The organism is Pseudomonas sp. SORGH_AS_0211 (assembly GCF_031453455.1).
Taxonomy (GTDB): domain Bacteria; phylum Pseudomonadota; class Gammaproteobacteria; order Pseudomonadales; family Pseudomonadaceae; genus Chryseomonas; species Chryseomonas aestiva.
In genome coordinates this window covers 4,548,740-4,660,276 of the sequence record NZ_JAVIZV010000001.1, presented here as the reverse complement: position 1 = coordinate 4,660,276, position 111,537 = coordinate 4,548,740, and the positions used below count along the sequence as shown (strand labels likewise).

General features: G+C 67.2%; 104 protein-coding genes, 1 tRNA gene and 5 pseudogenes (2 of these 110 only partly in view). 65 read left to right on the top strand and 45 right to left on the bottom strand.

Features of this window, described 5'->3' with window-relative positions; all coding sequences use genetic code 11:
* From hisA to QE393_RS21545, 5 genes are all read right to left on the bottom strand, one after another.
* On the bottom strand, positions 1–125 hold the 5' end (the start) of the coding sequence (gene hisA, locus QE393_RS21565; protein WP_007159787.1) for a 1-(5-phosphoribosyl)-5-[(5-phosphoribosylamino)methylideneamino]imidazole-4-carboxamide isomerase. It extends 613 nt beyond the left edge of the window; 125 of the gene's 738 nt are visible here — the first part of the coding sequence; the start codon lies at positions 123–125; its stop codon lies beyond the left edge, outside the window.
* A gap of 31 nt (positions 126–156) precedes the next feature.
* Complete coding sequence (locus QE393_RS21560; RefSeq protein ID WP_007159788.1) at positions 157–414, bottom strand: DUF2164 domain-containing protein; 258 nt, start codon at positions 412–414, stop codon at positions 157–159.
* Positions 414–1,052 carry an imidazole glycerol phosphate synthase subunit HisH gene (hisH, locus tag QE393_RS21555; RefSeq protein ID WP_183632598.1) on the bottom strand — a complete coding sequence of 213 codons (639 nt, stop codon included), beginning with the start codon at positions 1,050–1,052 and terminating at the stop codon, positions 414–416. Before hisH ends, QE393_RS21560 begins: the two co-directional genes overlap by 1 nt.
* A complete protein-coding gene (gene hisB / locus QE393_RS21550) occupies positions 1,052–1,645 on the bottom strand; it encodes an imidazoleglycerol-phosphate dehydratase HisB (protein ID WP_058768514.1) in 594 nt (197 codons plus the stop codon). Before hisB ends, hisH begins: the two co-directional genes overlap by 1 nt.
* Before the next feature lie 144 nt (positions 1,646–1,789).
* Positions 1,790–3,454: an OFA family MFS transporter gene (locus tag QE393_RS21545; RefSeq protein ID WP_133861991.1), complete on the bottom strand. Its 1,665-nt coding sequence runs from the start codon at positions 3,452–3,454 to the stop codon at positions 1,790–1,792.
* A gap of 295 nt (positions 3,455–3,749) precedes the next feature.
* On the opposite strand from QE393_RS21545, the gene QE393_RS21540 reads away from it, so the two are divergent.
* From QE393_RS21540 to QE393_RS21525, 4 genes are all read left to right on the top strand, one after another.
* Positions 3,750–5,969 (top strand): AsmA family protein, encoded by a 2,220-nt coding sequence (locus QE393_RS21540; RefSeq protein ID WP_310045548.1) that lies wholly within the window; start codon positions 3,750–3,752, stop codon positions 5,967–5,969.
* Positions 5,966–7,030 (top strand): A/G-specific adenine glycosylase, encoded by a 1,065-nt coding sequence (gene mutY / locus QE393_RS21535; protein WP_310045547.1) that lies wholly within the window; start codon positions 5,966–5,968, stop codon positions 7,028–7,030. Before QE393_RS21540 ends, mutY begins: the two co-directional genes overlap by 4 nt.
* A complete protein-coding gene (locus tag QE393_RS21530; RefSeq protein ID WP_310045546.1) occupies positions 7,027–7,299 on the top strand; it encodes an oxidative damage protection protein in 273 nt (90 codons plus the stop codon). The genes mutY and QE393_RS21530 overlap by 4 nt, the downstream gene beginning before the upstream one ends.
* Positions 7,300–7,385: 86 nt before the next feature.
* Positions 7,386–7,461, top strand: a tRNA-Phe gene (locus QE393_RS21525).
* Positions 7,462–7,657: 196 nt separating this feature from the next.
* On the opposite strand, the gene QE393_RS21520 is transcribed toward QE393_RS21525, so the two are convergent.
* A complete protein-coding gene (locus QE393_RS21520) occupies positions 7,658–7,996 on the bottom strand; it encodes a cupin domain-containing protein (RefSeq protein WP_310045544.1) in 339 nt (112 codons plus the stop codon).
* 306 nt (positions 7,997–8,302) lie between these two features.
* Between QE393_RS21520 and QE393_RS21515 the strand changes: the two genes are divergently transcribed.
* Both QE393_RS21515 and QE393_RS21510 read left to right on the top strand, forming a co-directional pair.
* Positions 8,303–8,515 carry a hypothetical protein gene (locus tag QE393_RS21515; protein ID WP_310045542.1) on the top strand — a complete coding sequence of 71 codons (213 nt, stop codon included), beginning with the start codon at positions 8,303–8,305 and terminating at the stop codon, positions 8,513–8,515.
* Positions 8,516–8,686: 171 nt separating this feature from the next.
* On the top strand, positions 8,687–9,061 hold the full coding sequence (locus QE393_RS21510) for a hypothetical protein (protein ID WP_310045540.1): 375 nt from the start codon (positions 8,687–8,689) through the stop codon (positions 9,059–9,061).
* A gap of 263 nt (positions 9,062–9,324) precedes the next feature.
* Here the strand turns inward: QE393_RS21510 and sutA are convergent, their stop codons facing one another.
* From sutA to glnK, 4 genes are all read right to left on the bottom strand, one after another.
* Positions 9,325–9,657, bottom strand: a complete 333-nt coding sequence (gene sutA / locus QE393_RS21505; RefSeq protein ID WP_183632585.1) for a transcriptional regulator SutA — start codon at positions 9,655–9,657, stop codon at positions 9,325–9,327.
* A 71-nt stretch (positions 9,658–9,728) separates the two neighbouring features.
* Positions 9,729–10,148: a secondary thiamine-phosphate synthase enzyme YjbQ gene (locus QE393_RS21500; protein WP_273805728.1), complete on the bottom strand. Its 420-nt coding sequence runs from the start codon at positions 10,146–10,148 to the stop codon at positions 9,729–9,731.
* 172 nt (positions 10,149–10,320) lie between these two features.
* A complete protein-coding gene (locus QE393_RS21495) occupies positions 10,321–11,661 on the bottom strand; it encodes an ammonium transporter (RefSeq protein WP_133861998.1) in 1,341 nt (446 codons plus the stop codon).
* Positions 11,662–11,709: 48 nt separating this feature from the next.
* Positions 11,710–12,048, bottom strand: coding sequence for a P-II family nitrogen regulator (gene glnK, locus QE393_RS21490; protein WP_003096476.1), 339 nt, complete (start codon positions 12,046–12,048; stop codon positions 11,710–11,712).
* A gap of 394 nt (positions 12,049–12,442) precedes the next feature.
* On the opposite strand from glnK, the gene QE393_RS21485 reads away from it, so the two are divergent.
* Entirely contained in the window at positions 12,443–12,742 is a 300-nt protein-coding gene (locus QE393_RS21485; protein WP_027597470.1) for an accessory factor UbiK family protein, read from the top strand.
* 63 nt (positions 12,743–12,805) lie between these two features.
* Positions 12,806–14,296, top strand: a complete 1,491-nt coding sequence (locus QE393_RS21480; RefSeq protein ID WP_310045537.1) for a YifB family Mg chelatase-like AAA ATPase — start codon at positions 12,806–12,808, stop codon at positions 14,294–14,296.
* Here the strand turns inward: QE393_RS21480 and QE393_RS21475 are convergent.
* The 3 genes from QE393_RS21475 to QE393_RS21465 form a co-directional block, all read right to left on the bottom strand.
* The gene (locus tag QE393_RS21475) at positions 14,293–14,484 is read right to left on the bottom strand and encodes a hypothetical protein (protein ID WP_310045535.1); all 192 of its coding nucleotides are present in this window, start codon (positions 14,482–14,484) and stop codon (positions 14,293–14,295) included. The two genes, QE393_RS21480 and QE393_RS21475, sit on opposite strands and share 4 nt — an antisense overlap.
* Before the next feature lie 128 nt (positions 14,485–14,612).
* Positions 14,613–16,583 carry a methyl-accepting chemotaxis protein gene (locus QE393_RS21470; protein ID WP_310045534.1) on the bottom strand — a complete coding sequence of 657 codons (1,971 nt, stop codon included), beginning with the start codon at positions 16,581–16,583 and terminating at the stop codon, positions 14,613–14,615.
* A 161-nt stretch (positions 16,584–16,744) separates the two neighbouring features.
* Positions 16,745–17,674, bottom strand: coding sequence for a LysR substrate-binding domain-containing protein (locus QE393_RS21465; RefSeq protein WP_310045532.1), 930 nt, complete (start codon positions 17,672–17,674; stop codon positions 16,745–16,747).
* 108 nt (positions 17,675–17,782) lie between these two features.
* Here QE393_RS21465 and QE393_RS21460 point away from each other — a divergent pair, with 108 nt between their 5' ends.
* Positions 17,783–19,186 carry a NorM family multidrug efflux MATE transporter gene (locus tag QE393_RS21460; RefSeq protein WP_310045529.1) on the top strand — a complete coding sequence of 468 codons (1,404 nt, stop codon included), beginning with the start codon at positions 17,783–17,785 and terminating at the stop codon, positions 19,184–19,186.
* 118 nt (positions 19,187–19,304) lie between these two features.
* Positions 19,305–19,946, top strand: a complete 642-nt coding sequence (locus tag QE393_RS21455) for a response regulator transcription factor (protein ID WP_310045527.1) — start codon at positions 19,305–19,307, stop codon at positions 19,944–19,946.
* On the opposite strand, the gene QE393_RS21450 is transcribed toward QE393_RS21455, so the two are convergent.
* Both QE393_RS21450 and QE393_RS21445 read right to left on the bottom strand, forming a co-directional pair.
* A complete protein-coding gene (locus tag QE393_RS21450) occupies positions 19,939–21,570 on the bottom strand; it encodes a hybrid sensor histidine kinase/response regulator (protein ID WP_310045526.1) in 1,632 nt (543 codons plus the stop codon). The two genes, QE393_RS21455 and QE393_RS21450, sit on opposite strands and share 8 nt — an antisense overlap.
* On the bottom strand, positions 21,567–22,256 hold the full coding sequence (locus QE393_RS21445) for a YoaK family protein (RefSeq protein ID WP_310045524.1): 690 nt from the start codon (positions 22,254–22,256) through the stop codon (positions 21,567–21,569). The genes QE393_RS21450 and QE393_RS21445 overlap by 4 nt, the downstream gene beginning before the upstream one ends.
* Positions 22,257–22,383: 127 nt before the next feature.
* On the opposite strand from QE393_RS21445, the gene QE393_RS21440 reads away from it, so the two are divergent.
* Both QE393_RS21440 and QE393_RS21435 read left to right on the top strand, forming a co-directional pair.
* A complete protein-coding gene (locus tag QE393_RS21440) occupies positions 22,384–23,229 on the top strand; it encodes an EamA family transporter (protein WP_273805706.1) in 846 nt (281 codons plus the stop codon).
* 54 nt (positions 23,230–23,283) lie between these two features.
* Positions 23,284–24,348: a serine endopeptidase gene (locus tag QE393_RS21435; protein ID WP_310045522.1), complete on the top strand. Its 1,065-nt coding sequence runs from the start codon at positions 23,284–23,286 to the stop codon at positions 24,346–24,348.
* Between the two features lie 9 nt (positions 24,349–24,357).
* Here the strand turns inward: QE393_RS21435 and QE393_RS21430 are convergent, their stop codons facing one another.
* Positions 24,358–25,152 (bottom strand): OBAP family protein, encoded by a 795-nt coding sequence (locus QE393_RS21430; RefSeq protein ID WP_310045520.1) that lies wholly within the window; start codon positions 25,150–25,152, stop codon positions 24,358–24,360.
* Between the two features lie 231 nt (positions 25,153–25,383).
* On the opposite strand from QE393_RS21430, the gene QE393_RS21425 reads away from it, so the two are divergent.
* From QE393_RS21425 to QE393_RS21405, 5 genes are all read left to right on the top strand, one after another.
* The gene (locus QE393_RS21425) at positions 25,384–26,142 is read left to right on the top strand and encodes a ParA family protein (RefSeq protein WP_273805821.1); all 759 of its coding nucleotides are present in this window, start codon (positions 25,384–25,386) and stop codon (positions 26,140–26,142) included.
* A gap of 82 nt (positions 26,143–26,224) precedes the next feature.
* Positions 26,225–26,917, top strand: coding sequence for an AzlC family ABC transporter permease (locus QE393_RS21420; RefSeq protein ID WP_273805703.1), 693 nt, complete (start codon positions 26,225–26,227; stop codon positions 26,915–26,917).
* Entirely contained in the window at positions 26,914–27,225 is a 312-nt protein-coding gene (locus tag QE393_RS21415; protein ID WP_273805702.1) for an AzlD domain-containing protein, read from the top strand. Before QE393_RS21420 ends, QE393_RS21415 begins: the two co-directional genes overlap by 4 nt.
* Before the next feature lie 36 nt (positions 27,226–27,261).
* A complete protein-coding gene (locus QE393_RS21410; RefSeq protein WP_273805701.1) occupies positions 27,262–28,089 on the top strand; it encodes an AraC family transcriptional regulator in 828 nt (275 codons plus the stop codon).
* 175 nt (positions 28,090–28,264) lie between these two features.
* Positions 28,265–28,489 carry a DUF2934 domain-containing protein gene (locus QE393_RS21405; RefSeq protein ID WP_007159825.1) on the top strand — a complete coding sequence of 75 codons (225 nt, stop codon included), beginning with the start codon at positions 28,265–28,267 and terminating at the stop codon, positions 28,487–28,489.
* 12 nt (positions 28,490–28,501) lie between these two features.
* Here the strand turns inward: QE393_RS21405 and QE393_RS21400 are convergent.
* The 3 genes and pseudogenes from QE393_RS21400 to QE393_RS21390 all read right to left on the bottom strand — a co-directional run bounded on the left by QE393_RS21400 (position 28,502) and on the right by QE393_RS21390 (position 32,277).
* Positions 28,502–29,816 (bottom strand): annotated as a pseudogene (locus QE393_RS21400) (PAS domain-containing protein).
* A 129-nt stretch (positions 29,817–29,945) separates the two neighbouring features.
* On the bottom strand, positions 29,946–30,887 hold the full coding sequence (locus tag QE393_RS21395; protein ID WP_310045517.1) for a GNAT family N-acetyltransferase: 942 nt from the start codon (positions 30,885–30,887) through the stop codon (positions 29,946–29,948).
* Positions 30,888–30,957: 70 nt separating this feature from the next.
* On the bottom strand, positions 30,958–32,277 hold the full coding sequence (locus tag QE393_RS21390) for a Na+/H+ antiporter family protein (protein WP_273805698.1): 1,320 nt from the start codon (positions 32,275–32,277) through the stop codon (positions 30,958–30,960).
* 301 nt (positions 32,278–32,578) lie between these two features.
* Between QE393_RS21390 and QE393_RS21385 the strand changes: the two genes are divergently transcribed.
* Complete coding sequence (locus QE393_RS21385) at positions 32,579–32,863, top strand: hypothetical protein (protein WP_310045513.1); 285 nt, start codon at positions 32,579–32,581, stop codon at positions 32,861–32,863.
* 142 nt (positions 32,864–33,005) lie between these two features.
* Here QE393_RS21385 and QE393_RS21380 read toward each other — a convergent pair whose 3' ends face one another.
* The 4 genes from QE393_RS21380 to xylA all read right to left on the bottom strand — a co-directional run bounded on the left by QE393_RS21380 (position 33,006) and on the right by xylA (position 38,195).
* The gene (locus QE393_RS21380; protein ID WP_273805696.1) at positions 33,006–34,142 is read right to left on the bottom strand and encodes a sugar ABC transporter permease; all 1,137 of its coding nucleotides are present in this window, start codon (positions 34,140–34,142) and stop codon (positions 33,006–33,008) included.
* Positions 34,142–35,698: a D-xylose ABC transporter ATP-binding protein gene (xylG, locus tag QE393_RS21375; protein ID WP_133862014.1), complete on the bottom strand. Its 1,557-nt coding sequence runs from the start codon at positions 35,696–35,698 to the stop codon at positions 34,142–34,144. Before xylG ends, QE393_RS21380 begins: the two co-directional genes overlap by 1 nt.
* A 63-nt stretch (positions 35,699–35,761) precedes the next feature.
* Positions 35,762–36,763, bottom strand: coding sequence for a D-xylose ABC transporter substrate-binding protein (gene xylF, locus QE393_RS21370; RefSeq protein WP_064306857.1), 1,002 nt, complete (start codon positions 36,761–36,763; stop codon positions 35,762–35,764).
* A 115-nt stretch (positions 36,764–36,878) separates the two neighbouring features.
* Positions 36,879–38,195 carry a xylose isomerase gene (gene xylA / locus QE393_RS21365; RefSeq protein ID WP_273805694.1) on the bottom strand — a complete coding sequence of 439 codons (1,317 nt, stop codon included), beginning with the start codon at positions 38,193–38,195 and terminating at the stop codon, positions 36,879–36,881.
* Between the two features lie 184 nt (positions 38,196–38,379).
* On the opposite strand from xylA, the gene QE393_RS21360 reads away from it, so the two are divergent.
* On the top strand, positions 38,380–39,633 hold the full coding sequence (locus QE393_RS21360; protein ID WP_310045509.1) for a DNA-binding transcriptional regulator: 1,254 nt from the start codon (positions 38,380–38,382) through the stop codon (positions 39,631–39,633).
* On the opposite strand, the gene QE393_RS21355 is transcribed toward QE393_RS21360, so the two are convergent.
* Positions 39,615–40,145, bottom strand: a complete 531-nt coding sequence (locus QE393_RS21355) for a Dps family protein (RefSeq protein WP_017639603.1) — start codon at positions 40,143–40,145, stop codon at positions 39,615–39,617. The genes QE393_RS21360 and QE393_RS21355 overlap by 19 nt on opposite strands.
* A gap of 372 nt (positions 40,146–40,517) precedes the next feature.
* On the opposite strand from QE393_RS21355, the gene QE393_RS21350 reads away from it, so the two are divergent.
* The 3 genes from QE393_RS21350 to QE393_RS21340 are packed head-to-tail and all read left to right on the top strand — an operon-like array spanning position 40,518 to position 42,615.
* On the top strand, positions 40,518–41,231 hold the full coding sequence (locus QE393_RS21350; protein ID WP_310045507.1) for a hypothetical protein: 714 nt from the start codon (positions 40,518–40,520) through the stop codon (positions 41,229–41,231).
* Positions 41,228–41,641 carry a phage holin family protein gene (locus QE393_RS21345; protein WP_158890583.1) on the top strand — a complete coding sequence of 138 codons (414 nt, stop codon included), beginning with the start codon at positions 41,228–41,230 and terminating at the stop codon, positions 41,639–41,641. Before QE393_RS21350 ends, QE393_RS21345 begins: the two co-directional genes overlap by 4 nt.
* Positions 41,638–42,615, top strand: a complete 978-nt coding sequence (locus QE393_RS21340) for a DUF3618 domain-containing protein (RefSeq protein WP_310045505.1) — start codon at positions 41,638–41,640, stop codon at positions 42,613–42,615. The genes QE393_RS21345 and QE393_RS21340 overlap by 4 nt, the downstream gene beginning before the upstream one ends.
* Positions 42,616–42,709: 94 nt before the next feature.
* Here QE393_RS21340 and QE393_RS21335 read toward each other — a convergent pair whose 3' ends face one another.
* Positions 42,710–42,862, bottom strand: coding sequence for a hypothetical protein (locus tag QE393_RS21335; protein ID WP_169742412.1), 153 nt, complete (start codon positions 42,860–42,862; stop codon positions 42,710–42,712).
* A 210-nt stretch (positions 42,863–43,072) separates the two neighbouring features.
* Positions 43,073–44,053: an aldo/keto reductase gene (locus QE393_RS21330; RefSeq protein ID WP_310045503.1), complete on the bottom strand. Its 981-nt coding sequence runs from the start codon at positions 44,051–44,053 to the stop codon at positions 43,073–43,075.
* A gap of 203 nt (positions 44,054–44,256) precedes the next feature.
* Here QE393_RS21330 and QE393_RS21325 point away from each other — a divergent pair, with 203 nt between their 5' ends.
* From QE393_RS21325 to QE393_RS21305, 5 genes are all read left to right on the top strand, one after another.
* Entirely contained in the window at positions 44,257–45,171 is a 915-nt protein-coding gene (locus QE393_RS21325) for a LysR family transcriptional regulator (protein WP_310045502.1), read from the top strand.
* A gap of 70 nt (positions 45,172–45,241) precedes the next feature.
* A complete protein-coding gene (locus QE393_RS21320) occupies positions 45,242–46,975 on the top strand; it encodes an OPT family oligopeptide transporter (protein ID WP_310045500.1) in 1,734 nt (577 codons plus the stop codon).
* A gap of 219 nt (positions 46,976–47,194) precedes the next feature.
* Positions 47,195–48,475: an MFS transporter gene (locus QE393_RS21315; protein WP_133862022.1), complete on the top strand. Its 1,281-nt coding sequence runs from the start codon at positions 47,195–47,197 to the stop codon at positions 48,473–48,475.
* A gap of 136 nt (positions 48,476–48,611) precedes the next feature.
* Complete coding sequence (locus QE393_RS21310; protein ID WP_310045499.1) at positions 48,612–49,670, top strand: haloacid dehalogenase-like hydrolase; 1,059 nt, start codon at positions 48,612–48,614, stop codon at positions 49,668–49,670.
* A 59-nt stretch (positions 49,671–49,729) separates the two neighbouring features.
* A complete protein-coding gene (locus QE393_RS21305; protein WP_273805686.1) occupies positions 49,730–50,254 on the top strand; it encodes a glycine cleavage system protein R in 525 nt (174 codons plus the stop codon).
* An 87-nt stretch (positions 50,255–50,341) separates the two neighbouring features.
* Here the strand turns inward: QE393_RS21305 and QE393_RS21300 are convergent, their stop codons facing one another.
* From QE393_RS21300 to QE393_RS21290, 3 genes are all read right to left on the bottom strand, one after another.
* Entirely contained in the window at positions 50,342–50,830 is a 489-nt protein-coding gene (locus QE393_RS21300) for a UPF0158 family protein (protein WP_310045497.1), read from the bottom strand.
* Between the two features lie 77 nt (positions 50,831–50,907).
* On the bottom strand, positions 50,908–52,308 hold the full coding sequence (locus QE393_RS21295) for a sugar porter family MFS transporter (protein ID WP_133862027.1): 1,401 nt from the start codon (positions 52,306–52,308) through the stop codon (positions 50,908–50,910).
* 201 nt (positions 52,309–52,509) lie between these two features.
* Entirely contained in the window at positions 52,510–53,493 is a 984-nt protein-coding gene (locus QE393_RS21290) for a LysR family transcriptional regulator (RefSeq protein WP_273805683.1), read from the bottom strand.
* A gap of 92 nt (positions 53,494–53,585) precedes the next feature.
* On the opposite strand from QE393_RS21290, the gene QE393_RS21285 reads away from it, so the two are divergent.
* From QE393_RS21285 to QE393_RS22705, 6 genes and pseudogenes are all read left to right on the top strand, one after another.
* A complete protein-coding gene (locus QE393_RS21285; RefSeq protein WP_310045495.1) occupies positions 53,586–54,224 on the top strand; it encodes an alanyl-tRNA editing protein in 639 nt (212 codons plus the stop codon).
* Between the two features lie 35 nt (positions 54,225–54,259).
* Complete coding sequence (locus QE393_RS21280) at positions 54,260–55,030, top strand: 2OG-Fe(II) oxygenase (protein WP_310045493.1); 771 nt, start codon at positions 54,260–54,262, stop codon at positions 55,028–55,030.
* A gap of 1 nt (position 55,031) precedes the next feature.
* Positions 55,032–55,673 (top strand): LysE family translocator, encoded by a 642-nt coding sequence (locus QE393_RS21275; RefSeq protein ID WP_158893854.1) that lies wholly within the window; start codon positions 55,032–55,034, stop codon positions 55,671–55,673.
* A 29-nt stretch (positions 55,674–55,702) separates the two neighbouring features.
* Entirely contained in the window at positions 55,703–56,032 is a 330-nt protein-coding gene (locus tag QE393_RS21270; protein ID WP_273805680.1) for an Arc family DNA-binding protein, read from the top strand.
* 100 nt (positions 56,033–56,132) lie between these two features.
* A pseudogene (locus QE393_RS22710) lies at positions 56,133–57,395 on the top strand (methyl-accepting chemotaxis protein); the annotation flags it as partial.
* Between the two features lie 132 nt (positions 57,396–57,527).
* Positions 57,528–58,094, top strand: a pseudogene (locus QE393_RS22705) (methyl-accepting chemotaxis protein); the annotation flags it as partial.
* 39 nt (positions 58,095–58,133) lie between these two features.
* On the opposite strand, the gene QE393_RS21260 reads toward QE393_RS22705, so the two are convergent.
* The gene (locus QE393_RS21260) at positions 58,134–58,718 is read right to left on the bottom strand and encodes a flavin reductase family protein (RefSeq protein WP_310045488.1); all 585 of its coding nucleotides are present in this window, start codon (positions 58,716–58,718) and stop codon (positions 58,134–58,136) included.
* Between the two features lie 172 nt (positions 58,719–58,890).
* Here QE393_RS21260 and QE393_RS21255 point away from each other — a divergent pair, with 172 nt between their 5' ends.
* On the top strand, positions 58,891–59,583 hold the full coding sequence (locus tag QE393_RS21255) for a hypothetical protein (RefSeq protein WP_310045487.1): 693 nt from the start codon (positions 58,891–58,893) through the stop codon (positions 59,581–59,583).
* A gap of 59 nt (positions 59,584–59,642) precedes the next feature.
* A complete protein-coding gene (gene rep / locus QE393_RS21250; protein ID WP_273805676.1) occupies positions 59,643–61,655 on the top strand; it encodes a DNA helicase Rep in 2,013 nt (670 codons plus the stop codon).
* A gap of 105 nt (positions 61,656–61,760) precedes the next feature.
* On the opposite strand, the gene QE393_RS21245 is transcribed toward rep, so the two are convergent.
* Both QE393_RS21245 and QE393_RS21240 read right to left on the bottom strand, forming a co-directional pair.
* Positions 61,761–64,361 carry a cellulase family glycosylhydrolase gene (locus QE393_RS21245; RefSeq protein ID WP_310045486.1) on the bottom strand — a complete coding sequence of 867 codons (2,601 nt, stop codon included), beginning with the start codon at positions 64,359–64,361 and terminating at the stop codon, positions 61,761–61,763.
* Positions 64,362–64,645: 284 nt separating this feature from the next.
* On the bottom strand, positions 64,646–65,623 hold the full coding sequence (locus QE393_RS21240; RefSeq protein WP_310045484.1) for a hypothetical protein: 978 nt from the start codon (positions 65,621–65,623) through the stop codon (positions 64,646–64,648).
* A gap of 146 nt (positions 65,624–65,769) precedes the next feature.
* Between QE393_RS21240 and QE393_RS21235 the strand changes: the two genes are divergently transcribed.
* Entirely contained in the window at positions 65,770–66,321 is a 552-nt protein-coding gene (locus tag QE393_RS21235; RefSeq protein ID WP_310045482.1) for a DinB family protein, read from the top strand.
* Between the two features lie 347 nt (positions 66,322–66,668).
* Here the strand turns inward: QE393_RS21235 and QE393_RS21230 are convergent, their stop codons facing one another.
* From QE393_RS21230 to dadA, 4 genes and pseudogenes are all read right to left on the bottom strand, one after another.
* On the bottom strand, positions 66,669–67,223 hold the full coding sequence (locus QE393_RS21230; RefSeq protein WP_310045480.1) for a cupin domain-containing protein: 555 nt from the start codon (positions 67,221–67,223) through the stop codon (positions 66,669–66,671).
* Between the two features lie 183 nt (positions 67,224–67,406).
* Positions 67,407–68,478 (bottom strand): annotated as a pseudogene (gene alr / locus QE393_RS21225) (alanine racemase).
* A gap of 92 nt (positions 68,479–68,570) precedes the next feature.
* Positions 68,571–68,927 (bottom strand): RidA family protein, encoded by a 357-nt coding sequence (locus QE393_RS21220; RefSeq protein WP_027597427.1) that lies wholly within the window; start codon positions 68,925–68,927, stop codon positions 68,571–68,573.
* Positions 68,902–70,200 carry a D-amino acid dehydrogenase gene (dadA, locus tag QE393_RS21215; RefSeq protein WP_310045479.1) on the bottom strand — a complete coding sequence of 433 codons (1,299 nt, stop codon included), beginning with the start codon at positions 70,198–70,200 and terminating at the stop codon, positions 68,902–68,904. The genes QE393_RS21220 and dadA overlap by 26 nt, the downstream gene beginning before the upstream one ends.
* A gap of 157 nt (positions 70,201–70,357) precedes the next feature.
* Here dadA and QE393_RS21210 point away from each other — a divergent pair, with 157 nt between their 5' ends.
* The 11 genes and pseudogenes from QE393_RS21210 (at position 70,358) to QE393_RS21165 (ending at position 80,456) form a co-directional block, all read left to right on the top strand.
* Positions 70,358–70,846: an Lrp/AsnC ligand binding domain-containing protein gene (locus QE393_RS21210; RefSeq protein ID WP_007159864.1), complete on the top strand. Its 489-nt coding sequence runs from the start codon at positions 70,358–70,360 to the stop codon at positions 70,844–70,846.
* Between the two features lie 108 nt (positions 70,847–70,954).
* A pseudogene (locus QE393_RS22700) lies at positions 70,955–71,059 on the top strand (SAM-dependent methyltransferase); the annotation flags it as partial.
* Positions 71,060–71,095: 36 nt separating this feature from the next.
* The gene (locus QE393_RS21205) at positions 71,096–72,376 is read left to right on the top strand and encodes an FAD-binding oxidoreductase (protein ID WP_310045478.1); all 1,281 of its coding nucleotides are present in this window, start codon (positions 71,096–71,098) and stop codon (positions 72,374–72,376) included.
* Positions 72,373–73,923 carry a phospholipase D family protein gene (locus QE393_RS21200; RefSeq protein ID WP_310045477.1) on the top strand — a complete coding sequence of 517 codons (1,551 nt, stop codon included), beginning with the start codon at positions 72,373–72,375 and terminating at the stop codon, positions 73,921–73,923. The genes QE393_RS21205 and QE393_RS21200 overlap by 4 nt, the downstream gene beginning before the upstream one ends.
* A gap of 501 nt (positions 73,924–74,424) precedes the next feature.
* Positions 74,425–75,474: a biotin synthase BioB gene (gene bioB / locus QE393_RS21195; RefSeq protein ID WP_007159868.1), complete on the top strand. Its 1,050-nt coding sequence runs from the start codon at positions 74,425–74,427 to the stop codon at positions 75,472–75,474.
* 79 nt (positions 75,475–75,553) lie between these two features.
* The gene (gene bioF / locus QE393_RS21190; RefSeq protein ID WP_273805665.1) at positions 75,554–76,729 is read left to right on the top strand and encodes an 8-amino-7-oxononanoate synthase; all 1,176 of its coding nucleotides are present in this window, start codon (positions 75,554–75,556) and stop codon (positions 76,727–76,729) included.
* 7 nt (positions 76,730–76,736) lie between these two features.
* Positions 76,737–77,462 carry an alpha/beta fold hydrolase gene (locus tag QE393_RS21185; RefSeq protein WP_310045476.1) on the top strand — a complete coding sequence of 242 codons (726 nt, stop codon included), beginning with the start codon at positions 76,737–76,739 and terminating at the stop codon, positions 77,460–77,462.
* Positions 77,443–78,240: a malonyl-ACP O-methyltransferase BioC gene (bioC, locus tag QE393_RS21180; RefSeq protein ID WP_310045475.1), complete on the top strand. Its 798-nt coding sequence runs from the start codon at positions 77,443–77,445 to the stop codon at positions 78,238–78,240. The genes QE393_RS21185 and bioC overlap by 20 nt, the downstream gene beginning before the upstream one ends.
* Before the next feature lie 5 nt (positions 78,241–78,245).
* Complete coding sequence (gene bioD, locus QE393_RS21175; protein WP_310045473.1) at positions 78,246–78,917, top strand: dethiobiotin synthase; 672 nt, start codon at positions 78,246–78,248, stop codon at positions 78,915–78,917.
* A gap of 76 nt (positions 78,918–78,993) precedes the next feature.
* Complete coding sequence (locus tag QE393_RS21170) at positions 78,994–80,100, top strand: hypothetical protein (RefSeq protein ID WP_310045472.1); 1,107 nt, start codon at positions 78,994–78,996, stop codon at positions 80,098–80,100.
* Between the two features lie 89 nt (positions 80,101–80,189).
* Positions 80,190–80,456 carry a hypothetical protein gene (locus QE393_RS21165; protein WP_273805660.1) on the top strand — a complete coding sequence of 89 codons (267 nt, stop codon included), beginning with the start codon at positions 80,190–80,192 and terminating at the stop codon, positions 80,454–80,456.
* Between the two features lie 52 nt (positions 80,457–80,508).
* Here the strand turns inward: QE393_RS21165 and QE393_RS22695 are convergent, their stop codons facing one another.
* Positions 80,509–81,153 carry a methyl-accepting chemotaxis protein gene (locus QE393_RS22695; RefSeq protein WP_405046313.1) on the bottom strand — a complete coding sequence of 215 codons (645 nt, stop codon included), beginning with the start codon at positions 81,151–81,153 and terminating at the stop codon, positions 80,509–80,511.
* Positions 81,154–82,746: 1,593 nt separating this feature from the next.
* Here QE393_RS22695 and QE393_RS21155 point away from each other — a divergent pair.
* Together QE393_RS21155 and QE393_RS21150 are read left to right on the top strand one after the other, a co-directional pair.
* Complete coding sequence (locus QE393_RS21155) at positions 82,747–83,319, top strand: xanthine phosphoribosyltransferase (RefSeq protein WP_027597415.1); 573 nt, start codon at positions 82,747–82,749, stop codon at positions 83,317–83,319.
* Positions 83,320–83,322: 3 nt separating this feature from the next.
* Positions 83,323–83,727 (top strand): YkgJ family cysteine cluster protein, encoded by a 405-nt coding sequence (locus QE393_RS21150; RefSeq protein ID WP_093255091.1) that lies wholly within the window; start codon positions 83,323–83,325, stop codon positions 83,725–83,727.
* 131 nt (positions 83,728–83,858) lie between these two features.
* Here QE393_RS21150 and QE393_RS21145 read toward each other — a convergent pair whose 3' ends face one another.
* Entirely contained in the window at positions 83,859–84,173 is a 315-nt protein-coding gene (locus QE393_RS21145; RefSeq protein ID WP_273805658.1) for a YkgJ family cysteine cluster protein, read from the bottom strand.
* Between the two features lie 129 nt (positions 84,174–84,302).
* On the opposite strand from QE393_RS21145, the gene QE393_RS21140 reads away from it, so the two are divergent.
* Positions 84,303–86,006, top strand: coding sequence for a penicillin-binding protein 2 (locus tag QE393_RS21140; protein WP_133862054.1), 1,704 nt, complete (start codon positions 84,303–84,305; stop codon positions 86,004–86,006).
* A gap of 62 nt (positions 86,007–86,068) precedes the next feature.
* Here QE393_RS21140 and QE393_RS21135 read toward each other — a convergent pair whose 3' ends face one another.
* The 4 genes from QE393_RS21135 to znuA form a co-directional block, all read right to left on the bottom strand.
* The gene (locus QE393_RS21135) at positions 86,069–86,521 is read right to left on the bottom strand and encodes a thioesterase domain-containing protein (RefSeq protein WP_017642321.1); all 453 of its coding nucleotides are present in this window, start codon (positions 86,519–86,521) and stop codon (positions 86,069–86,071) included.
* Between the two features lie 61 nt (positions 86,522–86,582).
* Complete coding sequence (locus QE393_RS21130; RefSeq protein WP_273805656.1) at positions 86,583–87,977, bottom strand: ATP-binding protein; 1,395 nt, start codon at positions 87,975–87,977, stop codon at positions 86,583–86,585.
* The gene (locus QE393_RS21125; RefSeq protein ID WP_007159882.1) at positions 87,974–88,651 is read right to left on the bottom strand and encodes a response regulator transcription factor; all 678 of its coding nucleotides are present in this window, start codon (positions 88,649–88,651) and stop codon (positions 87,974–87,976) included. Before QE393_RS21125 ends, QE393_RS21130 begins: the two co-directional genes overlap by 4 nt.
* Positions 88,652–89,169: 518 nt before the next feature.
* Positions 89,170–90,162, bottom strand: a complete 993-nt coding sequence (gene znuA / locus QE393_RS21120; protein WP_310045469.1) for a zinc ABC transporter substrate-binding protein ZnuA — start codon at positions 90,160–90,162, stop codon at positions 89,170–89,172.
* A gap of 65 nt (positions 90,163–90,227) precedes the next feature.
* Here znuA and QE393_RS21115 point away from each other — a divergent pair, with 65 nt between their 5' ends.
* From QE393_RS21115 to znuB, 3 genes are read left to right on the top strand one after another with little or no spacing between them, the layout of a single operon-like run.
* Complete coding sequence (locus QE393_RS21115; protein WP_133860004.1) at positions 90,228–90,713, top strand: Fur family transcriptional regulator; 486 nt, start codon at positions 90,228–90,230, stop codon at positions 90,711–90,713.
* Positions 90,710–91,480 (top strand): zinc ABC transporter ATP-binding protein ZnuC, encoded by a 771-nt coding sequence (gene znuC, locus QE393_RS21110; protein ID WP_310045467.1) that lies wholly within the window; start codon positions 90,710–90,712, stop codon positions 91,478–91,480. Before QE393_RS21115 ends, znuC begins: the two co-directional genes overlap by 4 nt.
* Positions 91,473–92,258 carry a zinc ABC transporter permease subunit ZnuB gene (znuB, locus tag QE393_RS21105; protein ID WP_273805653.1) on the top strand — a complete coding sequence of 262 codons (786 nt, stop codon included), beginning with the start codon at positions 91,473–91,475 and terminating at the stop codon, positions 92,256–92,258. Before znuC ends, znuB begins: the two co-directional genes overlap by 8 nt.
* 5 nt (positions 92,259–92,263) lie before the next feature.
* Here znuB and QE393_RS21100 read toward each other — a convergent pair whose 3' ends face one another.
* Positions 92,264–93,229, bottom strand: coding sequence for an aliphatic sulfonate ABC transporter substrate-binding protein (locus tag QE393_RS21100; RefSeq protein ID WP_310045465.1), 966 nt, complete (start codon positions 93,227–93,229; stop codon positions 92,264–92,266).
* 188 nt (positions 93,230–93,417) lie between these two features.
* Here QE393_RS21100 and QE393_RS21095 point away from each other — a divergent pair, with 188 nt between their 5' ends.
* Positions 93,418–93,714, top strand: a complete 297-nt coding sequence (locus tag QE393_RS21095; protein WP_310045463.1) for a YciI family protein — start codon at positions 93,418–93,420, stop codon at positions 93,712–93,714.
* Between the two features lie 302 nt (positions 93,715–94,016).
* Positions 94,017–95,078 carry an acyltransferase family protein gene (locus tag QE393_RS21090; protein ID WP_273805651.1) on the top strand — a complete coding sequence of 354 codons (1,062 nt, stop codon included), beginning with the start codon at positions 94,017–94,019 and terminating at the stop codon, positions 95,076–95,078.
* A 56-nt stretch (positions 95,079–95,134) separates the two neighbouring features.
* Here QE393_RS21090 and QE393_RS21085 read toward each other — a convergent pair whose 3' ends face one another.
* Positions 95,135–96,151, bottom strand: a complete 1,017-nt coding sequence (locus tag QE393_RS21085) for a zinc-dependent alcohol dehydrogenase family protein (protein ID WP_310045462.1) — start codon at positions 96,149–96,151, stop codon at positions 95,135–95,137.
* Positions 96,152–96,300: 149 nt separating this feature from the next.
* On the opposite strand from QE393_RS21085, the gene QE393_RS21080 reads away from it, so the two are divergent.
* The 10 genes from QE393_RS21080 (at position 96,301) to QE393_RS21035 (ending at position 109,969) form a co-directional block, all read left to right on the top strand.
* Positions 96,301–97,221: a LysR family transcriptional regulator gene (locus QE393_RS21080; RefSeq protein ID WP_310045461.1), complete on the top strand. Its 921-nt coding sequence runs from the start codon at positions 96,301–96,303 to the stop codon at positions 97,219–97,221.
* A gap of 599 nt (positions 97,222–97,820) precedes the next feature.
* A complete protein-coding gene (locus tag QE393_RS21075) occupies positions 97,821–99,038 on the top strand; it encodes an efflux RND transporter periplasmic adaptor subunit (protein ID WP_133860010.1) in 1,218 nt (405 codons plus the stop codon).
* A 159-nt stretch (positions 99,039–99,197) separates the two neighbouring features.
* A complete protein-coding gene (locus QE393_RS21070; RefSeq protein WP_273805648.1) occupies positions 99,198–102,374 on the top strand; it encodes an efflux RND transporter permease subunit in 3,177 nt (1,058 codons plus the stop codon).
* Positions 102,371–103,804: a TolC family protein gene (locus QE393_RS21065; protein ID WP_310045460.1), complete on the top strand. Its 1,434-nt coding sequence runs from the start codon at positions 102,371–102,373 to the stop codon at positions 103,802–103,804. Before QE393_RS21070 ends, QE393_RS21065 begins: the two co-directional genes overlap by 4 nt.
* 432 nt (positions 103,805–104,236) lie before the next feature.
* Entirely contained in the window at positions 104,237–107,044 is a 2,808-nt protein-coding gene (locus QE393_RS21060) for a monovalent cation/H+ antiporter subunit A (protein WP_310045458.1), read from the top strand.
* Between the two features lies 1 nt (position 107,045).
* Complete coding sequence (locus tag QE393_RS21055) at positions 107,046–107,375, top strand: Na+/H+ antiporter subunit C (RefSeq protein WP_058791729.1); 330 nt, start codon at positions 107,046–107,048, stop codon at positions 107,373–107,375.
* Complete coding sequence (locus QE393_RS21050; protein ID WP_310045455.1) at positions 107,372–108,871, top strand: monovalent cation/H+ antiporter subunit D; 1,500 nt, start codon at positions 107,372–107,374, stop codon at positions 108,869–108,871. The genes QE393_RS21055 and QE393_RS21050 overlap by 4 nt, the downstream gene beginning before the upstream one ends.
* Positions 108,868–109,371 (top strand): Na+/H+ antiporter subunit E, encoded by a 504-nt coding sequence (locus QE393_RS21045; protein ID WP_310045454.1) that lies wholly within the window; start codon positions 108,868–108,870, stop codon positions 109,369–109,371. The genes QE393_RS21050 and QE393_RS21045 overlap by 4 nt, the downstream gene beginning before the upstream one ends.
* Positions 109,356–109,625: a K+/H+ antiporter subunit F gene (locus QE393_RS21040; RefSeq protein WP_059228879.1), complete on the top strand. Its 270-nt coding sequence runs from the start codon at positions 109,356–109,358 to the stop codon at positions 109,623–109,625. The genes QE393_RS21045 and QE393_RS21040 overlap by 16 nt, the downstream gene beginning before the upstream one ends.
* 14 nt (positions 109,626–109,639) lie before the next feature.
* Positions 109,640–109,969, top strand: coding sequence for a Na+/H+ antiporter subunit G (locus QE393_RS21035; protein ID WP_059228877.1), 330 nt, complete (start codon positions 109,640–109,642; stop codon positions 109,967–109,969).
* 51 nt (positions 109,970–110,020) lie between these two features.
* On the opposite strand, the gene QE393_RS21030 is transcribed toward QE393_RS21035, so the two are convergent.
* Positions 110,021–111,537: the 3' portion of an ABC transporter substrate-binding protein gene (locus tag QE393_RS21030; RefSeq protein ID WP_310045452.1), read on the bottom strand. It continues 61 nt past the right edge of the window; 1,517 of the gene's 1,578 nt are visible here — the last part of the coding sequence; the start codon falls outside the window, past its right edge — the gene reads right to left on this strand; its stop codon occupies positions 110,021–110,023.

Sequence of the window (111,537 nt, the reverse complement as noted above, 5' to 3'; positions counted from 1 at the left end):
CCGTCGACCCACTGGGCAGCCATGGCCACGGGATCGTCGGAGAATACGGTGGAGTCTTCCATGCGCCCCTGGCGCAGGCGGACACAAGCACCGTCCTTGAGGTCGATGGCGGGGATGATCAGCATGGCAATACCTTGGCTCGGGGGTGAGGGCGATCTAGGGCTTTTCCAGCGCCCAGATGTCGCTTTCCAGGCTGTCGACACGCTCCCTGAGCAGGGTCTGCACGTCGGCAACCGCCTTGTTGTAGTACAGCGGCCCGCACTCGCGGGCGAAGAAATCCAGCAGTTCCTCGACTTCGAACCGCCCCAGGCGGACTTCGAAGCGATCGTCCAGCAGGGTCTGCAAGGCCGTGACCAGGCGCTGGCTCTGCTCGGGCTCGAGCGTCACCAGCGGCGCGGGCGGCTTGCGCGCCATTACCAGCGGCCGTCCCAGGCGAGGAAGTTGGCATAGAGCTGCAGACCGCAGTCGGCGCTCTTCTCGGGGTGGAACTGGGTGGCGAAGCGCGAGCCGTCGGCCAGCGCCGCGGCGAAGTCCAGGCCGTAGTGGCCGCGCCCGACCACCTGGCGCGGATTGCCGGCCTCGACATAGAAGCTGTGCACGAAATAGAAGCGGGCGCGATCGGGAATGCTGTGCCAGAGCGGATGGTCGAGCACATGACTGACCTCGTTCCAGCCCATGTGCGGCACCTTGAGGGTCTCGCCCTCTTCCTGCATGCCGCCCGGGAAGCGGCGCACGGCGCCGGGGAACAGGCCGATGCAGTCCACCCCGCCATTCTCTTCGCTGCGCTGCATCAGCGCCTGCATGCCGACGCAGACGCCGAGGAAGGGCCGATCCTGGCTGACTTCGCGCACCAGTTCATCGATGCCCTGGCGGCGGATCTCGGCCATGCAGTCGCGGATGGCGCCGACGCCGGGCAGTACGATGCGGTCCGCCTCGCGGATCACCGCGGGATCGCCGGTCACCAGCACCTGGTGGCTACCGGCGTGCTCCAGGGCCTTGGCCACGGAGTGCAGGTTGCCCATGCCATAGTCGATGACGGCTACCGTCTGCATCACAGGCACCCCTTGGTGGAGGGCATGACACCGGCCATGCGCGGATCTTCGCTGAGCGCCATGCGCAGGGCGCGGCCAAAGGCCTTGAACACCGTCTCGATCTGGTGGTGGCTGTTGACGCCGCGCAGGTTGTCGACGTGCAGGGTCACCTGGGCGTGATTGGTGAAGCCCTGGAAGAATTCGAGGAACAGGTCGACGTCCATGCGCCCCACGGTGGCGCGGGTGAAGGGCACGTTCCAGTGCAGCCCGGGCCGGCCGGAAAAGTCGATGACCACCCGCGACAGGGCTTCGTCCAGCGGCACATAGGCATGGCCGTAGCGCTGGATGCCCTTCTTGTCGCCGACGGCCTTGGCGAAGGCCTGGCCGAGGGTGATGCCGATGTCTTCCACCGTGTGGTGGTCGTCGATGTGCAGGTCGCCGCGGCAGTGGATATCGAGATCGATCAGCCCGTGGCGGGCGATCTGGTCGAGCATGTGCTCGAGGAAGGGGACCCCGGTGTCGAAGCGCGCTGCGCCCGTGCCGTCCAGATCCAGGGATACCTTGACCTGGGTTTCCAGGGTGTTGCGCTCGACGGTTGCCTTGCGTTCGGCCATAGCCTGCTCCGCGAAAATCGGTGGGCGAAAGGGCCGATATTATAGGGGCGCGGGGGCTGGATCGAAAGCGCGGCGGGACGAGGCGTCCCACCGCGCGGGGCGCCCGCGTGGGGACGCCCGGTTACCGTCCGGTTCGGCTGCGACTCAGCTGAACAGGGCGGCGGTCTTTTGCAGGGTGATCCAGATGCCCCAGGCCAGCGGGATGCCCACGGCCAGCCAGGCGGCGATGGCCAGCGGCTTGGTCTTGGGATCGGCGCTCCATTCCAGCACCTGGGCGCTGCCGGCGTTGCTGTCGTGGCCATTGGCGCGCTCGACGGCGAGCTCGGCCTCGGTCATGAAGTGCTTGTCGGCGACCGGACGCACCAGCAGGTTGCAGATGAAGCCCAGCACCAGCAGACCGGCCAGGATGTACAGGGTGATGTCGTACACCTGGGCGCGGGGGATGCCCATGCTCAGCTGGTACTCGCGCAGGTAGTTGACCAGCACCGGACCGAAGACGCCGGCGGCGGCCCAGGCGGTGAGCAGGCGACCGTGAATGGCGCCGACCATCTGGGTGCCGAACAGGTCGGCGAGGTAGGCCGGCACGGTGGCGAACCCGCCGCCGTACATGGACAGGATCAGGCAGAAGGCGAAGACGAACAGCGCCACGCTACCCAGGTGACCGGTCCAGGGCACGATGGCATAGAGCACGAAGCCCAGGGTGAAGAAGACGAAGTAGGTCATCTTGCGGCCGATGTAATCGGAGAAGGATGCCCAGAAGAAGCGACCACCGATGTTGAACAGGCTCAGCAGACCGGTGAAGCCGGCGGCGATGGCGGCGATCTGCTTGAGCTGATCGGCGCTGAGTTCACCATAGGCCAGGCCGTTGCCCAGCAGGCGGCCACCGAAGACTTCCTGCAGCAGCGGCGAGGCCATGCCGATGATGCCGATGCCGGCGGTCACGTTCAGGCAGAGCACGGCCCAGACCAGCCAGAATTGCGGGATGCCCCAGATCTTGCTCACGTGGACGTGGCGATTGGTGATCATGTTGCTGCCGGCCTTCTTGGTGGACGGCGTCCAGCCCGCGGGCTTCCAGCCGGTCGGCGGTACGCGGTAGCCCAGGGCGCCGCTCAGCATGAACACGAAGTAGATCACCGCCATGACCAGGAAGGTCTGCCAGACACCGATTTCGGTGGCCGACGCGAAGTGACGCATGAGAGCGTCGGCCAGGGGTGCACCCACCATGGCGCCGCCACCGAAGCCCATGATGGCCATGCCGGTCGCCATGCCGCGCTTGTCCGGGAACCACTTGATCAGGGTCGACACCGGCGAGATGTAGCCCAGGCCCAGGCCGATACCGCCGATCACGCCCGAACCCAGCCACAGCATCCAGATCTGGTGGGTATAGATGCCCAGGGCGGAGATCAGCAGACCACCGCACCAGCACAGGGCCGAGACGACCCCGGCCTTGCGCGGACCGGCGTGTTCCAGCCAGCCACCGAACAGGGCGGCCGAGCAGCCGAGGAAGATGAAGAACAGGGTATAGATCCAGCCGAGCTGGGAGATCTTCCAGTCACAGGTGGCACTGAAGATCTGCTCGAAGAAGCCCATCTCGACCGGGCAGGCCACGGCGGCGGTGATGCCGATCGCCTTGGACAGCGGCAGCCAGAAGACCGAGAAGCCGTAGGCCATGCCGATGCACAGGTGGATGGCCAGGGCGGCCGGCGGGACCAGCCAGCGGTTGAAACCGGGCCGGGCGACGATGCGCTCCTTGGAAAGGAAAGCCGGACGTGCCGAAGCGACACCGCCAGCAGTGAGAGTAGTGCTCATGGGTTCAGCCCTTTTCTAGTGTATTGCGTCCAGGCCGGTGGACATTCCCTGCACGCTTCCCCGTAAACGAGTCAAAGAAACGGCGCCAACCGACCAGAGGTGCGCGACATTAAAGCGCACCCTAGCCAACTGCCAGCCCTGCCCATTTGCCAGGGTACGGGCGGCATCAGCCATCCGACGAAACGGGCGAGTACCACGGCTGTCACAGCGCCGACACCTCGATGTCATCGGGCGCGACCGAGCCCCTATACTGGCCAGTCGCGCCATCGCCCGTCGGAACAGGAATTTCCTCGTCATGAAAGCTTTCGCCAAAGTGCTGGGTATCGTCCTCGTCGGCCTGCTGCTCCTGCTGGTCGCCGTAGGCTTCGCCCTCACCCACCTGGTCGATCCCAACGACTACAAGGACGAGATCCGCCAGCTGGCGCGCGAAAAGGCCAACGTCGACCTGCAGCTCAAGGGGGATATCGGCTGGAGTCTGTTCCCCTGGCTGGGGGTCGAGCTGCACGACGCCACCCTGGCCAGCGCCGCCACCCCCGATCGCCAGCTGGCGCAGGTGCAGCGGCTGATTCTCTCGGTCCGCCTGCTGCCGTTGCTGCTGCGCCGTGACCTGGAGATGAGCGACATCAAGATCGACGGCCTGGACCTCACCGCCAGTCGCGATGACCAGGGCCGTACCAACTGGGCCGAGATCGGCCGACCCGCACCCAAGGCGCATACGGGCGCCGCGCCGGCCGATACCTCCGCGGGCAACCCGGGCGAGGCGACTGCGGGACGCCAGCCGCTCAAGCTCAATGTCGAGAGCCTGACCGTGCGCAATTCTCGGGTCGAATACAGCGATGCCCGCAACGGCGCCCGCTATGCCTTCGAGGGTATCGACCTGGAGACCGGGGCCATCTATGCAGGCACGCCCATTCCCATCAAGCTGGCCGGCACCGCCAGCACCACTCAGCCGCCGGTCAACGCCACCGTGCTGCTCAATGGCGAATTCCGCTTCGATCCGGCCAGCCAGCAGTACGCCCTGGACAATCTCCAGCTGACCGGCGACGCCAGTGGCGAGCCCTTCAACGGCAAGCTGGTCAACTATTCCGCCAGCGGCCAGCTGGCCGTCGACCGCCGCGCCCAGACCGCCGAGTGGACCAGCCTCAAGCTCACCGCCAACGACCTCAAGGCCCTGGGCGATCTCAAGCTGACCGGCCTGGAGAGCGATCCACAGCTGGCCGGGCGTGTCTCCATCGCCCGCCTGGACCTGCGCGCCTTCCTCGACAGTATCGGCGTCGAATTGCCGGCCATGGCCGATGCCAAGACCCTGCAGCGCTTCGAGATGAATGCCCAGGTGCAGGCCAGCCGCAACGCCCTGGCGCTGGACGACTTCAATTTCCAGCTGGACGACAGCCTCCTCAAGGGCCGGGTCGCCGTGGCCGACATCGCCCCCCGCGCCTTGCGCGTCCAGCTCAGCGGCGATCGCCTGGATCTGGATCGCTATCTGCCGGCCAAGGCTGCCGCAGCGCGCCAGGCCAATGGCGCGCGCCAGGAAGAGGTGGCCCAGGTCGATGCCATCGCCACCCAGGGCAACTCGCCGCTGCCCGAGGCGCCGACCCAGCACGCCTGGAGCCAGGAAACCCTGCTGCCGGTGGAGCGCCTGCGCAGCCTGGACGCCGAGGTCGACCTCGGCCTGCAGCACCTGACCCTCAATCGCCTGCCCTTCGAAGGCGCCAGCCTCAAGGCCAGGGCCGCCGATGGCCAGCTGCAGCTCAGCGCCCTGGAAGGCGAGCTGTTCGGTGGTCGCTTCGAGGCCAACGGTGCCCTCGACGTACGCGGCGCCCAGCCGCAACTGACCGCCCGCGAGCGCATCAAGGGCGTGCCGGTGGAACGCATCCTCCAGGCCCAGGGCCAGAAGCCGCCGGTGGAAGGCCTGCTCGATCTGGACGCTGATCTGCGCAGCTCGGGTGCCAGCCAGCGCACCCTGATCGACAACCTGGGCGGTACCGCGCGCTTCGCCCTGCGCAACGGCCAGCTGATCGACGCCAATGTCGAAAGCCAGCTGTGCCAGGGCATCGCCCTGCTCAACCGCAAGCCGCTGGAGCTGCCCCATGGCGGCCAGAACACGGCCTTCCGCCAGTTGAGCGGCAGCCTCAGCATCGTCAACGGCGTGGCCCGCAACCAGGACCTCAGCGTCAGCGTGCCCGGCCTTGCGGTGAAGGGCGCGGGCGACATCGACCTGCGCACCCTCGGCCTGGACTACCGGCTGGGCATCACCGTGCAGGGCGACACCAATGCCGCTTCCGACCCCGGCTGCCAGGTCGGCGAGCGCTATGCGGATATCGAGTGGCCCCTGCAGTGCCGCGGCCCCCTGGAGCTGGGCGCCAAGGCTTGCCGCCTGGATCGCGAGGCCATGGGCCAGATCGTCGCGCGCGCCGCCGGCAATCGTCTGAACGAAAAAATCGAAGAGAAGCTCGGTGATAAGATCAGCCCCGACATCCAGAACGCCATCCGAGGGCTGCTGCAACGTCGATGACTGATGACGACTTTGGTACCGCCGTGCTGGCCTGGTACGACCTGCACGGTCGCAAGGACCTGCCCTGGCAACAGGGCGTGACGCCCTATCGCGTCTGGGTCTCGGAGATCATGCTCCAGCAGACCCAGGTCGCCACCGTACTGGGCTATTTCGATCGTTTCATGCAGGCACTGCCTACCGTCGAGGCGCTGGCCGCGGCTCCGGAAGACGAGGTCCTGCATCTCTGGACCGGTCTCGGCTACTACAGCCGCGCGCGCAACCTGCACAAGGCCGCCAAGACCGTGGTGGAGCGCCATGGCGGCGAATTCCCCCGTAGCGTCGAGGCCCTGGCCGAGTTGCCCGGCATCGGTCGCTCCACCGCCGGCGCCATCGCCAGTCTGAGCATGGACATTCGCGCCCCGATCCTCGACGGCAACGTCAAGCGCGTCCTGGCCCGCTACACCGCCACCGCCGGCTATCCCGGCGAACCCGCCGTGGCCCGCCGCCTGTGGGAAGTGGCCGATCGCCTGATGCCCCGCGAGCGGGTCGGCCCCTACACCCAGGCGATGATGGACCTGGGCGCCACCCTCTGCACCCGCAGCAAGCCCAGTTGCCTGCTGTGTCCGGTCAAGCCGGGCTGCCGCGCCCATCTGCTGGGCCAGGAAACCGCCTTTCCCACGCCCAAGCCGCGCAAGACCCTGCCACAGCGGCAGACGCTGATGCCGCTGTTCGTCAACGACGCCAATGCCGTGCTCCTGCAGCGCCGTCCCTCGACCGGTCTCTGGGGCGGTCTCTGGGGGCCGCCGGAGGTGGCCGATGCGGTCGAGCTCGAAGCCCTCGCCGAACGCCAGGGCCTGATCATCGACGAACGCCAGGCGCTGCCCGGCCTGGTGCACACCTTCAGCCACTTCCAGCTGGCCATCGAACCCTGGCTGGTACAGGTGGACCACCGCCAGCACCGCGTGGCCGAGGGCGACTGGCTTTGGTATAACCTCGCGTCCCCGCCGCGCCTGGGCCTCGCCGCCCCGGTGCAGAAACTGCTCAAGCGCGCCGAGCAGGCGCTCAAAGGAGAACCCGCATGACCCGCACCGTGATGTGCCGCAAGCACAAGCAGGAGCTGCCCGCCCTCGATCGTCCGCCCTATCCTGGCGCCAAGGGCGAAGACATCTATCAGCACGTCTCCAAGCAGGCCTGGGAAGAGTGGCAGAAGCACCAAACCATGCTCATCAACGAGCGGCGGCTGAACATGATGAACGCCGAGGATCGCAAGTTCCTGCAGGCCGAGATGGACAAGTTCCTGTCCGGTGAAGACTACGCCCAGGCCGAGGGTTACGTGCCCCCCAGCGTCTGAGTCGACGGCTAAGCGCCCGAAAAATCTAAATATTTTCGGGCCCACTGTTGACACAAGGTCGAGAAACGCTTTTAATGCGCCCCGTTGCCCAGGTAGCTCAGTTGGTAGAGCAGGGGATTGAAAATCCCCGTGTCGGCGGTTCGATTCCGTCCCTGGGCACCAAGACAAGCTTCCGGATCCTGCGGGATCCGGAAATCAGAGAAACCGGCCTAGCGCCGGTTTTTTTGTGCCTGCGATAGTTGCCCGCCGGCCTTCAGAGCCGGTCGCGCCACCACGCCCCTTTCATGCCGTCCAGGCTGCCCTTGCAACGACCCGCGCTGCCGGCATCTGGCCCAGAGATGCTCGGATGCCGTCTTGCTCACGCCGGTGCCGGGGCTGCGTCCACCGCGCCGAGATGGATCGCCAGCCATACCGTGGCGACCGCGGGATCGGTGTAGGTCACCCAGTGCTCGGTATCAGCCGGGATGAACAGCGTACTGCCCGGTTCGAGCACCACCTCCCGCCCCTCCAGGGCGATCCGTGCAGCGCCCTTCAGCAGCAGCACCCATTCCTCATGGGCCTGCCGCCAGGGCGCCTCCACCGGCGTCGTCTGGCCCTGGGAGACGATCCGTTCGATGCGGCAGCCAGGTCGCTCCAGCAGGGAGATGAACACCTCCGCCGCGGAGGCATCGGGCAGGTCGCGCAACAGATTGAGCATGACGTTTTCTCGCTGGGCCTCGCGCCAGGGCGCGCTAAGGTGATCCAGACTGCGCCTGTCCGATCAGGCGCTCAAGTCTCGCAGGGATCTGCGCCCCCGGGAGTCGCCATCATGGCCTCAGGTGTTCTGCCATTTGCGGTCAAGAGTGCGATCCGCCCGACCTTTTCACGAGGTCATCCCCCAGCGGTACAGGATTTCGGCGATGATCGAGCGCAGGAGCGGCAGCCTGTTCAGGACGCCGCTCGACCTTGGCTGGCCATCGGGCGCAGCCAGACCTCGCATAAGGCGCACGGAGGCGCTCACTGCATGCCCATCCCCTCGATCCCCCTTGTCGCTCCCACCCTGCCGGGCGTTCTCTCCCAGGAAGCCGTCGCTCAGCCCGGTCCGCTTGCCGGCGAGCCCACCGCACCCTTCTGGCTCAGACTCCTGAACGGCGTCAGCCTCTGGCTGAACCGGTTGTTTCTCGGCCTGGTCATGGCGCTGATCGGCTTTACCTTATGGCACTGGTGGCAGGGATGAAGCGGCGTCTGGATCAGCTGGAGCTGACCATCCTGATGTGCGGCATCGGTCTCTTGGCCATGGCGCTCATCGTCGCCGTGGGCATGCAGGGCCTGGACTGGGCCTGAGCCGGCGGACGGCCTTACCGGACCTTTACCTGGCCTGACGTCCGCTGACCGCCAAAGGTGTTTCATGGTGACGCGGCCCATCGAGCGCCGCGAGGAGAGCACCATGGCATCGCGAGCGTCGTTGATTCTGCTGTTGACCGCCACCCTGACCGCCAGCGGCCTGGCTGCCGCCTACGAGGGTCCCGATCAGGAGCAACCCTGGGCGAGTCGCCCCGCGGTGGTCGCCGAGGGCGGCGAATTCCTGCCGGCAGGCGAATTTCGACGGCATCACCGGCATCACCCCTATTACCGCAGGGATCGCTATCCCTACAGCTATTACCAGCCCTACCCGCAACCGGGTTATGGCGCCCCCCGCTGGCGGCCGGTACCGCGGGGCTACTACCCCTACCAGCCGGCCTATGAACCCCGCCCCTATTACGGCCCACCCCGCCATTGGTGAACTGCTTGGCATCACGGCGGCGAGATGATGGCCTTTTGCGATGAGCCACACAGGGCGATGTTTGCCAGAGGAGCAGAATGCCATCACCCATTAGGCTTTAGGGCGCTGCCAACATGTATGAGAGAGACGATGTAATCTGCATGGCCTGCCTTGCGACCATGGCCGCGGCCTTCACCGGCTTCATCATGGTGATGGTCCTGCTGTAATCGCCAGATAGACGAAACCCCGCCGAGGCGGGGTTTCGAAGGCGGTATGGCAAGGTCCTAGATAGGACGACTGCCATATTTGCTGTCGGGTTTCTTGGGCGGATCGGCGACTACATTGGCGTCGATCTCCTGGACCCTGCCACCACGGGCCAGGAAGTCCTGCATGGCCTTTTCCAACGCATCCCGCTCGCGCTGCTTGGCTTCCACCGAAGGCAGTTCCTCGGGCTCGGCTTCACGCTTTTTCTTGGCCTTGCTCCCGGACGCGGGCGCTTCGCTTTCCCCGCTTTCCTCCTGCTCGGCGTCGTCGGTTGCGGCAGCGAAGTCTTCGTTATCGCCCTCTTCTTCCGCGCCTGTCTCCAGGTCGTCCTGCTCCAGATCTTCGTCGCTCATAAACCGCCTCCACACACTTTGGCAAAATCGGACCGCGCGTTTTGACGCGGCCTCCTAAAAAAAATTCCTGGCTATTCGCCTTGCAGCGTCGCGATCAGTCGCCGTGCGCCGCCCTGGTCGCGATGCTCGCCCAGATAGATGCCCTGCCAGGTTCCCAAGGCCAGGCGTCCCGCCTGGACCGGCAGACTCAGGCTGCAGCCGAGCAGACTGCTCTTGAAATGCGCGGGCAGGTCGTCCGGCCCTTCGTAGTCGTGTTCGTAACCGGCCTGTCCCTGGGGCACCAGCCGATTGAAGAATCGCTCGAAGTCGCGACGCACCGCCCCATCGGCATTCTCATTGATGGTCAGCGAAGCCGAGGTGTGCTGCAGCCAGAGGTGCAGCAGGCCGATTCGGCATTCGCCAAGCTCGGGCAGTTGCTCCAGCACCTCGGCGGTGACGAGATGGAAACCACGCGCCCGCGCGCGCAGGGAAAAGGTCCGCTGCAGCCACATGAACAACCCCCGCCGACTGACTGGGCGCGCATTCTAGCGCGACGATCGGAAAAGCAAAGCGGTGATTGCACACCGCTGGCGTGCAGTCTAGACACAGCAGGATGGCGGTTGTTCCAGCCGTATGGCGGACATGAAAAAGGCGCCTCGCGGCGCCTTTTTCCAGAGCGGCGGCTTACAGGTTGTAGCCACGCTCGTTGTGCAGGGTGAGGTCCAGACCCACGGTTTCCTCTTCCTCGTTGACTCTCAGACCCATGACCACGTCCAGCACCTTGAGGATCACGAAGGTGACGATACCGGTGTAGACGATGGTGAAGGCCACGCCCTTGAACTGGATGAACAGCTGAGCGCCGATATCGGTGACGGTGCCGAAGCCACCCAGGGACGGGGCGGCGAAGACACCGGTCAGCAGGGCGCCGACGATGCCGCCGATGCCGTGCACGCCAAAGGCGTCCAGGGAGTCGTCGTAGCCGAGCTTGCGCTTGAGGCTGGTGGCGGTGAAGAAGCAGATCACGCCAGCGGCCAGGCCGATGATCAGGGCGCCCATGGGACCGGCGGTACCGGCGGCCGGGGTGATGGCGACCAGGCCGGCGACCACGCCGGAGGCGATGCCCAGGGCGCTCGGCTTACCGTGGGTGATCCACTCGGCGAACATCCAGCCCAGGGCGGCGGCGGCGGTGGCGATCTGGGTGGTCAGCATGGCCATGCCGGCGGTGCCGTTGGCAGCGGCGGCGGAACCGGCGTTGAAACCGAACCAGCCGACCCACAGCATGGCGGCACCGACCAGGGTATAGCCCAGGTTGTGCGGCGCCATGGGAGTGGTGGGATAGCCCTTGCGCTTGCCCAGGACCAGGGCCGCGACCAGACCGGCCACACCGGCGTTGATGTGCACCACGGTGCCGCCAGCGAAGTCCAGTACGCCCCAGTCCCACATCAGGCCGCCGTCACCGCTCCAGACCATGTGGGCGATGGGCGCGTAGACGAAGGTGAACCACAGGCCGGTGAAGACCAGCATGGCGGAGAACTTCATGCGCTCGGCGAAGGCACCGACGATCAGCGCGGGGGTGATGATGGCGAAGGTCATCTGGAAGGTAACGAAGACGCTTTCCGGGAACAGGGCGGTGGCCGAGGTCACGGCATCATGCTGCAGACTGGACAGGAAGGCCTTGCCCAGACCGCCGATGAAGGAATTGAAGTTGGTGACGCCCTTCTCCATGCCGGTGGTGTCGAAGGCCAGGCTGTAGCCGTAGACCATCCACAGGATGCTGATGAGACCGGTGATGGCGAAGCATTGCATCATCACCGAGAGGACGTTCTTGGCACGCACCATGCCGCCATAGAACAGCGCGAGACCCGGGATGGTCATGAACAGCACCAGGGCTGTCGAGACCAGCATCCAGGCCGTATCCCCGCTGTTGATGGCTGGTGCCGCAGCCGCTTCCTGGGCCATGGCCAGGCCCGGCAGCGCTACGAAAGACATGAGGGCTCCTAGCCCTGCGTAGGTGCGCAGAGTCATCGTTGTTTCTCCTGGGGCTCGTGTGGGGTTGGGCGGTCGGTTAGCGCGTCAGATGGCGTCTGTGTCGGTTTCGCCGGTGCGGATGCGGATGGCCTGCTCGAGATTCACCACGAAGATCTTGCCGTCACCGATCTTGCCGGTGTTGGCGGCCTTGGTGATGGCCTCGATGACGCGGTCGAGCTGATCGTCGGCGATGGCGACGTCGATCTTGACCTTGGGCAGGAAGTCGACGACGTATTCGGCGCCGCGATAGAGCTCGGTGTGGCCCTTCTGACGGCCAAAGCCCTTGACCTCGGTAACGGTGATGCCTTGCACACCGATCTCGGACAGCGACTCACGCACGTCGTCGAGCTTGAACGGCTTGATGATGGCGGTGACTAGTTTCATGAACTTCTCCCGATTGAGTTGACTGGCCCCAGGAAAACAAACCCCGGCCCAAGTCTAGCGCAGTGACCGTCTGTTTAACCGTTGGCGTGGTAATCGCCGTGGTCACGGCAGAAGCGGCCAGAGCGCGCCTCTACCTCAGGCGCCCTCTGACGCCCGTCTCTGCATCGGCAGTAGCAGAAAGCTTGCCAGGTTTGTGAAGGCGTACGGATTTCGGGCGCCAGCCCGCCTGGCGCGCCTCCTGAAGGGGCAACGCTCGGCCCTGCGGGCAGGACTTTGCACCAACAGCGAACAGCTCTGGTCCGGGACTGGCACCAAAGCGGTGCAGAGGCGCTGCCAGGGGCGGCACACCCCGCTGTGCTACACTCGGGCCTTGATCCATTGCAGGGGATAAGACATGTCCACGACCCGTTCGCTGTTCGATTCCCTGACTCAACAGGCCAGCCGGCTGTTCGGTCAGGACTCGCCGCTGCCCAAGGCCGAGATCGAGAGCCAGTTCAAGGCACTGCTGCAAGGCGCGCTGAGCAAGCTCGATGTGGTCAGCCGTGACGAATTCGATGCCCAGATGGCCGTGCTGGCCCGCACCCGTGCGCGCCTGGAAGCCCTCGAGGCACGCCTGACCGAGCTGGAAAAGCCGCAGACCGCCGAGGTCAAGCCGCCGGTCACCCCGGCCACGGACGTCGCGCCCGCCGATTGATCCCCAAAGGCGCGCCAGGATGGTGCAGCCTTGAGTCTGGCGAATCACGATCAAGGAGAGATCATGTCGCTTGCCCTCGTTCATACCCGCGCCCAGGTGGGCGTGGAAGCGCCGCCGGTAGTGGTCGAGGCGCACCTGGCCAACGGCCTGCCCGCCCTCACCCTAGTCGGCCTGCCGGAAACCGCCGTCCGCGAAGCCAAGGATCGGGTGCGCAGCGCCATCCTCAATGCCGGCTTTGAATTTCCCAGTCGCCGCATCACCCTCAATCTCGCGCCCGCCGACCTGCCCAAGGACGGCGGGCGCTTCGACCTCGCCCTGGCCATCGGCATCCTCGCCGCCAGCGGACAGCTACCCGCGCAGGGCCTCGACGGCTATGAATGCCTGGGCGAGCTGGCCCTGTCGGGCGCGGTGCGAGCGGTGCGCGGCGTTCTGCCCGCGGCGCTGGCGGCTCGAGCCGCCGGCCGTATCCTGGTGGTGCCCCGCGCCAATGCCGAGGAAGCCTGCCTGGCCAGTGGCCTCAGGGTGCTGGCGGTCGATCACCTGCTGGAATTCGCCGGTCACCTGAGTGGCCAGGCCGTGCTGGCCCCCTACCAGCCCAGCGGCCTGCTGCGCACCCCGCTGCCCTATCCCGATCTCGCCGAGGTCCAGGGCCAGCAGGCGGCCAAGCGCGCCCTGGTGGTAGCGGCGGCGGGTGCCCACAACCTCCTGCTGGCCGGCCCGCCGGGAACCGGCAAGACCCTGCTCGCCAGTCGCCTGCCAGGGCTGCTGCCGCCCCTGGATGAAGAAGAGGCGCTGCAGGTGGCCGCCATTCATTCGGTGGCGGGGCCCGAGCCGCTGGAACACTGGCCGCAGCGACCCTTTCGCCAGCCGCATCATTCGGCGTCCGGTCCGGCGCTGGTGGGCGGCGGCAGCCGACCCGGTCCCGGCGAGATCACCCTGGCCCATCGCGGGGTGCTGTTTCTCGACGAGTTGCCGGAATTCGATCGCAAGGTGCTGGAGGTGCTGCGCGAGCCCCTGGAGAGTGGCGAGATCGTCATCGCCCGGGCGCGGGAGCGGGTACGCTTTCCAGCCCGCTTCCAGCTGGTGGCGGCGATGAATCCCTGTCCCTGCGGCTACCTGGGCGATCTCAGCGGACGCTGTCGTTGTAGTCCGGAGCAGATCCAGCGCTATCGTGGCAAGCTCTCCGGTCCATTGCTGGATCGCATCGACCTGCACCTGACGGTAGCCCGCGAGCACCTGCGCCTGGGCGCCTCAGCGGCCAGTGAACTCACCACGGCGGAGGCCGCGCGCCAGGTCGCCGACGCCCGGGCCCTGCAGCTGGCACGCCAGGGCCGGCCCAATGCCCTGCTCGGTCTCGACCAGTTGCACCAGGTCTGCGCCCTGAGCGAGGCCGATCAGCGCTGGCTGGAGGGGGCGGGCGAACGCCTGAATCTGTCCCTGCGCGCCCTGCACCGGGTGGTCAAGGTGGCCCGGACCCTGGCCGATCTCGCCGGCCAGGCCGAGATCCAGCGGCCGCAGCTGGCGGAAGCGCTGCAGTATCGGGCGAGTCACTAGGCGCCAGGAGGCGAGCCGTAGTGTCGCGGCGGCTCCTGCAGGCGATCTCGCAGCGCCTGGTTTTCCTGGGCCAGCTCGAAGCACATGGCCCGCCACTGGTGGGCCAGCTCGCGATAATCGTCCCGCTCCGCCCGCAGCGTGGTCAGCATGCGTTCGACGGCCTGCACCGCCTCGTTGGATACGCCCATGACACCCCTCCCTTTATACTGTATTTGCATACAGTAGTCAGAGTATTGCAGCCAGGCAAGGGCCAAGGTACGCAGGAATGAAAAAGGGAGGCCTGAGCCTCCCTTTCGCTACTGCCGGAACGCGCCGGTCAGCTGAACCGGCCTACCTCGGCACTCAAGTCTTCCGCCAGATGACGCAGCTCGCCAGCGGTACCGGCCAGCACCTCGGCGGCATCACGCTGGGCGGCGTTGTCCACGGCGATCGCCTGGATGTTGCGACTCAGAGCGGTGGCGGTGGTGCTCTGCTCGGCGGTGGCCTGGGCGATGCCGGAGAATTGCTCCACCGCCTCGGCGACCTGCTGGTCGATGCTGCGGAGTGCGTGGGCCACGTCGGCGTTGCGCGCCAGGCCCTGTTCCATTAGGCGATTGCCCTCGTCGATGGCGCCCATGGCACGCTGGGTCTCGCCCTGCACCGCACCGATCATCTGCGAGATCTCGCGGGTGGCTTCGCTGGTGCGACCGGCCAGCTGCCGGACTTCGTCGGCGACCACGGCGAAGCCGCGGCCCTGTTCACCGGCGCGGGCCGCCTCGATGGCCGCGTTGAGCGCCAGCAGGTTGGTCTGCTCGGCGATCCCGCTGATGACGCCAATGATGCCGCCAATCTGCTGGGAGCGGCCGTCCAGGCCCTTGATGAGTTCGGCGGTACTGGCCAGGGAATCGGCGATCTGCTCCAGGGCACCCGAGGCACCCTGCATGGCCTGGGTCCCGGTGCGGGTCTGCTGGGCGTTTTCCTGCACCAGCCGCTCGGTGCGCTGCATGCCGTCGGCGATGTTCTGGGCGGTGGCGCTGAATTCTTCGACGGCGCTGGCCATGCTGTCGATCTGGCTGGACTGCTCGGCGGAGCGTCTCAGGGTCTGGTCGGAGAGCTGGCTCAGTTGCTGGGACCGCTCGGTGACCTCGCGCGAGGAGCCACGGACCTGCTCGACGGTGGAGGCCAGGGCATCGGCCATCTGGTTGAAGCTCTGGGCGAGTTCGCCGATCTCGTCCTGGCTGCGTGCCTCGACGCGCACGCTGAGCTGACCGCGACCCAGGGCCTGGGCCCGGTCCACCAGCTGGCCCAGCGGTCTCAGCTTGTGGCGCAGCAGGACGACCGAGGCGACCACCGCCAGCACCAGGGCGATCAGGCTGCCGATGGCCAGGCGCAGGCCCACCGCATGCACCGGGGCATCCAGCTCGGCCTTGGGCAGGGTGGCGACCACGGTCCAGCCTTCGCCGGCGACCGGCGCGCTGACGCTGAGGAAGTCTTCATTGCCGTCCTGCCAGGTGTGCTCGTGCTGCTTGGGATCGTTCTTGAGCACGGCAAGCAGTTCGTCATTCTTTTTCGCATTGGCCGGCGGCACCAGCCAGTTGCCCTGCTCGTCGAGCAGGGCCAGGGAGCCGGTCTCGCCGATGCGCAGCTGGGTCAGCTGGGCCAGTTGCTGGGCCTGGGCGTCGGTGTAGTCGAAGCCGACGAAGAGCACGGCGATGACCTTGCCGGCGCCGTCGCGGACCGGGGTGTACTGGGTCATGTAGGAGCGCCCGAACAGCTGGGCGCGCCCGACGTAGTTCTGACCCTGCAGCAATCCGGCATAGGCCGGGTGCTTGCGATCGAGCTGAGTACCGATGGCGCGGCTGCCGTCCTGCTTCTTCAGCGAGGTGGTGATACGGGTGAAGTCGTCGCCATCGCGGACGAAGATGGTGGCGACGCCACCGGTCAGCCGGGTGAAGTCGTCGACCTGGCTGAAGTCGCTGTTCAGTGCCTGACCGGCGAACAGCAGGGCGGGGGCCGTGGCGCTGCCGAGGGGCAGGCGTTCGCCGGCCAGGCTCAGGCCGCCATCGAAGCGGCGCTCGAACAGGTTGGCCAGCCGCTGGGTGCTGATCTTCAGGGTGCTGAGAAAGGTCTGCTGCTGATCGGAGAGCAGCCGGGCCTCGCTACCCAGGTGCTTGCGCTGGGTGCCTTCGATGGACACGCTCAAGGCATGCAGGGCGAACAGACAGCTGCCGGCGATCACGACAATCAGTACCAGACTGAGGGCCAAGGCAAGTTGTCGGGCGATACTACGACGCGGGGAAATGACCATAGGGGGCTCCAAAGCGCCTACATCCCTGTAGGGCAGTACGAATTTGAGGGCAAGGGCTATATCAAGGGACCGACCGCTCTAGGGCGGTCTTCTTGGCGGTTAACGTTCATTTTATCGGCAGAGGTACGATGAACTAAAGCGAATGACAGCAGTCTGGCGCCTTATTTATGGCGAACGACCGCTGGAAGGCTCTGGGATGCCACTTCCCGCTGCAGGAAGTCAGCCAGCTGGCGAAGGCGCGCCTGCCCCCGGCGATTGCGCGGCCAGACCAGGTAATAGGCATCACCGCTGGCCACCGCCTCGGGCCAGGGCAAGGCAATGAGCCCGGCCGCCACGTCTTCGGCGAGCATCACCAGATCGCCGATGGAAACCCCGTAGCCACGCGCGGCGGCGGCCATGCCCAGTTCCAAGGTGTCGAACACCTGGCCACCACCCAGGGGCACCGCCTGGGTCAGGCCCATGGCCTGCAGCCAGCGGCGCCAGTCGCGGCGGTCGAAGGTGGGATGCAGCAACTCCTCCCCCTGCAGCCGCGTCAGGTCCCAGGCGCCCTCCCGGGCGGCAGCCGGCGAGCAGACCGGTACCAGCCACTCCTCGAACAGCGGCACCACCTCCCAGTCCGCCGGGAAGCGGCCGTCGCCGAGCAGTACCGCGCAATCGAAGGGCTCATGGACGAAGTCGACGCGGTCACTGGCCATCCAGACGCTGGTGAGCTGGATGTCCAGTTGCGGACTGAGCTGGCGAAAGCGCGCCAGACGCGCCAGCAACCAGCGCAGCGACAGGGTGGTGGGCGCCTTGAGTCTCAGGGTGCCCTCGGCCACGGCGAGATTGCCACAGGCCCGCGCCAGGGCCTCGAAGCCCTCGCTCAGGCCGGGCAAGAGCAGCTTGCCGGGCTCGGTCAGCGCCAGCTGACGCCCGGCACGCTCGAACAGGCGGCAGCCAAAGGTCTCTTCCAGTGTCCGCACATGGCGACTGACCGCACTCTGGGTCAGCGACAACTCCTGGGCCGCGCGGGTGAAGGAGCCATGGCGAGCGGCGGCCTCGAAGGCGCGCAGGGCGTACAGCGGCGGCAGGCGCGAGGGGTGCTCTGGCATGACTCAGACTCATGGATGACATGGTTATTTTCCGATTGTGGGCGGCGCGCCCGCATCCAACAATGAGTTCTTGTCAAACGTCGGCCACCTGCTCAGCGAGATCCATCCATGTCTCTGCCGCGTCACGAACTGCTCGCGCTGTTGCGTCTCGCCCTGCCCCTGATCGGTGCGCAGCTGGCCTATGTGGCCATGGTCTTCACCGACACCCTGATGATGGGCCGCCTGGGCCCGGCAGCCCTGGCCGGTGGCGGCCTGGGAGCGGCGGTCTACTCCTTCGTCTCGGTGATCTGCGTGGGCGTGATCACCGCGGTGGCCAATCTGGCGGCGCTGCGCCGGGGTGCAGGGGATACCGAAGGGGTGGCGGCGGTCACTGCGGCCGGGATCTGGATCGCCGGGGTGCTGGCGCTGCTGGCCGGCGCCCTGCTGTGGCATATCGAACCGCTGCTGGCCCTGGCCGGCCAGCCGGAAGAGAGTCGTCAGGCGGCCGGCGTCTTCCTGCGCTGCCTGGCCTTCGCCCTGCCCGGCCACCTGCTGTTCATGACCCTGCGCGGCTTCACCAGCGCCCTGGACCGCCCCGGCCCGGTGCTGATCATCGTGCTCGGCGCCGCGGCACTCAATGCCCTCCTCAATCTCGCGCTGCTGCACGGCTGGGGTGGCCTGCCGCGCCCCGGGCTGGCGGGCATAGGCGCGGTGACCGCGGTGGTGATGAACGGGGCGGCGCTGTGCCTGGCACTGTACATTGCGCGCCATTCGGCCTACGCGGCCTATCCCCTCGCCCACTACCTGCGCCGCCCGGACCGCCGCGCCCTGATCGACACCCTCGGCCAGGGGCTGGCGATCAGTGGTACCTACGCGGTGGAGGCCTGCCTGTTCCTGTCAGCGGCGCTGTGCATGGGCGCCCTGGGTGCCACGGCGCTGGCGGCCCATCAGATCGCCAATCAGCTGGTGTATCTGGTGTTCATGTTGCCGGCCGGCCTTTCCTACGCCACCAGCATCCGTATCGGCCAGCACCAGGGCGCCGGGCGGCCGCGCGAGGCCTTGCTGGTGGGGCGCCTGGCCATCGGCGGCGGCGCCCTGGTGATGCTGGGCATCGCCCTGCTGTTCTGGAGCTTTCCCGGCGGGCTGGTGAGGCTGTTCCTGGCGGATGCGCAGAGCCCGGTGGCGGAGCTGGCACGCCAGCTGGTGCTGATCGCGGCGGTGTTCGTCATCTTCGACGGTACCCAGAGCATTGCCCAGGGTGCGCTGCGTGGCATCCGCCAGGCACGCCTGGGCTTCTACGGCGGATTGCTCTGCTACTGCCTGATCGGCGCCAGCGGTGCCTGGCTGCTGGGCGTCCAGCTGGGTATCGGCCCCCATGGAGTCTGGTGGGGCCTGGCATTTGGACTGGCCTGTGCGGCGCTGCTGCTGACCGGCGCCTTCGAATGGCTGATGCGGCAGCAACTGGGCGCGGGCGCTGCGGAGGCTCCGCCGGAGCCGCTGGCCGCACCGCGCGGCATGGCGCAAAACGGCTGAGCGCCGCGGCGGCACAAGCGTTTTACCAAGTGGTCCACTTCTGACCGCTGCGCTAGACTAAAGGCTTTGGGCCACCCCGGCGTTGCGACCGGTGTTCAGGGCCCCAGGATAGCCAGAGATGCAACGTTTCATCGTCGCCGACGACCATCCGCTGTTTCGTGAAGGCCTGGTGCGCATCCTGCGCCAGCTGCAGCCACAGGCGCAGGTCGATCAGGCCGACAGCCTGCAACAGGTCCTGGAACTGGCGCGCCAGGGCGAGCCGCCCAGCGGGCTGCTGCTGGATCTGCTCTATCCTGGCCAGGACCTGAGCTTTTCGCTGCGCGCCCTGCGCCAGGAATTCAAGCGCAGCACCCTGATCGTGGTCTCGATGCTGGAAGACGCCACCGTGATCGAACATATCCTGGCGGCGGGCGTGGATGGCTTCATCGGCAAGGCGCTACCGCCGGCGGCCATGGCCGAGGCGATCGCCGACTGCCTCGCCGGGCAACCGGTGGTGCGCTATGCCATGCCAAGTCTGACGCCGGTCAACCTGGCGCCCGATAACCGGGTGCAGGCACTGACGCCGCGGCAACTGGAGGTGCTCGGCCTGATCACCCAGGGCCTGAGCAACAAGGAGATCGCCCGGATCTTGGTCATCTCGCCCTTTACCGTGCGCATCCATGTCTCTGCCCTGCTGCGTACCCTGGGCGTCAGCAGCCGCGCGGCGGCGGCCGCCTTCGGCGCCAAGGCCGGCCTTGGCACGCAGCGCTCACTCAGCTAGCCGCGACGCGAAAAGCCAGCAGCAGGGCGCGCAATTCCGCTGGTCGCACCGGCTTGGCCAGCACCGGGATCTCGGCGTCGCCCAGCGCCTGCTGGACCTGGGGAATGTCATGGCCGGTCACCACGATGGCCGGGATGCGCCGGCCCTGCAGCCGATTGAGATAGGCGATGCAGTCGGCACCCGAGGCGCTGCGATCCAGATCGAAATCGGTGATCACCAGGTCGCAACTCACGGCGCCGGAGGGGATGCTGGTGGCGGTGGTGACCTCGCAGCCCCAGCTGCGCAGCAGGGTCGCGGTGGCCAGCAGCACGTTGGTGTCGTCTTCGATGAGCAGGATCCGCCATCCGGCGAGCAGGTGCTGGGGACCGCTCACCGGCCGTGGCCGCGCCTCCGGCGGCAGGGTGGCCAGCGGCAGGCCCTGGAGCGCGACCGCGGTACCGCGGCCGGGGCGCGAACGGATGGTCAGCCGCAACTCGAGCAGGGTGGCGATGCGTTGCACGATGGACAACCCCAGGCCGACCCCCTCGATGTCGCGATCCCGCGTTTCCCGTACCCGGTAGAATTCCTCGCACAGGTGCGGCAGGTGCTCGGCGGCGATGCCCGGTCCCTGGTCGTAGACCACCAGGGCGAGCTGGCCCTGACGGCGGCGCACCGCCAGCAGCAGGGGCTTGCCCGGGGCGTACTTGAGGGCGTTGGACAGCAGGTTCTGCAGCGAGGTGAGCAGCAGCGCCGGATCGCTGTAGACCTGCAACCCGCAGGCGCGCCAGCGGATCTCCACCCCGGCCCAGCGCGCCGCCTCGGCGTTCTGCCGCACCAGGTCGCCGAACAGGGTATCCAGATCGACCACCGTGCGCCGCGGACTGACCTGCTTCTGATCGAGGGTGTAGATGTCGAGTAGCGAGCGGAACAGCTGCTCGACACCCAGCAGCGAGCGGTCGATGTTGTCGACCAGTCGTCCTTGATCGGCGCTCAGCTGGCCATCGCGCAGGCAGGCGGTGAACAGGCCGATGGAGTGGATCGGCTGGCGCAGGTCGTGGCTGGCCTGGGCCAGGAAGCGCGCCTTGGCCAGGTTGGCCGCCTGGGTCTCGCGCAGCGAATCCTGGATGCGGGTCAGCAGGAAATACACGTAGCCGGGCACCAGCAGCGCGGTCACCAGCATCATCAGCGCCACCGTGGGATAGCGCTGCAGGAAGGGCATCCCGGCGATGATGGCGACCAGGGCGGTCAGCGACAGCCCGGTGGCCAGCAGCAGGTAGCCGCGGCCGTAGCGCAGGCCGTTGCCCACCGTGACCCAGAGCAGCACGCCGAACAGCGGCAGCAGGGCCTCACCGCTGGTGATGGAGGAAAAGGTGATGGCGCTGAAGTCCAGGCTCATGGCCAGCAGCCTTCGCCAGGGCTTCACTCCCGGCCGCCGCCGCACCTCGAAGAACAGGCCGACGGCCACCACGGCGAACAGGGCGTAGCACAGCAGGTTGGCCAGCAGGATGGCGGTACCGAACAGCCCCCAGGCCCAGGCGCCGATGATGTAGGCCGAGGCCGGCAGGATGAAGGCCAGCCGAACCTTGGCCTGGCCGAGTTCGGGATCGCGGGCGCTGACCCCCAGGGTCTGGGTCGCGGCGCTCATGACGCCAGATAACCCAGTTGCCAGGCCCGCGGGATCAGACGAAAGATCACCGCCAAGGTAGCGGCCAGGACCGCGCTGGCGTACCAGGCCGCCAGGCCCAGTCCGGCTTCCAGCGCAGCGCCGAGCACCCCGCCGAGCAGCATGCCCAGCCAGGGCACCAGCTGGATGCGCCAACCGCGGCGGCGTTCGCCCAGCAGCCAGTGACCCAGCCCGCGCCCAAAGCGCGACAGGGCGCCGGTGACGTAGGTGAGGCCGATGGGCAGGCCATAGATCTGCTCCACCACCGCATTGACCATGCCCATGGCGAACACGCCGGTCAGCAGGGCCAGACGCCCTATGGGCAGGCTGGCCGCCACGACTAGCAGCAGGGCCAGCAGGCCGAGCAGCAGGCAGGCCCGCTGGCGGGTCAGCCGCTGCAGCAGCACGCCGCCGGCATTGCCCAGCACGAAGGTACCTATGGCCAGCGCCAGATGCCCCGCGGCGACCCAGCGGCCGGCCGCCACATCGGCAGCCATACGAGTGGTATTACCGCTCATGAAGGAAACGAAGTCGCCGGTGGCGAGAAAGCCGATGGCATCGGTCATGCCGGCCAGCAGTGACAGACCGGCGACCAGCGCCAGGCCGACCGCGCCGTGCCGTGGCATTACCGGCAAAGCGGTCGGTGGAGGTGAGGAAGAGGTGGGCATGGCAGCCATCCTGGCTGAGCGAGAAGAGACGGCCATCAGTGTGCGGCGTACGGCGGCCCGACGCCAAGGGCAGCGCCCCAGAAGGCGCCCTGGGCTAGACTGATGGACCCGCCTGGCCGGAGGCCTCGTGACCACGCCCCTGTTCGCCCTGGTATTACTCGCCGCCCTGTTGCACGCCGGCTGGAACGCCCTGCTCAAGATCGGCCTCGACCGCTTCCTCACCGCCAGTCTGATCCAGATCGGCGCCGGCCTTGCCGCCCTGCTGGCGCTGCCCTTCGTCGCCCTGCCGCCCGCCGCGGCCTGGCCCTGGATCGCCCTCTCCGCCCTGCTGCACATCGGCTACAACGCCTTTCTCGCCCGGGCCTATCGCTATGGCGATCTCGGCCAGGTCTATCCCCTCTCTCGCGGCAGCGCGCCGTTGCTGGTCAGTCTGGTGGCCTTTCTCGCCCTCGGCGAAAGGCTCTCGCCACCCGCCCTGCTCGGCCTCGGTCTGCTGGTGACCGGTCTCGCCCTGATGGCGCTGCTCGGGGCCCGGCGCGGCACGCCACCCAGCCTGGCGCTGCTGGTCTGCGCCTTCACCACCGGCAGCTTCATCGCCGCCTACACCCTGGCCGATGCCCTCGGCGCCCGCGCCAGTGGCAATGCCGTGGCCTATGCCCTCTGGCTGTTCGCGGTCAACGGCGTGGTGGCGGCGCTGGTCCTGCGGCTGAGCCGCGGCGCCTCGGCGTTCGCCGGGCTCGGTCCGCACTGGCGCGCCGGGCTGGCGGGCGGGGTCATGTCGATGCTGGCCTACAGCCTGGTGATCGTCGCCACCACCCAGGCGCCCATCGGCCTGGTCTCGGCGCTGCGCGAGACCAGCGTGCTGTTCGCCCTGCTGATCGGGGTCTTCTGGCTGCACGAGAGCCTGCCGCTGGGCCGCATCTGCGCCGGCCTGGCCATCGTCGCCGGGGTGGTGGCGATCAAACTGGCCTGAGCGGAGCGCCGGGGGAGCGGCTAAGCTGAGCCTTCTTTCGACCAGGACGGACCCATGGGCAAATCGCTGCGACTCTCGGAAAAATGGTTCAACCGCGGCCTCTGGCTGCTGGCGCTGGTGTTCGCCGGCTTTCTGATCGGCCTGGGCGGCACCCTGGTCGGCGATCTGCCCCAGGTGGAGCAGCAGCAGCGTCTGGAAGACTTCATGGACCCCGCTGCCACCGCTGCAGCGCGAGAAGACCAGCGCCAGGCCCAGCTGGCCAGCCGTCAGGCCAGCGACGCCCTCGAACAGGCGCAACTGCGGCAGACCGCGGCCGCGAGCAGCTACCAGGCCAATCGCGAGACCTTCGACAACTGGCTGGCGACCCGCCAGACCACCCAGCGTCCCGAGCAGGATGCCGAACTGATCGCCCGCAGCCGCGCCCTGGACGAACTCAAGGCCGGCGAGCGGGTGGCGGAGCAGGAGGTCGAACGCCAGCAGCAGGCGCTGCTGGATGCCGAGCAGCGCGCCGACAACGCGGAACGCAGCCTGGCCACCCTGGGCGAGTCGGCGCAGTCGGCCTGGCTGGAGGCGCGCCGGCAGGCCGAGCTGCGGGTCTTTCTCTATCGCCTGGCGCTGACCCTGCCCCTGCTGGCGGTGGCGGCCTGGCTGTTCGTCCGGCAACGCAAGGGCACCTGGTGGCCCTTCGTCTGGGGCTTCATCTTCTTCGCGCTGTTCGCCTTCTTCGTCGAGCTGGTGCCCTACCTACCCAGCTACGGCGGCTATGTGCGCTATCTGGTGGGCATCCTGCTGACGGTACTGGGCGGGCGCTACGCCATCCGCGCCCTGCAGGAGTACCGTGCCCGCCTGGCGCTCAAGGAAGCCCAGCCGGACACCGTCAGGCGCGAAGAGCTGCACTACGACACCGCCCTGGCGCGGCTGGCCAAGGGCGTCTGCCCGGGTTGCGAGCGGCCGGTGGACCTCAAGGACCCGGGGATCGACTTCTGCCCCCATTGCGGCATCGGCCTGCACGACCACTGCGGCGCCTGCCAGACACGCAAGAGCGCCTTCGCGCATTTCTGCCATGCCTGTGGAGCGGCGGCGCGTGGGCCCGAGCGACATCCGACGGGCACCTCCTGATAGCAAATCTCAGGGCTTGTTCGAACTGGTGTTGACGCCCTTTTCGGTGTGCTCGCCGGCGTGCTTGTGCAGCTGGCCGGTGGGGTCCTGCAGCTGGATGACCTTGCCCTGCTGCCAGGCATCGGCGCCGGGGACGACGGCGGGGGTCGGCAGATCGGCGCGGGCGGCCTTGGTCTCGGTGGAGGAGACGCCCAGGCGGCGGTCACGCTCGGCGAGCAGCTTGGGATCGAGCTGGCCATCGGCGGTGAAGCCCATCATCAGCTGGGGCACGCCCAGTGGCAGCTGCAGGTCCTGATCGGTATGCCAGGTGTGCCAGGTCTTGCCGTAGGTATGCACCAGCTTGTCCATCAGCCGGTGCTCGGCCACCTGGGGCACGCCGGGCGCGACCAGCTGACCCGACTTCACCTCATGCACATGGCTGTGCCAGAGCGCCTTCTCCGCCTCGGGCAGGGTCTTGAACAGCCGCTCGCTGATGATGTACTCGACACCCATCAGCTTGGCATCGGCGACGTTGCCGTCGTAGATCACGCACTGGAACATCTCTTCGCCCAGGACGCTGCAATAGTGGTGAGCTTCCATCTGGCTATCGGGGTGGCCGTTGTAGAAATGGAAGCCGTCCAGATAGGTGTTGAGGGCGGCGATGGGCGGCTTGCGCTGCAGCACGTCGGCGCCGGCTTCGAGCACCCGGGTATCGGTCTGGGCGGGGGTACCCGGCACCGGTACCGGCGACTGAGTATCGTTGGCGGCCTGGGTCAGCGGGGCGCAGGCGAGCAGCAGCAGGGCAGGAAGTTGGCGGGCATTCATGGTGGATTCTCGACGGGAGCTTGCCGAGTTCGAAGGTCGGGCAGACGCCAAGGTTCCACCGCTGCGCTAGGCTCGTCATATGAATGTCATGCAACGGCCATAAATTCGTCATCGTCCGCGCCTGGCCTTTCGGTATAAGCGAAACGCCACAGCCACACCTTTGCACCTCTGGCCTCTTCTCTCTGTCGGGACGACTCAATGAACGCACACAGCTCTCCCTCTGGTCATGCCCTGCGCCGCGTGGTCTTCAACAAGAAGGGCGGTGTCGGCAAGTCCAGCATCGCCTGCAACCTGGCGGCCATCAGCGCCCACGAGGGCTATCGCACCCTGCTGGTGGACCTCGATCCCCAGGCCAATTCCAGCCAGTACCTCACCGGCCAGGTGGGCGACGACCTGCCCCACGGCATCGCCGATTTCTTCAAGCAGACCCTGAGTGGCGGCAAGAAGGCCCAGGCCAACATCCACGCCACCGCCTGGCCGAATCTGGACCTGATCGCCGCCTCGGGCGAGCTGAGCGAACTGCAGTTCAAGCTCGAAGCCAAGTACAAGATCCAGAAGCTCGCCAAGTACCTCGACAAGCTCGGCGAAGACTATGACCGCATCTACCTGGACACCCCGCCGGCCCTGAACTTCTACAGCATCTCGGCGCTGATCGCCGCCGACCGCTGCCTGATCCCCTTCGACTGCGACGTCTTCGCCCAGCAGGCGCTGTACGACCTGATCGAGGAGCTGGAGGAGATCCGCGAGGACTACAACGAAAAGCTTACCGTCGAGGGCATCGTCATCAACCAGTACCACGCCCAGGCCAGCACCCCGCGGCAGCTGATCGAGGAACTCCAGGCGCGTGACCTGCCGGTGCTGGCAGCGCCGCTGATGTCTTCGGTGAAGATGCGCGAATCCCACCAGCAGCATCGCCCGCTGATCCACCTGGATCCAGGCCACAAGCTGACCCGGCAGTACCTGGAGCTGTTCGCCCTGCTGGAAGGCTGAGGACGCAACAGCGCAAGAACGTTCAAGACGGCGACGATGGGGTGCGGCACCCTGGGTATCCCTGCCCTCCGGAGCCCTGCCGATGACCGCTTCCCGCCGCCGCGCCTTCCTGCAGGGCGCCTGGCAGATCATGCCGCTGTCGCTGGCCTGCGCGCCCTGGGGCATCCTGGTCGGCGCCCTGGCCATCGAGACCGGACTCAGCGTGCTGGAAGGCCAGGCCTTTTCCCTGCTGGTGTTCGCCGGGGCGGCGCAACTGGTGGCCCTGGGCATGCTCAAGGCCGGCGCGGGCCTCGCCGCCATCCTGCTGACCACCCTGCTGCTGACCTCCCAGCACCTGCTCTATGGCCTGCACATGAGACGCGTCCTGGCGCCCCAGCCGCTGCCCTGGCGGCTGGGCTTCGGCTTTCTGCTCACCGACGAATTCTTCGCCCTGAACCATGCCGAGCAACCGGCCGGCTTCGACCGCTGGCGCGCCCTGGGCATGGGCCTGAGTTTCTATCTGCTGTGGAATCTCTTCACCCTGGCCGGGCTGCTGCTGGGGCGGGTGCTGCCCAATCTGGGCGCCCTGGGTCTGGACTTCTCCATCGCCGCCACCTTCATCGCCCTGGTGGTGCCCCTGGTGCGCGACCTGGCCACCGTGGCCTGCGTGCTCACCGCGCTGCTGGTCTCGGTCTGGCTGCATCACCTGCAGTGGCAGGGCGCCCTGGTGCTGGGCGGCCTGGCGGGGATGAGCGTGGGCTTCGGGGTGCGCCGCCTGCGGGAGCGCCTGCCATGATCCTCGCCACCGTGCTCGGCATGGCCGCCCTGGTCTTCTGCAATCGCTATCTCTTTCTCGAACCGCGCCTGCCGCTGCGCCTGGGACGCAATCTGCGCACCTTCCTGGAATTCGCCGTGCCCGGAATGCTCACCGCCATCTGCGGCCCCATCCTGTTCTCTGGCGAGATGTCGCTGGCCGCGACCCTGGTCGATCCCTACCTGCTGGCGGCCCTGACCGCGGTGGGGCTGATGCTCTGGACGCGGCGGGTGCTGACCACGGTGATCCTCAGCATGGGCGTGTTCTACCTGCTACGCTGGCTCCTCTAGCGCGAAAGTGGAACCCGTCGGTGCCACGAGAGAGCCATGAACGGACAACAGGAAAACGCCCGCCTCTGGTCGGCCCGCGGGCTGGGCGGCGTCGAGCTGCTGCACGCCCGCTATCGCCGCCAGCGCTTCGCGCCCCATGTGCACGAAGGCTATGTGTTCACCGTGATCGAGCGCGGTGCCCAGCGCTTTAGCCACCGCGGCGCCGAGCACCTGGCGGCGGCCGGCAGCATGGTGCTGATCAACCCGGACGAGTTGCACACCGGCGCCACGGCAGTCGAGGAAGGCTGGCAGTACCGCGGCTTCTATCCGACGCTGGCGCAGCTGGCGCCGGTCTTCGCCGAGCTGGGACGCCCGCTGGGCGCTACCCCGGCCTTCGCCACCAGCGTGCTGCACGATCCCCAGGTGAGTGCAGCGTTCAGCCATCTGCATCGGTTGGCCGACCATGGCGCCGAGGCGCTGGAGCAGCAGACCGCCTGGCGCGAGGCGCTGCTCCTGCTGTTCGGACGCCATGCCCGGCTGGGCAGCCCGGCAGAACCGGGTCGCGAACCCCTGGCGGTGCAGCGCGCCCGCGAATTGCTCGGCCAGCGGTTGCAGCAACCGCCCAGCCTCGAAGAACTGGCCAAGGCGGTGGGGCTGTCGCCCTTTCATTTCCTGCGGGTGTTTCGCCGGGCGACGGGCCTGCCACCCCATGCCTGGCTCAAGCAGCAGCGCTTGACCCGCGCCCAGGGGCTGTTGCGCACCGGCTGGGCACCGCTGGAGGTAGCCCTGCAACTGGGCTTCGCCGACCAGAGCCATCTCACCCGCCAGTTCAAGCAGGCCTACGGGGTGGCACCGGGCGCCTATCGCCGCGCCTGGCAGGGCTAGCCGGGCACCGACGAACGGTCCTGGCGACGGAAGCGGCATGCCAGAGCCCGGCAAGCGGCACGCTGAACCGCGACGCTGGAGCGCTGGAGAAACTTTTCGCGGTCGTCCCGGGCCTAGTCAGGAAGAGCGCCGGACCCGCCGACCGCTCTCCACTGCCCCTTTTGGAGTTACCGGTATGACACTCGAAGAACGCATCCGCCAGCGCGCCTATGAAATCTGGGAACGCGAAGGTCGTCCCCATGGCCAGGATTTCGAGCACTGGTTTCAGGCCAACCGCGAACTGGAAGACCAGCCCGACGACAACCTGACCCAGGTCGGCGGCATCCAGAGCAGCGTCGCCCCACCGGCACCCAAGCCGCGCAGCCGGTCGCGCAAGAAGGCGACCGCCGGCGACGCCTGAGGCCAGGCGCGTTTATTTGCGGATCATGTCGGCCGCCCGCTGGGTGGCCTCCGAGGTGCGGGTGGCCAGCTTGCGCACCTCGTCCGCCACCACGGCGAAGCCGCGGCCCGCTTCACCGGCGCGGGCGGCCTCGATGGCCGCGTTGAGCGCCAGCAGGTTGGTCTGGGCGGCGATGCCCTGGATGGAGCCGACGATCTCGGTCACCTTCTGCAGGTTCTCTTCCACGGTGCGGTGCTGGTCTTCCTGGCTGCCGCGCAGGGATTCCTGCTCGTGCAGGGCGTGGACGTCGGCCAGCGCGCCCACCACCCGCAGCGGGGTGCCATCGGCGGTACGCCGGGTCTGGCCGCGGGCGCGGAACCAGCGCACCTCGTTGTTCTTCAGCACCAGCCGATAAGTGATGTCGAAGCCGGTGCGGCCGCTGCGATCATTGATGTGCGAACCGAAGGCTTCCAGGACCCGGTCGCGGTCCTCCGGGTAGAGGCGCGAGGCCCAGCTGTCCAGCACATCGGGGAATTCCTGGAGGGTCTCGTAGCCGAGCAGGCGACGGAATTGCGGCGACCACCAGAAGGGATTCTTGGGGTTGAGCGGATCGCCGGCGATCACCTCCATGTCCCAGAGGCCGTCGTTGAGCATCTCCCGCGCCAGTTCGAAACGGGTCAGGGTGACGTCCAGCTCCTGATCGCGCAGGCGCTGGTCATGGATGTCGCGCAGGGAGCCGGCCACCCGCAGCGGTACGCCGCGCTCGTCGCGCTGGGTCGCGCCGGTGGCGCGCATCCAGCGGTAATTCGCCGGATTTCAGGGCGATGCGGTACTGGACATCGAAGGGCGTCTGGCCAGTGCGATCCTTCATGTGGGCGGCAAAGGCGTCCAGCACCCAGGCGCTGTCCTCGGGATGCAGGCGCTTGGCCCAGCTGCCCAGCTGGCTGGGAAAATCGTTTTCGTCGCGGAAACCGAGCAGGGCGCGGAACTGATCCGACCACCAGAAGGCATTGCGCGGATTGACCGGATCGCCGGCCACCACCTCCATGTCCCAGAGGCCTTCGCTGGAGCCCTGGCTGACCATATCGAAGCGGGTTCCCAGGCGCCTGGCCAGCGCCTCGCTCTCGGCGACCCGGGCAGTCAGCGCGGCATTGTCCTGATTCAGGATCTGCACCTGCTGCTGCAGCTCATGCTGTTGCAGCAGCAGCGCCTGCAGTCCCTTGGCCAGTCGTGCCAGGGTGGGATTGCCCTGGAAGCCGCCACTCTCGGCCAGGGGCGTGGCGGTTTCGGTCGCCGCGGCCAGAACGTCCAGCGCGCGCATGATCGAGTAGTGCTTGAGCAAGGCCATGATCGAATCCTCAGAGGGAGCAGCCGCGGCAAGGGCTGCACGCGATCCGAGTCACTGTATCGGCCTTGCCGCTTCGCTCTTGAGTCCATTCCAGAGCCTTTTTTCCATTGCGGACGCCGCGTTGCCCGGCTAGCGCCAGTCGTCCAGCAGCCAGACCTCGGGATGATCGTAATGGGCTTCGCCGCGGTGCAGGGTGATGCCCAGGATCTCGCTGCGAAAGCCTTCCGCCAGCAGCCACCGGTAGGCACCCAGGCGGGCGGTATTGACGCCGGCCAGCAGTCGCTGCTGGCCGTGGTCCCGAGCCAGGCCGTCGCAGGCGGCGATCAGCCGGGCGAAGCGCGCCTCCGCCCCCGCCCCGGGCAGGACCGCCGCGCACTTCACATAGCAGACCCCGGTGCCCGCCTCGCTGTGAGACCCGAAATGGCAGACGGCGAAACCCTCCGCCCGACCCTGCGCGTCCTGCAGCAGCAGACTCTCACCGAGCCCCTGCGCGCGCACCGCGGCCATTTCGGCGGAGACATCCAGCCCCGGCGCATTGGCCCGGCCCAGTTCAGCGCAGGCCGCCAGCAGCCGGTCGGATTCGGCCGAGAGGGAAAAGCGCAGCGCCGGCGGCGCCGCCTGCGTTTGCAGCGGACGCGCCATTACCGCGGTCAGGGTACGCGGCCAGAAGCCGAAGCCCTGGTAGAGCCCCAGGTGACGCGGACTGTCGGGAAAGGTGAAGAGTCCGGCATGCACCAGCTGCCAGGCATCGAGCTGCTCGACCGCGGCGCCCATCAGCGCCTTGGCCACCTTGGCGTCCCAGTAGTCCGGATGCACCGCCAGCGGGCCGAGGATGCCGTGGCGCCCCCAGCGGGTGACGCAGACGGCGCCGACCAGCCGCTCGCCGTCGAGGGCCTTGAACCAGGCGGTGTGGGGCGCGGCGAAGCGGCTGCGCACATAGTCGCGATCGTTCCAGAATTCGCCCGGTTCGGCGGCGCCCATCCAGGTGGCGAACGCCAGGCGCACCACCTCGGTAGTGGCCGGCAGGTCGGCGGCGATGAGGGGTTCGACACGGAGGTTGGGGCTGGACATGGGGCGGCTCCTTGGCTGTAGGCCTTGGACCCGCCCGGCCGGGGCTTTGCGCCCGGGCGGCAATCGCCGGTTACAGCAGCAGCACCGCGGCCCAGCCGAACAGCAGCATCGGCAGGCTGAAGTGCAGGAAGGACGGCACCACGGTGTCCCAGATATGGCTGTGCTGGCCGTCCACGTTGAGGCCCGAGGTGGGGCCCAGGGTGGAATCCGAGGCTGGCGAACCCGAGTCGCCCAGCGCCCCGGCGGTGCCGATCAGGCAGACGATGGCCAGCGGCGAAAAGCCCAGGTGCAGGCACAGCGGCCCCAGGATGGCGGCGAGGATGGGCACGCTGGAAAAGGACGAGCCGATGCCCAGGGTCACCAGCATGCCCAGCAACAGGAGCAGCAGCGCGCCCAGGGCGCGGTTGTCACCGATCAGGCCGGCGGCGGTGGCGGCCAGGTCCTTGATCTGGCCGGTGGCGGTCAGCACCTCGGCGAAGCCGCCGGCGGTGAGCATGATGAAGCCGATCACCGCCATCATCTTCGCGCCCTCGCTGAACAGGTCGTCCGCCTCGCGCCAGCGCACCACGCCGGTGGCGGTAAAGACCACGAAGCCGACCAGGGCACCGAGGATCATGGAGTCCAGCCAGAGCTGCACGCCAAAGGCGGCGATCACGGCGACCAGCGCCACCAGCAGGGTGCGGCCGTTGTAGGGGCGGTCGGCCCGCTCGGTGCGCGCCACCAGACTCAGGTCGTACCGCCGCGGCCGGCGATAGCTGACGAAAACCGCCAGCAGCAGGCCGACCACCATGCCCAGGGCCGGCAGCAGCATGGCGCGACTCGGGTCCACGCCGCTGACGTCAACGCCGGCGCGGGCCACGCTGGCCAGGAGGATGTCGTGCAGATAGAGACTGCCGAAGCCCACCGGCAGGAACATGTAGGGGGCGATCAGGCCGAAGGTCATGACGCAGGACAGCCGCCGGCGATCCAGCTCCAGGCGCGTCAGCACATAGAGCAGCGGTGGCACCAGCAGCGGGATGAAGGCGATGTGGATGGGCAGGATGTTCTGCGAGGCGATGGACACCGCCAGCAGCAGACCGAGCAGCGCCCAGCGCAGCGAGCGTCCGCCCTGGCTGGCCTGCCGCTCCATCAGCCCCAGGGCCCGATCGGCCAGCATGTGCGCCAGACCCGACTGGCTGATGGCCACGGCGAAGGCGCCCAGCAGCGCATAGGAGAGCGCCACCTTGGCGCCATTGCCCAGGCCGGCATTGAAGGCCAGCAGGGTGCCTTCCAGGCCGAGGCCGCCGACCAGGCCACCGGCCACCGCCCCGGCGATCATCGCCACCACCACATGCACCCGGGCCAGACTCAACATCAGCATGAGTCCTACCGCCACCACCACCGCATTCATCGCCGACTCCGCACCACCAAAAGGGCGCGCACTCTGCCGCAGCCCGGCGTGGGCGTCAAAGGCCGGGGATGGATGGTGTGGCGTCCCGCTTATCCCCAGCGGCCGGGTCGGGCCGCGCGTGGAACCCGCCCGGTGGGCGCTGCCGGTCGCGGTCGAGGGACAGCCGCCAGTCGTTCCGCAGCCGAGCGTCCCGGCGCGCAGGAACGGCTCACACCCGCGCCAGCGCTCTGGAATGAACCTTTCAGCGCCCGGGAGCGTCTGACGCGGACGCTTTCACGGTCATGCCAAGGATGAAAGGCCCATGCAAGACGCCATCGACATGTTGATTACCGCCTTCAGTACACACTCCTGCCTGGCGGTCCCGCGGCGCGCCGATCGCACCCTGCTGTTCACCGTCACCGACACGGCCCGCGCGGTCACGGTCACCAAGGCCATTCCGCTGTGCAGCCTGGAATGCACGGCCACCCTGGCCACCGTGATCAAGGACCTGCAGCGCGACCTCGACCGGGCGCTCGGCAGCCTGAGTCCGGCAAGCCTCGCCGACCTGCGCCAGCGTGGTCCGCGGGTGCAGCGGTTCGAGAGTTGAGGGGAGCTTGCCGGAAGGAGTGAGCGTTGGCTGCGCCCTCACCCCAGTCCTCTCCCAGGGGGAGAGGGAACGATACGGAATGAGGTGGGCCTTGTCGCAGGGTGGATGACGGCTTTGCCTCACCCACCCCTGGTCGTGCCGCTCAGCGCCGGCTGGTGCGGGTGCTGACGTCGACCCAGACCGCCAGGACCAGGATGCTGCCCTTGACGATCATCTGCCAGTAGCTGTCCACATCGAGCATGGACATGCCGTTGTCCAGGCTGGCGATCACCAGGGCGCCGAGCAGCGCGCCGTAGACGGTGCCCGAGCCGCCGCGCATCGAGGTGCCGCCGATGAAGCAGGCGGCGATGGCGTCCAGTTCGCCCATGGTGCCGGCCGACGGCGAGCCGGCGGCCAGGCGGGCGGTGTTGACCAGACCGGCCAGGGCGCACATCACGCCCATCAGGCCGAAGATGCCGAGCTTGATCGCCTGGACATTGATGCCCGATAGCCGCGTGGCTTCCAGGTTGCTGCCCACCGCATAGATGCGCCGGCCGAATACCGTCTGGCTGGTGATGTAGCTGAACACCCCGAGCAGCACCAGCAGGATCAGCACCGGCACCGGGATGCCGTCGTAGCGGTTGAGGGTCTGGATGAAGGCCGCCAGCACCACGCCGATCACCGCCACCCGCAGCACGTCGCGCCACAGCGGCGCCAGGGCGAGGCCGAGGGTCTTGCGCTTGCTGCGCTGGCGCCAGGTGAGCACCACGGCCACGGCGAACAGCAGCACGCCCAGGGCGCTGCCCACCACCGGCGGCAGGTAGCCCTGACCGAGGTAGACCAGTTCCGGCGACACCGGGGCGACGGTGACGCCGCCGGTGAGACCGAGCAGCACACCGCGAAAGGCCAGCATGCCGCCGAGGCCGACGATAAAGGACGGTATTCCCCGATAGGCACTGAGGTAGCCGTTGATCAGGCCGATCAGCAGACCGCCGGCGGCCACCGCCAGCAGGGTGATCGGCAGGGGCACGTGGTAGGTGACGTCGAGTATCGCCGCCACCCCGCCGAGCAGGCCGAGTTGCGAGCCCACCGAGAGGTCGATCTCGCCGGCGATGATCACCAGCACCATGCCGCAGGCGAGGATGCCGGTGATGGACATCTGCCGCAGCAGGTTGGAGAGGTTGCGCGGGGTAACGAAGCCGCCTTCGGTCTGCCAGCTGAAGAACAGCCAGATCAGGGCCACGGCGATCAGCAGGGCGAGCATCTTGTAACGGGTGAACAGCTGTTTCACGGCGTGCATCAGAAGTGCTCCCGGGCTTGGGCGACCGCCCGTTCGGTGGTGCCCAGGGCCGCGGCCAGTACCCGCTCCTGGGTCAGATTCTCATTGGGGAAATCGCCGCGCAGCCGGCCTTCGCCGAGCACCAGCACCCGGTCGGAGACGCCGAGCACCTCGGCCAGCTCCGAGGAGACCATGACGATGGCCACGCCCTCCGCCGCGAGCAGGCCGATCAGCCGATAAATCTCGAACTTGGCGCCGACGTCGACGCCACGGGTGGGCTCGTCGAGGATCAGCACCTTGGGCCGCGCCAGCAACATCTTGGCGAGCACCGCCTTCTGCTGGTTGCCGCCGGAGAGGCCGGTAATGGGCAGGAAGGGGCTGCTGGTCTTGAGTTGCAGCCGGGCGATCTCGGTGTCGATGCAGGACAGTTCCGCCTCGCTGTCGATGCGACTCAGGTGGGCGAATCTGTCCAGTACCGTGAGGGTAATGTTCGAGCCCACGCCCAGGTCGGGAATGATGCCCTGGCGCTTGCGATCCTCCGGTACCAGGCAGAGGCCGGCGCGGATGGATTTCAGTGGGGTGCGGGTGTCGATGCGCTGGCCATTGAGCCAGACCTCGCCCTCGTAGCGGCCGTCGTAGGCACCGAAGATGGCCGAGACCAGCTCTGTGCGCCCGGCACCCACCAGCCCGGCGATGCCGAGGATCTCGCCGGCGCGCACGGCGAAGGAGACGTCGTCGACGCGCTTGCGCTGGGGATTGTCGACGTCCAGGCAGGTGAAGTGACGCGCCTCGAAGATCACCTCACCGATCTGGTGGGGGATCTGTGGATAGAGGTTGGTCATGGCGCGGCCGACCATCTGGGTGATGATGCGGTCGATGTCCATCTCGGCCATGGGCGTGGTGGCGATGTGCTTGCCGTCGCGGATCACCGTGATGGTGTCGCAGATGGCCGCCACCTCGTCGAGCTTGTGCGAGATGTAGACGCAGGCCACGCCCTGGGCCTTGAGGTCGCGGATGATGTCCAGCAGCACGGCGATCTCGGAGGTGGTGAGCGCCGAGGTCGGTTCGTCGAGGATCAGCAGCCGGGCGTTCTTGTTCAGCGCCTTGGCGATCTCCACCAGTTGCTGCAGGCCGCCACCGTACTGGGACACCGGCAGGGCCACGTTCATGTCCGGCACCTTGAGCCGGCGCATCAGCTCGGCCGAGCGCTGCAGCATGGTGGGATAGTCCAGCCGCCCGCCGAAGCGGCGCGGTTCGTGGCCCATGAAGATGTTCTCGGCCACGGACAGATCGGGCACCAGGGTCAGTTCCTGGTGGATGATGACGATGCCGGCCGCCTCGGACTCGGCGATGGACTGGGCCTCCAGGGGCCGCCCGTCCCAGCGGATCTCGCCTTCCCAGGTGCCGTGGGGATAGACCGCCGAGAGGACCTTCATCAGGGTGGACTTGCCGGCGCCGTTCTCGCCGCACAGCCCTACGCATTCGCCCGGACGCACCTTGAGATCGATGCCGTCCAGCGCCCGCACCCCGCCAAAGCTCTTGGCGATGCCGTGCATTTCCAGCAGATAGTCGGCCATGGCCGCTCCTTGCCCAGGGGCCGCCGGACGCCAGGCGTCAGACGGCCAGCCGGTGGCCAGTGGTTATTTGCCGTCGATCTGGGCCTGGGTGTAGAAGCCGTCCTTGACCAGCAGGTCGACGTTGGCCTTGGTCAGCTCGGTGGGGGTGAGCAGCAGGGTGTCGACCTTCTTGGTGCCGTTGTCGTAGCTGGAGTTGAAGGCCGGCTTCTCGTTGCGCACCAGTTGCACCGACAGCTTGGCCGCCTCGGAGGCGATCAGCTTGAGCGGCTTGTAGACGGTCATGGTCTGGGTCCCGGCGATCACCCGCTTGATGGCGGCGAGGTCGGCGTCCTGACCGGACACGGCGACCTTGCCGGCCAGCTTCTGCGCGGCCAGGGCCTGGATGGCGCCGCCGGCGGTGGCGTCGTTGGAGGCGACGATGCCGTCGATCTTGTTGTCGTTGGCAGTCAGGGCGTTCTCGACGATGGCCAGGGCCTCGGTCGGGTTCCATTCCTTGACCCACTGCTGGCCGACGACCTTGACGTCGCCCTTGTCGATGGCCGGCTGCAGGACCTTCATCTGGCCCTGGCGGAGGATCTTGGCGTTGTTGTCGGTGGGCGCGCCGCCGAGCAGGAAGAAGTTGCCCTTGGGCTGGGCCTTGAGCACGCCACCGGCCTGCATCTCGCCGACCTTCTCGTTATCGAAGGAGATGTAGGCGTCGATGTCGGCGTTGAGGATCAGGCGGTCATAGGAGATCACCTTGACCCCGGCCTTCTTGGCCTCGGCCACCACGTTGTTCAGCACCGTGGCGTTGAAGGGCACGATGACGATGGCGTCCACGCCGCGGGAGATCAGGTTCTCGATCTGCGACAGCTGGCGCTGCTCGTTGGCGTCGGCGGATTGCACATAGACCTTGGCGCCGAGTTGCTCGGCGGCGGCGACGAAGTAGTCGCGGTCACGGGCCCAGCGCTCCAGGCGCAGGTCGTCGATGGAGAAACCGATCTTGGGATGCTGGGCGTCGGCCTGGGCGAAACCGGTGGTGCACAGGGCGAGCAGACCGGCGAGCAGGGTCGTCTTGAAATTCATGGTGGCGTCCTTGGTTATTGTTGTTGTGGAGCGAGAGAACGGATTTGAGTGTAACGATTCAGCGCGCTTGCACAAGCGGGTCAGGCAGGCTTTTCTGCCGACCCGCTCGCGATCGCTAGCGGTACAGGTAACGGTTGACCACGCCTTCGAGCAGCTCCTGGCGACCGCTCACCGGCTGGGGCGCCAGACCCTGGCTGAAGGTGTGCTCGGCCAGTTGTTCCAGGCTCAGCTGGCCACCGAGGATGCGCTGACCGAGGGTCTGGTCCCAGCCGGCATAGCGCTCGGCCTTGAACTTGCCCAGGGGGTCGTCCTGCAGGAGCGCCGCGGCGCGTTCCAGCGACAGCGCCAGGGTGTCCATGGCCGCCACGTGGCCGTGGAACAGGTCGACGTCGTCCAGGCTCTGGCGCCGCACCTTGGCGTCGAAGTTGAAGCCGCCGCGGGTGAAGCCGCCGCCCTTGAGGATCTCGTAGATCGCCAGGGTCATTTCCTCGACGCTGTTGGGGAACTGGTCGGTGTCCCAGCCGTTCTGCGGATCGCCGCGGTTGGCGTCGATGCTGCCGAACACGCCGAGGGCCACGGCGCTGGCGATCTCGTGCTGGAAGCTGTGCCCGGCGAGGGTCGCGTGGTTGGCCTCGATGTTGACCTTGATCTCCTTTTCCAGCCCGAACTGCTGCAGGAAGCCGAAGACGGTGGCCACGTCATAGTCGTACTGGTGCTTGGTGGGCTCCTGGGGCTTGGGCTCGATCAGCAGATCGCCCTGGAAGCCGATGCGGTGCTTGTGCTCCACCACCATCCGCATGAAGCGGCCGAGTTGCTCGCGCTCGCGCGCAAGGTCGGTGTTGAGCAGGGTCTCGTAGCCTTCGCGGCCGCCCCACAGCACATAGTTCTCGCCGCCCAGGCGGTGGGTGGCGTTCATCGCCGTGCAGACCTGGGTGGCGGCGCAGGCGAAGACTTCCGGATCGGGATTGCTGGCGGCGCCGGCGGCATACCGCGGGTGGCTGAAGCAGTTGGCGGTACCCCACAGGAGCTTGAGGCCGGACTCGCTCTGGTGGCGTTCCAGATCGTCCACCAGGCGCGCGAAGTTCTCGCGGTACTCGGCGAAACTGGCGCCTTCGGGGGCGACGTCGGTGTCGTGGAAGCAATAATAGTCCACGCCCAGCTTGCTGAAGAATTCGAAGGCGGCGGCCGCCTTGGCGCGGGCCTGCTCCAGGGGCGAACCCGCCGCCTGCCAGGGCCGCTGGAAGGTACCCTGGCCGAAGACATCGCTACCCGGCCAGACGAAGGTGTGCCAGTAGCAGACCGCCATGCGCAGGTGCTCGCGCATGGGCTTGCCCATGACCAGGCGGTCGGCTTCATAGTGGCGGAAGGCAAGCGGGGACGTGCTGTCGGGGCCGGCATAGCGGACCTTCTCGACATTGGGGAAATAAGCCATGGCGTTGTCCTTGTTCTTATCTGTCGCACCCGATACGGCGTACCGGTTTGCGTCGATGGTAGCGCCGCCACCCGGACTGCCTATTGTGAAAATCACCAGAGGCGGGTGCGATTTTGCCGCTTGAGCAGCGCACGCGCCGGTCGTAGTCTGGAGCCCCGCCCGCGCCTCCTGCCGGAATCCTGTCATGCCCAGCCAGCCGCCCGTCCACCGCGTCGCCCTGCTGTTCAACGGCAGCAAGATCTACGACAGAGGCATCCTGGCCGGCATCGGCAACTACCTGAGCGGCACCCGGGCGCGCTGGGATCTGTTCCTGGAAGAGGATTTCCTCTGTCGGCTCAAGGGCATCGAACGCTGGCAGGGCGACGGCATCATCGCCGACTTCGACGACCCGGCGGTGAGTGCCGCCCTGGCCCACAGCGTGCTGCCGGTAGTGGCCATCGGTGGTTCCTACGCGGCCCCTGGCGACTACCCACCCGGCATCCCCTATGTGGCCACCGACAATGCCGCCCTGGTGCGACTGGCCTATGACCACCTGATCGAAGCCGGCCTGACCCGCTTCGCCTGCTTCAGCCTGCCCGCCGCCGACACCAATCGCTGGGCCGGCGAGCGCGAGGCGGCCTTTGCCGCCCTGCTCCGCCGTGACGGCCTGCCAGTGGAAATCTATCGCGGCCTGGAGACCAGCGCACCGCTGTGGGATACCGCGGTGGAACAGCTGATCGCCTGGCTGGAAGCCCTGCCCAAGCCGGTGGGCATCCTGGCCGTCACCGACGCCCGGGCGCGGCAACTCCTGCAGGCCTGTTTCACCGCCGGCATCCCGGTGCCGGAACAGGTGGCGCTGGTGGGCATCGACAACGACCCCCTGGCGCGCACCCTGACCCGCGTACCCCTGACCTCGGTGATCCAGGGGACCGAGGCCATCGGCCGCGAGGCGGCGCGCCTGCTGCACCAGCGCCTGCACGGTGTCGAACTGGGGGCGCCCCGGGTGCTGATCCCGCCGGAGGGCATCAACGTCCAGGCCTCCAGTCGCCACCAGCCGGTGCGGCATCCCCAGGTGATGCGCGCCCTGCACTTCATCCGCCAATACGCCTGCCAGGGCATCAAGACCGACCAGGTGGCCAGCTATGTCGGCATTTCCCGCTCGGCCCTGGAGGCGTCCTTTCGCCGCGAACTGGGGCGCAGCGTCCATGACGAGATTCTCGGCTTCAAGCTGGCCGCCGCAGCCGTGGCGCTGCAGGAAGAAGCCCCGAGCCTGGCGGAAGTCGCCCGGCGCTGTGGCTTCACCTCGGCGCAGTACCTGCACGCGGTATTCCGCCGCGAGTTCGGCTGCACCCCGCGCCAGTACCAGCAGCAACCCCGCGCCCTGGCGAGCGCTCATGAAAAAGCCCGTCCGGAGACGGGCTTTTCGACAGTTCCCGCGGCTTATTTGCCGACGGTCTGACCCAGGAACCAGGCACGTTCTTCGGCCTGGTCGATCCACTCTTCCAGCAGGCTGGTGGTGGACACGTCATTGGCGTCGTCGGTCAGGGTGTGGGTGGTGCGCATGTAGGCGGCCAGCGACTGGTTGTCGTCGTGCAGCTCGGTCAGCATCTGGTCCGCCGACAGGTCGGTGGCATCGCTGCTGGCCAGGCGCTTGAGTTGCACCATCTGCTCCAGGGAGCGCACGGTAGGCTGGCCGATCTTGCGGGCGCGCTCAGCGATCAGGTCGGTAATGCCGTACAGCTGGGTGGCTTGCTCTTCCAGCAGCAGGTGGTAGTCGCGGAAGTGCGAGCCCTTCATGTGCCAGTGGTAGTTCTTGGTCTTGATGTACAGCGCGAAGACATCGGACAGCAGCACGGCCAGGGCTTCGCCTACGGCCTGCTGGTTCTGCAGGGTGGCGTCTTCGCCCTGATGGGCCTTCTGCTTGACGCTGGAAACGGTCTTGAGTTCTTGCTTGGCATTGGCTACGGCCATGAGAGATCTCCTGTCAGGACGTGAAGAGAAAGAGGGTTCGCTTGAAGGAGCGCGAACAACAACGTCTGCAGAAATCGACCGCACCGGGCGAAAAATCGTTCATCGAATTTGCATATCGCCACCATGGGCAAGACGAATGGTTGCTGCCAGTGCGACTGCGTTTCATTGCCCGCTCCAGAGCCTGCCCCTGCGATGGCCGCTGCGCTTGTAGCTAGATGTGTAGGTAAAACCGTTTGTCAGCTTTGCCGCTAAACCACGGCGGTGCGAGAACTGCCGCTCGCTTGTCCCGGTCACCTTAAAGGCAAGGCACACGAACGGTCGCCGACAGCTCTCCGCCGGCCATTACCAGGTTCTGCAAACAGGTAGACGAGTATGACAAACCCCCTCGATACGGCTCAGGGAAGCACCTCGCAGGCCAAGGACGGCACCTCGGCAGAGGCCCATCTGCACGACCTCAAGGAGGTCGCCAAGGACACGGTGCAAGACGCCAAGCAAGAAGGCGCTGCCCACTTCGAACACTATCGGGACACCGCTGCCGACCAGCTCGGTGCCATTGCCCAAGGCGCCCAGGCGGCCGCTGACGAACTGGAAGACAAGGACACCCTGGGCCTGGCGCACTACGTCAGCGACATGGCGCAGAGCCTGACCGGCCTGGCCGAGGATCTGCGCGGCAAGAGCGCCGAGCAGCTATTGCACCAGGCCGGCACCCTGGCACGGGAGAATCCGGCGCTGTTCCTCACCGGCAGCATCGCCATCGGCTTCGGCCTGTCGCGCTTTCTCAAGGCCTCCAGCCAGCCGGACACCGGTAGCAGCCCGGGTGTCAGCGGCTCGAACGAGATGCCCTCACTGACCACTCCCTCGGTCGCCGCGGAAAACGAACTGGTGGAGCCGGCGGCCGGAGCCGACGTCATCCACACCAACAACATTCCCAAGGGTCCTGGCATCCACACGCCGACCACCACCGGCAGCGGTGACCCCATCGGCGGTGCGGCGATCAACCCGGCGCGTACCGACAGCAGCCTGAACACCGGCATCTCGTCCAGCCATCTGGACCGTCCCACCCTGAGCGGAGACAAGCAGCCATGATCAACGAGAATCCCACTCCGCGTCCCGCCGAGGGCGATACTTCGGTCGTCGGCCTGGTCAAGCAGCTGGTTCACGAGGTACCGGCGCTGTTCACCAAGGAACTGGCGCTGGCCAAGGCCGAACTGGGCGAGTCGCTGCGCACCACCAAGGCCGGTGTGGCCGGGGTCGCGGCCGGCGCCATCGTGCTGCTGGCCGGCTTCATCGTGCTGCTCATGGGCATCGTCTATTTCCTCTCCCAGTACCTCACCCCCTGGGCCGCCGCGCTGCTGGTGGGCGCCGTGGTCATGGTGATCGGCTTCATCATGCTGCAGTCGGGCAAGAAGCAGTTCGAGCCGTCCCACTTCACCCCTGATCGCACCGTCAACAGCCTGCAGAAGGACAAGGACGCCGTACGGAGAGCCGCACAATGAGCATCACCGATCAGATTGATCAGGAATCCCGCAAGAATCCCGACGAGCTCGAGCGCGAGATCGACCAGAAGCGCGAGCGTATCGAAGACCTGGTAGGGGCCCTGGAAAGCCAACTGTCGCCTGGCCAGCTGTTCGACCAGGCGCTGTCCTACACCAAGGGCCATGGCGGTGAGTTCGCCCATAACCTGGGCAACACCCTCAAGGCCAATCCGGTTCCGGCGGTGCTGACCTCCGTAGGCCTGCTGTGGCTGGCGCTGGGGCAGAATCGCACACCGGCGCCGGCCACCACGGGCACCCCGCTCAAGGACAAGCTGTCCGGTGCGCTGGACTCGGTCGCCAACAGCGCGGGCCATACCCGCGATTCCCTGAATCGTGGCAGTCACGATGTCCGCGACAAGGTGACCGGCCTGGGCGAGAGCGTATCGGCCAAGGCCTCCCAGACCGGGGAGCGGCTGAGCGATACCGCTGCGCAGGCAAAGGACACCCTGGCTGATCAGGCGCAACAGCTCAAGGGCACCTTCGAGACCCTGCTGCGCGACCAGCCACTGGTGGTCGGTGCGCTGGGCATAGCCCTCGGTGCCCTGCTGGGCGCTTCCCTGCCACGCACCGAGACCGAGGACCGCGCCCTGGGCAGGCACAGTGACAAGCTGACCGCCAAGGCCAAGCAGGCCGCGAGCAGTGGCTACGAGCAGGTCAAGGCGGCAGGACAGGATGTGGCGAAGGAGACGCGTCAGGCCACCCAGGCCAACGACAGCCAGCCGGCAGGTGCGGGGACTGCGCCCAGAAACCTGAGCAATGATCCCGATGCCGGGGTCGAATCCATGGCAGGCTCGCCGAGGGCGGGCACCGGCAGCACCCTTGGGGCCACCCAGGCGACAGCGGGCATGAATGTCGGCCGCACCGCGGCCAGCGGCAATACCCCTGGAGCGGTAGGCGACGAGAGTGGCATGGCCATCCCACCGCGCAGCATCTGACCGGCAGGATGGCCGAGGTCAGCAAGTGACCTCGGTAGCAAAAGCAAGGGCGCACCGATTCGAACCGGTGCGCCCTTGTCGTTTGATGCCTGTCTCAGTAACCCGGATCCGGGTTTTCCTTGGGCTGTTCGGGTCGCTTGCTGTCCTGCGGACGCTGCTCTTCACCGCCCTGATTGAGTTCCTTGTGGGTCTCGCCGACCTTGCCGGCGTTTTCCGGCTTGTGGTCGAGATCGTCGCGCTTGGCCATGATGCTCACCTCTTGTGGCTGAGTACGTTAGGCAACGGGACGGGGCCAGGGTGCCCCGCCGGCGTCGGCTAGGCCCATCTCGAAAAGTCGCCGAGGGAAAGTCAGGCAAGGCAAAAATCAGCAAGGAAGCGGAGTCTACGAGTGGTAAATGAGCATTCCGAGCTGATTTTTGACGCAGCATGGCCGAGAGCGGGCAGTTTTCGAATGCGCCTACCGCAGGGGCGGCGCCATGAATTCCGGCCCCACCGGGTCCTTGACGTGCTCGGCGAGAAGGGCGTCGATGGCCGCCAGGTCCTCGGCGGACAGCCGCCAGCCGAAGGCCTCGTCCAGTCCCTGCAGCTGCTCGGGCTTGCGCGCGCCCCACAGGGCGATGGTCGGCCCCTGATCGAGGATCCAGCGCACCGCCAGGGCCAGCACCGACTTGCCATGGCGCTCGCGGGCAAAGGCGGTCAGGGCCTCCACCGCGGCCAGGTACTGGGCGAAGCGCGGGGCCTGGAACTTGGGATCGCCCTGGCGCAGGTCGTCGCCGTCGAAGCGCGTCTGCGCATTCATGCGCCCGGACAACAGGCCGCGGCAGAGCGCACCATAGGCCAGCACCACCAAGCCATGGTGCTGGGCATAGGGCAGCACATCGGCCTCGATGGCGCGCTCGAAGAGGTTGTAGGGCGGCTGCACCGTGGAAGGGTTGGCGAACTGGCGGAAGGCCTCCAGTTGCTCGGGCGAATAATTGCTCACGCCGATGGCGAGGATCTTGCCCTCCTGCCGCAGGCGCTCCAGTTCGCGCGCGGTTTCCTCGTGGGGCACCTGGGGATCGGGCCAGTGCACCTGGTAGAGATCGATGCGATCGGTGCGCAGACGCCGCAGGGAATCCTCCACCTCCTGACGGATGCGCGCGGCGCTGGCGTTGCGGCGCACCTCTTCATTCGGCCACTCCAGGGCCACCTTGGTGGCGATCACCGCCTGGTCGCGGATGCCTTCCAGGGCCTTGCCGACGATTTCCTCGGAACGACCGAAGCCGTACACCGGCGCGGTGTCGATCAGGTTGATGCCGCCTTGTACGGCGCCACGGATGGTCTCGATGGAGCGGGCTTCGTCGGTACCGCCCCACATCCAGCCACCGATGGCCCAGGTGCCGAGGGCGATGCGGGAAACGGGGGTATCGATACCCGGGATACGTAGGGTTTCAGTCATGGAAAGCTCCAGGCGAAAGACGCCAGTCGGAAGGATCAACCTTGTGAGGCTAATTCAAAAGGCGTTGAATAGGGCTCAACGAACGCTTGACCCCTAGAGCGTGTTCAAAGGCTCGCGAGCTGGAGACAAACAAGGCATCTTCAACGCCGTTTGGCCGACGCGCAGCATTTTTGAACAGGCTCTTATTCGCGCGAGGACCGTGCATGCCCACCCTGAATCGCGGTGAACTGGCCGATCTCAACGTCTTTGTCGCCCTGGTCCGGCGGCGCAGCTTTCGCCAGGCCGCCATCGAACTGGGCGTCACCACCTCGGCGCTGAGCCATGCCCTGCGCCAGCTGGAGACCCGGCTGGGGGTCAAGCTGCTCAATCGCACCAGCCGCTCGGTGGTGCCGACCCTGGCCGGCGCAGCCCTGGCGGAAAAGCTCGAACAGGGCTTCGCTCTCATCGGCGAGGCCCTGGGCGAGCTGGACCAGCACCGCAACGCCCCGGTCGGGCGCCTGCGCCTGAGCGTGCCGCGCGATGCGGCGCGGCTGCTGGTGACTCCGACCCTGCCCAGGCTGCTGGCGGCCTATCCACAGTTGCAGCTGGACATCAGCGTCGAGGATCGCCCGGTGGACATCGTCGCCGACGGCCTTGATGCCGGCATCCGCTATGGCGACACCGTGCCCCAGGACATGGTCGCCCTGCCGCTCACCGACGAGTTGCGCTGGATCGTGGTGGGCGCCCCCGCCTACCTCGACCGTCACGGTCGACCGCAGCAGCCGGAGGAGCTTGCCGAGCATCGCTGCGTGCGCCTGCGCCTGGGCAGCGGCGCCCTCTATCGCTGGGAGCTGGGCAGCGGCGCCACTACCCGAACGATCGACGTTCCCGGCCTGCTCACGGTCAACGAGACCGAGACCTCGATCCAGGTCGCCCTCGACGGCCTGGCCCTGGCCTATTGCCTGGAATGGCGAGTGGCCGAGGAATTGCGCGATGGTCGCCTGGAGCAGGTGCTGCCGGACTGGGCCTCGCCCGGCGCGCCGCTGTGCATCTACTACCCGAGTCGGCGCCAGCCACCGCCTGGCCTGCGCCAACTGATCGAGGCCCTGCGCCAGACCTGGACCGGGCGCCACCCCTGAGGGCGCGAACCAACCGCCACGCCCGGGGGTCCCCTGACCACGCCATGATCGCCTGACCGAGGAGGCCCTCTTGCCCGCAGCCAACGCCGCCGCATCCGACCTGCCGCTGCCCGTGGAGCGCGAACTCAGCCCCCGGGCGCTGCTCACCGGGGCGCTGCTGGGCATCCTGCTGACCCCGGCCAATGTCTATGCCGGCCTCAAGATCGGCTGGTCGTTCAACATGTCGATCATCGCCCTGCTGGTGAGCTACGGCCTCTGGCACCGCCTGGGGCGCCGCCTGCAGCAACCGGGCTGGACGCTGCACGAGAGCAACATCAACCAGACCGTGGCCTCGGCGGCGGCCAGCATCGTCTCCGGCGGCCTGGTCGCGCCCATCCCGGCCTACACCCTGCTGACCGGCCAGGAATTGCCGACCCTGCCCCTGATGGGCTGGGTGTTCGCGGTGAGCTTTCTCGGCATCTGGGTGGCCTGGTACCTCCGGCCCCTGCTGCTGGCCGATGCCAGCCTGAAATTCCCCGAGGGCCTGGCCACCCTGGAAGCCCTGCGCCAGGTCTATGCCAGTGGCGCCGAAGCCCTGGCCCGCCTGCGGGTGCTGCTGGGCGCCCTGGCGCTGTCGGCGGCGGTCAAGCTGGTGGACACCTTCGCCTGGACGCTGCCGCGAGTCGCGCCCTCGCCGGCCCTGGAACGCCTGACCTTCAGCTTCGATCCCTCGCTGCTGCTGCTCGGCTTTGGCGGCATCATCGGCCTAAGGGTCGGGCTGTCGCTGCTGCTCGGCACCCTGCTGGCCTGGGGCGGTGTCGCGCCCTGGCTGCTGGGCAGCGGTGTCGCCGCGCTGCCGGCCGGCGCCAGCGGCCCGCAATACGCCTTCCTGGTGCAATGGCTGCTCTGGCCCGGGGTGAGCCTGATGGTCAGCGCCACCCTGGCTTCGCTGGCCGTGCGGCTGATCACCCTGCCCCGCGCCGAACGTCGTCGCCAGGGCTGGCGGCGGCCGCGCGCCTGGCCGCTGGCGCTGCTGCTGGGGGCGGCCCTGCTGGTGGTGGTGCTGCAGGTGCAGCTGTTCGGCATCGATCCCTGGCTGGCCCTGCTGGCCCTGCCCCTGGCGCTGTTTCTCGCCGCCATGGCCGCGCGGGTGGTCGGTGCCACCGGCATTCCCCCCATCGGCGCCATCGGCCAGCTGTCGCAGCTGACCTTCGGCCTGGCCGCCCCCGGGCAGGTCAACATCAACCTCATGGGTGCCAACACCGCCGGCGGCGCGGCGGGCCAGAGCACCGACCTGATGAACGACTTCAAGGTCGGCCAGGCCATCGGCGCCACCCCGGCCAAGCAGGTGGTCGCCCAGTGCCTGGGCATTGCCCTGGGCGCGGTGACCGGGGTGCTCACCTACCGGCTGCTGATTCCCGATCCCCAGGCGCTGCTGCTCAGCGCCGCCTGGCCGGCGCCGGCGGTGGCCCAGTGGAAGGCGGTGGCGGAGACCCTGACCCAGGGCCTGGGCGCCCTCGATGGCGCCATGCGCCTGGGTATCGTCCTGGGCGCCCTGGCCGGCTTGCTGCTGGGCCTGGCCGAAGCCCTGCTGCCCGCCCGCCGCGCGCACTGGCTGCCCAGCTCGGCAGCCCTGGGGCTGGCCTTCATCCTGCCGGCCTCGGTAGCCCTGATGATGACCCTGGGCGCCCTGCTCACCGCCCTGGTGCGCTGGCGGGCGCCGGGCCTGGCCGAGCGCTTCGCCCTGGCCGCCGCGGCGGGGCTCATCGCCGGGGAAAGTCTGGCCGGCGTCGGGGCGGCGTTCTGGCAAATGCTCGCCGCCTGAACTGCGACAACGTGTCAACTGGACAATAATTTCCAGACGTAATGTCGCGAACCTTTCAATAACCTTTCAAACCCATGAAATTCGGGGGTTCCGGTCCGATTCAGCTTGCCAGCGCGCTTTTGCAACACATAAGGTTACAAATAGCGCGACCCACCCGCGAGAGGTCTGGGCGCCCTGCGCGAGCTGTCTCCATAACAAACCCAATCCGAGCTAGCAGTCATGGCCACCACCTCGAAAGCCAAATCCGTCTTCCGCGTCGTCAGCGGAAACTTCCTCGAAATGTACGATTTCATGGTCTATGGCTTCTATGCCACGGCCATCGCCAAGACGTTCTTTCCCGGCGACAACGAACTCGCCTCCCTGATGCTGTCGCTGGCCACCTTCGGTGCCGGCTTCCTGATGCGCCCCCTGGGGGCCATCTTCCTCGGCGCCTACATCGACCGCCACGGCCGTCGCCACGGCCTGATCGTCACCCTGGCGCTGATGGCCCTGGGCACCCTGCTGATCGCCGTGGTGCCGGGCTATGCCACCCTGGGCGTCGCCGCACCGCTGCTGGTGCTGCTCGGCCGCCTGCTGCAGGGCTTCTCCGCCGGCGTCGAACTGGGCGGCGTGTCCGTCTACCTGTCGGAAATCGCCACCCCCGGCCGCAAGGGCTTCTTCGTCTCCTGGCAGTCCGCCAGCCAGCAGGTCGCAGTGGTCTTCGCCGGCGTGCTGGGCGCCCTGCTGAACCACTGGCTATCGCCCGCCGAGATGGGTGAGTGGGGCTGGCGCATTCCCTTCCTGATCGGCTGCCTGATCGTGCCCTTCCTGTTCATCATCCGGCGTTCCCTGGAAGAGAGCCCCGAGTTCGAGGCGCGCAAGCATCGGCCGACCTTTGGCGAGACCATGACCTCCATAGGCCAGAACTTCGGCGTGGTGCTGGCGGGCGTGGCCATGGTCTCCATGACCACCGCCTCCTTCTACCTGATCACCGCCTACACCCCGACCTTCGGCCGTCACGAGTTGCACCTGACCGATCTGGACAGCCTGATCGTCACCGCCTGCGTGGGCATCTCCAACTTCATCTGGCTGCCGGTGATGGGCGCCCTGAGCGATCGCGTCGGCCGTCGTCCGCTGCTGATCTTCGCCACCGTGCTGGCCATCCTCACCGCCTACCCGGCGATGATCTGGCTGACCCACGCCCCGGGCTTCTCGCGCCTGCTGATGGTCGAGCTGTGGCTGTCCTTCCTCTATGGCACCTACAACGGTGGCATGGTGGTGGCCCTGACCGAGGTGATGCCGGCCCATGTGCGCACCACCGGCTTCTCCCTGGCCTACAGCCTGGCCACCGCGACCTTTGGCGGCTTCACCCCGATGGTCTGCACCTGGCTGATCCAGGAGACCGGCAACAAGGCCGCCCCCGGCATGTGGCTGACCCTGGCCGCCGTGCTCGGCCTGGTCGCGACCCTGACCCTGTTCAAGGGCAACGCTCAGCCGCGCTTCAAGACCGTCACCGCCTGACAGGCCTGTCGCAGAGCGGCAGGCCCTGCCGCTCTCGCGCCCACCCAGGTCGCTCCGTGCATCGAACTGTCATGACCTTTTGCTATGGTCTAGACCAGATGACCGCATGCCGCGGTCACCGTGCCGGAGCCCGCCGATGCCCACCCTTCCCCGCCTTCTCGCCGGCCTGGCCGGCGGTCTGCTCAGCCTCACCGCTGCCGCCACCGAGCTGACCCACTGGCCGGCCGATGCCGCCCGCCAGCTCGACGCCCTGATCGCCGCCAATGCCAACCAGGGCAACTACGCGGTGTTCGACATGGACAACACCAGCTATCGCTACGACCTGGAAGAGGCCCTGCTGCCCTTCCTGGAGATGAAGGGCGTGCTGACCCGCGACACCCTGGATCCCTCGCTCAAGCTGATCCCCTTCAAGGACGTCGGCGGCCACAAGGAGAGCCTCAACAGCTACTACTACCGGCTGTGCGAGGTCGACGACCTGGTCTGCTACCCCTGGGTCGCCCAGGTGTTTTCCGGCTTCACCCTCAAGCAGCTCAAGGGCTACGTCGACGAGCTGATGGCCTACGGCAAGCCGATCCCCGCCACCTACTACGGCAAGGACGACACCGTCGAGACGGTGGAGATCAACCCGCCCAAGCCCTTCACCGGCCAGCAGGAGCTCTATCACAAGCTGATGGAGAACGGCATCGAGGTCTATGTGATCAGCGCCGCCCACGAGGAGCTGGTGCGCATGGTGGCCGCCGATCCGCGCTACGGCTATGGCGTGAAGCCGGAAAACGTCATTGGCGTCAGCACCCTGCTCAAGGACCCGGCCACCGGTGCCCTGACCACCGCCCGCAAGCAGATCGCCGAAGGCAAGTACGATCCCCAGGCCAACCTGAAGCTGCAGGTCACGCCCTATCTCTGGACCCCGGCCACCTGGTTCGCCGGCAAGTACGCGGCCATCCTCACCTACATAGATCCCTGGAAGAAACCCATCCTGGTCGGCGGCGACACCCCGGTCAGCGACGGCCCCATGCTGTTCCAGGGCGTGGACGCCGCCAAGAACGGCATCCACCTGTGGATCGACCGCAAGTCCAAGTACCGCACCCAGATCGAGGCGATGATGAAGAGCAACGCCGAGGGTCAGGCCAATGCCGGTGTGGCGGTGAACGCGGACCAGCACTGGGTGATCGTCAAACCCGAAGACATCCAGTAGGCCCGCGGCGATCGGGCGGGCTAGACTGGAGACTCCTTCTGCCCGCCCTGGAGCCCGCCATGGAACACCTGGTCCTGACCGTCATCGCCCCCGATCGCCCCGGTCTGGTGGAAGCCCTGGCCGACTGCGTGGCCGCCCAGGGCGGCAACTGGCTGGAAAGCCGCATGGCCCACCTGGCCGGGCAGTTCGCCGGCATCCTCTCGGTGGAAGTGGAACCGGAATTGCGCAACGGCCTGGTGGAGACCCTGCAGCAGCTGGCCATTCCCGGCCTGCGCATCCTGGTGGGCGAGCCGGGCCAGCCGGCTGCGGTGGGTGCACCGCTGGTGCAGCTCGACCTGCTGGGCAACGACCGCGTCGGCATCGTCCGCGACATCACCCGGGCGCTGCATCAGGTGGGCGTCAACGTCGAGCGCCTGTCCACCGAGACCCGCCCGGCACCCATGAGCAGCGAGGTGCTGTTTCACGCCACCGCCCTGCTGGCGCTTCCGGCGGACCTCGAGCTCGAGGCCCTGCAGGCCCACCTGGAAACCCTCACCGACGACCTGATGGTGGAACTCAAGCTCTATCGGCACGGGCATGACTAGCGCCGCACAGACCGATCTATACAGATCTATAAAGGTCTTTAATCGACGTTAAAGGCGCACTTCGGTGATCTCGCAGCAGGGTGCCGCTCACCGCTCCCGCCCCTTCTCCAACCGCCGCCGGATACCCTCGGGGACATCGTCCGGCAGCGGCATCCGTCCATCCGCCGGCAGGGCTTCCAGGCCGGCTTCGTCCAGCAGTACCAGCACCTCCTCCTTGAGGCGATTCAGGGCGAAGGCCTGCCAGGCCTCGCGTACCGAGGGAAAGAGGTCCAGTTCGTAGTCGAAGGTACGAATCGGCCGGCGGCTCTCCAGGGCGGCACGCAGGAGCGGCTGGGCGTGGGGATGGCGCAGCTGGTGCAGAAAGGCTTCGCGTAGCTCCAGGCGATCCTCCTGGGTCAGGCGCGGCAGCGGCAGGTAGCGTTCGGGATCTTCCAGTTCCTCGCGTTCCTCCAGACTGAGGTCGTCCGGATCGAGCAGGCGCAGGGCGCCGCTTGCAAGGTCGAGGAAGTGGGTGCCTCGCTCCCGGCTGTCGAGGGCGGCAGCCAGCAGATCGAGGTCGAGGGTGAGGGCGCGCATGGCAGGACTCCGGCACAGGCGAACAGGAGCGGAGGTTACCTCCGCTCCTGTTGCGACCCTGGTACCGGAGCTCGCGTTCAGCCCTTCCGCTGATAGGGAAAGAAGCGCCGCTCGCGCAGGTCGTGCTCGATCTGCTCCAGGCTCTTGCCCTTGGTCTCCGGCACCAGGCGCCAGATGAACAGCAGCGCCACCAGGGAAATCCCGGCATAGAGCCAGAAGGTGTGGGCGGCGCCCAGCTTGGTCACCAGGCTCAGGGTGGTGAGGGTCACCAGCAGGTCGAAGCCCCAGTGGCTGAAGGCACCGACGCTGGCACCCTTGCCGCGCACGAACAGCGGATAGACCTCGGCGTTGATCAGCCAGATGCAGACACCGAAACCGCCGCAGTTGAGCATCAGGTAGGCGGCCAGGCAGGCCACCACCGTCCAGCGCTCCACGTCGGTCTGGGGACCGGCGCCCTGGAACAGGTAGCCCATGATCGCCAGGGCGACGATGGAGCCGGGAATCAGCGTCAGCAGATAGCGGCGGCGACCGATGCGATCCACCAGGAAGCTGCCGACCACGGTCATGATCACCACCAGGATGGTGCTGCAGCCGGTGGCCAGCACCGCGGTCTGGTCGGAGAAGCCGGCCTGGGTGAGGATGGTCGGTGCATAGTAGATCAGCGCATTGTTGCCGGTGATCTGCGAGAACATGGCGATGCCGGCGCCCACCAGCAGGGCCGGACGCACCCAGGGCGAGAACAGATCGCTCCAGTTGCCTTCCGGCGCGTTGCTCACGGTCTTGATCTCGGCCAGTTCGGCCTCGGCCGCGGCCTTGCCACCGCGGACCCGCTCCAGCACCGCCAGGGCGTCAGCCTCGCGGCCCTTGACCAGCAGCCAGCGCGGACTTTCCGGCAGCACCGTCATGCCCGCCAGCAGGATCAGCGCCGGCACCAGGCCGAGGCCGAACATCCAGCGCCAGTGCTCGTCCAGGGCGAAGCCGGTGAAGTAGGCCACGGTGATGCCGAACACCACCATGAACTGGAACAGCACCACCAGCTTGCCGCGGTGCTCCGGCGGCGCTACCTCGGCGATGTACACCGGAATGATCTGGGTGGAGCTGCCGGCCGACAGGCCGAGCAGGAATCGCGACAGGATCAGCAGGGTGACGTTGGGCGACAGTGCCGAAAGCACCGAGCCCAGGGCGAACACCAGGGCCACGCCGATGATGGTCTTGCGACGGCCGAGGCGGTCGGAGATCGGGCCGGTACCGAGGCAGCCGAACAGGGCGCCAAAGATGATGGCGCCGGTCACCAGCTGCTTGACGGTGTCGTCCATGGCGAATTCGCGGCCGAGGCCGAGCAGGGCGACGCCGATGATGCCGGTGTCGTAGCCGAACAGCAGGCCGCCGAGGGCGGCGATCACGGCGATGAGCACGACCAGCCCCTTGCGCGGGGTGGCCGCCACGGGTGCGGCGAGCGAGGGTGATGAAGCGAGCATGGGGAAATCCTTTCTTGTTTTGCCAGGGCAAGGATCGCGGTGGCAACCCGATCCACCCGCGCAGGCGGGCCGTGGGGGAGCATGGCCCAGAGAAAAGCGCGATGCGGCAGGCAGAGAAACGTTAGGTGAATCGTTTCACCTAATACCGCCAGTTGTAACAGGACTTGTGAAAAGCATCACGAAAGACGGATCGGATGTGGCCTAGCTGCCGATGGTCAATTCCTGGAAGCGCTGCTCGGGCAGCGCGGCGGCACCCTGGCCGGGGCGCAGCGCCTGGTCGCCCAGGCGCTCGACCAGAAAGTCGATGAACACCTTGAGCTTGGGCGGCAGGTGACGGGTCGCCGGATAGAGCAGCCAGGCGCCGCCATGGTAGTGCGGCAGAAAGGACCACTCCGGCAGCACCTGGACGATCTCGCCTCGGGCCAGGGCCGCCTGGGCGGTGAACAGCGGCAGGCTGCCGATGCCGATGTGGTTGAGCACCGCGTCCAGGCGCACCCCGGTGTGGTTGGCGGCATAGCGCCCGCGCACATTGACGTGGACCACCTTGGCGCCCTGGCGGAATTTCCAGCGTGAATCGGCCGGCTCTTCCGCCAGGTAGATGCAGCTGTGCCCGGCCAGATCGCGGGGATGGGCGGGCCGACCGTGCTCGGCCAGATACTGCGGCGTGGCGCAGAGCAGGTGCTCGATGGTCAGCAACTGGCGGCCCACCAGTCCGGGCGGTGGCCGGTCGGTGATGCGGATGGCCAGGTCGACGTTCTCGTCGATCAGATCGACATAGCGGTCCTCCAGCAGCAACTGCACGTCCACCGCCGGGTAGCGCCGCAGGAAGTCGGCCATGTGCGGATGGATCACCGTGCTGCCCACCGCCTTGGGTACCGACAGCCGGACGATGCCGGCCGGCGCCTGGTTGAACTGGCCACTGACCTCCAGCACCGCCCGCGCGGCGCCGACCATGTCGCTGCAGCGCCGAAAAACCTCCTCCCCAGCCTCCGACAGCCGCAGCTTGCGCGTACTGCGATTGAGCAGGCGCGTGCCCAGGGCCTTCTCCAGGCGTGCCACGCTGCGACTGGTGGAAGACGGGGTCAGACCGAGCTGACGGGCCGCCGCAGAGAAGCTGCCGCTCTCCACCACCCGCACGAAAATGGCCATCTCGCTGAGCAGCGGCAGGGGAAGATTTATGCTCACAGCGCAAAATTCCTTTGGAGAGAGGGTGGATTATCACCCTTGCGTGCGCTCTTTAGAATGAGGATGTTTCTCGTTTTCTAGGTAGTAGACGTATGACCGAGCGCCTGTATTTTCTGAGCGACAGCCTGATCGCCGAGGTCGAGGTCCACGCCTGTAGCGCCGCCGAGGACGGTTATGTCGTCGAATTGCTGGCCACGCCCTTCCATCCCCAGGGCGGCGGGCAGCCCAGCGACACCGGCTGGATCGGCACCGCCGAGGTGACCCGGGTGGTCCAGGACGGCGACCGCATCCTGCACCACACCACCCGCCCCCTGTCGCCCGGCCGCGTGCTGGCCCGGGTCGACGAAGACCGGCGCCAGCTGCATTCGCGGCTGCATTCGGCCGGGCACCTGCTCGGCCACATCGGCGAGAGCCATGGCTGGAAGCCGGTCAAGGCCCATCACTGGCCGGGTGAAGGCCGCATCGAATTCATCCCGGGCGAGGCGTCGCAACCGCTGAACAGCGAAGTCCTGCAGGCGCACTTCGACGCCCTGGTGGCAGAAGACCTGCCGCTGCACGTCGAGGTGCAGGCCGATGGCCAGCGCCAGGTGCGCTTTGGCGAGGACGTGGCGCGCTATGCCTGCGGCGGCACCCACGTGCGCTCGCTGCGCGCGGTAGGCGCCCTGAGCGCCCTGGGCGTCAAGGAAAAGAAGGGACGCCTGCTGGTGAGCTACGACATGGCTGGCGCCTGATCAACCGCTCACCTCACCCGCAGAAAGGAAGCGCCATGCTGCTCGAACTCGACGCTCTCGACACCGAGAGCCTGCTCCGCCTCACCGAAGAACGCCTGCTGGCGGTGCGGGTGCGCCGCTTCGTGCCGCGCCCGCTGGCCGACGACCTCGGCCAGCAGATCCTCGGCAACGGCTTCGCCACCTACACCAACGCCCCCAGTATCGGCCGCATCGGCATGGCCTTCTACGAGGCGGAACACCAGCGCGCGCAGATGGACGACTATTTCGCCAGCGTCGCCGGCAACCTGGAAGAATTGCGCCGGCGCTGCCGCCCCTATCTCAATCCCATCGACCTGGTGCGCTGCACCCTCGACGAGGTCTGGCCCGCCGGCGCCCGCCTGCAGACCCTCTGGGGCCGCAAGATGTACGTCGGCCTGTCGCGGGTGGTGAAGCCGGGGGTGCGCTTTCTCGCCCACCACGACATCTTCGCCAAGGACGCGCCGGGCAGCGAGGAAGCCGAAAGCCTGGTCACCCAGCTGGCCTGCAACGTCTACCTGACCATGCCCAGCCTGGGTGGCGAACTGCAGCTCTGGTCACGCGAGCTGTCGCCGGCGGCCTTCGACGCCCTGCGCGGCGACAGCTACGGCATCGAGCCCGACCGGCTCGGCCCGCCCTGCCTGACCATCCGCCCCGAACCGGGCGACCTGATTCTCTTCAATTCCCGCCGCATGCACGCCGTGACGCCCGGCAACGACCAGCCACGGCTGTCGCTGTCGTGCTTCGTGGGCTATCGCGGGGCGGCCGAACCCCTCACGTACTGGAGCTGACATGTCCCCCTACCTGAGCGAATTCCTCGCCCTGGCGACCATCCACTTCCTCGCCGTGCTGGCGCCCGGTCCGGATTTCGCCGTGACCGTGCGGCAGAGCGTGAGATACGGGCGCCTGATCGGCCTGTGCACCGCCCTGGGCATCGGCGCCGGGATCTCGGTCCACGTGCTCTACACCCTGCTCGGCATCGGCGCCCTGATGCACGCCACGCCCTGGCTGCTGGGGGTCGCCAAGGTGGTCGGCGGCGCCTACATCCTCTGGCTGGGCTTCAACCTGATCCGCAGCAAGCCCACCGCCGCGCCGCTGGACGACAGCCAATGGCAGCAGGCCGACCTGCAGCGGCAGTCGCCCGGCAAGGCCTTCCTCACCGGCTTCCTGACCAACGCCACCAATCCCAAGGCCACCCTGTTCTTCCTGGCCATCTTCACCACCGTGGTCAGCGGCAGCACGCCGCTGACCGTCCAGGGCCTCTATGGCCTGTGGATGTGCGCGGTCAACGCCGGCTGGTTCGCCCTGGTCAGCCTGCTGTTTTCCAGTCCGCGCGTTCGCCAGACCTTCCTGCGCCTGGGCCACTGGTTCGAGAGAACCATGGGCCTGGTGCTGGTTTTCTTCGCCGGTCGACTGCTGTTGTCGGCGCTTTGACGTCAGTCCATTCGTATTGGAGGTCCTCCATGCCCTACGTCCACCGCGCTCCCGCCGGTATTCCCACGGAAAAGTTCGTCGTCCGCCTGCCCGACGGGATGCGTGAACGCATCGCCGCCGTGGCCCGTTCCCATCGGCACAGCATGAACACCGAGATCGTCGCCTGGCTGGAACGCAGCCTGGTACAGGACGGCGTGCTGGAGCAGCAACATGTCGAAGCGGACGACGAGCTGCTCAATGCCAGCGAGCAACTGCTGCTGCAGCGCTTTCGCCAGCTCAACGAGCGTCAGCAGAATGCGCTGATCTCGGTGCTGGAGCTGGAGTTGCCCGTTCCCGTGCACAACCGCGAAACCGCCTGAAGCCATCCGGCAGCACCGCGGACGGCGCCCGCCGTCCGCGGCGGGGCCGCGATCCAGGCGGCCCTGACGTGCGGCTTTCAAGTATCGATCGGGACGGCCGATGAAGGGGGTCTTCGTACTCTCTTCCGGAATTCCCATGTCTGTATCCAAAGCCTCCTGGCTGAGCAATCTCGGCATTTCCAAGAAGCTGGCGCTGGGCTTCGGTGCCTTGCTGGTCATGGTGACGGTGGTGGCGCTGTTCGGCTATTTCACCGCCAACACCCTGCTCGAGCGTATCAACAAGACGCGCTACAGCGGTCAGCTCAAGGCCGACGTGCTCGACGTCAGGATCGACGAAAAGGCCTATCTGCTCGATCCCAGCGCCGCCAACGGCACCCGGCAACAGGCCACCCTGGCCAGGGTGACGGCAGACATCGGCAAGGGCCTCACCCTGCTGACCAACCCGGCCAACGTCGCCATCCTGGGCAGCATCCAGCAGGAGATGAAGACCTATCAGGAGCGCTTCGCTGCCCTGCAACAGGCCAACCAGACCAGCGCCGATGCGCAAAAGGAACTGACCCGGGTCTCCGATACCGTTACCGAGACCCTCGACCAGCTGTTCGAATTGGTCTTTGCTCCGGGTGGCAGCTACAGCACCGCCGACCTCAAGGCCATGGCCGAGATGAAGGCGCAGATGGTCGGGGTGCGCCTGGCCATCCGCCGCTTCCTCGGCACCCCCGATGACAGCAAGTCCCAGGCGACCCTCAAGGTCATCGACGAGCTGCTCAAGACCCTGGCCAGCGCCCAGAAGCAGATCGACGGCGACACCGCCGCGCGCCTCTACAGCGCCACCCAGGACGTGACCCGCTATCGCGCCTTCTTCGAATCCATCGTCGCCCAGAATCGCCAGGCCCAGGCCGCCGTTGCCAGCCTCCAGGAGCAGGGCAACAAGCTGGTGCAGCTGCTGGACCAGCTGGGCGAAGGCCAGCTCAAGTCCGCCGCGGCCGAGCGCCAGGCCGCCCTGCTCAAGCTGCTGCTGAGCAGCCTGATCGCCCTGCTGATCGGCATCGCCGCCGCCTGGCTGATCACCCGCCAGATCACCCAGCCGCTGGCGACCGCCATGGCCATGCTCAAGCGCGTCGCCGCTGGCGATCTCACCCAGCGCAGCGAGATCAATCGGCGTGACGAGCTGGGCGAACTGCAACGCACCACCCAGGCCATGGCCGATGACCTGCGCCAGCTGGTCGGTGGCATCGCCAGCGGCGTGGGACAGCTCAGCAGCGCGGCCGACGAACTCTCGGCCTTTGGCGTCCAGACCAGCCGCGGCGCCACCCAGCAGCGCGACGAGATGCATCAGGTGGCCACCGCCATGAATGAGATGGCGGCCACGGTGCACAACGTCGCGCAAAACACCGCCAACGCCTCCAGCGCCGCGCAGAACGCCGATAGCATGGCCCGCGAAGGCAGTCGCACGGTCAAGCGCGCGGCCCAGGAAATCACCCTGGCCGCCGAAGAGGTGCAGGGCCTGGGCGCTGCCATGGAGCGCCTGGACACCGCCAGCGGTCGCATCGGCAGCGTCATCGACGTGATCAAGGCGATCGCCGAGCAGACCAACCTGCTGGCGCTCAACGCCGCGATCGAAGCCGCTCGCGCCGGCGAACAGGGCCGCGGCTTTGCCGTGGTGGCCGACGAGGTCCGCTCCCTGGCCCAGCGGACCCAGGAGTCCACCCAGGAAATCGGCGAACTCATCGCCACCCTGCAGCAGGGCACCACCGAGGCCAGCGCGCGGATGCAGGCCAGTCGCGACCGTACCCTGGGCACCGTGACCCTGGCCCAGGACGCCGAGCGCGCCCTGGAGGTCATCTACCAGGCGGTAGCGGAGATCCAGGGTCTCAACCAGCAGATCGCCACCGCGGTGGAGGAGCAGAGCCTGGTGGCCGAGGAAATCAACGGCAACGTGGTCAAGGTCAGCGGCCTGGCCGAGGAATCGGCCACTGCCAACGCCCACGCCGCGGCATCGGTCAACGAACTGGCCCGCCTGGGCGGCGATCTGCAGCAGATGGTCGCGCGCTTCCGCGTCTGACCCCGGCCGCGCCGGCGCCAGGCACTGGCGTCGGCGGTCTCAGGCTTTCGGCTTCAGCATCTGCCCCTGGATACCGTCGCCGATCACCAGGAAGTGACCGCCGGCGACGTGGTGCAGGGTGCGCAGGCCATCCTGGCCGCGAAAATCCCAGCGGCCTTCGCGAAACACCCGGGTATCGGCCCGGGCGGCGAGTACCTCACCGAGAAACAGGTCGTAGCCTTGCTGGTTGTGCGCCTCGGGCAGCAAGCGGCATTCCAGCCAGGCCACGCAGTCGGCGATCAGCGGCGCGCCGACCTGTTCGCCGGCCAGCGTCTCGATGCCGTAGGCGGCGAACTTGTCCAGCTCGCGACCGCTGGTATTGCCTACTGTCTGCACCAGATCCACCTGGTCGGCGCAGGGCACGCTGAGCACGAAGCTGCCCTCGGCTGCCAGCAGTTCGCGGGTCCAGGTCTGCTTGTCGAGCACCACCGCCACCTTGCCCGGCTCGAAATCCACCGCCATGGCCCAGGCTGCGGCCATGACGTTGCGCCGGCCGGCGTGGGCGGCGCTGACCAGCACCGTGGGACCGTGGTTGAGCAGGCGATAGGCCTTGGCCAGGGGGACGGCGGCAAGGGTCGAATTCATGGATGGACTCCCGCGGGAAAAGCCCAGGTTAACGCAGCCCTTGCCGTTCGGCGCCGCGAGGGTGAAAAATTGCCGCTTTGCGCCGCGCTCGCCAAACGCCGGGGGACATCAGGGGTCTATCGCCCACTCCCGGTATGGGACCGACAAGAAACCTGCGTTAAGGATGACCTCTATGCCCACTCGCCTGGCTCGCTCCGTCCTGCTGTTCTGCGCCTGCTGTCTTGGTCTGCCGCTGGCCCAGGCACAGACCGCCAGCCCATCGCACGCGACTTCCGCTACCCAGCCACTCCTCTCCAGCTCCATCAACGACTTCAGCAACGAAGACTGGGATCGTGGCGTCCTGCGCCGGGTGGCCGGCGTGACTATTCCGGCGACCCCGGCCAACGTCGAGGGCTTCATCAGCGGACGGCAGGTCCAGCTGGGCGACGGTGAGTGGCGCGCCATCACCGAGGTCCAGCGGGTCGGCGACAACCTGGCCGTGTTCATCGAGGGCAAGCCGCTGGATGCCGAGGCCGTGGGTTATCCCCGGCGCCTGGCGGTGGACGACGCCCCCGGTACCGGGCGCCATCTGCAGCGCCTGCCGGGGCGCTTCAACACCCCGATCAACGATTTCACCAACCAGGACTGGCTCAAGGGCATCTACCGCAAGGCCGCCGGCATTTCCATCCCGGTCACCGAGCGCAATCGCGAGGAATTCAAGCCGGGCGCCATCGTCCGCCTGGCCGACGGCCAGGACTATGCCGTCACCCACGTCAGCGAATTCGGCCGCAGCATGGGGGTGTTCCTCGACAGCCCGGTGCTGCCCGGCGAGAAGTACGGCTATCCGCGCCAGCTGACCTTCGTCGCGCCACCGCCCAAGCCCTGAGACCAGGGCTGACCGGCGCTGGTAGAATCCCCCGCCCAGCGTCGTCACCCCGGTCCGCCATGTCCAAGCTCAATCCCCGCCAGGCCGAAGCCGTGGCCTACATCAGCGGTCCCCTGCTGGTGCTGGCCGGTGCCGGCTCCGGCAAGACCAGCGTCATCACCCGCAAGATCGCCTACCTGGTGCAGCAGTGCGGCGTCCGCGCCCAGTACATCTGCGCCGTGACCTTTACCAACAAGGCGGCGCGCGAGATGAAGGCGCGGGTGGCCAGCCTGCTGAAAGCCGGCGAGGGCCGTGGCCTGACCGTCTCGACCTTCCACAACCTCGGGCTGAACATCATCCGCCGCGAGTACGTGCACCTGGGCTACAAGCCGGGCTTCTCGATCTTCGACGAGGGCGACATCAAGGCGCTGCTCACCGACATCATGCAGAAGGAATACCAGGGCGACGACGGCCTGGACGAGATCAAGAACTACATCGGCAACTGGAAGAACGACCTCATCCTGCCGGAAGAAGCCCTGGAAAAGGCGCGCACGCCCAAGGAGCAGACCGCCGCGGTGGTCTACCTGCACTACCAGCGCACCCTCAAGGCCTACAACGCGGTCGACTTCGACGACCTCATCCTGATGCCGGTCAAGTTGTTCCAGGAGCATCCCGAGGTGCTGGAGCGCTGGCGCAATCGCATCCGCTATATGCTGGTGGACGAATACCAGGACACCAACACCAGCCAGTACCTGCTGGTGAAGATGCTGGTGCAGGAGCGCGCCCAGTTCACCGTGGTGGGCGACGACGATCAGTCGATCTACGCCTGGCGCGGCGCGCGACCGGAAAACCTGATGCAGCTCAAGGACGACTTTCCCTCGCTCAAGGTGGTGATGCTGGAGCAGAACTACCGCTCCACCAGTCGCATCCTCAAGTGCGCCAACGTGCTCATCGCCAACAACCCCCACGTGTTCGAGAAGCAGCTGTGGAGCGAGATGGGCCACGGCGATCCAATCCGGGTATTGCGCTGCAAGAACGAGGATGGCGAGGCCGAGCGCATCGCCCTGGAGATCCTCACGCTGCACCTCAAGACCCAGCGGCCCTACGCGGATTTCGCCATCCTCTATCGCGGCAACCACCAGGCCAAGCTGATGGAGCTCAAGCTCCAGCACCACCAGATTCCCTACCGGCTCTCCGGCGGCACCAGCTTCTTCGCCCGCCAGGAGGTCAAGGACGTGATGTCCTACCTGCGCCTGCTGGTGAATCCGGACGACGACAACGCCTTCCTGCGGGTCATCAACGTGCCGCGCCGGGAGATCGGCTCCACCACCCTGGAAAAGCTCGGCAACTATGCCGGCAGCCGGGATCGCTCGATGTACGCCGCCGCCGACGAGATCGGCCTGGGCGAGCACCTGGACGCCCGCTTCACCGAACGCCTGTCGCGCTTCAAGCGCTGGATGGACGGCGTCCGCAAGAACTGCGCGGGCGAGGATCCCATCGGCGCCCTGCGCAGCATGGTGATGGATATCGACTACGAGAACTGGATCCGCCAGAACGCCAGCTCCGACAAGGTCGCCGACTTCCGCATGGGCAACGTCTGGTTCCTCCTGGATGCCTTGAAGAACATCCTGGAAAAAGATGAAGACGGCCAGATGACCATCGAGGACGCCATCGCCAAGCTGGTCCTGCGCGACATGCTCGAACGCCAGCAGGAAGAAGAGGAAGGCGCCGACGGGGTGCAGATGATGACCCTGCACGCCTCCAAGGGCCTGGAATTCCCCTATGTGTTCATCATGGGCATGGAAGAGGAAATCCTGCCGCACCGCTCCAGCATCGAGGCCGACACCATCGAGGAGGAGCGCCGCCTGGCCTACGTGGGCATCACCCGCGCGCGCCAGACCCTGGCCTTCACCTACGCCACCCGGCGCAAGCAGTACGGCGAGCTGATCGACTGCACCCCCAGTCGCTTCCTCGACGAACTGCCACCCGAGGACCTGCAGTGGGAAGGCCTGGAAGAAGCGCCCCAGGAACAGAAGGCCGCCCGCGGCAACGACGCCCTGGCGGCGATGCGGGCGATGCTCAAGCGGGGTTGAGGATTTCTTCCGGCAATGACCCTCACCCACTGCCGCTCCCCCAAAACGACACCGCCCCCGCTACCGGTCAGGCAGCGGGGGCGGTGGTCTGGCCGCGCCGGGGACTTACTTGGCGAAGCTGGTCACCATGTCGAAGATCGGCTTGGGACGCTTGAGGTCATACATCATCCCGAAGTGGCGCTCGTGGACCACCGAGAGGGTCGGCTCGTCGAGCAGTTCGTAGACGTTGATCTCCGCCACCACGTCCCTGTAGCTGGTGTTGAGCACCGTGAGCATCTGCTTGACGCTGTCGTAGCAGGCCCGATCGCCGTCGCGGCCGCCGTCGGTGTTGCCCTGGTAGACGTTGCCGCAGTTCATCTCGTTGAAGAACACCTTGGTCTTGTATTTGTTGGCCATGGCGCGTATCTGGCCCAGGTACATGTCCATCCAGTAGCCCTTGTCGTCGACATAGGGGTAGTAGTGGAAGCTGATGTAGTCGAAGTTGAAGCCCGACGCCTTGGCCTGGTCGAGGAACCACATGGCCCCATTGCGATCACCCGGGCAACGTGAGGTGGTGGTGCGATCATCCGAGTTGCACGCCATCACGTTGATGGTGGTCTTGAGGTTGGCGCCCAGCTCGTCCGAGGCCTGCTTGATGCCGCGATAGATCCCGACCAGGGTGTTGATGCGATCCTGCGCACCCGCCTTGGCGTAGTCCTGCTCGTTGCCGATCTCCCAGATCTTGATGTCGTTGGCGTACCGCTTGGCCAGGGTGTAGGCCTGCGCCTGGGTCAGCTTGTGGGTGATCACCGGCCGCAGGGTGATGTTGTACTTGCGCGCCAGGGACACCAGCCGATCCAGCTCGGGCAGGTTGGTCACCAGATACTCACCGGAGCGATAGGTGCGCAGATTGCGCGCCGCCAGTAGCTGCAGGCGGGCCTCCATCTCGGCAGGCGGATAGGCGGCGCTGTTGTCGTGGCCGACCACCCCCAGGGGGATGTTCTTGTAGCCGGTCAGCGGTGCCGAGGAGACGCTGCCACTGGCGACCGGCAGGACCACATTCTGCACCGGTTGCACGCTGGCCGCGGGGGTCGGCGTGGTCGTGGTGGCGCCCTGGGCCAGAGCGGTGTTCACCTTCTTATCGAAGGCGGTCTTGTCGTCGCCCGCGGCACCACGCATGACCTCCAGCGGCAGGTTGGCGCGCGAGGTGACGCCATTGGCCAGGCGACTGGTCCAGTAAGCGCTGCCGCTGCTGTCGGCGCTGCGGCCATAGAGGTTCTGGTAGACCTGGTTGACCAGGGCCGCACCGCTCAGCGAGCCATAGAGGGCGGTCGATTCGCTGTTGCCGGCGAAGTTGGCCGCCAGCTGCTCGACGCTCATGTCGCCAGCCAGGCGCGAGGCCCAATAGTTGAGACCGCCGGCATCGGCTGCCCGGCCGTAGTAGGCCAGGTAGAGCTGCTCGACGGTGGTCAGCTTGGACGAGGTCGCGGCATTGGCGGTGGTGCCAGTGACGGCGCCAGCCATGGGCGTGCCGCCCGCGGTGGCACCCGTGGTGCTGGTACCCGTGGCCGGTGCGGCGCCGGTGGTGGTGCCGGTGGTCGCTCCGGTCGTGCCAGTGGCCCCGGTCCCGCCGGTGGTGCCCGCGGTCGCACCGCTGGTGGCGGTCTCGGTCTTGAGCGGCGTGGCGGCCGTCGGGGTCACCTGCGGGCCGATGCCGGCGCAGCTGTCCTTGTCCAGGTATTTGGCCAGCACCGCCCACTGCGGACGCTCCTTGCCATTGATCGGCTCGACCGCCTGGTTGTAGGTGCCCCAGCCCGGGCCGGCGGCCCAGTAGGTGGCCGGAATGCAGTTCTGCTTCAGATAGGCCAGCATGCCGTCGAGAATGGGCAACCAGCGCGCATCCGTGTCAGGTACGCCGAAGCCGCCGATGAAGCCGCGCTTGTTGTTGGCCTTGAGCCAGGTGACGAAGGGCTTGAGGCGCTCGACGCCATAGCTGGGCGAGAGGGTCGCCACGTTCAGGCTGGTGTCGAAGAAGGCCTGGGCCATGAAGATCAGGTTGTTGGCCGGGTCGTTGAGCTTGAGCAGCGTATCGTTCCACTGCGGCCAGCGGGTGGTGTCGGCCCAGCCGTTGCCTTCGATGAAGATCGGATGGGTCGAATCGACCGCGCGCACGCCATTGATGCCGTACTGGGCGGCGGTCGGCCAGTTGCTCACGGCGTCGTGGGGCTCGTTCATGATGTCGTAGCCATAGAGCGCCGCATGGGTGCCCCAGCGCTGAGCGACGCGGGTCATGAGATTCTGGAAGGCTTCGTAGGGGACTTCGCCCGCGCCGATGACCTTGCCCTGGTAGCGGGCGTAGTTGTGCAGATCGAGAATGACCTTGACGCCGTACTTCTGGGCGTAGCCCAGGGTGCGATCGACCAGGCCGGCGTAGGTGGGATCGAAATTGACCCCCATGGACGGTTGCAGGCGCTCCCAGAGAATGGGGAAGCGCACCAGCTTCACGCCCTTGGCGCTCCACTGCTGGAAATGGCTCTCGGCCGGGAAGATGAAGTTGCGGTCGTTGACACCGGGCAGTACCTGGGCGGCGAAGGTGGCGCCGGAGAAGTTGAGACCGACCAGGTCAACGGCCTGGGCGGAGGTGGCAAGCGAAGCGGTGGCGAACAGGGCAGGCAACAGCAGCGCCTGACGCGGCAGGCGGCGGGAGATGGAGCTAAGGATTGTCATCAAGAAGGAACCAGATAGGCCGAGGTGCGCGATTCGATCCGTGCATCCCACCTCGGTACAGCAGGAAAACTGCCGGGGAAGATCGTTTCCCTAGCACCTGCAAAGCCTAGTGCAAGCGCTAGACCAATAAGAACCCGTGCCATCACGAAGCAGGGGTAAACGCAGCGTTTTGCCAGATGTACGGTGCCGATGATGGCACTTTGTATACCGTTCGTCGGTGACCACTCGGTCACCCAAGAGACCTGTTCTCGCAGTGAAGTCAGGTTCGTCCGCTTTCTGGCGGCTCAGGGCTTGCCGGCATAGCGGCGGATCAGTTCCATGACCGGTTTTGGGCGGTCCAGGTCGTACATCAGCCCGAAGTGACGCTCATGGGCAATCGGATGAGTCGGCTCGTCGAGCAATTCGTAGACGTTGATCTCGCGGACGATGTCGCGATAGCGCCCATTGAGCTCGGAAAGGATGGCTTCGAGGCTGTCATGGCAGCCTCGATCCCCCGGTCGACCGCCATCGGTGGCGCCCTGGTAGATCTCGCCGCAGTTGACCTCGTTGAAGAAGATCCGCGTCCGGTACTTTTCCGCCATGGCGCGCATCTGCCCCAGGTAGAGATCCATCCAGCGGCCGCGATCGTGGTAGTGCGGGTAATAGTGGAAGCTGATGTAGTCGAACGCGAAGCCGGCGGCCCGGGCCTGATCGAGAAACCACATGGACCCCAGGCGATCGCCCGGACAACGGGCCTTGGCGCCCCGATCGTCGGGGTTGCAGGACATCACGTTGATGGTGGTCTCGAGGCCGGCGTTCAGCTCGTCGGAGGCGCGGCGGATACCGCGATAGATGTCCACCAGGCGACTGATGCGGATGCCGGCGCCGACCCGCGAATAGTCCTGCTCGTTGCCGATCTCCCAGACCTTGATGTCCTTGGCGTAGCGCTTGGCCAGGGCATAGGCCTGGGCCTGGGTCAGTTGCTGGGTGATCACCGGTCGCAGGGTGATGCGGTACTGGCGGGCCAGGGCGACCAGGCGATCCAGGCGTGGCAGATCCAGCAGCAGGAATTCACCCGAGCGATAGCTGCGCAGGTTGTAGCGATCGAGCAGCTGCAGGCGCCTTTCCATCTGCGCATCGGGATAGGCGGCGTTGTTGTCGTGGCCGACCACGCCCAGGGGGATGTAGGGCAGGTCGGGCAGGGAGATGGATTCGGCGGCCCCGACCGGGGCACCCAGGCACAGGGCGACGACCAGGCCTAACCAGGGCGAAATTCTAGGCATCGGGCGCATCCTTGCAGATAAAGAGCAGAGCGGCGGAGCATGGCAAAGTGCCGGCAGCGGCTCAATGCCAAGGCTGCCCAGGCTGCGACCTCCGCCACATCGCCGCAGGTTACAGTAGGTGTCCGCGCCTTGCCGAGGACCTGTCCATGACCACCACCCTGCTGCTGGCCCAGGCCTGCAACAATCGCTGGTCGAACCACCGCCTGCTGGCGGCCTGCGCCCTGTTGCCGGTCGCCGCCCTGCGGGCGAACCGACCCGCCGCCTTCTTCGGCTCGCTCTGGGCCCTGCTCGGCCATCTGCTCGATGTCGATCGCTTCTATCTCGATGCGCTGCACGACCAGCCCCGGCCCTACCAGGATACCGACTGGCCTGACCTGGCGGCGCTGCATGCGGCCCAGATCGCCAGTGACCAGCGCCTCGTCGCCCTGTGCCGCAGGCTCGGTCCGCAGCAACTGACCCAGCTCATCACCCTGCCCCGCGCCAGCGGCCCGGTACGGGAACAGCGACTGCGCACCCTGCAGCACCTCTTCGTGCACCAGCTGCACCACCGCGGCCAGGCCCACGCCCTGCTCCTGGCCAGCGGCGTGGCGCCACCGCAACTGGACGAATTCTTTCTCGCCCAGGACGAACCGCTCCGCCGGGCGGAGCTGGCGGCCTTGGGTATCGAGGAAGGGGAGTTGTGGGGGACTGACCCGTAGGTTGGGTTGAGCGCAGCGAAGCCCGACAGGCCTTGCCTCGGCGGGGCGGCAATGTTGGGCTTCGACGATGAAACTGTCTCAGCCCAACCTACGGACTCGAGCGCCCACTCGGACAACCCCCTCTCCTTTCGGGAGAGGGTTGGGGTGAGGGCCGCCCCGGGCACCGCCCTCAACGTGGAAAAGGCTACGCCTTTTTCCACCCTACACGGCCAGAGGAACTCGAGCGCCCACTCGGACAGCCCCCTCTCCCTCCGGGAGAGGGTTGGGGTGAGGGCGCCCCCGGCACCGGCTTCCAGGTGGAAAAGGCTGCGCCGTTTCCCCGCCTACAACCGCCATGCTGCGGGTGCTCAGAAATTCGCTGGCGTGGTCGCGCTGATCAGCCGGGCGGAGGCTTCGAAGGGATTGCGGAATCGATGCGGGCGGCTGCTCTCGAAGTAGTAGCTGTCGCCGGGTTCGAGGATGTGCACCTCGCCGCCCACGGTCAGCTCCAGGCGGCCTTCCACCACCAGGCCGGCCTCCTCGCCTTCATGGGCGTACATCTCTTCGCCGGTGTCGGCGCCGGGCGGATAGGTCTCGTCGAGAAAGGCCAGGGCGCGACTGGGATGGGCCCGACCGACCAGGCGCATGCGCACGGTATGGGCGCCACTGGCGATGTCGATGAGCTCATTGGCGCGATAGACCACCTGGGTCGGCGTGTCCTGCTCCAGATCCAGGGAAAAGAATTCCACCAGGGACATGGGAATCCCGGCCAGCACCTTTTTCAGCGAGCTGATGGAAGGACTGACGCTGTTCTTCTCGATCATCGAGATGGTGCTGTTGGTCACCCCGGCACGCTTGGCGAGTTCGCGCTGGGACAGGCCCTTGAGGGTACGGATGGTTTGCAGGCGGGCACCGACGTCCAAGGTGGGAAAGACTCCTCGAGCAGGCGGGTGAGACGTGGCCAGGCCACGCGCTGAAGGCGTGCCGCGGCACGGTGTTCAGCATCATGGCAACGCTGTTCGAGATTTACAACACCACGACGGACGTGCGCCCCCCGCAGGGGCGTTCGCCTGGCGGCGGCAGCGCCCGGAGGCCCTGTCCAGGGCCTAGTCGCGATAGCTGCGCGCCACCCGCTTGAGGTTGCACAGCAGCTGATAGGGAATGGTGTCGCAGCGTTCCGCCAGGTCCGCCACCGACACCTGGCGGCCCCAGAACTCCACCTCGCTGCCCACCCCGGCCTGGGGGTGATCGGTGAGGTCGACGGTGAGCATGTCCATGGATACCCGGCCAATCAGTTGGCCGGGACGGCCTTCGATGGCTACCGGCGTGCCGTTGGGCGCATGGCGCGGATAGCCGTCGGCATAGCCCAGGGCGACCACGCCGACCCGGGTCGGCCCGGCGGTGACGAAGCGCGCGCCATAGCCCACCGGCTCGCCGGCCGGCAGTTCGCGTACGGCGATCACCCGCGAGGTCAGGGTCATCACCGCTTGCAGTCGTTCGGCAGCGGCCTGGGCCGTGGCGAAGGGCGAGACGCCATAGAGCATCAGCCCGGGGCGCACCCAGTCACCGGCCGCCTGGGGCCAGCCCAGGGTCGCCGGCGAATTGCGCAGGCTGGTGGGGCCGGGCAGGCCCTCGGTGGCCGCGCGGAAGGTGGCGATCTGCGCCGCGGTGGCCGGGCTGTCCGGTTCGTCGGCGCGGGCGAAGTGGGTCAGCTTGACGATGCCGCTGACCTTGCCGCTGGCCAGCAGTCGCCCGTAGGCGGCGGCGTAGTCCTGGGGAAAGAAGCCGACCCGGTGCATGCCGGAATCCAGCTTCAGCCAGACCTGCAGGGGCCGCGCCAGGGTGGCCCGTTCCACCGCCTGGAGTTGCCAGTCGGCATGGATCACCGTCCAGAGATCGTGCTCGACGATCAGCGGCAATTCATCAACGCCGAAGAAGCCTTCCAGCAGCAGGATGGGCGCGCGGATGCCGGCCGGCGCGCAGCTCCAGCGCCTCCTCGATGCAGGCCACGGCAAAACCGTCAGCCTCCTTGGCCAGGGCGCTGGCCACCGCCACGGCGCCATGGCCATAGGCATCGGCCTTGATCACCGCCAGGGCGCGGGCATCGGAGAGTTCACGGGCCAGGCGATAGTTCTGGCGCAGGGCGGCGAGGTCGATGACGGCGCGGGCGGGACGCATGGGAGGTCTCGGCAAAGGAAGCGTGAGGGACAGGAGGGCTGGACGGCGCCCTCACCCCGGCCCTCTCCCGGGGGGAGAGGGGAACAGCGGTCTTACGCCTTGACGGCGGCGATGACGTTCATTTCCACCAGGATATCCGGCTTGGCCAGCTTGGCTTCGACGGTGGTGCGACCCGGGGTGGCACCCTGGGCGGCCCACTCGTCCCAGGCGCGGTTCATGCCCTCGAAGTGCAGGGCGATGTCGCGCAGGAAGATGGTCACCACCAGGATGTGCTGCTTGTCGCTGCCGGCCTCGGCGAGGAATTTGTCGACATTGGCCAGGGTCTCGCGGGTCTGCTGGTAGATGTCGCCGGAAAAGTCGTCGGCCAGCTGGCCGGCCAGGTAGACGGTGCCGTTGTGGATATTGATTTCGCTGAGGCGGCGATCAGTGTGCAGACGCTGTACGGGCATTGCGCGGGGACTCCTGGGTAGCGGAATAACGGGAGATGTCGAGACCCTCGGCGCTGATCTGCGGCTGCTTGCGGGCGATCAGATCGGCCAGCAGGCGACCGGAACCGCAGGCCATGGTCCAGCCCAGCGTCCCGTGCCCGGTATTGAGGAACAGGTTGCGATAGCGGGTGGCGCCGACGATGGGGGTCCCGTCCGGGGTGGCGGGCCGCAGACCGGTCCAGAAACTGGCCCGGGCGAGGTCGCCGCCGCGAGGATAGAGGTCCCCGGTGATCATTTCCAGGGTCGCGCGGCGGCGCGGGTCCAGGCTCAGGTCGAAGCCGCAAATCTCGGCCATGCCGCCGACACGGATACGGTCGTCGAAACGGGTGATGGCGACCTTGTAGGTCTCGTCGAGGATGGTCGAGGTCGGCGCCATGGCGGCATCGACGATGGGCACCGTCAGCGAATAGCCCTTGAGCGGATAGACCGGCGCGCGGATGCCCAGGGGCGCCAGCAGTTGCGGCGAATAGCTGCCCAGGGCCAGGACGTAGTGATCGGCGGTGAGCAGTTCGCCATCGACCTTGACGCCATCGATGCGATCGCCATTGGCGCTGAGTTGCTGGATCTCGGCGCCAAAGCGGAATTCCACGCCCAGGCGGCGGGCTTCCTCGGCCAGGCGATTGGTGAACAGGAAGCAGTCGCCGGTCTGGTCGTTGGGCAGGCGCAGGCCACCGGCCAGCTTGTGCTTGACCGCCGCCAGCGCCGGTTCGACCCGGGCCACGCCCTCGCGGTCGAGCAGTTCGAAGGGCACGCCGGAACGCTCCAGCACGGCGATGTCCTTGGCCGCGGCCTCCACTTGCTGCTGGGTGCGGAAGATCTGGGTGGTGCCCAGCTGGCGGCCTTCGTAGGCGATGCCGGTGTCCTGGCGCAGCTCGTCGAGGCAGTCGCGGCTGTATTCGGACAGCCGCACCATGCGCTCCTTGTTCACGGCGTAGCGGGCCGCGGTGCAGTTGCGCAGCATCTGCGCCATCCACAGGTACTGGCTGCTGTCGCCGGTCAGGCGGATGGCCAGGGGTGCGTGCTTCTGGAACAGCCACTTCAGCGCCTTGAGCGGTACGCCGGGCGCGGCCCAGGGCGAGGCATAGCCAGGCGAGACCTGACCGGCGTTGGCATGGCTGGTCTCCAGGGCGGGACCGGCCTGGCGATCGACCACGACCACCTCGAAACCCTGACGGGCCAGATAGTAGGCGCTGGTCGTGCCGATGACGCCGCTACCCAAAACCAGTACACGCATCGCTAGCTCCTGGCCGGTGAGAGGATTTCGCCGGCTTTCGTCGGAATGAAGGCAGATACGGCAAGTATAGAAAGCCGCTCGCAGTGCTAATCACTGAAGAATTGCCTATATTCGGAGTAATTTTCCGGTAAAGCCCCCTTTGGCAGAGACCCCCGCGATGCGTACCCATCACCAGGCCAGACGCGAGCTGGACAAGATCGACCGCAACATCCTGCGCATCCTCCAGGACGATGGCCGCATCTCCTTCACCGAGCTGGGCGAACGGGTGGGGCTGTCCACCACGCCCTGCACCGAGCGCGTCCGCCGGCTGGAGCGCGAGGGCATCATCCAGGGCTACAACGCCCGCCTCAATCCGCAGCACCTCAAGGCCGGTCTGCTGGTATTCGTCGAGCTGAGCCTGGACTACAAGTCCGGCGACACCTTCGAGGAATTCCGCCGCGCCGTGCTCAAGCTGCCCCAGGTGCTGGAATGCCACCTGGTCTCCGGCGAATTCGACTACCTGGTCAAGGCGCGCATCTCCGAGATGGCCTCCTATCGCAAGCTGCTGGGCGACATCCTGCTCAAGCTGCCCCACGTGCGCGAATCCAAGAGCTACATCGTGATGGAGGAGATCAAGGAGACCCTGAGCCTGCCGGTGCCGGACTAGCGCTCGCCTGGCGATCCCGGCGCCTGAGGTCTAGGCTGCGGTCTTCGTCAGATCGGCCAGGAGGCCCGCGCCTAACTGGACGCCAGCCTGCTGCTGCAACGGCTGGAGGAGCATCCGCACTCCAATCGCGAGGCCGACTATGACCGCTACATCGGCCAGGCCGCCCAGTTGCCGATGAGCTTTACCCTGGTGGCTCACCGCCCGACGGCTTAGCATGGTCCTCTTGTCCCCAGCCGACCTCTGTCTTCCATGCAGCCCCACGCGCCTTCCTACTACGCCGCCACCGCCAACCAGACGCTGAGTGCTCCGCCCCTGGAGGGCGAGGTCCAGGCCGATGTCTGCGTGGTCGGCGGTGGCTTTTCCGGGCTCAATACCGCCCTGGAACTGGCCGAGCTCGGCGCCCGGGTGGTGCTGCTGGAGGCCCGCCGCATCGGCTGGGGCGCCAGTGGCCGCAACGGCGGCCAGCTGATCCGCGGCGTCGGCCATGACGTCGAGCAATTCGAATCGGTCGTCGGTGCCGAAGGGGTGCGCGAACTCAAGCGGCTGGGCTTCGAGGCGGTGGATCGGGTCCGCCAGCGCATCGCCCGCCATGGCATCGACTGCGATCTCACCTGGGGCTTCGCCGACCTGGCCAACAAGCCGCGCCACTGGCAGCACCTGCAGGAGGAGCATGCCGCGCTGCAGGCCCTGGGCTATCCCCATCCGCTGCGCCTGGTGCCCAAGGCCCAGCTGGCCGAAGTGGTCGGCTCCGACCGCTACCAGGGCGCTCTGGTGGACGAGGGCTCCGGCCACCTGCATCCGCTCAACCTGGCCCTCGGCGAAGCCGCCGCGGCCCGGGCGCTGGGCGTACAGCTGCACGAAGACAGCCAGGTCACCCGCCTGGAATACGGCCCCAAGGTGCGGGTGCATACCGCCCGCGGCCGGGTCTCGGCCGATACCCTGGTGCTCTGCTGCAACGCCTATATCGACGACCTGCAACCCGATCTCGCCGCCCAGGTGTTGCCGGCCGGCAGCTATGTGATCGCCACCGAGCCGCTGTCCGCCGAACGCGCCGCGCGCCTGTTGCCGGGCAATCGCGCGGTCTGCGACCAGAACGTGGCGGTGGACTACTTCCGCCTCTCCACCGACCGCCGCCTGCTGTTCGGCGGTGCCTGCCACTATTCCGGGCGCGATCCCAGGGACATCGCCGGCTACATGAGGCCGAAGATGCTGGAGGTGTTCCCCGAGCTGGCCGACGTCCGCATCGACTACGCCTGGGGCGGCATGATCGGCATCGGCGCCAATCGCCTGCCGCAGATCGGTCGGCTGCGCGAGCATCCCAACATCTTTTATGCCCAGGCCTATGCCGGCCACGGGGTCAACGCCACCCACCTGGCCGGCCATCTGCTGGCCGAGGCGATCCTGGCCCAGTCGGCCGGTTTCGATCTCTTCGCCCAGGTGCCCCATGCGCGCTTTCCCGGCGGTCGCCACCTGAGGTCGCCGCTGCTGGCCCTGGGCATGCTCTGGTATCGCCTCAAGGACAGCCTGTGATCCGTCTGGTCGTGCCTCTGCTGCTGGCGCTGCTGGCCGGCTGCGCCACCCCGATTCCGCGCCACGCCTCCCAGGTCCTGCCGGTCGCCGGCACCGCCCTCGACAGCCAGGTGCGCGCGGCCGGCGCCACGCACCCGGGCCGGTCGGGTCTGCGTCTGCTGGAAACCAGCACCGACGCCTTCACCGCTCGCGCCGAGCTGATCCGCAAGGCCGAGCGCAGCCTGGACATCCAGTACTACATCGTCCACGACGGCCTCACCACGCGGCTGCTGGTCAACGAATTGCTCAAGGCGGCGGATCGCGGCGTGCGCATCCGCTTTCTCATCGATGACACCAGCAGCGACGGCAACGACTACCAGATCGCCGTGCTGGCGGCCCATCCCAATGTGCAGATCCGCGTCTTCAATCCGCTGCACCTGGGTCGCAGCACCGGTCCGACCCGAGCCCTGGGCCGCCTGGTGGATCTCAACCATCAGCACAGACGCATGCACAACAAGCTGTGGCTGGCCGACGACAGCGTGGCCATCGTCGGCGGCCGCAATCTGGGCGACGAGTACTTCGATGCCCGCCCGGAGATGAACTTCACCGATCTCGATCTGCTCGCCGCCGGTCCGGTGGCGCGCCAGCTGGGCACCAGCTTCGACCAGTACTGGAACAGTCCGCTGAGCCAGCCGGCCCGGCGGCTGCGCTGGTTCGCCCCCTCGCCCACCGCCCTGGTGCGACTGCGCGCGCGGCTGCACCACTACCTCGACAGCGAACGCACCCGCGACCTGGCGCTGTACAACCGCCTGCGTCGCTACGCCACCGCGCCCCAGCTCGACGGCTGGCTGCGGGAGCTGACCTGGGCCCACGCCCAGGCGTTCTGGGATGCGCCGCGCAAGGTGCTGGCCGAGGACGAACCGGACTGGCAACTGCTGCTCACCCATCAGCTGCAACCGACCCTGGACGGCGCCCAGCGCGAACTGCTGCTGGTCTCCTCCTACTTCGTGCCGATGAATCAGGGGGTCGCCTACCTGGGTGGCCTGGCCGCCCGCGGCGTGGACGTCCGGGTGCTGACCAACGCCCTGGAGGCCACCGACGTGCCCGCCGTGCACGCCGGCTATGCGCCCTATCGCGCGGCCCTGCTGGCCCAGGGGGTCAAGCTCTATGAGTTGCGCGCCCGCCCGGACCAGAAACGATCCGCCCTGCCCTACAGCTTTGGCGAATCCGAATCCAGTCTGCACAGCAAGGCCATGGCCATCGACGGGCGCTGGTCCTTCATCGGCTCCTTCAATTTCGATCCGCGCTCGGTGCTGTGGAATACCGAGGTCGGCATCCTGGTGGACAGCCCGGCCCTCACCGGTCGCCTGCGCCAGCTGATGCTGCAGGGCATGGACCCGAGCGTCTCCTATGCGGTCAGGCGCGTCGAGGATCGGGGGCGGGTGCGGCTGGAATGGGTCAGCGAGCGAGACGGCCAGCCACGGGTGCTGCACCACGAACCGGGCAGCGCCTGGCGTCGCTTCAACGCCTGGGTGGTCAAGGCGGTCGGGCTGGAGCGGATGCTCTAGGCTTCGCCCTCCCCCCAACCCTCTCCCAAGGGGGGAGGGGGCTAGCTCGTAGGTTGGGTTGAGACAGCTCCACCGTCGAAGCCCAACAACCCACGCCGTGCCGACCCTGTCGTGCTTCGCTGGCGCTAAACCCAACCTACGCGCCCACTCCTCCGCACCGTAGGTTGGGTTGAGACAGCTCCACTGTCGAAGCCCAACAACCCACGCCGTGCCAACCCTGTTGGGCTTCGCTGGCGCTCAACCCAACCTACGCGCCCACTCCTCCGTACCGTAGGTTGGGTTGAGACAGCTCCACCGTCGAAGCCCAACGATCAGCACCACGCCAGCCCTGTTCAGCTTCGCTGCGATCAAGCCAAACCGGCGACGCCCTCAATCTCCCTGCAAAAAATCCGGCAATTGCTCATTTTATGAGCAGTAGTCAACCCAGACTTCGGCTAAGGTCGACCGCATTCATCGGCCCCGCTCCGGCACCCGGCCGTTTCAATGCATCGAGGATCTCCCATGAGCGCTACCGCCCTGCGTCACGACTGGACTCTCGCCGAAGTCCGCGCCCTGTTCCAGCAGCCCTTCAACGACCTGCTGTTCCAGGCCCAGGGCGTGCATCGCCAGCACTTCGATCCCAATCGCGTGCAGGTCTCCACCCTGCTGTCGATCAAGACCGGCGCCTGCCCGGAAGACTGCAAGTACTGCCCCCAGTCCGGCCACTACAACACCGGCCTGGAAAAGGAAAAGCTGATGGAGGTGCAGAAGGTGCTGGAGGCGGCCGCCGAGGCCAAGGCCATCGGCTCGACCCGCTTCTGCATGGGCGCCGCCTGGAAGCACCCGTCCGCCAAGGACATGCCCTATGTCCTGCAGATGGTGCAGGGCGTCAAGGCGCTGGGCCTGGAGACCTGCATGACCCTGGGCCGCCTGGACCAGGAGCAGACCCGCGCCCTGGCCGACGCCGGCCTGGACTACTACAACCACAACCTCGACACCTCGCCGGAGTTCTACGGCAACATCATCACCACCCGCACCTACGGCGAGCGCCTGCAGACCCTGGCCTACGTCCGTGAAGCCGGGATGAAGATCTGCTCCGGCGGCATCCTCGGCATGGGCGAGTCGGTGGATGATCGCGCCGGCCTGCTGATCCAGCTGGCCAACCTGCCCGAGCACCCCGAATCGGTGCCGATCAACATGCTGGTCAAGGTGCAGGGCACCCCGCTAGCGGAAGAGAAGGACGTCGATCCCTTCGACTTCATCCGCACCCTGGCGGTGGCACGCATCCTCATGCCCAAGTCCCATGTGCGCCTGTCCGCCGGTCGCGAGCAGATGAACGAGCAGATGCAGTCCCTGGCCTTCCTGGCCGGTGCCAACTCCATCTTCTACGGCGAGAAGCTGCTGACCACCGGCAACCCCCAGGCCGACAAGGACATGCAGCTGTTCGCCCGCCTCGGCATCCAGCCCGAAGCCCGCGAAGAGCACGCCGACGAGGTGCACCAGGCCGCCATCGAGCAGGCCCTGGTGGAACAGCGCAACAGCGAACTCTTCTACGACGCCGCCACCGCCTGACCCACGCCCCGCCCCGCTTCTACCCCTCTCTCTCTGGGAGGGCTGGGGTGAGGGGCCTTGCAACCTGATCGAGAACCCCATGGCCTTCGACCTCGCCGCCCGCCTGGCCCAGCGTCACGCCGAGCACCTCTATCGGCGGCGCCCGCTGCTGGAAGCCCCCCAGGGTCCCGAGGTGGTGGTGGATGGCGAACCCCTGCTGGCCTTCTGCAGCAATGACTATCTGGGCCTGGCCAATCACCCCCAGGTGATCGCCGCCCTGCGCGCGGGCGCCGAGCGCTGGGGCGTGGGCGGTGGCGCCTCGCACCTGGTGATCGGCCACAGCGGCCCGCACCACCAGGTCGAAGAGGCCCTGGCCGAACTCACCGGGCGGCCGCGCGCCCTGCTGTTTTCCACTGGCTACATGGCCAACCTGGCGGCGGTCACCGCCCTGGTCGGGCGTGGCGACACCGTACTGGAAGACCGCCTCAACCACGCCTCCCTGCTCGATGCCGGTCTGCTCAGCGGCGCGCGCTTCGGCCGCTATCTGCACAACGATCCCGTTAGCCTGGCCACGCGCCTGGCCAAGGCCGAAGGCGACACCCTGGTGGTCACCGACGGGGTCTTCAGCATGGATGGCGATCTGGCCGCCCTGCCCGAACTCTGCCAGGTCGCCCAGCGTCACGGCGCCTGGACCCTGGTGGACGATGCCCACGGCATCGGCACCCTGGGCGCCAGCGGTGGCGGCATCGTCGAGCACTTCGGCCTGGACCAGAGTCAGGTCCCGGTGCTGGTCGGCACCCTGGGCAAGGCCTGCGGCACCGCCGGGGCCTTCGTCGCCGGCAGCGAAGCGCTGATCGAGACGCTGATCCAGTTCGCCCGGCCCTACATCTACACCACCAGCCAGCCGCCGGCGGTGGCCTGCGCCACCCTCGCCGCCCTGCAGCTCGTCCGTGAGGAAGGCTGGCGCCGTGAGCTTCTGCACACTTTGATCCAGAGATTCCGCAGGGGCGCGACGGCTCTCGGCCTGGACCTTATGCTCAGCGCCACGCCGATCCAGCCCATCCTGGTCGGCGACAGCGCGCGCGCCCTCGCACTCTCCGCCGCCCTGCGCCGACGCGGGATCCTGGTCACCGCCATCCGACCGCCCACCGTACCGGCCGGCAGTGCCCGCCTGCGGGTAACCCTGACGGCGGCCCATCGCGAAGCGCACGTGGACCTCTTGCTCGACGCTCTGGCCCAGGCCATGGCCGAATTACCGCCTGACGCGGATAAGTGACCGACCCATGCGCGATACCCTGATCTTGCTGCCCGGCTGGGGCCTGGGCAACGCTCCGCTGGAGCCCCTGCGTGACGAACTCGTCGAGCAGGCACCCTTTCTCGACGTGCTGATCGAACCACTGCCGACCCTGACCGACACCCAGGCCTGGTTCACCGACCTGGAAGCCCGCATCGCCGAGGGCGGCTGGCTGGCCGGCTGGTCGCTGGGCGGCATGCTCGCCAGCGAATTCACCCTGCGCCGCCCCCAGGGCGTGCACGGCCTCATCACCCTGGCCAGCAATCCCTGCTTCGTCGCCCGCCCCGGCTGGCAGACCGCCATGGCGCGCAGCGTCTTCACCGATTTCTTCGAGGCCTGCTCGCTGGACGCCGACCAGACGCTCAGGCGTTTCACCCTGCTGGTGGCCCAGGGCGCGCGCGACAGCCGCACCCTCGCCCGCCAGCTGCAGGTGACCCTGCCCGAGATCGACCCCGAGGTGGTCATCGCCGGTCTGGAGCTGCTCGCGCGCCTGGACACCCGCGCCGCCCTGCAGGCCTTCGGCGGTCCCCAGCTGCACCTGTTCGGCGCCCATGACGCCCTGGTCCCGGCGACGGCTGCCCAGGCCCTGCGCGACGAGCTGCCCAACGCCCAGATCGAGGTCCTGGAGCACGCCAGCCATGGCCTGCCCCTGGAACGCCCGGACGAGGTGGCCACCCGTATCCGTGAATTCATCTATGCAGGACGCGATGGCTGACGTATTGCCCGACAAGCGCCAGGTGGCGCTGTCCTTTTCCCGCGCCGCCGCGCAGTACGACGGCGCCGCCCTGCTGCAACGCCGGGTCGCCGACGGCCTGCTCGCCCGGCTACCCGCTCTGCATCCGCAACGCTGGCTGGACCTCGGCAGTGGCACCGGCTATTGCAGCCGCGCCCTGGCCCAGCGCCATCCGCAGGCCCAAGGCCTGGCCCTGGATTTGGCGCCCGGCATGCTCCGCCATGCCCGTGCCCAGGGCGCCGGTGCCGGCCACTACCTGACCGCCGACGCCGAACGCCTGCCGCTGCGCGACGCCTGCTGCGATCTCGTCCTCTCCAGCCTGGCCCTGCAGTGGTGCCCGGACCTGCCCGCCGTGCTCGCCGAGGCGCGCCGCATCCTGCGGCCAGGCGGTGTGCTGGCCTTCAGCAGCCTGGTCGAAGGCACCCTCGACGAATTGCGCCAGAGCTGGGCCCAGGTGGACGACCAGGTGCACGTCAATCGCTTTCGCCGCCAGGCGGCCTATGCCGCCGCCGCCGCGGCCAGTGGCCTGCAGGTGCTGGGGCTGGACGTCGCGCCCGAGCGGCTGCACTTCCCCGATCTGCGCGCCCTGACCCAGCACCTCAAGGCCATCGGCGCTCACAACCTCAACCAGGGGCGTCCCCAGGGCCTCACCGGGCGCCAGCGCCTGGCTGCCTTCACCCAGGCCTACGAGGGCCTGCGCGAGCCCGCCGGCCTGCCCGCCACCTACCAGGTGATCCACGTCCTGCTGCGCAAGGAATGACCGCCATGCCCGCCTATTTCGTCACCGGCACCGACACCGAGATCGGCAAGACCACCATCGCCGCCGGCCTGCTGCACCGGGCCCGGCTGCAGGGCCTCGCCACCGCCGGGGTCAAGCCGGTGGCCTCCGGGTGCGAACGCACCGCCGAGGGCCTGCGCAACGGCGACGCCATGGCCCTGCTCGGCGAGACCTCGCTGCCGCTCGGTTACGGCGACATCAACCCCATCGCCCTGGAACCCGCCATCGCCCCGCACCTGGCGGCCCGCGAAGCCGGCATCGACCTCAGCGTCGCCGCCCTGGCCGCACCGGTGCGGCGGATCCTGGCGATGCAGGCCGACTTCAGCCTGGTGGAAGGCGCCGGTGGCTGGCGCGTGCCCCTGGCTGGCCGCGAGTCCCTGTCCGATCTCGCCCGCGAGCTGGGTCTGCCGGTGATCCTGGTGGTGGGTGTGCGCCTGGGCTGCATCAACCACGCCCTGCTCAGCGCCGAGGCCATCCTCGCCGATGGCCTGCCGCTGGCCGGCTGGGTCGCCAATCTGGTGGCGCCGGCCACCCTGCGCCTGGACGACAACCTCGCCACCCTGCACGAACGCCTGCCGGCGCCCTGCCTGGGCACGGTGCCACACCTGGCCGCGGCCACCCCTGCCGCGGTCGCCGCGCACCTGCGCCTGCCGGGCTGATATCAGTCTTTCGGGCGATGGCCGCAGGGCCAGGCCGGCGGCAGACTGCCCTGTCTACCGCTGCCGGATCGCCCCAGTGCCTACCTTCAAATTCCTGACCTGCCTGGGCCTGCTCGGCCTGACCAGCCATGCCTGGGCGCTGGACAACCAGACCCTCGTGGAGCAGCGCGGCGAGCGCCTCGGGGCCTTCCTCAATCAGGCGGCGGATACCCGCCAGGGCACCCTGGAGGTCAGCCAGAGCGGTCGTGCCAGCCAGGCCTATCTGACCCAGAGCGCCTCCCAGGGCGACCGTACCCGCGTCGAGCAGGGCGGCGTCGGCAACTTCACCAACGTCACCCAGGCGGCCGGCGGTGCGCGCGAGGTCCTCATCGACCAGCGCGAGGCCAGCCAGAGCCACGCCTATGTCTATCAGGGCCATGGCCAGCGCAACACGGTGGACATCGTCCAGCGCGGCCTGCTCGACGAAGCCCTGGTGCGCCAGGGCGGTGACGACCAGCAGCTGCGCATCGAGCAACAGGGCGAGCGCAACGGACTGAATCTGTTCCAGGACGGTCGCGACAGCGTTGCGCGACTCAGGCAGGTGGGCGCCGATCATGTCCAGGACGTGCTGAGCCTGGGCGCCCGCAACGAGGTCGAGCTGCTGCAGGGCGGCGGTGCCAATCGGGCGGAGGTCGAGCAGCGGGGTGACGACAATCGGGCGACGATTCGCCAGAGCACGCGACAGCAGGAGGCGGAGCTGGTCCAGATCGGCCAGCGCAACGGCGCGACGGTGCAGCAGAACAGCCTCGCCGATCGACCCCAGCGCGTCAGCGTGCGACAGCTGGGCGACGACAATGCCGTCCAGGCGAACGTGACCGGCAATGGCAATCGCCTCGATCTGCAACAGCAGGGCAAGCGCAACAGCGCCAGCGTCCTGATCGGCGGTGACGACTCCCGCCTGACCCTGGCTGCCCAGGGCAACGATAACGAGATCAGTGCGGTCTGGGTGGGCGACAACGTCGAGCTTGGCGTCGAGCAGTTGGGCGACGGCCATCTCCTGCAGGCGGGACTGGCCAGCGACGCCCGGGTCAGCGTCAGCCAGCAGGGCGCCGGCCAGTACGCCTCGATCAGTCAGGCAGGCCCGGGCAACGGCCTCGATCTGCGCCAGAGCGGCCAGGGCAACCGGGCGACCATCCGGCAATAGCCGGACACAGGCGGCGACACGGGCTGCTGGTTCTTTGGCGTCAAAGCTGCTTCAATAGCCCTTTGACATCACCGTCGAGGACCCTGTCCATGAACGTGACCTCAAGCAATTCACTTTACGCCGGGGTGCAGGCCTACCAGAACGGCAGCCGCACGGTCGAAAAGGCCGGTGCCGCCCTCGCCTCCCAGACGGCGCGCAACGAGCAGGACGCCCTGGGCGCGACCACCAACAGCCAGGCCGATCTGGCCAGCGAACTGGTCAATCTGGATGTCGGCAAGTACCAGGCATTGGCCGGTACCAAGGTCATGCAGGCCTCGCAGGAAACCCTGGGCCGGCTGCTCGATACTCGCGCCTGATCAGCCATGCTTTGAATGGAAGGGGCGCCCCGAGAGGCGCCCCTTCTGCGTTCTAGCCCAGGCGGAAACGGGTGGTGTTGGCCGTCAGGGTGCGACTGCCCGCCTCCAGACCCACCGCCGTGCTCTGCACCGTGCGCGCGTTGCCGAGCAGATCGGCCGCGGCCCCATCGACCTGCTGGATGTTGCCACTGACCTGATCGGCGGTGACCGCCTGCTGCTCGGCGGCGGTGGCGATCTGCACCAGGGTGTCGGAGACGCCCTGTACCGACTCGGCGATCTCTTCCAGTCGCCGTCCCAGCCCGGTGATCGACTGGGCGTCGCTGGCGGCCTGGCCGCAGGCATCCTGCATCAGGGACACGGCCTGGGCCACGGTGCCGCTCAGGCTGCCAACGGTCCCGGCGATCTGCGCCGTGGAGGCCTGGGTGCGCTGCGACAGCGAGCGCACCTCGTCGGCGACCACCGCGAACCCCCTTCCCTGGTCACCCGCCCGGGCCGCCTCGATGGCGGCGTTGAGCGCCAGCAGGTTGGTCTGTTCGGCGATGCCGCGGATGACGTCCACCACCTGCTGGATCTGTCCGGCCTGGGCATTGACCTGGGCCATAGCCGCCGCCGTCTCGTCCAGGCGCTGGTTAAGGCGCTGGATGCTGGCCGTGGTCTGGCGACTGTCGCTCTGGCTGGCCTCGGCGATGCCGCGCATCTGCTCGGCGCGGCCGGCGGCCTCTTCGCAACTCCGCGCCACGCCCTGGGCGGTGGCGGCCAGTTCGGTGGCCGCGGTGGCGATCTGGGTGATCTGCTGGCGCTGGGCTTCCACGGCCCCCAGCGCCGCCTCGGCCTGCTGACCCAGCTCGCCGGAAGCCGTGCCCACCTGGCGACTCTCCTGCTCGACCGCCTGCAGGCTGCCGCGCAGCTGCACCACGGCCAGGTCCAGGGCGCGCCCGATCTCGGCCAGTTCGTCCTCGCCACTCACCTGGGCCGAGCGGGTCAGATCGCCATCGCGCAGGCCTTCGGCCAGGGTGGTGATGCGCCGCGCACTGCCGCGAATGGCGGTCTGCATGCATAGCAGCAGATAGCAGGTCACCACCAGCAGCAGACCGAAGCCGACGGCGATGGCGCCAAAGCTGCGCACGGCATCGGCGCCATAGTATTGCAGCCGTTGATCCAGGTTCTGCAGGGTCTGCTGGCGGAAGGTCTGCAGACCCTGCAGAACCCCGTCCAGGGTGGCTTCGAACTGCTCCGGCTTGAGCGTGATCTCGCCGCCGAACACCCCCTGATCGAGGGTCTTGAGACTGGCGTCCAGCTGGCTGCTGACCTTCTGGTAGTCGTCCTTCCAGCCGGCCATGTCGGCGGGCAGCTTGTTGCCGAGCAGGACGGCGACCTTGGCCAGGCTCTCGCTGGAGTCGCCGACACGCGCGCGCAGGTCGCGCAGCTGCAGGCGGCTCTGCAGGCTGAACTGGCCGGAGACCACACTGGCCTGACCGACGCTGGCCAGGCGGCCGAGGCGTTCGTACAACTCGACCGACTGGGTGGTGCCGATCTGCATCAGCAGATAGGTTTCCAGCCAAGGGTCGAGGATGAGACCACTGTCCAAGGCGATTTCCTCGCGCAGCGCCTGGACGGCGCCAAGGGCAGCGGTGAATCTGTCATAGCCATCTGGCCACCAGCCCAACCCGCGCAAGTCGTTGACCTCGAGACCGGCGAGCGCCTGCTGCAGGGTCTTGAAACGGGCCTGCACATCCGCGCCGGCCCCTTCGATCTCCAGTTGCTGTCCGAGCCGGGCGAGCCGCTCGCGACGACTGTCGTCGCGACTTTCCAGGGCGGCGATGGCGGCCTGCACGGCCGGCGTCTGCTGCCGACTGGTGTCGATCGCCTTCCAGCGCGCGGTCAGGTTGCGCCGGAGGGTGAGTTCTTCTTCTACGGCGTCGAGCCGTTGCAGCAGCCGCACGCCACTGCGCTCGCCACTGACGGTGGCCAGCCTGGCCTGGAAATCGGCGCCCAGCAGCCAGAGACTGACCGCCAGGGGGAGGATGAACAGCACCAGCAGCAGGGCGAACTTGCGGGCGAAGCTGAACTGGCTCAGCACGCGAATCCCCGGTGACAACAAAACACCCATGTTCGACCACTCCTGTGCCAGCCACCGGCAAGCGTCAGCTATCCGTTGCGGATAGCGATAAGACGATTTGTCGGCAAACTAACGACTTTCTTGAAAGATAGGGCACAATCGCCGCCCTCCCGTATTCCCCGACCCGGTCCTGTACTCAGGCCCGGGCGTTGCCGTTAAAGGACCGTCCGCGTGGAACGCCTCAAAGCCAAGATTCGCAGCGAAGGCCAAGTACTCTCCGAGCAGGTGCTCAAGGTCGATGCCTTCCTCAACCACCAGATCGATCCGGCGCTGATGCGCGACATCGGTCAGGAGTTCGCCCGCCGTTTCGCCGACGCCGGCATCACCAAGATCGTGACCATCGAAGCCTCGGGGATCGCTCCGGCGGTGCTGACCGGACTGGAGCTGGGCGTGCCGGTGATCTTCGCCCGCAAGCACCAGTCGCTGACCCTGACCGACAACCTGCTGGTGGCCAGCGTCTATTCCTTTACCAAGCAGACGGAAAGTACGATCGCTGTCTCTACCATGCACCTTTCGTCCGACGATCGGGTGCTGATCATCGACGACTTCCTCGCCAACGGTAAGGCGGCCAAGGCGCTGATCTCCATCATCGGTCAGGCCGGGGCCCAGGTCGCCGGCCTTGGCATCGTCATCGAGAAGTCCTTCCAGGTTGGTCGCGCCGAACTGGATGCCCAGGGCTATCGCGTCGAATCCCTGGCCCGTGTCGCCTCCCTGGCCGATGGTCAGGTCACCTTCGCCGAGTAAGCCATGGCTCAGATACTGCGCATTCTCGGTGCCGATCTCGATCGCACCGAAACCTGGATCCGTTACGACAAGGCCATGTGCCTGGACTGCGTGTCCAGCTGCTGCACCCTGCCGGTGGAAGCCCGCCTGTCCGATCTGATCCGCATGGGCGTGGTGGATGAGTTCGAGAAGGGCGAGCCGCTCAAGGACATCGCCAAGCGGCTCAAGAAGGACGGCGTGGTCGAACGCCTCAACGCCAAGACCGGGTTGTTCACCCTGGTGCGGCTGTCCAACAACGACTGCATCTATCTGCATCCCAAGACGCGGCTGTGCACCATCTACGACCAGCGCCCGGAAACCTGCCGCAACCACCCAAGGGTCGGCCCGCGCCCGAACTACTGCGCCTACAAGCCGCAGAAGCTGCGTTAGACGGCGGCCCATCGTCGGTTGGGTTGAGCGCTAGCGAAGCGTGTCATGACATGCCTGCATTGTTAGGCTTCGACGAAGCAGCCGTCTCAACCCAACCTGCGGTCTATCGCGGCCCTGGCCACAACAAGACGCTAGAACTCACCGCTCTCCATCGCCCTTTTCATGTCCGCCCGTTCTTCCAGGCATTCCGGACCGGCCATGTCGAAGATCCGACAGACCCACGGGCGTACCTCGTAGATGCTGCAGTTCATCTCTTCGCGATCCAGGGCCGCGCACCAGCCGTCGTCGAGACGCTTCATGCGGGTGCCGGTCCAGTCTTCCTCGATGTAACGGGCAGGCACGCCGGCATCGTCGAACAGCAGGACTTCCTGGCGGCAGCACCAGGCCTGACAGCTCTCGCAGGTCACGGTAGGGGTGGAAAGGTCATGCAGGGGGATGTCACTCATGTGCGCAGTGTACCGCCCCTGACCGCCCAGCGGTTTCCGGCCGATGGCTGGACCAGTTACCATGCGCGTCCCTGACGGTTGTAACCAGTTGTGACCATGCCCAAGCCCTCTTCTCGCGCAGGAGCCGCCATGACGGCCGCACCCCGCTATCGCTTCTATGTCGTGGTCGCCGTGCTGATCCTGCTGACCTGCGTGGTCGCCGGCCGCATCACCTACCTCAAGCTGATCGATGCCGCCTTCCTCGGTGACCAGGGCGACCGCCGCTCGGTGCGCCACATTCCCATTCCGGTCACCCGCGGCATGATCACCGACCGCAACGGTGCGCCCCTGGCGGTTTCCACCGAGGTGGTGACCATCTGGTGCAACCCGGCGGAGATGCAGGACAGCGCCGACCAGCTGGGTCGCCTGGCCCAGGCCATCCACAAGCCCGAGGCGGAATTGCGCAACCTGATCCTCGGCCATCCGGAAAAGCACTTCCTCTACCTGGCCCGGGCGCTGTCGCCCATCGATGGCGAGAACATCATGGCCCTCGGCGTGCCCGGGGTACGCCAGATCAAGGAATACAAGCGCTATTACCCCAGCTCCGACCTGGTGGCCCAGGTGATCGGCATGGTCAACATCGACGGCCATGGCCAGGAGGGGCTGGAACTGGGCTTCGAGGACTGGCTGGCCGGCAAGGGCGGCGTGCGTGAGGTGCTGATCAATCCGCGGGGCTCGGTGGTCAAGAACATCCGCGTGGTGCGCCAGCCGCAACCGAGCAAGGACGTCGCCCTGTCCATCGACCTGCGCCTGCAATTCATCGCCTATCGCGCGCTGCAGACCGCGGTGGAGAAGTTCGGCGCCCAGTCCGGGTCGGCGGTGCTGGTCAATCCCAAGACCGGCCAGATCCTGGCGATGACCAACTTCCCCTCCTACAACCCCAACAACCGCGCCACCCTGCAGATCCCCAACATGCGCAACCGCACCCTGACCGACGCCTTCGAGCCCGGTTCGGTGATCAAGCCGTTCAGCATGTCGGTGGCCCTGGCCTCGGGCAAGTTCAACGAGAACAGCACCGTGGACGTGGCGCCGGGCTGGATGACCATCGACGGCCATACCATCCACGACGTGGCCAAGCGCGGCGTGCTGACCATGACCGGGGTGCTGCTCAACTCGTCCAACATTGGCATGAGCAAGGTGGCCCTGCAGATCGGGCCGCTGCCCATCTACGAGCAGCTCAGCCGGGTCGGCTTCGGCAATCCCCTGGCACTGGGCTTCCCGGGCGAGAACGCCGGCTACCTGCCCGGCCACACCAAGTGGTCGCAGATCGCCACGGCCAGTATGTCCTTTGGCTACAGCCTGGCGGTCAACGTCGCCGAACTGGCCCAGGCCTACTCGGTGATCGCCAACGATGGCCAGCTGACGCCCCTGACCCTGCTCAAGGACCAGAAGCAGCAGAGCGTCCAGGCCATGGACCCGACCATCGCCCGGCGCATCCGCATGATGCTCAACCACGTGGTGGAAGACGACGGCGGCGTGATCCGCGCCCGGGTGCCCGGCTATCACGTGGCCGGCAAGTCGGGTACCGCGCGCAAGGCCGGCTCCGGCAGCTACACCGAGCACGCCTATCGCTCGATGTTCGTCGGCATGGCACCGGCGGCCGATCCCAAGCTGGTGCTGGCGGTAATGCTGGATACCCCGACCAAGGAAGGCTACTTCGGCGGCCTGGTCTCGGCGCCGACCTTCAGCGAGATCATGTCCGGTGCCCTGCGGGCCCTGGCCGTACCGCCGGACAACCTGCCCGACACCAATACCGCCCAGCAGGCTAAGTCCGAGCCGCACCCCCACGGCTAGCCGGGGAACGGCCACAAAAAAGGGCGACCCTAGGGTCGCCCTTTTGCATGCCACGCCCTCTGTCAGCGGTGCAGCACGTACTGACCGGTGAAGCGCACCCCATCCTCACCGCTCTCGGTGACGATGCGCGACTGCAGGGTGATGCGCGCGCGACCGCGGCGGCGGAAGGTGGTCTCGAAGCGTTCCCAGGCGCGCGCCTCGGGCGGTTCGCCATAGGCCAGGGCGTCGGCGGTGATGGGCCGCGGATAGCTGATCTGGCCTTCCTGGATGAGGATGTGGCCTTCTTCGATGCCGGCTTCGCGCAGACGCAGGTACAGCCAGCCCCAGCCGGCCAGCACGGCCACGCAATAGAGACTGCCGCCGAACATGGTGCTGGCGTGGTTGATGTTGGCATCCAGCGGAGCATGCAGCTGCAGGCGCTGCTCGCTCCAGTCGCGGACTTCCAGGCCCAGGGCCTTGGTGATGGGAATATCGTGGTGCAACAGGGATTCGAGGTGACGGCAGTCGCGGCTCATGCCGGGGTCCTTACAGACAGAATTTCACTATCAGGAGCAGACGCAAGCCATGACCCATGGGTCACGTCCTGGCGCCATTGTGCACCAAGGAAGGCCGCTCCGGGGAAATCGCCGCCGGCAGGCGGAAGCGGATACGGGCGCCGCCCAGACTCGACTCGTCGATGGTCAGGCTGCTGCGATAGCCTTCGAGAATGTCCTGCACCACCGCCAGGCCGATGCCCTGCCCAGGGTGCCGGCTGTCCATGCGCATGCCGCGGCGCAGCACGCTTTCACGCCGTTCGGCAGGGATGCCGGGACCGTCATCCTCGATATCGAGCACCCAGTGCTCGGTATGGCGACGGGCGCTGACCCGCACCTGGGTCAGGCAGAGGCGATAGGCGTTTTCCAGGAGATTGCCGAACACCTCCAGCATGGCGGCTTCCTCGGCCTGCACCCGCAGATTCGGCGGCAGGTCCATTTCGGCCTGGACGCGTTTCTCGGCATAGACCTTGTCCAGGGTGCTGAACAGAGATTCCAGCAACGGCGCCAGCTCCAGCGGCCGGCTGAGCACCGCGCCGCCCTGACGGGTGGCCCGCTGCAACTGGTACATCACCTGCTGGTTCATGCGCTCGATCTGGGTCTGCAGGGTGCCGACTTCCTGATCCAGCTGCGGCCGCCGGCGCAATTCTTCGGTCACCCCCTGCAACACCGCCAAGGGGGTCTTCAGGCTGTGGGCAAGATCGCCCAGGGTGTCGCGGTAGCGCTCGCGCTGCAGCCGTTCGTGGTCGAGCAGGCGGTTGAGCGAGCGGATCAGGCGGCTGATCTCGCTGGGTACGTTCTTTTCGTCGAGCAGCTCGCGCTGGTCGGTTTCCACCGCGTCCAGCTGCTGGCTGAGGCGGCGCAGCGGTCTCAGGCTCCATTGCATGACCAGGGCCAGCAATACCAGCAGCGCACCCAGCACCCCGACCAGCCAGAGAATCACCTGGTGCACGAAGGTCGCGCGCAGCCGCTCGTACTCCTCGGCGGGTTGCATGGTGACCACGCTGAAGCCGGCCACCGGCGGATTGCCCAGCAGCACCTCGCGATCGAAGACGAAGAAGCCCTGGCCCTGGTCGTCGGTGGCCTTGACCAGCTTGACCCCGCCCCCGTCGAAGGTCGGCCGGTAGTTGGGCCGCTCCTTGATCGCCGAGCGCGAGCGCCAGAGCAGGCGACCGTTCTGGTCGTAGACGTAGCCGAGGATCGGTGAACCGGGTCGGTCGAAGACCTCTTCGGCGATCATCTCCGGCATTGCCAAGCGCCCGTCGATGGCCCGCGCCGCGCCGATCAGGGTGTTGGCGTTGGCCTCCAGCCGTGCGGCGACGAAGTTTTCCACGGTACGGTCGAACGCATTGCGGATCGCCGGCACGATCAGCGCCAGGCAGACGATCACCAGCAGCGCCGCGCTGAGCAGCAGCCGCACGCGAAAGGAACGGATCACTGGCAGCGCTCGGTGAACAGGTAGCCGCGGCCCCGGACCGTTTCGATGGGTTGCATCTGGCAGCTGGCCTCCAGCTTGCGCCGCAGGCGGCCAACCAGCACCTCGATGACGTTGCTGTCGTGCTCGCCATCATCGTCGTAGAGCTGCTCCATGAGCCGCTCCTTGGTGATCACCTGCTGGTGGTTGCGCATCAGGTATTCCAGCAGGCGGTATTCGTAGGCGGTCAGCTGCAGCGGCTGTTCTTCATTGAAGGCCTGCTGGCGGCCCAGGTCCAGCTTCAGCGACCCGGCGCGGATGCTTGGCTGGACGAAACCCGCCGAGCGACGCAGCAGCACATTGAGGCGCGCCTCCAGCTCTTCGAACTGGAAGGGCTTGACCACGTAGTCGTCCGCCCCGGCACCGAGGCCCTCGACCTTGTCCTGCCAGCTGCCGCGGGCCGTGAGGATGAGGATTGGCAGGGTGGCACCCTGGTTGCGCAGCTGACGGATCAGATCGAGGCCGCTCATGCCGGGCAGGCCCAGGTCGATGATGGCGAGATCGTGATGGAATTCGCGGGCGCTGTAGAGCGCTTCTTCCGCATCGGCCACGGCATTGACGACATGACCGGCTTCACCCAGACGCACCTTGAGGTGGTGGCGCAGCAGGTTTTCGTCTTCGACGACGAGGATCTTCATGCAGACTCCTGAACAGCTAACGAGACTCTCTGTGGCTGCGACCGCACGTAGTTCACGCTGCGCGCAGCGACGCCCGGGTACCGATTATGGCGGCTTTGGCGGGCTGACGGCGAGCGCGGGGAATACATGGACGGGGTCACTCACTTTATTCCAGGCAAAAAAAACCTCTCCAGTTGGAGAGGTAAGGAGCACTTCATGGGGATCGGAAACTGCCGTTGGGGGACGGCTCCGTCGCGAGACGGCTACAGGAGACCAGAGCTGACTTGGTGACCCTGCAGTGGAGTTACAAGGATGAACATCGCCAGGTCGGGTCGAAGTGTCCGGACGATCTGCCGTAGCGGGAGCTGCGCTAGGGTGAACATGTCCGGGCGACCTCGGCGTTGCTGATCTGACAGTTGCAGATTAGGCCAATGGCCCTGAACGCTGCCTGAACTCGTCCTGAACGCAAGCTGAACGGCCGCGAAGTGGCCCAAGGGCGACGGATGGCAGCGGTTGCCGCTCCGTCGCCTGGCAGCGCTTCAGGGCAGCTTGCTCAGGCAGCCACCCAGGGTGTCGGCGACGTTCTGCAGGAGCTGGCCATAGCCTCCGGCACCGGCCGGAATGTGCGCGCCGAGGGGATCGAGCTCCACCAGGGTCACCGGCAGACCGCTGCTCAGGGTGGTGGCGATCTTTGGCTGCAGTGGCGGCTCGGTGAAGACGCAGGTCGGGCCGGCGGCCTTGAGTTCTTCGCGCATGGCGGCCACGTGGCGGGCGCCGGGCTGGACGTCGGCGCCCAGGGCGAAGACGCCGCGATGGCTCAGGCCATAGGCTTCCTCGAAATAGTCGAAGGCTTCGTGGAAGACGAAATAGGGCTTGCCGGCCAGTGGCGCCAGCTGGGTGCGCAGGCTCTGGTCCTTGGCGGCCAGGCCGCTTTCGAAGGTCTTGAGGTTGGCCGCATAGCGCTGCGCATTGGCCGGATCGGCCTGGCTCAGGTCGGCGGCCAGCCGGGTGGCGATCACCCGGGCATTGGCCGGGCTCAGCCAGAGGTGGGCATCCAGGCTGCCCGGACGATGGTCGTGGTCGTGGGCGTATTGCGGTTCGCCGCCCTGTTCCTCACCGTGCGCATGCTCGTGCTCGTGCTCGTGCTCGTGCTCATCGCCGTGATCGTCGTCATGGGCGTCCGCATGCTCTTCGCCGAAGCGGCGCAGGTGCAGGCCGGGCAACTCCTGGATGGCCAGGCTGGGGCCCTGGCGTTCCTTGAGCACCGCCGGCAGGAAGGTCTCCAGATCCGGGCCGATCCAGTAGACCAGGTTGGCCTCGCGCACCTGGCGCAGGTCCGAGGGCCGCAGGGCGTAATGGTGCGGCGAGGCGCCCGGCGGCAGCAGCACGGCGGGCTGGCCGGCGCCGTCCTGGATGGCCGCGGCGATCAGTTGCAGGGGCTTGATGCTGGTCAGCACCTTCACCTCGGCCTGGGCGGGCAGCAGGGTGCAGGCGAGCAGCAGGGAGGCGACGAGGGGTAGGAGGCGCGGCACGTGAAAATCCCGATTCTTAAGAGAGGTGCAATATAATAACGTCCTGGCTCCCAAGGTACTGTTTCATGTCCGACGCCCCCCTGGCCTTTCGGCCCCACGATCATTCGCGCTGCGTCGCCCACGCGCTGGCCGAGGCCGACACACTCTGCAGTCGCGCCGGCGTGCGCCTCACCGACCTGCGCAAGCGGGTGCTGGAGCTGGTCTGGCAAAGCCACAAGCCGCTCGGTGCCTACGACATCCTGGCCGTGCTCAGCGAGCAGGACGGCCGCCGCGCCGCGCCGCCCACCGTCTACCGGGCGCTGGATTTCCTGGTCGAGAACGGCCTGGTGCACCGCATCGCCTCGCTCAACGCCTTCGTCGGCTGCAACCATCCCGGCGAGGCCCACCAGGGCCAGTTCCTGATCTGCCGCAGCTGCCAGGTGAGCATCGAGCTGGAACAGCCGGCCGTGCACCAGGCCATCCTCGACGGCGCCAGCGCCGTGGGCTTCCAGGTGGAAGGCCAGACCGTGGAAGTGGTCGGTCAGTGCGCCGCCTGCCGGAAGCAGGCATGAGCGAGGCGCTGATCCGGCTGCAGGATGTCGGCGTGACCTTTGCCGGGCAGTCGGTGCTCGATCAGATCAGCCTGACCCTGGATCCTGGCCGCATCGTCACCCTCATCGGCCCCAACGGCGCCGGCAAGACCACCCTGGTGCGCAGCGTGCTCGGCCTGCTCACACCCGATCGCGGCAGCGTCTGGCGTCGCCCGCGGCTACGCATCGGCTACATGCCGCAGAAGCTGCAGGTGGATGCCACCCTGCCGCTGTCGGTGCTGCGCTTCCTGCGCCTGGTGCCGGGCGTAAATCGCATCAGTGCCCTGGCCGCCCTGGGTGAAGTAGGCGCCGAGGGCGTCATCGACAGTCCCCTGCAGAGCATTTCCGGCGGCGAGTTGCAGCGGGTGCTGCTGGCCCGCGCGCTGCTTCGCCAGCCCGAGTTGCTGGTGCTCGACGAGCCCGTGCAGGGCGTCGACATCAACGGCCAGAGCGAGCTGTACCGGCTGATCGGCCAGTTGCGCGAGCGCCATGGCTGCGGCGTGCTGATGGTCTCCCACGACCTGCATCTGGTGATGGGCGCCACCGACCAGGTGATCTGCCTGAATCGCCACATCTGCTGCTCCGGCCATCCCGAGCAGGTCAGCGGCGATCCGGCTTATCAGGCGCTGTTCGGCCAGAGTGCGCGCAACCTCGCCGTCTATCACCATCATCACGATCACGCCCATGACCTGCATGGCGGCGTGGTCAAGACCCCGCATGTCCATGGAGCCCACTGCAAGCATGGCTGATTTTCTGCTGTATGCCCTGCTCGCCGGTCTCGCCCTCGCCCTCGTCGCCGGTCCCCTCGGCTCCTTCGTGGTCTGGCGGCGCATGGCCTACTTCGGCGACACCCTGTCCCACGCCGCCCTGCTCGGGGTCGCCGTGGGCTTTCTGCTGGATGTCAGTCCGACCCTGACCGTCACCGTCGGCTGCCTGGCGCTGGCCGTGGTGCTGGTGGTGCTGCAGCGCCGTCGTGGCCTGGCCGCCGACACCCTGCTCGGCATCCTCGCCCACAGCACCCTGTCGCTGGGCCTGGTGGCGCTGTCGTTCATGCACGAGGTGCGCATCGATCTGATGAGCTACCTGTTCGGCGATCTGCTGGCGGTGGGTCCCGGCGATCTGCGCTGGATCCTTGGCGGCAGCGCCCTGGTGCTGGCGGCCCTGGCCTGCCTGTGGCGCCCGCTGCTGGCCATCACCGTGCACGAGGAACTGGCCCAGGTCGAGGGCCTGCCGGTGACCTGGATCCGCCTGGCGCTGATGCTGCTGGTGGCCATCGTCATCGCCGTGGCCATGAAGATCGTCGGGGTGCTGCTGATCACCTCGCTGCTGATCATTCCCGCCGCCACCGCCCAGCGCCACGCCCGCAGTCCCGAGCAGATGGCCTGTGGCGCCAGCCTGCTGGGCATGGCCGCGGTGTGCCTGGGCCTGACCCTGTCCTGGTACCAGGACACCCCGGCCGGGCCCTCGGTGGTGGTGGCCGCCGCCGGGATGTTTCTGCTGGGCTACCTCATACCCCGCCGCGCCTAGGCGTTCTAGCGCGGCGCCCGCCAGACCGCCTGGCTGACGTCCACCGCCCGGGGGATCAGCCCCTGGGCCTTGAAGATGTCGGCGGTCTGCTGCTGGGTGGCGATGATCGCCGGCGTCAGCGCCGTCGCGCCATACCCGGTACGCGCCTGCCAGGTGGCGATCACCGCCTCCGGCAGTCCGATCTGCTCGGCCAGGATGCGCGTCACCTCCGGCTTGTGGGCATTGGCCCAGGCGCCGGCCCTGGCCAGTTCCGCCAGCAGCAGGCGGATCGCCGCAGGATGGGCGTCGGCGAAACGGCGCGAGCCTTCATAGAAGCTGTTGGCGTGCAACAGGCCCTTGTAGTCGGCGAGCACGCGCACCGGCTGGCTCTGCTGGATGGCCGCGAGATAGGGGTCCCAGACCACCCAGGCATCCACCGAACCGTTGACGAAGGCGGCGCGGGCATCGGCTGGCGGTAGATAGACCGGCTGGATGTCCCTGAAGCTCAGCCCGGCCTTTTCCAGGGCAGCGACCAGCAGGAAGTTGGCGCTCGACCCCTTCTGCACCGCCACCTTCCTGCCCTTGAGGCCGGCAACGTCACGGATCGGCGAGGCGGTCGGCACCAGAATGGCCTCCACCGCTTCGCTGGCCGGTTCGGCGCCCAGGTAGACCAGATCGATCCCGGCCGCCTGGGCAAAGATCGGCGGCGGTGAACCTGTGTAGCCGACGTCGATGCTGCCGGCGTTGAGCGCCTCCAGCAGCTGGGGACCGGCCTGGAATTCGCGCCAGCTCACCTGATAGCCCTGAGCGCCCAGAGCCTGCTCCAGAGTGCCCTGGGCCTTGAGCACGGCCAGCAGACCACCGCCCTTCTGATAGCCGATGCGCAGGACCTGATCGGCGGCCTGCGCCGGCGCGAGCATACCGAGTGTCAGCAACAGAACGGCGCCGTGCGCCAGCCAACGCTGCAGAGAAGAGCGAAACATGGTGACCATCCTTATATTCCATTTGGAAAGGTCAGCCTGGCCTATCCAGACCAAAATGTTTAATACGTTTCGCTGCTAAGGCTATGCCCGGGCCAGGCAGCGTGGGCAGGCCAAGGTCCGATTGACGCTGACACCAGGATCGCGCCACCCTGCGCCAGCGGCGGCCACCGGGGCCGTCGACCCTATCGGAGCCTGCCATGCCTTTTCTGATCGAGACCTTCGACAAGCCGGACAGCCTGGCCCTGCGCCAGCAGCATCGCCCGGCCCACCTGGGTTTCCTGCGGGAGAACGCCGCTGCCCTGCTGGCCTGCGGCGCCAAGCTCAGTGACGATGGCGAGACCGCCACTGGCAGCGTCTATATCGTCGATGTGGAAACCCGCGCCGAAGCGGAAGCCTTCATCGCCCGCGATCCCTTCACCAGCGCCGGTCTGCCGGGCGAGGTGCGCATCACCCGCTGGCGCAAGGCGATTCTGGACGGCAAGGCGTTCGTCTGAGCCTGCCTGCGGCGGCCTGACCGGCCGCCTCCGCCTTACCGCACATTGGCTTAAGAACGCCTTAAGACTGGCACAATGCCACCTTAATCAGCGCTGTTAGCTGCCGTTGCAAGTTCACACTTCTAGGAATCGCTTCACAGAAAAGTGATGCAGCGCAAGAAAAGCCGGACTTTTCCCGCCCTCACCGCAAGGAAGCTAACGAACTAGCCTAAGCTCACCGGGCTCAGATGATCTGATGCGCCGACATCCTTTCCCACTCCTGTGGAAACGCTGTCTCGCTTAGCTAGTACAGAGGACTCAGCATGACCAAGACCACGCCTGAAAAGGATCTGCGCATCGAGACGATTCGCGGACTGGCGCTGTTTCTGATGGTAGCGGGCCATGTCATCGGCAGTTCGTCGACCCTGGGCATGAAGGTGCCGGACGAATCGGTGCTGCGCTATCTCTACGATTCTCTCGTCTATGTCCGGATGCCGCTGTTCACCGCCATCTCCGGCTATGTCTATGCGCTGCGCCCGGTGAATACCGGCAGCGACCTGTCGCGCTTCTACCAGGGCAAGTTCAAACGCATCGGCATTCCCCTGCTGGTGGTGTCGACGCTGTTCTTCGCCTTGCAGATGGCGGTGCCCAACACCAACTACAAGCCGCAGCTGACCGACATCTTCAGCATCTACTTCTTCAGCTACGCGCACTTCTGGTTCCTGCAGTCGATCTTCTGCATCTTCGTGGTGATCGCCCTGCTGGAGAAGGCCGGCCTGTTGCTGACCCTGCGCAACTTCGGCCTGGTGTTCGCCGTGGCCCTGGCGGCGTCCTTCGCCTGGGAGAGCTTCCCGGACCTGTTCAGCCTCTACAAGGCGGTGCAGCTGTTCCCCTTCTTCCTCCTGGGCCTGGGTCTCTACCGCTTCGGCGCGCAGCTCATCACCCAACGCAATGTCGTGACCATGGCCGTGGCCCTGGTGATCCTGGTGATCCTGGACCAGGCCTACCTGTTCGAGCTGGTCGATCTCGACGAGACCGACATGGCCATCATCGGTACCGCCCTCGGTCTTGCCGCCATCAGCCTGCTGATCGCCCGCCGCTTCTACTTCAAGCCGCTGGCCTGGCTGGGGTACTTCTCCTTCGAGATCTACCTGTTCCACGTCTTCGGCACCGCCGGTGCACGCATCGTGCTGAACAAGCTGCAGGTGCACGACGTCTGGGTGGTCTTTACCGTCAGCATGGTCATGGGCCTGTTCCTGCCGGTGGCGCTCAAGCTGGTGCTGGAACGGATCAGTCCGCTGCACTTCCTCAGCGTGGCCTTCTTTGGCGCCAAGACGCGCGTCAATCGCGCCACGCCGCCGCTGCAGAAGAAAGCCGCCGCCTAGCCCCACGGGCCATAAAAAACCCACGCCTTGGCGTGGGTTTTTTGTGGCCTGATCCATCACTCGACGCTGATAACGACACGTCCCCGGGTCGGGCACTGTTCCATGCAGCGGTGGGCCTCGACGAACTGCTCGAAGGGAAAGACCTGCTTGATCTGCGCCTTGAGCAGGCGATCGCGGGTCAGCTGGTCGATGTGCTGCAGGGCCTCGCGTACCGCGGCGCAATCGGCTTCCAGGCCCATCTCCGGCTGGCCGGTGAAGTCCTGCACGCAGTGGATGTAGAGCTTGAATTTCTTCTTGAAGGCCGCGCAGGCCGGCAGCGGGGTCTGGTTGCCACCGTTGAGGCCATAGAGCAGCAGCCGGCCGCGGGGCGCCATGGCCTCGCCGAGCAGCGCCAGTTGCGGACCGCCCAGGGCATCCAGGGCCACGTGCACGCCGACGCCGTCGGTGATGCTGGCGATGCGGCTGACCAGATCCTCTTCCTCGGCGGCGATGACCCGTTCCGCACCCAGCTCCCGGAGGTAGTCGCGGTCGCCGGCGTCGTGGGTACTGGCGATGACCCGCGCACCCAGGGCCTTGGCCAGCTGGATGGAGGCCGGACCGCAACAGCGGCTGGCATCGGTGATCAGCACCCATTCGCCCGGTTGCAGCCGGGCCTGGTGCATCAGCGCGGTATAGACGGTGAGCAGCGGGTTGTAGTGCACCGCGGCTTCCACCGGGGTGAGCACGTCCGGGTAGCGCACTAGGGAGGTGGCCGGATAGACCAGGTCGTCGCCATAGGCCGGGTAGCGATTGATGTCGTGACCCAGGAAACTGGCCACGCGATCGCCTACCGCCAGGTCGGCCACGCCTTCGCCCAGGGCGGTGACCACCCCGGCCAGCTCGCAGCCGAGACCGGCCGGCGGCACGGCCTGCTCGGGGGCCAGATTCTGCCGCCAGAGCACGTCGTACCAACTCACGCCGATGGCCTGGACCCGCACCAGCACCTCGCCTGGACCCGCCACGGGCGTGGGCCGGTCGATGCAGGCGAGCACCTCCGGCGGGCCGAATTCGGTGAACTGGATCAGGCGGGACATGGCATTACCTCGCGTTGATGCCAACCCCGGGACGTTTGCCGAGGCGGACTGCTATGACTAGGACTCTAACCAGCCTTCCCTTAGGATTCTATGCATCCCCATCGATAATGGACATCGGGGGTATCGATCCACTCCCTGCCGGGGCCTGAATGAACCGTACCGATCTGCGTCGCGTCGACCTCAACCTGCTCATCGTGTTCGAGACCCTGATGCTCGAGCGCAGCGTCACCCGTGCCGCGGAAAAGCTGTTTCTCGGCCAGCCGGCGATCAGCGCGGCCCTGGCGCGGCTGCGCACCCTGTTCGACGATCCGCTGTTCGTCCGCACCGGGCGCAGCATGGAACCCACCCCGCGGGCCCAGGAGATCGCCGCCCTGCTGTCGCCGGCGCTGGACCAGATCTCCAGCGCGGTGAGCCGCACCCAGAGTTTCGAGCCGGCCAGCGCCGACCGGGTGTTTCGTGTCGGCCTGTCCGACGACGTCGAATTCGCCCTGCTGCCGCCGCTGCTCAGGCGCATCCGCATCGAGGCACCCGGCACCACCCTGGTGGTGCGGCGGATGAATTACCTGACCGCTGCCGGCATGCTGGCCTCCGGCGAGATCACCGTGGCGGTGGGCTATACCGAGGAGTTGCCGGCCAATGCCAAGCGCCGGCCGGTACGCCGCTTCGGCTTCAAGGTGCTGCGCGCCGACAGCAAGCCCGGGCGCCTGACCCTGGACGAATACTGCGCCCGCCCCCATGCCCTGGTGTCCTATGCCGGCGATCTCACCGGCTATATCGACGAATTGCTCGACAAGCTCGGCCGCCGCCGCCGGGTGGTACTGGCGGTGCCCCAGTTCAACGGCCTGGGGTCGCTGCTGGCGGAAACCGATCTGCTGGTGATGGTGCCGGACTACACCGCGCGCCTGCTGGCCAGCACCGGCGGCCTCAGGTACGAGGACCCGCCGGAAGAGCTGCGCGACGGCAGCCATGAGCTACCCATGGCCTGGAGCGGCGCCCAGGATCACGACCTCGGCGAGCGCTGGCTGAGGTCGCGCATCCAGATGTTCATTGGCGATCCGGACAGTCTCTAGCGCTCGCCAGCGTCGTGCCTCTGGTCGCCGCGAGGCGTCCGACAATCAGGGATAACGGCTCCCTCGGCACCGTCCGCACCCTTGGCGCCGGGAACGCCGCCAGGCCCGGCGGCACCGCCCTGCCCCCCGCTACCGCCTCTGCCCGGTAGCGCGCCGCTACCGCCTGCGCCACCCGCACCGCCGGCTCCCCCGTTGCCGGCCAGGAACAGGTATTCAGAATGAGCAGGTGCGGGCGTCGGCAAGACCGGCTGGGCGGCCGTTGCCGCGCTGGCCAGTAGCGCGGTGATCAATACCAGGGCGTGGCTAGATAGCGACATCGTCATCCTCCTGCAGCGGGATCTCGGCCGGAGCCTGGAGACCACCGCGGCGCGCATGGGCAAGGCCGGGGTCTGCAGCCCTGCCACTCTAGCCCAGGGCGAACGCCGAGCTGAAGCGCTCTAGGCCGCAGCTCTACACTCAGGGCCATCACCGCCAGCGATACCTACAGCAAAACCATCATCGCCATCGATAAATAAGTTCGAGCCCTTCGATTCGTCGCTGCCCGCGCGCGGCGGCAGACTCGCCTCCCTGACCTCTTTCCACCTCGGGCGGACTCGAACATGGATCTCTTCGCGAAAACCCTCGGCCCCCTGGCCCTGACCTCAACGCTGTTCCTGGCCGCCTGCGGCGATTCCCATCCCCAGGCCAGCGCCGCACCGCCCGCGCCCAAGGTGAGCGCCGCCGAGGTGCTGCGCCAGCCGGTGGTTGAATGGGACGAGGTGACCGGCCGCCTGGAAGCGCCCGAGTCCGTGGTGGTGCGTCCTCGCGTCTCCGGCTACGTCGACCGCGTGCTCTTCCACGAGGGTGCCCGGGTCAAGCGTGGCGACTTGCTGCTGCAGATCGATCCGCGCCCCTTCCAGGCCGAGGTCAAGCGCCTCGAAGCCGAGCTGCAACAGGCCCGCGCCAGCGCCAGTCGCACCGCCGACGAAGCCGCCCGCGGCGAACGCCTGCGCAGCAGCAACGCCATCTCCGCGGAAATCGTCGAGGCCCGCCGCAGTGCCGCCCAGGAAGCCAAGGCCAGCGTCGCCGCCGCCCAGGCACAACTGGATGCCGCACGCCTGAACCTGGGTTTCACCGAGGTCCGCGCCGCCATCGACGGGCGCGTCGGCCGCGCCGAGGTGACCGCCGGCAACCTGGTCAACGCCGGCGACACCCGTCTAACCACCCTGGTCTCCACCGACAAGGTCTATGCCTATTTCGACGCCGACGAGCGCGTCTTCCTCAAGCAGCAGGCCCTGGCTCGCCAGGGTCAGCGCGGCACGGCCAGCCCGGTCTACATGGCGCTGTCCAACGAGGACGACTTCTCCCACGAAGGCCACATGGACTTCATGGACAACCAGCTCGATCCGCGCACCGGCACCATCCATGGTCGCGCCGTGTTCGATAACGCCGACGGTCGCTTCACTCCGGGGCTCTATGCCCGGCTGCGCCTGGTGGGCAGTGGCACCTACGACGGCACCCTGATCCAGGACGCCGCCGTGGGCACCGACCTGGGCAAGAAATTCGTGCTGGTGGTGGATGGCCAGAGCAAGACGGCCTACCGCACCGTCGACCTGGGTCCGCGCCTGGAAGGCCTGCGCATCGTGCGCAAGGGGCTGGAAGCCGGCGATCGCATCGTGGTCAACGGCCTGCAGCGGGTGCGCCCGGGCATGACCGTCGACGCCCAGTCGGTGCCCATGGCCGATGCCACCACCCTGGCTGCCCTCAAGCGCCAGCGCGACGCGGTACTGGCCAGCCTGCCGGCGCCTACCCAGCCGCTCAAGGTGGGCAGTCGCTAGACCCCTGGCTCAACCCCGTCCCGTTTCAGACTTCTACCCGTCCAGGCATCGCGGTATCGCGGCCATGGGCTGCTCCTACGGTGGCATCCGTACCTGTAGGAGCAGCCCATGGCCGCGATGGCTGCGCCTCTGCACGCCTTTCGCTCAAGGACTGCTCCGATGAACTTCTCCCAGTTCTTCATCCGCCGGCCGATCTTCGCCGCCGTGCTCTCGCTGATCATCCTGATCGGCGGGGCCATCTCGCTGTTCCAGCTGCCGATCAGCGAATACCCCGAGGTGGTCCCGCCCACCGTGGTGGTGCGCGCCACCTTCCCCGGCGCCAATCCCAAGGTGATCGGCGAGACCGTCGCCGCGCCCCTGGAGCAGGCCATGAACGGCGTGGAGCACATGCTCTACCTGTCGTCCCAGTCGACCGCCGACGGCAAGCTGACCCTGACCATCACCTTCGCCCTGGGCACCAACCTGGATACCGCCCAGGTGCAGGTGCAGAACCGCGTCACCCGCACCCTGCCCAAGCTGCCGGAAGAGGTGCAGCGCCTCGGCGTGACCGCCGACAAGGCCTCGCCGGACCTGGCGATGGTGGTGCACCTGACCTCGCCGGATCAGCGCTACGACATGCTCTATCTGTCCAACTACGCCCTGATCAACGTCAAGGACGAACTGGCGCGACTGGACGGCGTGGGCGATGTGCAGCTGTTCGGCATGGGTGACTATTCGCTGCGCGTCTGGCTCGATCCGGACAAGGTGGCCTCGCGCGGCCTGACCGCCAGCGACGTGGTCACCGCCATCCGCGAGCAAAATCGCCAGGTCGCCGCCGGTGCCCTCGGCGCGCCGCCGGCCCCCGGCAGCACCAGCTTCCAGCTGGCCATCAACACCCAGGGCCGCCTGGTGGATGAGGAAGAGTTCGCCAACATCATCGTGCGCGCCGGCAGCGACGGCCAGATCACCCGGCTGCGCGACATCGCCCGCATCGAACTGGGCTCCAACCAGTACGCCCTGAGATCCCTGCTGAACAACCAGCCGGCGGTGGCCATCCCGATCTTCCAGCGCCCCGGCAGCAATGCCATCGACCTGTCCAACCAGGTGCGCGCCAAGATGGCCGAGCTCAAGCAGAGCTTCCCCCAGGGCATGGACTACGAGATCGTCTACGACCCCACCATCTTCGTGCGCGGCTCCATCGAAGCCGTGGTGCATACGCTGTTCGAAGCCATCATCCTGGTGGTGCTGGTGGTGATCCTGTTCCTGCAGACCTGGCGCGCCTCCATCATTCCCCTGGTGGCGGTGCCGGTGTCGCTGATCGGTACCTTCGCGGTGATGCACGCCTTCGGCTTCTCGCTCAATGCGCTGTCGCTGTTCGGCCTGGTGCTGGCCATCGGCATCGTGGTGGACGACGCCATCGTGGTGGTGGAAAACGTCGAACGAAACATCGGCCTGGGCCTGGAACCGGTGGCGGCCACCCGGCGCGCCATGAGCGAGGTGACCGGGCCCATCATCGCCACCGCCCTGGTGCTCTGCGCGGTGTTCGTGCCGACCGCCTTCATCTCCGGTCTCACCGGGCAGTTCTATCGCCAATTCGCCCTGACCATCGCCATCTCCACGGTGATCTCGGCCTTCAACTCCCTGACCCTGTCGCCGGCCCTGGCCGCGGTGCTGCTCAAGGGCCACGACGCGCCCAAGGACCGTTTCTCGCGCCTGCTCGACCGGCTGTTCGGTGGCTGGCTGTTCGCCCCCTTCAACCGCTTCTTCGAAAAGGCCAGCCACGGCTATGTCGGCGCCGTGCGCCGGGTGCTGCGCGGTAGCTCCATCGTGCTGGTGCTCTATGTGGTGCTGCTGGGCCTGACCGGCCTGGGCCTGGTGAAGACGCCGACCGGCTTCGTGCCGCCCCAGGACAAGCAATACCTGGTGGCCTTCGCCCAGTTGCCCGACGCCGCCACCCTGGATCGCAGCGAAGAGGTCATCCGCCGCATGTCGGCCATCGCCCTCAAGCACCCGGGCGTGGAAAGCACCGTGGCCTTCCCTGGTCTGTCCATCAATGGCTTCACCAACAGCCCCAACAGCGGCATCGTCTTCGTGACCCTCAAGCCTTTCGAGGAGCGCCGTGATCCCCAGCTGTCGGCCGGCGCCATCGCTGCCCAGCTGAACGGCGAATTCGCTGCCATCCAGGAATCCATCATCGCCATCTTCCCGCCGCCACCGGTGCAGGGACTGGGCAGCATCGGCGGCTTCCGCCTGCAGGTGGAGGACCGCGGCAACCTGGGCTACGAAGAGCTCTACGCCCAGACCCAGAGCGTGCTGGCCAAGGCGCGGCAGCTGCCGGAACTGGCGCCGGAGTCGCTGTTCACCAGCTACCAGGTCAACGTGCCACAGATCGATGCCCACATCGATCGTGAGAAGGCCAAGACGCACGGGGTGCCCATCGACGCCATCTTCGACACCCTGCAGGCCTACCTGGGCTCGGTCTACGCCAACGATTTCAATCGCTTCGGCCGTACCTTCCAGGTCAACGTCCAGGCCGACCAGCGCTTCCGCCTGGAGCCCGAGCAGATCGGCCAGCTCAAGGTGCGCAACGACCGCGGCGAGATGGTGCCCCTGTCCACCTTCGTCAAGATCAGCGACACCGCCGGCCCCGATCGGGTGATGCACTACAATGGCTTCCTCACCGCCGAAATCAACGGCGCGCCGGCCCCGGGCTACAGCTCCGGCCAGGCTCAGGCGGCCATAGAGGGGCTGCTCAAGCAGGAGCTGCCCAACGGCATGACCTTCGAATGGACCGAGCTGACCTACCAGCAGATCCTCTCCGGCAATACCGCCCTGCTGGTGTTCCCGCTCTGCGTGCTGCTGGCCTTCCTGGTGCTGGCCGCCCAGTACGAGAGCTGGAGTCTGCCGCTGGCGGTGATCCTGATCGTGCCCATGACCCTGCTCTCGGCCATCACCGGGGTGATCCTGGCCGGCAGCGACAACAACATCTTCACCCAGATCGGCCTGATCGTGCTGGTGGGCCTGGCGTGCAAGAACGCCATCCTCATCGTCGAGTTCGCCAAGGACCAGCAGGCCACCGGCAAGGACCGCGTCGCCGCGGTGCTGGAGGCCTGCCGCCTGCGCCTGAGGCCCATCCTGATGACCAGCTTCGCCTTCATCATGGGGGTGGTGCCTCTGGTGACCTCGACCGGTGCCGGCGCCGAGATGCGCCATGCCATGGGCGTCGCGGTGTTCTCCGGGATGCTCGGGGTGACCTTCTTCGGCCTGCTGCTCACGCCGCTGTTCTATGTGCTGGTACGCGCCTTCGTGGAGCGTCGCCAGGCCCGCTCCGCCGTTGCCCAGGAGGCCCAGGCATGAAGGCTTTCGCTCCCCTGCTGCTGGCGCTGGCGGTCTCCGCCTGCGCCGTCGGTCCGCACTACCAGGCGCCCGAGCAGGCGCCCGCGCAACTCCAGGCCAGCCAGCAGCCCGCGGTCTACGACCAGGGCCGCTTCGAGACACTCTGGTGGCGCCAGTTCGAGGACCCGACCCTCAACGCCCTGGTCGCCAGCAGCCTGGACGGCAACCGCGAATTGCGCGCGGCCTTCGCCCGGCTGCGTGCCGCCCGCGCCCTGCGCGATGACGACGCCAACGACCTCTATCCCACGGTCACCAGCCGCGCCAGCAGCCAGCTCGGCAAGGCCCAGCAGCCCGGCTTCACCGAACAGCGGGTCAACAGCGACCGCTATGACCTGGGCCTGGACATGGCCTGGGAGCTGGACCTGTTCGGTCGCGTCCGCCATACCCTGGAAGCCAGCGATGCCCGCGCCGAAGCCGCGGCCTCCGACCTCGCCGGCTTGCAGGTCAGTCTGATCGCCGAACTGGTGGACGCCTACGGCGACCTGCGCGGCGCCCAGCTGCGCGAACGCATCGCCCGGGACAACCTAGGCAACCAGCGCGAGGCGCGCCGCCTGACCGTGACCCTCAGAGACGAAGGCATGGGCAGCGACCTGGACGTGCAGCGCAGCGAGGCGCGCCTGGCGGCCACCGAAGCCAGCCTGCCGGAATTCCAGGCCCAGGCCACCCGCGCGCGCAACCGCATCGCCACCCTGCTCGGCCAGCGCCCGGATGCGCTGAGCGTAGATCTCTCGCCCAAGGCCCTGCCAGCCATGGCCAAGCGCCTGCCCATCGGCGATCCCGGCGAACTGCTGCGCCGCCGTCCGGACGTGGCGGCCGCCGAACGCCGGCTGGCCGCCGCCACCGCCGACGTTGGCGTGGCCATCGCCGATCTGTTTCCGCGGGTCAGTCTCTCGGGCTTTCTCGGCTTCACCGCCGGACGCGGCTCGCAGATCGGCAGCAGTGCCGCCCGCGCCTGGGGCCTTGGCCCGAGCATCAGCTGGGCGGCCTTCGACCTGGGCAGCGTGCGCGCCCGCCTGCGCGGCGCCCGTGCCGGTTCCGACGAGGCCCTGGCCAACTACGAGCAGCAGGTGCTGACCGCCCTGGAAGAGAGTGCCAACGCCTTCAGCGACTATGGCCGTCGCCAGGAGCGCCTGCAGGCGCTGATCCGCCAGTCGGTGGCCAGCCGCGCCGCTGCCGACCAGGCCGAGATCCGCTACCGCGAGGGCAGTACCGACTTCCTGGTACTGCTGGACGCCCAGCGCGAACGCCTGGCCGCCGAGGACCAGCAGGCCCAGGGCGAAATCGAGCTCTATCGCGGCATCGTCGCCCTCTACAAGGCCCTGGGTGGCGGCTGGGACGTGCAACCCGCCCGTCTCGCCCAGGGCAACGCTTCCCCCGCGCCGGCGCGCTAACCGCCGGCGCTTACCCCCGACACGCGTGTTCTCTTGCTCCTTTGGCGTGTCGGGTTTTTTCTTCCGCTCCACGGTGCGGTGCCTCGGGCACCGCACCGTGGAGCCCTCCTCCGCACAGATCTGAGCAAAAGCCCGTCCCAGAGGTCTCAGTGAGACCCTGACAGCGCCCGCCAGGCGTTTGCGTCCTGCACTGGACGCGGCATGCCTGTTTCCTAATATTTTGTAAGGGAGACGGGGCTAGGATTTTGTGGTCTCTCTTTTATTATCACCTTAGGTTATTAAACCTTCGGTTCTTGTACGAAACTCGAACATCGATTGCTTCGCCTCTCGCCGTCTTGGCGATCGCTGCGTGGATGGATCGAATGCCGCTCGAGGTCTGAGGAAGCCCCATCTACCAACCGCCGTGAGGCGGTTCAGCTAAAGGATGCAGGCATGGTATTGGCGCTGATCATCGCGTTGCCCTTCCTGGGAACACTGCTGTCGCTGGCGACCGATCGCTTCGGCCGGCGCGCCTGCGCCCTGGGCACCGCCGTGGCTCCCGCCCTGGCCCTGGCCCTGCTGGCCACGCAACTGCCCGCGGTCCTGGACGGTGCCGTGCTGCTGCACCGGGTCGACTGGCTGCCGGCGCTGGGGCTGAATCTTAGCCTGCGCCTGGACGGCCTGGGGCTGATGTTCGCGCTGATGATCCTGGTCATCGGCCTGCTGGTGATCCTCTATGCCACCTATTACCTGAGCAAGGATGAAAAGGTCGGGCGCTTCTTCGCCTACCTGCTCCTGTTCATGGGCGCCATGCTGGGCGTGGTGCTGGCGGAGAATCTGCTGCTGCTGATGGTGTTCTGGGAGCTGACCAGCCTGTCGTCCTTCCTCCTGATCGGCTTCTGGAGCCACAGCAAGGAAGCCCGCCAGGGCGCGCGCATGGCCCTGACCGTCACCGGCGGCGGCGGCCTGGCCCTGCTCGCCGGCATCCTCCTGCTCGGCCATATCGTCGGCAGCTTCGAGCTCACCGACGTTCTCGCCGCCGGCCCGCTGATCACCGGCCATGCCCTCTATCCGCTGGCGCTGATCCTGGTGCTGCTCGGCGTCTTCACCAAGTCCGCGCAATTCCCCTTCCACTTCTGGCTGCCCCAGGCCATGGCCGCACCGACACCGGTCTCGGCCTATCTGCACTCGGCGACCATGGTCAAGGCCGGGGTCTTCCTGCTGGCGCGCCTCTATCCGGCACTCGCCGACTCCGAGTGGTGGTTCTACATCGTCACCCTCACCGGCCTCACCACCCTGGTGGTGGGCGCCATCCTGGCGCTGTTCCAGCACGACCTCAAGGGCCTGCTGGCCTACTCCACCATCAGCCACCTGGGGCTGATCACCCTGCTGTTCGGTCTGGACACCCAGCTGTCCACCGTGGCGGCGGTGTTCCACATCCTCAACCACGCCACCTTCAAGGCCTCGCTGTTCATGGCCGCCGGCATCATCGACCACGAGACCGGCAGCCGCGACATGCGCCGCCTGGCCGGACTCTGGCGCTACATGCCGCACACCGCGGTGCTGGCCATGGTCGCCGCCGCGGCCATGGGCGGGGTGCCGCTGCTCAACGGCTTCCTGAGCAAGGAGATGTTCTTCAACGAGACCCTCAACCACGGCCTGTTCGGCAGCTTCAGCTGGATCGTACCGGCGGTGGCGGTGCTCTACGGGGTCTTCTCGGTGGCCTATTCGCTGCGCTTCATCCACGACGTCTTCTTCAACGGCGAACCGCGCGACCTGCCCCACTACCCGCCCCACGAGCCGCCGCGCTACATGAAGATCCCGGTGGAGATCCTGGTGCTGCTCTGCCTGCTGGTGGGCGTGGTGCCGGGCTACACCGTTGCGCCGCTGCTGGCCGCCGGGGCCAGCGCCGCCCTTGGCGGCAGCCTGCCCGACTACAGCCTGGCCATCTGGCACGGCTTCAACACCGCCCTGGTGATGAGCATCCTGGCCATGGTCGGCGGCGTGCTGATCTATGCCTTCCGCCAGCCGCTGTTCCGCTGGCAGCAGGGCCTGCCCGACATCGACGCCCTCCAGGTCTTCGAGAAGAGCATGAGTCGGCTGACGGGCTTCGCCCAGCGCCTGACCCTCGGCCTGGAAAGCGGCTCGCTGCAGCGCTACATCACGCTCATGCTGCTGGCCACGGTGGTGCTGCTGGTGGCGGCGCTGTCGGGTCTCGATACCCTGACCGGTCCGGTCGCTCTGTCGCCCTTCGATCCGCTCACCGCCCTGGGGTTGGGCATCCTGATGCTGACCGCGGTGCTGACCGTCTATTTCCACCGCAACCGCCTCAAGGCACTGATGGCCCTGAGCACCGTGGGCCTGATCGTCGCCCTGCTGTTCGCCCGCTACTCGGCGCCAGACCTGGCGCTGACCCAGCTGTCGGTGGAGGTGGTGACGGTCATCCTGCTGGTATTGGCGCTGTTCTTCATGCCCGATCGCACGCCCATCGAATCCAGCAGCCTGCGCGCCCTGCGCGACGTCCTGCTGGCCGGCGGCCTGGGGCTGCTGGTGGCCCTGCTGGCCTATGCCGTGCTGACCCGTCCCTATACGCACATCGGCGACTTCTTCCTGGCCAACTCGGTGTCCGGCGGTGGCGGCTACAACGTGGTCAACGTCATCCTGGTGGACTTCCGCGGCTTCGATACCCTCGGTGAGGTGACGGTACTGGCCATCGCCGCAGCGGGTATCTACGGCCTGCTCAAGCATCTGCACCTGCCGCATCCGCTGGTCGACCCCAAGGGCACGCCCTGGTCCCGCGACAGCCACCCGATGATCCTCGACAACGTGGCACGGCTGCTGCTACCCCTGGCCCTGCTGGTATCGGCCTTTATCTTCATCCGAGGACACAACCTGCCGGGAGGCGGCTTCATCGCCGGCCTGGTCACCGCCATTGCCCTGATCCTGCAGTACGTGGCCCATGGCGTGGCCTGGACGCAACGCCGCCTGCCGATCAGCTACCACGCCATCTGCGGCGCGGGGGTACTGATCGCCGCCCTGACCGGGCTGGGTTCGCTGGCGTTTGGCCGGCCCTTCCTGACCACCGCCTTCGATTACTTCGCCATCCCCCTGGTCGGCAAGACCGAACTGGCCACCGCGCTGATCTTCGACCTTGGCGTCTATCTCGCCGTGGTCGGCGCCACGTTGCTGATTCTCTCCAACCTGGGCCATGTCAGCCGGGACGAGAAGGACACCGACGGTTCCAGCCAGGAGGTGCTCTAACATGGAAATCCTGTTCTGCACGACCCTCGGGGTTCTGGTCGCCACCGGCGTCTACCTGTTGCTCAGGGCGCGCCTCTATCCGGTGGTGCTTGGTCTCACCCTGCTGTCCTATGCGGTCAATCTCTTCCTGTTTGCCATGGGTCGTCTGCGTACCGGCGTGCCGGCGGTCATCGGCAAGGCCGCCGAGCACGCCGATCCGGTGCCCCAGGCGCTGGTGCTCACCGCCATCGTCATCGGCTTCGCCATGACCGCCTTCGTGGTTGCCCTGTCACTGCGTGCCCTGGGTGAATTGCGCACCGACCACGTGGATGGCGAGGAGCCGCGCCGATGAACCCTCTGCTCATCCTGCCCATCCTCATCCCGCTGTTTACCGGCGGCTTCCTGCTGATGCGTCCGCGCCTCTCCGTAACCGCCTCGCGCTGGGTGTCGCTGCTGGCCACCGGAAGCCTGCTGCCGCTGGCGCTGCTGCTCCTGCAGCGGGCCAACGGCGGCCAGCTGGAGGTCTATGCGCTGGGCGACTGGCCGGCGCCCTTTGGCATCGTCCTGCTGCTGGATCGCCTGGCCGCGCTGATGCTGACCACCGTGGCGGTACTGGCCGTGGGTGCGGCGCTCTATGCCTGCCGTGGCGACGACGAACGCGGTCCGGATTTCCATGCGCTGTTCCAGTTCCAGCTGCTGGGGATCAACGGTGCCTTCCTCACCGGCGACCTGTTCAATCTCTTCGTCTTCTTCGAGATCCTGCTGATCGCCTCCTATGCCCTGCTGGTGCACGGCGCCGGACCGGACCGGATACGCGCCGGCCTGCACTACGTGGTGCTCAACCTGGTGGGCTCGGCGCTGTTCCTGATCGGCATCGGCCTGCTCTATGGCCTGCTCGGCACCCTGAACATGGCCGATCTGGGCCTGAGGGTCGCCAGCGCCGACCCCGAGCGCGCGCCCCTGTTGGCCGCTGCGGGCTTTCTGCTGCTGGTGGTATTCGGCCTCAAGGGCGCCATCCTGCCGCTGTACTTCTGGCTGCCCAGCGCCTATTCGGCGGCCAGTGCGCCGGTCGCCGCCCTGTTCGCCATCATGACCAAGGTCGGGCTCTACGCCATCGTCCGCGTCTTCCTGCTGGTGTTCGGCACCGCCGCCGGCCCGCTCGCCAACTATGTGCTGCCCTGGCTCTGGCCGCTGGCGGCGATCACCCTGGCCGCCGGCGTATTCGGTGCCCTGGCCGCCCATCATCTCAAGGCGCTGCTCGGCTATCTGGTGGTCATCTCGGTCGGCATGCTGCTGACCGGCGTCGCCCTGGGCAGCGTCTCCGGCTTGGCCGCCGCGCTGTTCTATCTGGTACACAGCACCTGGATCGCCGGTGCGCTGTTCCTGCTGGCCGATCTCATCGCCCAGCAGCGTGGCGGGCACGGCGACCTGCTCAAGAGCGGTCCGCCGCTGCGTCACCCACGGTTGCTCGGCGGCCTGTTCTTTCTCGGGGCGATCTCCGTTGCCGGCCTGCCGCCCTTCCCCGGCTTCCTCGGCAAGGTGATGCTCCTGCAGGCCACTGGCACCGCCTGGCCGGCATTGATCATCTGGCCGGTGGTGCTGCTGGGTGGGCTGGGCATGCTCATCGCCCTGTCCCGTGCCGGGACCACGCTGTTCTGGCGCGGCAAGGGTGCCGCCCTGGACGGGCGTCTCGATCGCGTCCAGCTCGTCGCCACCCTGGGTCTGCTGCTGGGCAGTCCGCTACTGGTCGCGCTGGCCGCCCCGCTGCATACCTATGCCCTGGAGACCGCCCGGCAGTTGCTGGACGTCGCTCCCTACTTCGACATCGTCCGGGGGGGCGGCCCATGAAGCGCTGGCGCCTATTGCCACATCCGCTGCTTACCCTGCTGCTGACCCTCGCCTGGCTGCTGCTCAACAACAGCCTGAGTCTGGGCCAACTGCTCCTCGGGCTGTTCCTCGGCTGGGGCATTCCGCTGCTGTGCCGGGACTTCCTGCTGCGCACACCACGATTGCGGCGGCCCGGGCTGCTGCTGCGCTACATGCTAGTGGTGCTGTACGACATCGTCGTCGCCAACCTGCATGTCGCCCGTCTGGTGCTGGGCCGTCCCGAGGCCCTCCGGCCGGCCTTCATCGAAGTGCCCATCGACATCGAGGACGAATTCCTGCTCACCCTGCTGGCCTGCGTGGTGTCCCTGACCCCCGGCACCGTATCCTCGGGTCTCAGCGGCGATCGCAAGACCCTGCTGCTGCACGGTCTCGATGTCCCCGACAAGGACGAGGTGATTCGCCAGGTCAAGACGCGCTATGAAGCCCCGCTCAAGGAGATCTTCGAATGCTCACCTACGTGACCCTGCTGTGCCTGGGGATGATGGGCGTGGCCGCCGTGCTCAACGTCTATCGCCTGGTGAAGGGACCGGACATCCCGGATCGGGTGCTGGCCCTGGACACGCTCTACATCAACGTCCTGGCGATCATCATCCTGTTCGGCATCTGGCTGGCCACCGACGTCTTCTTCGAAGCGGCGCTGCTCATCGCCGTGACCGGCTTCGTCGGCACCGTGGCGCTGGGCAAGCACATGCTGCATGGCGAAATCATCGATTAACGGAGCGCTATCCCATGCCCTTCTGGCTCGAACTCCTGATCTGCGCCCTGCTGCTCATCGGCAGCAGCTTCGCCCTCATCGGCGCCATCGGCCTATACCGGCTGCCGGACTTCTTCATGCGCCTGCACGGCCCGACCAAGGCCACCACCCTGGGCGTGGGCAGCACCATCGTCGCCTCGATGCTGTTCTTCAGCGTCCAGGGCGAGGGCCTCAGCCTGCACGAACTGCTGATCGCCCTGTTCATCTTCATCACCGCGCCGGTCAGCGCCCACATGCTGGCCCGCGCCGCCATCCAGCAGAAGGTCAAGCAGGTCGAACGCACCGACGGCCAGCCCTGGCGCTAGGACTGGCCGCGCACCGCTCGCCGCGCCGCAGCGGGCGAGTCGCCAGCGGTCCTAGCGACCGCCACTGACCTTGCTGAAGTCCTGGCGGCCGAAGGGATTGGGCTGGTAGCCCTCGACGCCGCTCCTGGCCAGCACCGTCACCGTCGGGTGCGCCAGCGGCAGCCACAGCGCCTGGTCGTGGATGATGCGCTGCGCCTGGTGATACACCGTGGCGCGCGCCATCTGGTCGGACAGGGTCTTGCCCTTGCTGATGGCGCCATCCAGGGTCTTGTCGCAATAGCGGGCGAAATTCAGGCCCGACTGCACCGAGGCGCAGGAGAATTGCGGCGTCAGGTAGTTGTCCGGGTCGCCGTTGTCGCCGGCCCAGCCCATGAACAGCAGGTCGTGCTCGCCGGTCTTGGCGCGGCGGATCAGCTCGCCCCACTCGATCACCTGGATCTGCGCATCGACGCCGATCTTCTTCAGGTCGGCCTGCAGCATCTGGGCGCCCAGTTGCGGATTGGGATTGAGCAGGCTGCCGCTGGGGCGCGTCCAGATGGTGGTCTTGAAGCCGTCCTTGAGGCCCGCCTGGGCCAGCAGCGTCTTGGCCTTGGCCGGGTCATAGGGATAGGCCGGCACGTCCTTGGCATAGCCCCAGGTGGTAGGCGGATAGACGTTGTCGGCGGCCACCGCGGTGTCCTGGAACACCGCCTTCAGATAGCTCTGCTTGTCGAACGCCAGGTTGATGGCCTGGCGCACCTTGATGTTGTCCAGCGGCGGATGGCTGGTGTTGATGCCGACGAAGGCGGTCATGAAGGCCGGCGTCTGCAGCACCTGCAGGCTCTTGTCCTCCTGGGCGCTCTGCAGATCCTGGGGCTTGGGCGACAGGGCGATCTGGCACTCGCCGCGCTTGAGTCGTTGCAGGCGCACCGCCGAATCCGGGGTGATGGCATAGATCAGCCCATCCAGCTTGGGCTTGCCGGCGAAGTAGTCCGGATTGGCGACATAGCGCACCGCGGCATCCTTCTGGTAGCGCTTGAAGACGAAGGGGCCGGTGCCTATGGGTTCGTCGTTGAGCTGGGCGGTCTTGCCGGCCTTGAGCAACTGCTCGGCGTATTCGGCGGAGTAGATGGAGGCGAAGCCCATGCTCAGGGTCGGCAGGAAAGTGGCGTCCGGGCTGTTGAGCACGATGCGCACGCCGAGGTCACTGGTCTTTTCCACGCGCTTGATCAGCTTGGGCCACTGCATCGACTGGGCATGGGGATAGCCGCTCTTGGCCACCGCGTGCCAGGGGTGATCCTTGTCCAGCATGCGCTGGAAGCTGAACACCACGTCGTCGGCGGTCAGGGTACGGCTGGGGGTGAAGTAGTCGGTGTGGTGAAACTTCACGTCCGGGCGCAGGGCGAAATCATAGGTCAGGCCGTCGCTCGATACCGTCCAGCTCTGCGCCAGGCTCGGCACCAGCTTGGCTTCGCTGGCGTCGTATTCCACCAGGCGATTCATCAGCACGTCGGCCGAGGCATTGGTGGTGGTCAGGGAGTTGTACTGCACCACGTCGAATCCATCCGGACTGGCTTCGGTACAGACAC

Excerpts from the sequence above, each read along its gene's own strand:
- QE393_RS21560 (WP_007159788.1), bottom strand. The coding sequence starts at position 414 with ATGGCGCGCAAGCCGCCCGCGCCGCTGGTGACGCTCGAGCCCGAGCAG.
- hisH (WP_183632598.1), bottom strand. The coding sequence starts at position 1,052 with ATGCAGACGGTAGCCGTCATCGACTATGGCATGGGCAACCTGCACTCC.
- hisB (WP_058768514.1), bottom strand. The coding sequence starts at position 1,645 with ATGGCCGAACGCAAGGCAACCGTCGAGCGCAACACCCTGGAAACCCAG.
- QE393_RS21545 (WP_133861991.1), bottom strand. The coding sequence starts at position 3,454 with ATGAGCACTACTCTCACTGCTGGCGGTGTCGCTTCGGCACGTCCGGCT.
- QE393_RS21540 (WP_310045548.1), top strand. The coding sequence starts at position 3,750 with ATGAAAGCTTTCGCCAAAGTGCTGGGTATCGTCCTCGTCGGCCTGCTG.
- mutY (WP_310045547.1), top strand. The coding sequence starts at position 5,966 with ATGACTGATGACGACTTTGGTACCGCCGTGCTGGCCTGGTACGACCTG.
- QE393_RS21530 (WP_310045546.1), top strand. The coding sequence starts at position 7,027 with ATGACCCGCACCGTGATGTGCCGCAAGCACAAGCAGGAGCTGCCCGCC.
- QE393_RS21520 (WP_310045544.1), bottom strand. The coding sequence starts at position 7,996 with ATGCTCAATCTGTTGCGCGACCTGCCCGATGCCTCCGCGGCGGAGGTG.
- QE393_RS21515 (WP_310045542.1), top strand. The coding sequence starts at position 8,303 with ATGCCCATCCCCTCGATCCCCCTTGTCGCTCCCACCCTGCCGGGCGTT.
- QE393_RS21510 (WP_310045540.1), top strand. The coding sequence starts at position 8,687 with ATGGTGACGCGGCCCATCGAGCGCCGCGAGGAGAGCACCATGGCATCG.
- sutA (WP_183632585.1), bottom strand. The coding sequence starts at position 9,657 with ATGAGCGACGAAGATCTGGAGCAGGACGACCTGGAGACAGGCGCGGAA.
- QE393_RS21500 (WP_273805728.1), bottom strand. The coding sequence starts at position 10,148 with ATGTGGCTGCAGCGGACCTTTTCCCTGCGCGCGCGGGCGCGTGGTTTC.
- QE393_RS21495 (WP_133861998.1), bottom strand. The coding sequence starts at position 11,661 with ATGACTCTGCGCACCTACGCAGGGCTAGGAGCCCTCATGTCTTTCGTA.
- glnK (WP_003096476.1), bottom strand. The coding sequence starts at position 12,048 with ATGAAACTAGTCACCGCCATCATCAAGCCGTTCAAGCTCGACGACGTG.
- QE393_RS21485 (WP_027597470.1), top strand. The coding sequence starts at position 12,443 with ATGTCCACGACCCGTTCGCTGTTCGATTCCCTGACTCAACAGGCCAGC.
- QE393_RS21480 (WP_310045537.1), top strand. The coding sequence starts at position 12,806 with ATGTCGCTTGCCCTCGTTCATACCCGCGCCCAGGTGGGCGTGGAAGCG.
- QE393_RS21475 (WP_310045535.1), bottom strand. The coding sequence starts at position 14,484 with ATGGGCGTATCCAACGAGGCGGTGCAGGCCGTCGAACGCATGCTGACC.
- QE393_RS21470 (WP_310045534.1), bottom strand. The coding sequence starts at position 16,583 with ATGGTCATTTCCCCGCGTCGTAGTATCGCCCGACAACTTGCCTTGGCC.
- QE393_RS21465 (WP_310045532.1), bottom strand. The coding sequence starts at position 17,674 with ATGCCAGAGCACCCCTCGCGCCTGCCGCCGCTGTACGCCCTGCGCGCC.
- QE393_RS21460 (WP_310045529.1), top strand. The coding sequence starts at position 17,783 with ATGTCTCTGCCGCGTCACGAACTGCTCGCGCTGTTGCGTCTCGCCCTG.
- QE393_RS21455 (WP_310045527.1), top strand. The coding sequence starts at position 19,305 with ATGCAACGTTTCATCGTCGCCGACGACCATCCGCTGTTTCGTGAAGGC.
- QE393_RS21450 (WP_310045526.1), bottom strand. The coding sequence starts at position 21,570 with ATGAGCGCCGCGACCCAGACCCTGGGGGTCAGCGCCCGCGATCCCGAA.
- QE393_RS21445 (WP_310045524.1), bottom strand. The coding sequence starts at position 22,256 with ATGCCCACCTCTTCCTCACCTCCACCGACCGCTTTGCCGGTAATGCCA.
- QE393_RS21435 (WP_310045522.1), top strand. The coding sequence starts at position 23,284 with ATGGGCAAATCGCTGCGACTCTCGGAAAAATGGTTCAACCGCGGCCTC.
- QE393_RS21430 (WP_310045520.1), bottom strand. The coding sequence starts at position 25,152 with ATGAATGCCCGCCAACTTCCTGCCCTGCTGCTGCTCGCCTGCGCCCCG.
- QE393_RS21420 (WP_273805703.1), top strand. The coding sequence starts at position 26,225 with ATGACCGCTTCCCGCCGCCGCGCCTTCCTGCAGGGCGCCTGGCAGATC.
- QE393_RS21415 (WP_273805702.1), top strand. The coding sequence starts at position 26,914 with ATGATCCTCGCCACCGTGCTCGGCATGGCCGCCCTGGTCTTCTGCAAT.
- QE393_RS21410 (WP_273805701.1), top strand. The coding sequence starts at position 27,262 with ATGAACGGACAACAGGAAAACGCCCGCCTCTGGTCGGCCCGCGGGCTG.
- QE393_RS21405 (WP_007159825.1), top strand. The coding sequence starts at position 28,265 with ATGACACTCGAAGAACGCATCCGCCAGCGCGCCTATGAAATCTGGGAA.
- QE393_RS21395 (WP_310045517.1), bottom strand. The coding sequence starts at position 30,887 with ATGTCCAGCCCCAACCTCCGTGTCGAACCCCTCATCGCCGCCGACCTG.
- QE393_RS21390 (WP_273805698.1), bottom strand. The coding sequence starts at position 32,277 with ATGAATGCGGTGGTGGTGGCGGTAGGACTCATGCTGATGTTGAGTCTG.
- QE393_RS21385 (WP_310045513.1), top strand. The coding sequence starts at position 32,579 with ATGCAAGACGCCATCGACATGTTGATTACCGCCTTCAGTACACACTCC.
- QE393_RS21380 (WP_273805696.1), bottom strand. The coding sequence starts at position 34,142 with ATGCACGCCGTGAAACAGCTGTTCACCCGTTACAAGATGCTCGCCCTG.
- xylG (WP_133862014.1), bottom strand. The coding sequence starts at position 35,698 with ATGGCCGACTATCTGCTGGAAATGCACGGCATCGCCAAGAGCTTTGGC.
- xylF (WP_064306857.1), bottom strand. The coding sequence starts at position 36,763 with ATGAATTTCAAGACGACCCTGCTCGCCGGTCTGCTCGCCCTGTGCACC.
- xylA (WP_273805694.1), bottom strand. The coding sequence starts at position 38,195 with ATGGCTTATTTCCCCAATGTCGAGAAGGTCCGCTATGCCGGCCCCGAC.
- QE393_RS21360 (WP_310045509.1), top strand. The coding sequence starts at position 38,380 with ATGCCCAGCCAGCCGCCCGTCCACCGCGTCGCCCTGCTGTTCAACGGC.
- QE393_RS21355 (WP_017639603.1), bottom strand. The coding sequence starts at position 40,145 with ATGGCCGTAGCCAATGCCAAGCAAGAACTCAAGACCGTTTCCAGCGTC.
- QE393_RS21350 (WP_310045507.1), top strand. The coding sequence starts at position 40,518 with ATGACAAACCCCCTCGATACGGCTCAGGGAAGCACCTCGCAGGCCAAG.
- QE393_RS21345 (WP_158890583.1), top strand. The coding sequence starts at position 41,228 with ATGATCAACGAGAATCCCACTCCGCGTCCCGCCGAGGGCGATACTTCG.
- QE393_RS21340 (WP_310045505.1), top strand. The coding sequence starts at position 41,638 with ATGAGCATCACCGATCAGATTGATCAGGAATCCCGCAAGAATCCCGAC.
- QE393_RS21335 (WP_169742412.1), bottom strand. The coding sequence starts at position 42,862 with ATGGCCAAGCGCGACGATCTCGACCACAAGCCGGAAAACGCCGGCAAG.
- QE393_RS21330 (WP_310045503.1), bottom strand. The coding sequence starts at position 44,053 with ATGACTGAAACCCTACGTATCCCGGGTATCGATACCCCCGTTTCCCGC.
- QE393_RS21325 (WP_310045502.1), top strand. The coding sequence starts at position 44,257 with ATGCCCACCCTGAATCGCGGTGAACTGGCCGATCTCAACGTCTTTGTC.
- QE393_RS21315 (WP_133862022.1), top strand. The coding sequence starts at position 47,195 with ATGGCCACCACCTCGAAAGCCAAATCCGTCTTCCGCGTCGTCAGCGGA.
- QE393_RS21310 (WP_310045499.1), top strand. The coding sequence starts at position 48,612 with ATGCCCACCCTTCCCCGCCTTCTCGCCGGCCTGGCCGGCGGTCTGCTC.
- QE393_RS21305 (WP_273805686.1), top strand. The coding sequence starts at position 49,730 with ATGGAACACCTGGTCCTGACCGTCATCGCCCCCGATCGCCCCGGTCTG.
- QE393_RS21300 (WP_310045497.1), bottom strand. The coding sequence starts at position 50,830 with ATGCGCGCCCTCACCCTCGACCTCGATCTGCTGGCTGCCGCCCTCGAC.
- QE393_RS21295 (WP_133862027.1), bottom strand. The coding sequence starts at position 52,308 with ATGCTCGCTTCATCACCCTCGCTCGCCGCACCCGTGGCGGCCACCCCG.
- QE393_RS21285 (WP_310045495.1), top strand. The coding sequence starts at position 53,586 with ATGACCGAGCGCCTGTATTTTCTGAGCGACAGCCTGATCGCCGAGGTC.
- QE393_RS21280 (WP_310045493.1), top strand. The coding sequence starts at position 54,260 with ATGCTGCTCGAACTCGACGCTCTCGACACCGAGAGCCTGCTCCGCCTC.
- QE393_RS21275 (WP_158893854.1), top strand. The coding sequence starts at position 55,032 with ATGTCCCCCTACCTGAGCGAATTCCTCGCCCTGGCGACCATCCACTTC.
- QE393_RS21270 (WP_273805680.1), top strand. The coding sequence starts at position 55,703 with ATGCCCTACGTCCACCGCGCTCCCGCCGGTATTCCCACGGAAAAGTTC.
- QE393_RS21260 (WP_310045488.1), bottom strand. The coding sequence starts at position 58,718 with ATGAATTCGACCCTTGCCGCCGTCCCCCTGGCCAAGGCCTATCGCCTG.
- QE393_RS21255 (WP_310045487.1), top strand. The coding sequence starts at position 58,891 with ATGCCCACTCGCCTGGCTCGCTCCGTCCTGCTGTTCTGCGCCTGCTGT.
- rep (WP_273805676.1), top strand. The coding sequence starts at position 59,643 with ATGTCCAAGCTCAATCCCCGCCAGGCCGAAGCCGTGGCCTACATCAGC.
- QE393_RS21245 (WP_310045486.1), bottom strand. The coding sequence starts at position 64,361 with ATGACAATCCTTAGCTCCATCTCCCGCCGCCTGCCGCGTCAGGCGCTG.
- QE393_RS21240 (WP_310045484.1), bottom strand. The coding sequence starts at position 65,623 with ATGCCTAGAATTTCGCCCTGGTTAGGCCTGGTCGTCGCCCTGTGCCTG.
- QE393_RS21235 (WP_310045482.1), top strand. The coding sequence starts at position 65,770 with ATGACCACCACCCTGCTGCTGGCCCAGGCCTGCAACAATCGCTGGTCG.
- QE393_RS21220 (WP_027597427.1), bottom strand. The coding sequence starts at position 68,927 with ATGCCCGTACAGCGTCTGCACACTGATCGCCGCCTCAGCGAAATCAAT.
- dadA (WP_310045479.1), bottom strand. The coding sequence starts at position 70,200 with ATGCGTGTACTGGTTTTGGGTAGCGGCGTCATCGGCACGACCAGCGCC.
- QE393_RS21210 (WP_007159864.1), top strand. The coding sequence starts at position 70,358 with ATGCGTACCCATCACCAGGCCAGACGCGAGCTGGACAAGATCGACCGC.
- QE393_RS21205 (WP_310045478.1), top strand. The coding sequence starts at position 71,096 with ATGCAGCCCCACGCGCCTTCCTACTACGCCGCCACCGCCAACCAGACG.
- bioB (WP_007159868.1), top strand. The coding sequence starts at position 74,425 with ATGAGCGCTACCGCCCTGCGTCACGACTGGACTCTCGCCGAAGTCCGC.
- bioF (WP_273805665.1), top strand. The coding sequence starts at position 75,554 with ATGGCCTTCGACCTCGCCGCCCGCCTGGCCCAGCGTCACGCCGAGCAC.
- QE393_RS21185 (WP_310045476.1), top strand. The coding sequence starts at position 76,737 with ATGCGCGATACCCTGATCTTGCTGCCCGGCTGGGGCCTGGGCAACGCT.
- bioC (WP_310045475.1), top strand. The coding sequence starts at position 77,443 with ATGCAGGACGCGATGGCTGACGTATTGCCCGACAAGCGCCAGGTGGCG.
- bioD (WP_310045473.1), top strand. The coding sequence starts at position 78,246 with ATGCCCGCCTATTTCGTCACCGGCACCGACACCGAGATCGGCAAGACC.
- QE393_RS21165 (WP_273805660.1), top strand. The coding sequence starts at position 80,190 with ATGAACGTGACCTCAAGCAATTCACTTTACGCCGGGGTGCAGGCCTAC.
- QE393_RS22695 (WP_405046313.1), bottom strand. The coding sequence starts at position 81,153 with ATGCGCGGCATCGCCGAGGCCAGCCAGAGCGACAGTCGCCAGACCACG.
- QE393_RS21150 (WP_093255091.1), top strand. The coding sequence starts at position 83,323 with ATGGCTCAGATACTGCGCATTCTCGGTGCCGATCTCGATCGCACCGAA.
- QE393_RS21145 (WP_273805658.1), bottom strand. The coding sequence starts at position 84,173 with ATGAGTGACATCCCCCTGCATGACCTTTCCACCCCTACCGTGACCTGC.
- QE393_RS21140 (WP_133862054.1), top strand. The coding sequence starts at position 84,303 with ATGACGGCCGCACCCCGCTATCGCTTCTATGTCGTGGTCGCCGTGCTG.
- QE393_RS21135 (WP_017642321.1), bottom strand. The coding sequence starts at position 86,521 with ATGAGCCGCGACTGCCGTCACCTCGAATCCCTGTTGCACCACGATATT.
- QE393_RS21125 (WP_007159882.1), bottom strand. The coding sequence starts at position 88,651 with ATGAAGATCCTCGTCGTCGAAGACGAAAACCTGCTGCGCCACCACCTC.
- QE393_RS21115 (WP_133860004.1), top strand. The coding sequence starts at position 90,228 with ATGTCCGACGCCCCCCTGGCCTTTCGGCCCCACGATCATTCGCGCTGC.
- znuC (WP_310045467.1), top strand. The coding sequence starts at position 90,710 with ATGAGCGAGGCGCTGATCCGGCTGCAGGATGTCGGCGTGACCTTTGCC.
- znuB (WP_273805653.1), top strand. The coding sequence starts at position 91,473 with ATGGCTGATTTTCTGCTGTATGCCCTGCTCGCCGGTCTCGCCCTCGCC.
- QE393_RS21100 (WP_310045465.1), bottom strand. The coding sequence starts at position 93,229 with ATGGTCACCATGTTTCGCTCTTCTCTGCAGCGTTGGCTGGCGCACGGC.
- QE393_RS21095 (WP_310045463.1), top strand. The coding sequence starts at position 93,418 with ATGCCTTTTCTGATCGAGACCTTCGACAAGCCGGACAGCCTGGCCCTG.
- QE393_RS21090 (WP_273805651.1), top strand. The coding sequence starts at position 94,017 with ATGACCAAGACCACGCCTGAAAAGGATCTGCGCATCGAGACGATTCGC.
- QE393_RS21085 (WP_310045462.1), bottom strand. The coding sequence starts at position 96,151 with ATGTCCCGCCTGATCCAGTTCACCGAATTCGGCCCGCCGGAGGTGCTC.
- QE393_RS21080 (WP_310045461.1), top strand. The coding sequence starts at position 96,301 with ATGAACCGTACCGATCTGCGTCGCGTCGACCTCAACCTGCTCATCGTG.
- QE393_RS21075 (WP_133860010.1), top strand. The coding sequence starts at position 97,821 with ATGGATCTCTTCGCGAAAACCCTCGGCCCCCTGGCCCTGACCTCAACG.
- QE393_RS21070 (WP_273805648.1), top strand. The coding sequence starts at position 99,198 with ATGAACTTCTCCCAGTTCTTCATCCGCCGGCCGATCTTCGCCGCCGTG.
- QE393_RS21065 (WP_310045460.1), top strand. The coding sequence starts at position 102,371 with ATGAAGGCTTTCGCTCCCCTGCTGCTGGCGCTGGCGGTCTCCGCCTGC.
- QE393_RS21060 (WP_310045458.1), top strand. The coding sequence starts at position 104,237 with ATGGTATTGGCGCTGATCATCGCGTTGCCCTTCCTGGGAACACTGCTG.
- QE393_RS21055 (WP_058791729.1), top strand. The coding sequence starts at position 107,046 with ATGGAAATCCTGTTCTGCACGACCCTCGGGGTTCTGGTCGCCACCGGC.
- QE393_RS21050 (WP_310045455.1), top strand. The coding sequence starts at position 107,372 with ATGAACCCTCTGCTCATCCTGCCCATCCTCATCCCGCTGTTTACCGGC.
- QE393_RS21045 (WP_310045454.1), top strand. The coding sequence starts at position 108,868 with ATGAAGCGCTGGCGCCTATTGCCACATCCGCTGCTTACCCTGCTGCTG.
- QE393_RS21040 (WP_059228879.1), top strand. The coding sequence starts at position 109,356 with ATGCTCACCTACGTGACCCTGCTGTGCCTGGGGATGATGGGCGTGGCC.
- QE393_RS21035 (WP_059228877.1), top strand. The coding sequence starts at position 109,640 with ATGCCCTTCTGGCTCGAACTCCTGATCTGCGCCCTGCTGCTCATCGGC.